This is a genomic window from Cupriavidus sp. GW822-FHT06G04, from assembly GCF_058799075.1.
In genome coordinates this window covers 169,796-285,138 of sequence record NZ_JBXALD010000008.1, presented here as the reverse complement: position 1 = coordinate 285,138, position 115,343 = coordinate 169,796, and the positions used below count along the sequence as shown (strand labels likewise).

Genomic DNA, 115,343 nt, shown 5'->3' with positions numbered 1-115,343 from the left:
CTGATCAGCCGGCGCGTGTACGGATGCTGCGGATGTTCGAGCACCTGGCGTGCCGCGCCAATCTCCACCAGTTCGCCCTTTTCCATCACGGCCACGCGATCTGCAATCTCGGCCACCACGCCAAAATCGTGGGTGACGAACATTACGCCCATGCCCTTCTCCGCCTGGATACGGCGGATCAGCCGCAGAATCTGGGCCTGTGTGGTCACGTCCAGCGCGGTGGTCGGTTCGTCGGCGATCAGCAGCTTCGGCTCCAGCGCCAGGGCCATGGCGATGACCACGCGCTGGCGCTGTCCGCCCGACAAACGGAATGGATAGCTGTGCACCAGGGTGGCGGGATCAGGCAGGCCAACGAATTCCAGCAGGTCCAGCACGCGGCGCCGACACGCATCGCCCGGATAGGCGCGATGCACGCGCATGACCTCGGCGATCTGGTCGCCCACGGTCATCACCGGGTTCAGCGCCGACAGCGGCTCCTGGAACACCATCGCCATGTCCTTGCCGCGCATGCCGAGCAAGGCGGACTCGTCGAGCGCCAACAGGTCGCGCCCCTGGAACAGGATCTGGCCCGACTCAGGCTTCAGGTAGGTGGGCAGAAGGCCCATGATGGCGTTGGCGCTCATCGACTTGCCCGAGCCCGATTCGCCCACGATGCACAGGATCTCGCCCGCGTGCAGGTCATAGGAGATATCGCGCACGGCGTGCGGACGGTCGCCGCCGCGCGGCAGCGCGATCGACAGGTTGCGGATCGACAGCAGCGGCTGGGGCGATTGCGGGGAATGGCTGGTTTGCGTCATGGGAGCGCTCCTTACTCGCCACGGCGGCGCAGTTGCGGGTTCAGGGCGTCGTTGAGCCCTTCGCCGATCAGGTTGATGGCCAGCACGGTCAGCAGAATGGCCACGCCGGGCCACACGCTCATCCACCACGCCTCGCGGATCATCGTGCGCGCCGCGCCGATCATGAAGCCCCAGCTCATCATGTTGCGATCGCCCAGGCCCAGGAACGACAGCGCCGATTCGGTCAGGATTGCCGTGGCGACCATGAACGATGCCGAGACGATGATGGGCGACATCGCGTTGGGCAGGATCTGCGTGACGATGATGCGCAGCGGACGCTGCCCGATCACCACGGCGGCCTGCACGAATTCGCGCTGTTTGAGCGACAGGAATTCGCCGCGCACCAGCCGCGCCACGGGCGGCCACGACACCACCGAGATCGCGCCGACGATCGAATAAATCGAAGGATTGAAGATGGCCACGATCACCACGGCCATCGCCAGTTGGGGAATGGTCTGGAAGAACTCGGTCAGGCGCATCAGCGCGTCGTCGATGCGGCCGCCGCAATAGCCGGCCACGGCGCCCACCATGACGCCCAGCACCAGCGCCACGGCCGTCGAGATCACGCCGACCAGCAGCGACACGCGCGCGCCGTACAGCAGCCCGGCCGTGATGTCGCGCCCGAGCATGTCGGTGCCGAACGGGTAAGCCATGTCGGCAAACGGCTTCATCAGCGGATCGGCCACCATCAGCCACGGCGATTCCTCGTACAGCAGCGGCGCCACGAACGACACCGCCACCACGGCGGCGAGCAGCAGCAGGCCGATCACCGCGCCGTAATTGCGGCAATAGCGTTTGACGAACGATTTCATGCAGTGGCCTCCTTGCCGCCGATGGCGATGCGGGGGTCGATGAAGCGATAGATCACGTCGGTTACCAGGTTGAAAAACACCACCAGCGCCGACGTCACGAAGAAGATGCCCAGCAGCAATTGGTAGTCGCGCTGCAGCAGCGCGTCGAACATCAACCGGCCGATGCCGGGCCACGAGAACACGGTCTCGGTCAGCACCGCGCCGCCAGCCATCTGGCCCAGCTGGATGCCCGCAAACGTGATCACCGGCAGCAGCGCATTGCGCAGCACATGCACGCGGATCACGCGACGCGCCGGCACGCCCTTGGCACGCGCGGTCTTGACGAAGTCCATGCCCATCACCTCCAACATCGACGCGCGCGTCAGCCGCACATACACGGCCATGAAGAAGCAGCCGAGCGAGATCGTCGGCAGGACCAAATGCAGCGCGATATCCTTGGCGCGCGCCATGCCGGTCAGGTTGGCGCCGACCGTTTCCATGCCGAAGGCCGGCAGCCAGCCCAGCACGACCGAGAACAGGATGATGGCCATCAGCGACAACCAGAACAGCGGCGTCGCATAGAGCAGCAGCGCACCGGACATCACCGCGCTGTCGATCCATCGCCGCCGGTTCTCGTAGCGGGTTCGCGCGGAGATCACGCCCAGCAGCACGCCCATCGCGATCGAGAACACGAACGCGCCGCTCATCAGCAGGAACGTGGCAGGCAGCCGATCGAGAATCAGGTCCAGCACGGGCAGATGGTTGCGGTACGAGTAGCCCAGATCCAGCGTGGCCACGCCCTTGAGATAGATGCCCAGCTGCGTGAGCACGGGCTTGTCGAGCCCGAACTGCTCGCGCAGCTGCGTCACGTACGCCGCGTCGCCAGCGCCGGCCTCGCCTGCCATGACGGTGGCCGGATCGCCGGGCGCCATGCGGATCAGGAAGAAATTGATGACCACCACGCCGATCACCACCACCAGCGCCTTGGCCAGCCGGGACATCAGGAAAGACAGAAAACTCACGATCACCTCCGCACAACCATGACCTTGTGGCACGGCGCGCCGGCGGCAGTCCGCCAGCGCGCGATACCGGCGTCGATCAGTTCTTCTCGATCGAAACGTTGTCGAACGACTCGTTCAGGCCAATGGCCGTGGTCACCAGGTTCTTGACGTTCTTGCGATACAGCGTCGGAAACTCGATCTCGAACAGGTTGGCGTTGGCCACGTCGTTCACCAGGATCTTCTGCAGCTCGCTGTAGAGCTTCTGGCGCTCGGCGCCATCCATGGTGGCGCCGGCTTTGGCCCACAGGTCGTCCGCGGTGGGGTTGCTGTAGCCCTGCACATTGGCGAACGGCGTGCCCTTGACCATGTTGCGCGTTACGTACAGGCGCTCCACGCCCAGCGCCGGATCACCATACTGGTACGTGTACGTCACGGTCATGTCGAAGTCCCAGTTGCCCACGCGCGCCGACCACGTGCCGGCATCGGCCGAATCGATGCTGACCTTGAAACCGAGCTGCTCGAGCATCTGCTTGATGTACTCGTCCAGGCGATCCCAGTTGGCGCCGTACGACGTCGACAGGATCTTGACCGGGTACTTGCCCACGTCCACGCCGGACGCCTTGATCTCGTCGCGCGCCTTCTTGATGCTGAAATCGAACGTCGGCATGTTCTTGTCGAAGAACAGCGTGCTCGACGAGAACGGGCTGACCGCGGGCTTGCCCATGCCGAAGAAAATGTTGTCGACAATCAGCTTGCGGTTCAGCGCATGCATCACGGCCTGGCGCACCTGCACGTTGTTGAACGGCGGCTTGCGCTGGTTCAGCAACAGGCTGGCCATGGGCGCGAACATCTCCCAGCCCTTGGTGGTGTATTCCACGTTGGGCAGCGCACGCAGACGCTTGACGTCGACGTTGTCCACGTCGCCGCCGCGCAGCACCTGCACGTCGCCCTTCTCGAACGCCACGGCACGCGACGCCGAATCGGGAATCACGTAGAAGACCAGTTCGTCCAGGTACGGCTGGCCCTTTTTCCAGTAGTTCGGATTCTTGGCGAGCTTGATGTACGCGCCCTTCTTCCATTCCTTGAACACGAACGGGCCCGTGCCCACCGGCTTCTGGTTGGCGGGGTTGTTGCGGTAGTCGGTGCCGTCGTAGATGTGCTTGGGCATCATGGGCATGGTGCCGGTCTCGAACATCGAGATGAACGGCGGAAACGGCTCCTTCAGCTTGATCTCGACCGTACTGTCGTTGACCGCGCGGATCGACGCCATGTATTTGTTGATGACCGCGCGGGTGCGCACATGCACTTCGCGCAGCATCTTGTCGATCGAGAACACCACGTCGGCGGACGTGAACGGTTTGCCGTCATGCCATTTCACGCCCTGCTGCAGCTCGAAGGTGTAGGTGAGGCCGTCGGGCGAGATCTTCCACGACTTGGCCAGTTCCGGACGCGGCTTCAGATCGGGGCCGTAGGTCAGCAGGCCCTGGTAGATCTTGCCGGCGATGTACTGCGTGGGGGCTTGCGAATTGAGCGCGCTGACCAGGATCGGCGGTTCCGGCTGCACGATGCCGGACAGTGTGCCGCCGGTGGTCTGGGCAAGCGCGGCGCCGGCCATCAGGCCGGCCGCGGCAACGAAAGCCATCGACACCAGGCTCCCCCTGATGCGTGACTGGACGCTGGCAGTGATGCATTTCATCGGTCGTTTCCTTTTTTTTGGGACAGGCAGGGTCATCGGGCAGCGTGCGGCGCACGTTGTCCGGGGGTTGCTTACAACGAGGGAAAATCAACGGCGCGCGATGGCGCCGCGGTTGCACGTCAGGCGGCCGTCAGTCCACGGCCGGCTCCACGCCGCACCAGTCGACCAAAAACTGCGCAAACGTAGTGGTGACGCGCACCATGCTGTCGATCGACACCGATTCGTCGATGCCGTGGATATTGCGCGCCTCGGGGCCGTAGCACGTGACCGGCGTATCGAGCGTGATGCGGAAGTGCCGCGCGTCGGTGGTGGCGGTAGTGGCCGTGCGTGCCACCTCACTGCCGTGCACTTTGCGATGCGCCTCGGCCAGCGCGCGCATCGGCGCGTTGTCGAGATCGAACTCGCAGCCCGGCGCGTGGAACCCTTCGTAGCGAATCTCCAACTGCAGCGTGCTGCCCAGCCGCGCCAGGGTATCGCGCACGCGCTGGGCGACGATGGCCTTGGCCTCGTTCACATCCATATGCGGATAGAAGCCGATGCGGATGCCCAGCGTGCATGTGCAGGGCACCGACGAATTCCATTCGCCGCCGTGGATCTGGCCAAGATTGAAGTTGATCGGATGCGCGTGTTCCCGATACGCGGCCGGGCGATTGCGCGGCAGGTTCCACTCGGCTTCCAACTCGCGCAGGTCCGCCATCACGGCGATGCCGGCTTCCACCGGATTCACGCCCGTGGTCATGTACGCAGCGTGCGCGGGGCGTCCCGTCAGGTCGACGAACATCCAGAACACGCCCATTTGCGCCGTCATCAGCGACTCGCCAAGCGGCTCGGGGATCAGCACCGTATCGAACGACGCAAGCTTGCCCGCGCCCACCGCGTTGCGCAGTGCCGCCACCGTGGCCAGCGCGCCGTTTCCGGTGCTTTCTTCTTCCAGCACGGCATTGAATCCGACATTGCCCGCGGGCTGCACGCCGAGGTTCTTGAGCGCCTTGAACGCGGCCAGCGCGCACACGATGCCAGCCTTCATGTCGCCAGCGCCGCGGCCGAACAGCCAGCCATCTTCGACATACGCCTTGAATGGCGATTCGGCCCACATCGCATCGGGCCCGGTCGGCACCACGTCGAGATGGCCATTGAACAGCACCGAGCGGCCCCCGCGTTCGCGCGGACGATGGGTGGCCAGCAGGTTGTAGCGGCCGCCATCGGGACAACATGGTGTGGAGAACAGCGGCAGGTCTTTCAGTTGCGCCGTGTTGAGCATGATGTGCTCGGACGTGAGGCCGAGGTCGCGCAGCGCGCCCTCAAGAAAGTCCACCGCCGGCTGTTCGGCGCCCGACGGGCTCTTCGCGGCAACGAAGCCGCTCAGGGTTTCCACCATGTACGGCGTCAGCGCGCGTACCGCTTCGGCAAGCGACTGCGTGGCGAGATCGGGTGCAAGGGCAGTGGCAGTATTCGGCATGGGGGCTCCACAAACGGACATCGAAAAAATCTGCATCGGCACGGATGGAAAATTAGCCGATGGTTGGTACCATCGGTAGGTCCATATGCAGTTTTTTGTCCGGAGCCACTTTGAAAGAGACCCTTCTCTCCGAGCTGCTGCTGCAACGTCTGGAACGTCGCGCAGCAACCCAGGATGGTGCATGGAACGGCAAGGCCGGCGAGCATATGAATCGCCAGCTTTATGTGATCATCCGGCAGGAAATCCTTGCTGGCGCTGTGCCTGCGGGCAGCAAGCTGCCCGCGTCGCGCGTGCTGGCAAAGGAGATCGGCGTATCGCGCAACACGGTGCTATATGCCTATGAGCAGTTGCTTGCCGAGGGGTACGTCACCGCGTCGAGCGGAAGTGGCACCTTCGTGTCGCATACGGTTCCCGACCATCGTGCATTGCACAACGGCAGTGCGCCGACTGGCACCATCGATGTGCCCGCAATGCAGCAACATCCCAACCGATATGCGTTATCGCGACGCGGCCAGCATCTGGTGTCCCATGCCAGTGCATCGGACCGGCAATGGGGCGCGTTCGTGGCCGGCGTGCCCGATGTCTCGCTGTTTCCGCACGCCGTGTGGGCGCGTCTGCTTAACAAGCACTGGCGCAATCCGAGCCCGCAATTGCTGACGTATGCGCACCACGGCGGCTACCTGCCGCTGAAAAAACTGCTGGCCGAGCATCTGCGGCTGGTGCGATCGGTGCGGTGCGAGCCCGACCAGATCATCCTGACCACCGGCATCCACCAGGCCGTCGACCTGATCGCGCGCCTGCTGGCCGACCCCGGCGACAAGGCGTGGATGGAAGACCCCGGGTACTGGGGCACCCGCAGCCTGCTATACAGCGCGGGCGTGGAGCCGATTCCGGTGCCGGTGGACAACGAGGGCATCGCACCCACGGCCGCCACGCTGCAGGATCCGCCGCGCTTCATCTTTGTCACGCCGTCGCACCAGTATCCATTGGGCATGATGATGAGCCTGTCGCGGCGCCGCATGCTGCTGGAATACGCGCGACAGCGCGGCGCGTGGATCATCGAGGACGACTACGACAGCGAGTTCCGCTTCGAGGGCCGTCCCGTCGCATCGCTGCAGGGGCTCGACGACAACGACCGCGTGATCTACATGGGCACGTTCTCGAAGACCCTGTTCCCGGGCCTGCGCATGGGCTTCATGGTGTTGCCAAAGCCGCTGGCGCCGCATTTCGCCACGGGGCTGTCGGAGCTGTATCGCGAAGGCCAGCTGGTACAGCAGGCCGTGCTGGCGGACTTTATCGAGGAAGGCCACTACGCCACCCATATCCGCCGCATGCGGCAACGCTATGCGCAGCGCCAGGCGTTGCTGCGCGAGGCGATCGCCACCCGCTTCGGAGACGACTGGCCCACCTCCACGCACGAGGCCGGACTGCATATGGTGATGCATCTGCCGCCGGGTGCCGACGATCTTGGCATCAGCATGGCGGCGCGCACGCAAGGCTTGTCGGCGCGGCCGCTGTCGCGCTACTACAGTGAAGGCGCGGTGACGCAGCAGGGCCTGCTGCTGGGCTATGCATGCGTGCCCGAAGCCGAGATCGGGCCCGCATTCCGCAAGCTGGCGGAAGTGATCGAGCCCGCGCTGGAACATATGGCGCGCATGCAGGAGCCGCCCAGGACGATTGCCGCGCGCATCAGTGAGCAGGCCTGGAGCGGTGCATGACTGGTGCCATCGCGCCTCACGCGAATGGTTCTTTACGCGACGGCATGCGCCACGTAGGTTGCGCATCATCGTGACGACGTCCCTCACTTGTTTCCATGACTGCCAATACGCCCCTGTTAGCCGAACTCGCCGCGCTGCTCGATCCCGCCGGATTGCAAACCGGCGACGCCATCGAGATGCGCTTCCGCAAGGACTGGTATGCGCCGCTCGGCGCGCCGCCGCTTGCCGTGGCGCGGCCCCGCTCGACCGAGGAAGTGTCCGCGATCCTCGCGCTGTGCCATCGCCACGGTCAGCCCGTGGTGCCCCAGGGCGGGCTGACGGGGCTGGCGGCCGGCGCCACGCCCCACGCTGGCGAACTGGTGCTGTCACTGGAGCGCATGCGCGGCGTGGAGGAAATCGACGCGCAGTCCGGCACCATGACCGTGCTCGCGGGCACCACGCTGCAGGCCGCGCAGGATGCCGCGCGCGAAGCGGGATGGCTGCTGGCGGTCGACCTTGGCGCGCGCGGCAGTTGCCAGATCGGCGGCAATATCGCCACCAATGCTGGGGGCAATCGCGTGATCCGCTACGGCATGATGCGCGATCAGGTGCTGGGCCTGGAAGTGGTGCTGGCCGATGGCACGGTGCTGACATCGCTGAACAAGATGTTGAAGAACAACGCCGGCTACGACGTGCGCCAGTATTTCGTCGGCAGCGAAGGCACGCTTGGCGTCATCACGCGCGCGGTGCTGCGGCTGGCGCCCTTGCCTTCGAGCACGCAGACCGCACTTTGCGCGCTGGCATCGTTCGAGGACGTGGTGAAGCTGCTGCGTCATGCGCAGCGTGCGTTGTCGGGCCGGGTCTCGGCGTTCGAGGCGATGTGGGCCGACTACTACACGCTGGTCACCACGCGCGTACCCGGCGTGCGTGCGCCCCTCCCCTCAGGCCATCCGTTCTATGTGCTCGTCGACCTGCAAGGCAGCGACGCCGATGCAGACGGTGCGGCATTCGAGCGCATGCTTGAGGACGCCATGAGCGAAGGACTGATCGTCGACGCAGCCATCGCCGCCAGCGGCAAGGAAGCCGAGAGCTTCTGGAAACTGCGCGACGCCGTGGCGGAATTTCCGCAGATGTGGGCGCCGAACGCCGCGTTCGACGTGAGCCTGCCGATCGGCCGGATCGGCGCGTTTGCCGACGCGCTGCGCACCGCGGTGCTGGCGCAGTGGCCCGGCGCCGAACTGGTGAACTTCGGTCATGTCGGCGACAGCAACCTGCATTTCAGCGTGCACCTGCCCGGCGTGGCCGCAGCGGACTTTCCCGAAGCCGCCATCGACGCCGTGGCCTACCAGGTCGTCCGCCAGTTTGCCGGCAGCATATCGGCCGAGCACGGCATCGGCGTGCACAAGAAGCCGTTCCTCCACCACTCGCGCAGCCCCGCGGAACTGGCGCTGATGCGCGCCATCAAGCAGGCGCTGGACCCGAAGGGCATTCTGAATCCGGGCAGGGTGATCGACGTTCTGTCGACGTAGCAAACCCGGGCGGCAGGCGTTCAGGCCGCGGCAGGCGTGCCGGGGCCGGTCGGGGCGTCCGGGAACACGAGCCGGAACGCGGTCAGTCCGTCCACCACAGACTCCACCTGCACGCTGCCGTGGTGCAGATCCATGATGGTCTTGACGATGGCCAGGCCGATGCCCGACGATTCGCCGGAATTGGCGCGAGCGGGGTCGCCACGGAAGAATCTGTCGAACAGCCTGGGCAGGTGCTCGGCCGCGATGCCGGGGCCGGGATTGGCCACCTCGATCACCACCCGATCTTGCTCGCGCCAGCTGCGCAGCGTGATCACGGCCGCTTCGGGCGAATACTGCACGGCGTTCGACAGCAGGTTGCCCAACGCGCGCCGGAACAGCGTGGCGTCGGCCTCGAGCGTGCCACTGGCTGCCACCTCGATGGCGATGCCGCGCGCGTCGGCCAGCAGTTCGAAATAGTCGGCCTGCCGCGCCAGCTCGGCGCCAAGATCCAGCGTCACGCGCTTCATCGCCACCTGCGCATTGTCCGCGCGAGCCAGGAACAGCATGTTCTCGATCATGCGCGACAGCCGCTCGTACTCTTCCACATTGGAGGCCAGCAACGCCTGGTATTCCTCCACCGGCCGCTCGCTCGACAACGCCACCTGGGTCTGGCCCAGCAGGTTGCCGATGGGCGTGCGGAAATCGTGCGCCAGGTCGGCCGAAAACTGCGACAGCCGTTCATAGCGCTCGCGCAGCCGGTCGATCATTCGTTGCAGCGCCCGCGCCAGTTCGTCCAGTTCGGCCGGCAGGCGCGACGGGTCCACCGGCAGCGTGCCGCTGGCAAATGTCACGGATGCGGTGCCCGCCGCAATGCGCCGCAGTGGCGCCATGCCCGCATGCAATGCGGCGTAACCGAGCAGGCCCGCCGCCAGTGCGCCGAGACAGACGGCGATGCTCAGTTTCAGACGATAGTCGCGCAGCAACGCCACCCGCGAAGTGGCCACCTGGTACAGGTCCACCCGCATCGTTTCGGGCGCGGCGCCCGTGCGCGCGAGCATCGAGAGACCGCGCACGGGAATGTCGCCGCGCGTCTGCCAGGTCTGGATTGCGGTGGCCGATGGTGGATCGTTCAAGCCCACCGGTGTCATCGCGGGCACCTCGCCCGGCCGTGCGCCGGCCTCGATCATCAGGGTGCCGTCGGGCGCCAGGAGCCGCAGGCCGAATTCCTCGTTGCCGCTCACAATGCCGCTGATTTCGCGCCACTGCTCAGCCGGGGGCGCGCCAGCGGGCAGGCTGGCCAGTTCGGTTCGCGCGCGCATGGCCTTGCGCAGCAGTTCGGAGTCGTCACGCTCGATGATCTGCATGGCCAGCGCGCGATAGAGATACAGGCCCACGCCGGCGAACGCGCAGCCCGCAGTCAGCGCGAACGCCAGCGCCAGCCGCGCGGTCAGCGAACGGGCAAGCCGGCGCGCGTTCACGGCTTGCGGTTCTCCAGCACGTAGCCGATACCGCGCACGCTGTGAATCAGCTTCGGCGTGAAATGGTCGTCCATCTTGACGCGCAGGCGACGGATCGCCACGTCGACCACATTGGTGTCGCTGTCGAAATTCATGTCCCAGACGTGCGATGCGATCTGGGTGCGGCTCAGCACTTCGCCACAGCGGCGCGCCAGGAAATGCAGCAGCGCGAATTCGCGCGGCGTCAGATCGATGCGCTGGCCGGCGCGCGTCACACGGTGCCGGAGCACATCGATCTCCAGATCGCCCACCTCGATGCGGTCGGCCTCGCGCACCGGGCCGCGCCGCAGCAGCGTACGGACCCGCGCCAACAGTTCCACGAATGCGAAGGGCTTGGCCAGATAGTCGTCCCCGCCTAGTTCCAGACCGCGCACGCGATCCTCCACTTCGTCGCGCGCGGTCAGGAACAGCACCGGTGTGTCCTTGGATTCGCGCAGCCGGCGCAACACGTCCCAGCCATTCATGCCGGGCAGCATCACGTCGAGGATGATCAGGTCGTAATCGGCTTCCATCGCCTGATGCAGGCCGTCCGCGCCGGTGCGCGCGACATCCACCACAAAGGCCGACTCGGTAAGCCCCTTGCGCAGATATTCGCCGGTTTTCGGTTCGTCTTCGATCACCAGGATCTTCATGGTCCAGTCCCTTGCTTGCGGCAGCGCACACGCTTGTACATCGCCCGCAACATGGTAGCGGGCGGCATCGCGCGTATGGATGACAAGACTGTAATCGTTTTGACCGGATTGCACAGGGCGGCCGCTTTTTAGAATCGCCATTCATTCCTGAACCGATTGCCGCGCCGCCACGCGCCGGGAGACATTGCATGTGGATTGTCAGGCTCGCCCTGCGCCGGCCCTATACCTTCATCGTCCTTGCCATCCTGCTCCTGCTGGGCGGCGCGGTGGCCATCGTGCGCATGCCGACCGATATCTTTCCGTCGATCGACATCCCGGTGGTGAGCGTGGTGTGGAGCTACAACGGCCTGTCCGCACAGGACATGGCGCAGCGCATCGTCACCGGCTACGAGCGGTCGCTGACCACCGACGTCGACAACATCGAGCACATCGAGTCGCAATCGCTGCCCGGCGTGGCGGTGATCAAGGTGTTCTTCCATCCCGGCGCCGACATCAACCGTGCGATTTCGCAAGCCACGGCCGGCGCGCAATCGATCCTCAAGCAGATGCCGCCCGGCGCCACGCCGCCGCTGGTGCTGAGCTACAACGCGTCGACTGTGCCGATCCTGCGGCTGGCGCTCGGTAGCGACACGTTGCCGGAGCAGCAGCTGTACGACCTGGGCAACAGCTTCATCCGCACCCAGCTTGCCACGGTGCAGGGCGCCGCGGTGCCGCTGCCCTACGGCGGCAAGGTGCGCCAGGTGATGGTGGACCTGAACATGCCGGCGCTGCAGGCACGCGGCCTGGCCCCGCTGGACGTGGTCAACGCCATCAACGCGCAAAACCTGGTGCTGCCCGGCGGCTCCGCCAAGATCGGCGCGCTCGAATACCGCGTGGACCTCAACGGCAGCACGCAGACCGTGGCCGCACTCAACGACCTGCCCGTGCGCAGCGGCCCGGACGGCACGGTGCTGGTGCGCGATGTGGCCCAGGTGCGCGACGGCTACGCGCCGCAGACCAACGTGGTGCGACACGACGGCAAGCGCGCGGCACTGCTGGAGGTCGAGAAGACCGGCAGCGCGTCCACCCTCACCGTGGTGGCGCAGATCCGCGCACTGTTGCCGCACATCCTGGCCGGCCTGCCGAAGTCCTTGCAGGTGCAGCCGCTGTCGGACCAGTCCGTGTTCGTCACCTCGGCCATCGATGGCGTGCTGCACGAGGCATTGGTGGCCGCATGCCTGACGGCGGCGATGATCCTGCTGTTTCTCGGCAGCTGGCGCGCCACGCTGATCATTGCGATCACCATCCCGTTGTCGGTGCTGGCCGCGCTGATCGCGCTCGCGGCGCTCGGCCAAACCCTCAACATCATGACGCTGGGCGGTCTGGCGCTCGCCGTGGGGGTGCTGGTCGACGACGCCACCGTGGCAATCGAGAACATTGCCCACCATCGTGAAACGGGCAAGCCGCTGGAACAGGCCATCCTCGACGGGGCGGGCGAGATCGCGCTGCCCACGCTGGTGTCGACGATGTGCATCTGCATCGTGTTCCTGCCGATGTTCCTGCTCAGCGGCGTGGCGCGCTACCTGTTCGTACCGCTGGCGGAGGCCGTGGTATTTGCGATGATGGCGTCCTATTTCCTGTCCCGCACGCTGATCCCCACGCTGGCGCACTACCTGCTGCGCGGCGAGGCAGCGGCGCGTCCCGCCACCGGCCCGATTGCGCGCTGGTGTGGTCAGGCGCATGCGCGCTTCGAGGCCGCTTTTGAGCGCGTGCGCGCGGCCTATGCACGCCTGCTGGCTGCGGCGCTGGCCATGCCGCGCCGCACCATGCTGGTGTTTGCGCTCGCCTGCGCCGCATCGATGACGCTGGTGCCGTTCCTCGGGCAGGATTTCTTCCCAGCCGTCGATGGCAACGAGATCCGGTTGCACATGCGCGTGCGCACCGGCACGCGCATCGAGGAAACCGCGCGCATTGCCGATGGGGTCGAAGGCGAGATCCGGCGCGTGGCCGGGCCCGATCACGTGGCCGGCATCGTCGACAACATCGGCCTGCCGGTCAGCGGCATCAACCTCACCTATGACGCGGCGCTGCCGATCGGCACCGCAGACGCCGAAATTCTGGTGTCGCTGAAGCCGGGCGCCGAGCGATCGGGCGCGCTGATCGAACAGCTCGACGCGGCGTTGCGCAAGGACTTCCCGGGCGTAAGCTTCTCGTTCCTGCCGGCGGACATGGTCAGCCAGATTCTCAATTTCGGCCTCCCTGCGCCGATCGACATCCAGATCGTGGGCAAGGATCTGGCCGGCAACCGCAAGGTGGCCGATCAGTTGCTGCGCAAGCTGGCCGGCGTGCCGGGCCTGGCGGATCTGCACCTGCAGCAGCCGGCGGACCAGCCGGCGCTGACTGTCGAGGTGGACCGCACCCGCGCGCTGCAGGCCGGCCTTTCGCAGCGCGAGGTGGCGCAGAACCTGCTGATTGCGCTATCCGGCAGCGGCCAGACCGCGCCGAATTTCTGGCTCGATCCCAGGAACGGCGTCAGTTATCCGCTGGCGGTTTCGGTGCCGCAGTACGCGATGAACTCGCTGCAGACGCTGTCCAGCATTCCGCTGGGGCTCGGCGCCGACACGGCGCTGCAGGGCGGTGCCGGTCAGCTTGGGCAGTTCGGCACCATCGTGCGAGCTAGCCAGCAGGGCGTGGTGTCGCACTACAACGTGCAACCTGTGCTGGATCTGTTCGGCGCGGTGCGTGGCCGCGATCTGGGCGCAGTGGCGGCCGACGTGCAGCACATTGTCGACCAGGCGCGCGCGCAGTTGCCTGCCGGGTCGGACATCGTGGTGCGCGGCCAGGTGCAGACCATGCACGCATCTTTTGCCGGACTGCTGACCGGACTGGCGGCCGCGATCGTGCTGGTGTACCTGCTGATGGTGGTGAACTTCCAGTCGTGGCTCGATCCGCTGGCGATCGTCGGCGCACTGCCGGTGGCGCTCGCGGGCATGGCGTGGATCCTGTTTGCCACGGACACCACGATCAGCGTCCCGGCGCTCACGGGCGCCATCATCTGCGTGGGGATCGCCACCGCCAACAGCATCCTCGTGATCAGCCACGCGCGCGACGGCCTGGCCGCCGGCAGATCCCCGCGCGATGCCGCATGGGAGGCCGGCTTCAGCCGCTTTCGTCCGGTTGCGATGACGGCGCTGGCCATGCTGTTCGGCATGGTGCCGATGGCGCTCGGGTCCGGCGGCGCCGGGGCCCAGAACGCACCGCTGGGCCGCACCGTGATCGGCGGCCTGGCATTCGGCACGATCGCCACGCTGGTGCTGGTGCCGGTCTTTTTTGCCGCGCTGCATGGCTGGATGGCCCGGCGCGCCCACTCCGACAACCATCCGATCCCTCACGAAAGCCTGGCATGAAACCCACCGAACCCGACATCGAGACCGTCGCGCCGCACCGCAATGCACGCCTGGCCATGCTGGCAGCGGCCGGCCTGTGCATGGCGCTGGCGCTGACCGCCGGCGTTGTACCGCGCTGGCAAAGCCGCGCCGTGCTGCAGCAACGTGCGCAGGCCGCGCAGACGCCCATCGTGCGCGTGGTGCTGCCGCACGCCGCGACGGCCGCGCACGAGATCGTCCTGCCGGCCGACGTGCACGCCTATGAGGACGCCGCGATCCACGCGCGCGTCAGTGGGTATCTGCGTCGCTGGTACGTAGACATCGGCGCGCGCGTGAAGGCCGGCCAGTTGCTGGCGATCATCGACGCCCCCGAAGTGGCCGACCAACTGCGCCAGGCGCGCGCCGACGAGGCCACGGCCGCCGCCAACTGGCAACTGGCCAGCAGCACGGCCCAACGCTGGCTGGACCTGCAGGCCACCCATTCCGTGGCGCAGCAGGAGACCGATCAGAAAGTGGCCGACATGCATGCCAAGGCAGCGGCACTGGCCGCAGCCCGATCGAATACGTCGCGGCTTGCGCAACTGCAGCGCTACACCGAGATTCACGCGCCGTTCGATGGTGTGATCACGGCGCGCAACGTCGATACCGGCGCGCTGGTCGATGCCGGCAGCGCGCCGGGCCAGGGTCGCGAGCTGTTCCATCTCTCGGCCGGCACGCGGCTGCGCGTCTATGTGCAGGTGCCGCAGGACGACGCCGACGCAACGCTCGGGCCCGGCACGCAGGCCTGGCTGACGCTGCCGCAAGCGCCGGGTCAACGCTATCCGGCAACCGTGGCGCGCACCGCCGGCGCCATCGATCCGGTCACGCGGAGCCTGCGCGTCGAGCTCGACGTCGACAGTCAGGACGGGCACATCCTGCCCGGCGCCTACGCGCAGGCGCATCTGCGCATCGGCAGCGCGCAGGCCGCGCTGGACCTGCCCGCCAGCACGCTGATGTTCCCGGCTGGTGGCCCGATGGTGGCCGTGGTGGGCGCGGACAACCGGCTGACGCTGCGTCACGTCGATCTCGGCCGCGATTTTGGCTCGCACGTCGAAGTACTGGCCGGGCTGACGGGCAATGAGCGGGTCGTGGTCAATCCGGGCGACGGCATCGTGACCGGCATGGCGGTGCAGGTGGCCGCCGCGTCGAACGGAGGCCCGGCATGAAGCGCGCCGCCGCGATTCTGGCCTGCGCGTGGCTGGCCGGCTGCGCCAGCGTGCCCTATCAGCCTCCCGCGATGCCGATGCCGGCCGCCTACCGCGAAAGCCACGGCGTGGGCGCTGACGCCATCGCGCCGGACTGGTGGCGCGCTTACCACGACGCGACGCTCGACGCGTTGCTGCCCCGCATCGGCGCATCGAACCAGAACGTACTGAAGTCGATGGCGCTGCTGCGCGACGCCCGCGCGCAGGTCAGCGCGGCGCGGGCCGACTACTTTCCGACTATCGGCGCCACGGCCAGCGTCAGCAGCACGCACTTGTCGGCCAATGTGAAAGGCCATTCGCTGGCCGGCAAGACCACACCCGATCACCTCATCGGCCTGGGCGCCACATGGGAGCCCGACCTGTTCGGCCGCATCGGCAATAACGTCGATGCCGCCGAGGATCGCGTCCAGGCCAGCGCCGACGATGTGGCCGCAGTGCGCCTCAGCCTGCAGGCAGAAGCCGCGATCGACTACTTCGGCATCCGCTCGCTCGATCGCGAGGCGGCGCTGCTGCAGCAGACCGTGGACGCCTACGAATCGGTGCTGCAACTGGTGACCAACCGCTACCGCGGCGGCATTGCCGCCGAAGGCGACGTCGCGCAGGCACAGGCCCAGGTGGAAAGCACGCGCGCCCAATTGGCCGATCTGCGGCTGGCCCGCGCGCAGTTGCTGCATGCGCTGGCGACGCTGGCAGGCGAGCCCGCCAGCACTTTCGAGCTGCCTGGCGAATCCACCCGTGCCGATGCGACGATCGCGCTACCTGCCGCGCCGGCCGCCGTGCCGGCGATGCTGCTGCAACGCCGCCCCGATATCGCCGCGGCGGAGCGCCGCGTGGCGGCAGCCAATGCGCAAATCGGCGTGGCGCGCGCGGCATTCTTCCCGACGCTGGTGTTGAATCTCACTGGCGGACTCGAAAGCTCGGGTTTAGCCGGGTGGCTGACGGCGCCAAGCCGTTTCTGGGCCGTGGGGCCGGCCCTGGCCGCAACGATCTTCGACGGCGGCAAGCGCCAGGCCGGCGTGGACAGCGCGCATGCGCAGTTCGACGCCAGCGCGGCCGACTACCGCGAGACCGTGCTCAAGGCCGTGCAGGATGTGGAAGACAACTACGCTGCACTGCGGATCCTCGACGACGAGGCGCGCAGCCAGCAGGCCGCAGTGGCGGCGTCCGGCCGCGCGCTGCAGCAAGCCATCGAACGGTATCGCAAAGGCGCCGCCGCCTATCTCGACGTCAACGTGGTGCAAGCCGCCGCGCTTAACGATGCGCGTGATCTGGAGGCCGTGCATCGACGCCAACTCGCAGCCAGCGTCGCGTTGTTCCGGGCGCTTGGCGGCGGATGGGATGGCGCAGGGGATCCCGCCTGACACATTCGCCGCGCCTATCATTGTGCAGGCGGAGCGCGCCCGAACGTGCCAACCGAAAAACGTCGGGCGCCGAAGCAAGACAGGCGGCCCGGCGGGATCTAGTCTGATAGCTACCATCCTGGGCGCACCAAACCCTACGTCCATTTCCCACCAGGAGATATTCCATGGCGACAACCGCGGCAGATCTGATCACCAGTGTGCTTGACGGCGTCGGCGTCAGGCGAATTTATGGCGTCGTCGGCGACAGCCTCAACGGCATCACAGAATCGCTGCGCCGGCACAAGGACATCGAATGGATTCACACGCGCCATGAGGAAACCGCGGCATTCGCGGCCGGCGCCGAGGCTCACCTGACCGGCAACCTGGCTGTATGCGCCGGAAGCTGCGGTCCCGGCAATCTTCACCTGATCAACGGCCTGTTCGACTGTCATCGGTCGCGCGTGCCGGTGCTGGCGATTGCCGCCCATATCCCCAGCGCCGAGATCGGCCGGGGCTATTTTCAGGAAACGCATCCGGATCAGTTGTTCCGCGAATGCAGCCATTACTGCGAGCTGGTGACCAGCGTCGAGCAATTGCCGGGCGTGCTGGAGACCGCCATCCGTACAGCGATTGGCCGGCGCGGCGTCGCGGTGGTGGTGATCCCGGGCGACGTGGCGCTCAGGCAAGCCGCTGCCGCGATCTCGGCACCGGCATCGCTGACGCTCGCCGCACCGGTCGTGACGCCGACCGACGCGCAGCTCGATGCGCTGGCCAGCCTGCTGGCCAGCAGCCGCAAGACCACGCTGCTGTGCGGCCGCGGTTGCGCCGGGGCCCACGACCAGGTGGTTCGCCTGGCGCAGACCTTGAAGGCGCCTGTGGTGCACGCGCTGGGCGGCAAGGAATACGTCGAGTACGACAATCCGTGCGACGTGGGAATGACCGGGCTGATCGGCTTCAGTTCCGGCTATCACGCGATGGAGAGCTGCGACACCCTGGTCATGCTGGGCACCGATTTTCCCTATCGACAGTTCTATCCCGAGAACGCCACGATCGTGCAGATCGACGTCAGGCCGGAAAACCTGGGCCGCAGGACGCGGCTGGACATGGGTGTGGTTGGGGACATCGCCGCCACGCTCGACAAGCTTCAGCCCCGGCTTTCGCCGCAGCAGGACGACGCTCACCTGAACACCGCATTGCGCCACTACCATAGCGCGCGCGGGCAACTGGACGAACTGGCCACCGGCGACAGCGGCCGCCGGCCGATCCATCCGCAGTACCTGGCCCGCCTGCTGAGCGACAAGGCATCGGACGACGCGGTATTCACCTTCGACGTCGGCACGACGACGATCTGGGCGGCGCGCTACCTTCGCATGAACGGGCGGCGGCGCATGATCGGATCGCTGGCCCATGGCTCGATGGCCAACGCCCTGCCGCAGGCCATCGGCGCGCAATGCGCATTTCCGGGCCGCCAGGTCATCACGTTTTCCGGCGACGGGGGCTTTGCCATGCTGATGGGAGATTTCCTGACGCTGGTGCAGCAGCGCTTGCCGATCAAGGTGGTGATCTTCAACAACAGCGTGCTCGGCTTCGTGGCGCTGGAAATGAAGGCGTCCGGCTTTCTGGAATCGGGCACGGCGCTGCAGAATCCCGATTTCGCGGCGATGGCGCGCGCCGCGGGCGTGCATGCCGAGCGCGTGGAAGACCCGCTGGCGCTGCCCCAGGCCATCGACGGCATGCTGGCCCATGACGGCCCCGCATTGCTCGACGTGGTGACCAACACCCAGGAACTGGCGATGCCGCCGAAGCTCAAGGCCGAGCAGGTCAAGGGTTTCAGCGTGTGGGCGATGAAGGCGGTGATGAACGGCCGCGCCGACGAGCTGGTGGAACTGGCTCGCACCAACCTGCTGCGCTAGAGCGGACGCCCCTTGCCGATCAGGCAAGGGGCTTTGTGGGCTGACCGCAGGAGCCGGTCTGCTGTGTTTCACGAAGCCAACGATCGAACCGGGCTGCGCGACCTGGCGCCATGTATCGGGCCACGGGCCGCAAATCAGGAAAGCGGATGGCGCAGCAGCGTCACGCACAGCACCAGCATGAACAGCGCAATGACCGCATCGAGCACGCGCCATGCCATCGGCTTGCGAAACACCGGCACCAGCAGGCGGGCGCTGTAGCCGAGCGTGGAGAACCACAAGAGGCTGGCCGCACAGGCGCCCAGTCCGAACGCCCAGCGCACCATTCCCGTGTACCGCGTGGAAAGGCTGCCGACCAGCACCATGGTGTCGAGGTAGACGTGCGGGTTCAGGAAGGTAAAAGCAAGACAGGCAAGCAACACGCGCGACCACTTTGATTCGTCGCCCTGGCTCGGTGCCAGCCCGCCCGTTCCACGCCACGCCCGCCGTGCCGCCTGGAAACCATACCAGCCCAGAAACGCCGCACCGCCAAACCGCAAAGTCTCCAACATCCCCGGCCACGCCTGTACCAACGCGCCGATGCCCGCGACACCACAAAGTATCAGCGCGATATCGCCGAGCGAGCAAACCGCGACGACAAGGCCGACGTTTCTGCGCTGCAGGCCCTGTCGCAGCACAAATGCGTTCTGCGCACCAATGGCGATGATCAGTCCGGCACCTGTCATGAAGCCGGCAGACGCGGCAGCAGCAAACATGGGAAGTCTCGCAATGGAAAAGCCCGCATGGTGCCCTATCCCATCCACAAAAGAAAAGCTAATATTTCTGAATCCACTAAAGTAAAACTAATGGGCGAAAAATGGACCTGATCCATCCGCAACTGGCGGCCTTTGCCGTGGTGATCGAGGAAGGCAGCTTCGAGGCCGCCGCGCGGGTGCTCTCCGTCACGCCATCGGCAGTGTCCCAGCGCATCAAGGCGCTGGAAGAGCGGCTGGGGCAGGTACTCGTCGTGCGTCAGACGCCATGCCGCCCCACGCCCGCGGGCGAACTGCTGTTGCGGCGCGTCCGACCCATGCAGGCGCTGCAAGCCGAAGCGCTGGCCGATTTTCTTCCCGAGAAGAACGGCACGACGCTGGCGCGCCCCGTCGCCATTGCAGTCAATGACGACTCGCTGGCAACCTGGCTGCTAACGGCACTGGCTACGCTGCATCGTGAACATGGCTTCCTGTTCGACCTGCGCGTTGACGACCAGGACCACACGCTCGAATTTCTTCGCGCCGGCGCGGTCCTGGGCGCCGTCACGGCCCAGGCAGAGCCGCTGCAAGGTTGCGAGTCCCACGCGCTGGGCGCTTTGCGTTATCGCGCCATCGCCTCTCCGGCATTTGCAGCAAGTCATTTCGGCGACGGCATGGAGGCGACTGCGCTGTCCCACGCGCCGATGATCGTGTTCAACCGCAAGGACGAACTGCAATGGCGATTCATGCGGCGCATCACGCGCGCACGCATCAAGCCGCCGGTTCATTACCTACCCACGTCCACCGGCTTTGTCGAGGCCGCTGCGCTCGGCCTGGGCTGGTGCCTGGCACCCGAGACCCTGATCGAACCCGCGCTGCGCGCCAGACGTATCGTGGTCCTCGAACCCGCACGATGGCTCGATGTGCCCCTGTACTGGCAACACGCCGCCGTGCGTTCCAGCACGCTGCAGCACATCACCCGCGCCTTACAGGCGGCCGCTGCCGTGGCGTTGGTCGAGTAAAGGGTCAATCGATCTAAAAAAGGCAACCGCTGCGGGCATCAGGCGCTTTACAAGAGTCCGGCAAAGAGCAACGCCGATATCCAACTGGCCGGTCGCATGCCGCGCCATTGCCCCTTCCCTCCCGCGACTTCGAACCGTCACAGTTCGATCAACACGCTGTCACGGGCACGCCCCAGAATCCCGAACTTTTCGCGGGACAACGGGGAAGTGGAAATGCAAAACAAAACATCGGGCAAACCAGCCAACATCGATATCGCCAGCCTCGAAGGCATTCCGGACCGCCAGCGCCGCCTGCTGCTCAGAGCGGGCCTTGGCCTGTCGCTCGGCAGCTCGGCGCTGCTGGCCGCGTGCGGCGGCGGCGACGATGGCGCCAGCTCGCCGGCCACGACGCCCGGCGCTACGCCCGGGGGCGGCGCGCCGTCGGCCAAGGTATCGAGTTTCGCGCTCGCCGTGCTGCCGGACACGCAGTTCTATTCGCGCTACGCCACCACCGACGAGAACCTGCAGTTCCAGCGCAAGTACGGCTCCACGCCGTTCCTGGCGCAGACCAAGTGGATCACGCAGAACGCCGCCGCGCTGCGCATTCCCTTCACCATTCACCTCGGCGATGTAGTGGATCAGCAAGGCAAGCCGCTGCAATGGCAGATCGCTGACGAGGCCATGCAAGTCATGGAGGCCGCCCGCGCGCCGTACTCGATTCTGGCGGGCAACCACGACGTGATCTCGGATGTGGACTACGTCGACGCAAGCAGCCAGGCGTCGAACACCGACGCGCAGCGCAACCTGGCCAACGAGCCGTATCTGAAGACTTTTACGACCACTCGCGCGCAGCGTCAGGCCACCTTCGGCGGTCGCGATCCGTCGGGCTTCCACGAGTACCATTTCTTCGACGTGGACGGTAACCGCTTCATGGTGCTGTCGATGTCGTGGCGCGCGTCCGACGCCGCCATCGCGTGGGCGCGCGGCGTGCTCAAGCGCTTCCCGAAGGTGCCGGTCATCCTATCCACGCACCAGTTGCTCAACATCGGCCCGGACGGCGTGAGCCCGCTGGAAGTGCCGTATGGGCTGATGCTGTGGGACAAGCTGATCAGGGATAACGACCAGATCTTCATGACGCTGAACGGCCACTATCATGGCGCGGCGCATCTCACCAAGACCAACGACTTCGGCAACCCCGTTGAGGAAATGGTGGTCGACTACCAGATGGCGTACATGGGCGGCAACGGCCTGATGCGCCTCTACGAATTCGACCTGACCAACAGCAAGATCAAAGTCATCTCGTTCTCGCCGTGGGTGCCGCAAAAGCCTGCCGAGACACTGAACGAGTTCGACGTGGCGGTGCTGACCGACAAGAACCATCAGTTCGAGTTCGCTTTCGATTTCCGCAAGCGTTTTGCGCGCTTCAACCCTGATTTCGCTGTGCCGCCGGCCGGCAACGATCCGATCAACGATCGCGCCAAGGCCGCGATCCTGGCCAACTACACCGAGCCTAACGTGGCCGACAAGAAGGCCGCCGCCGACGCCAACGACTACCCGCAGGTGGCGTCCACCGTGGCGCACTGGCGCTTCTTCGGCGGCGCCGACGGTGCGGCCGTGCCGGTAGGCCAAGTGATCGCCGACGTAACCGGTGCCAATCCGCTTACGCGCGAGGCGCTGGCCAACGGCGGCGCGGCCCAGTTGGGCGACCTGACGTGGTCGAACGATCATCACTACCTGTCGGCGGCGCCCGGCAGCGTGAAGTTCGCCAATTCGACCAATAGTCCCCAGCGCATGAGTTACTTCACGACCCAGACCACCGCGGCACTGAATGCGATGACGTTCGACAGCGGCTACACCGTGGAAGCGTTCATCAAGGTGCCGGCATCGTGGACGGCGGCCAACAACGCATGGATGAACATCATGGAGCGCGAAGGCCAGCGCAGCGCGGTGGCGGGCTTTGGCAGCGGCGACGGCGACGAAAGCCCGCTGATCTTCGCCATCTCCAGCCTGCGCGAAGTGCAATGGGAAGTGACGCCAAGCACGGCCGGCACCAAGAACCCTGCCGCGAGCTGGTCCGGCGAGATCATCGTCGAAAAATGGGTCCACGTCGCCGTGGTCAACGATCCGTCGACCAACGAGACGGTGATGTATGTGGAAGGCGCTCCGGTGCTGCGCAACACGTCCAATACGCGCGGCATTGCCACCGTCGGCGCCACCAGCCGCTTCTTCGTGGGCGGCGGCGTCTATGCCAACGTTCCGTCAAACGGCTTTCTCGGCCAGATCGGCGAAGTGCGCATCTGCACGGAACCGCTCACGTCGGACAAATGGCTAACGGCACGCCGCGCCTGAACCACGGCGCTTGAGCGCCAACGCAGCGCGGCATAACCGCGCTGGATGGTCCGCGCCGCCATGCGACATTGCGTGGCGGCGCGCGCCAGCGTCAGGCGTTGAGGGCCGTCGCCGCTATGCTCGCTGTGCAGCGGGCCTTCCGGCACCGCAAACGCATGTCTGAATCCGTCCGCCAAAGCATGGTTAAAATCGAAAGCCTCAATGGATCGAAGGTCTCATTGGCTGCAAATGCCATGTCGCGTTGGTCGCCGTATTCGGGCTCGCCACAAGTCCCTCGCCTTGAGCCTACGTTGCGACGCAACACATTTCCGGAGGGCAAAGCATGACGAAATACCTGATCTCTTTTCCCGCGAGTGCGATGGTGGTTCCCGCCGAGGAACTTGCTGCGGTAGGCCAAGCCGCGCGCGAGGTCATACGCGAGGCGAAGGCTGCAGGCGTGTACGTGTTCGGCGGCGGTATTAACGCCGATGTCCCGCCGCTCATGGTTGCATCGGACGGTACGGTCTCAAGCGAAACGTATGCCGCAACGCAGCACTTCGATGGCGGCTTCTGTGTGCTGGAGCTTGCATCGCGCGAAGCCGCCATTCAGTGGGCGGCAAAGATCGCCAACGCTTGCCGCTGCGCACAGGAACTCCGGGAGTTTGGATATGACCCGGAAAGCTGACGGGCAGTGACCGCATCGACCCAATCGATCACATCGCTCACATCGGTCGCGATGGCCGGTTGACGCCCTGACTCGGCGATTGACCGTCAGCGGCGTCCCGATGATCGAGCCTCCAGGCGATCGATATAGGCGTCTCCCCATTTTTTCATCGCTTTCAGCACGGGCGCCAGCGTCTTCCCAAACTCGGTCAACGAGTATTCGACCCGGGGCGGCACCTCGGCAAACACCTTGCGGGTAATGATGCCGTCCGCCTCGAGTTCGCGCAGTTGCAACGTCAGCGAGCGCTGCGTCACGGTCCCAATCAACTGCCGCAACTCGCCAAACCGCTTGGTGCCATCCAGCAGGTAATGCACGATCAGCGGTTTCCATTTCCCTCCCGCAACGTCTACCGTTGCGGCGACTGAGCATTGATATGTGGTAGTCGAAGAAGTCAATGTTTGCTCCCAATAGGATACTTTGTATCCCTATATACCAAAGATGTGCCTACTTGTGCAAAAGCCCCTGCCTGCCGATAGTGGCGCCTTCATTGAATGCATGGAGTCAGATCGATGAGGGCCGCATATTACGAGCGTCAGGGCAAGGCTTCGGAGGTACTGAGGCTTGGCGAATTTCCCGATCCGCAGCCGGCGCCGGGCGAGGTCCGCGTGCGGATCCATGCGTCCGGTGTGAATCCTAGCGACATCAAGGCGCGCACAGGTTTCTCCGGCCCAGCCAAATTTCCATTGGTGATTCCGCATCAGGATGGAGCAGGTGTAATCGACGCGGTCGGAGCCGGCGTTGCAGACACGCGCATTGGCGAACGGGTATGGCTATATGAAGCGCAATATCAGCGCGCCTTCGGCACGGCCGCAGAATATGCGATCGTGCCGACGCAGCAGGCCATTGCCTTGCCTGACAACTGCTCGTTCGAAGTGGGGGCCTGTCTGGGCGTTCCGGCACTCACTGCGCATCGCTGCCTTATCGCCGACGGCGAGTTGAAGGGCCGCGCTGTGCTCGTCCACGGTGGAGCGGGGGCCGTCGGTACGGCAGCCATCCTGTTGGCGAAATGGGCGGGCGCCTGGGTCGCCACCACCGTTTCCTCACCGGCTCAGGCGGAAGCTGCGCGACGTGCGGGCGCGGATATCGTCATCGACCGATGGTCACAGGACGTTGCCAAGATCGTAAGGTCGGAAACCAACATGCGAGGTGTCGACCGCATCGTCGATGTCAGCCTGCAGGACAACCTCGAGATCGACCTGCAGTGTCTGGCGAATGGCGGCGTCATCAGCGCCTATGCCGTGCAGACGGCGTCAGACCATCTGCCCCTTCCGCTGCTACGCGCCATGATCGCAGGCAGCGCATTCCGCTTTGTCTACATCTATACGGTGCCAGCGGCCGCCAAGCTCGCCGCTGTGTCCGCGATCGGGCAATGCCTGGCGGACGGGGCCTATGCGCCCACGATAGGCCTGCGCCTGCCGCTGGAGCGCATCGTCGAGGCGCACGAAGCTCAGGAATCCGGGCGGGTCATCGGCAAGATCATTGTTACGCCGCGCGGCTGACTCAGATTGAATCACTGAGGGTTTTCGGCATAAAGGAGGACGATCGGTCAGCACGGCGTGCTTGAGCGCCTTCCGACCACGCTGCCCGGCTCAAATTACCAACGGCCTACCGCTGCGCAGGTGCTCGCCGAATGCATCGCTGTCCGCAAACCGGAGCGTCAATCCCATTGCCGATGCCACCTGCCCCAGCCCGTCATGGATGCTGCGGCCCGCGACCAGCGCGTCCGACATGGACTGGAAACCGGCGCCGATTCGTTCGCGGCTTTCGGCAAACCAGGTGTCGAACATCGCGTTCATGTCGGCGCGATACTGCCGATGTTGTGCGATCAGTGCACTGCACATGGCCGCGGTCTGCTGCCGCTTCAGTTCGGACAGCGCAACGGAACGCGCGGAACGCTGCAACTCCGCATAGAGGCTGCCGCTTAGCATCGTTGCCACCATGCCACCGACCAGTCCGCCCACCAGCGTGCCCACGCCCGGCATCACCAGCGTTCCAACCATGGCGCCGAGATTGGAGCCCGTCATCGAAGTCGCCAGCAGCACGCCTTCGCGACTGACATGCGCGGCAAACTCGCTGGGCGGCAGATCGTCGTCGAGCATGCGGTAGAACGCCGTGGCGAGCATCGCCGCCGATTGCACGATGACCGCCGGCGCATTGGACCGGCCCATATTGCGCACGAGCTGGTTGCCGGCATTCTGCATGGCCCCGGCCAAAGCCGTGGACGACGCGCCGACGGCGTAAGCGCCCAGCGCCGCCTTGCCGGTGTCGATGGCCACGTCGGCAGCGGCCTCGCGGATGTCCTTGTCGGCGCGCACCACCTGGTACGTGTTCCGGACCACGCTGAACGTGCCACCGATCATGGCCCCCTGCGCTGCGGCTTCCAGACCGGCGCGATGCGACAAATCGAGCACGTCGCGCGCCACGCTGGTGGTTGGTGCAGTGCGTGCCTCCATCGCGTCGGCGGTGGTGACATCCGATTTGCGCGCGCGACGCCGGGCGTCCGCGATCGCGTCGATCTGTTGCTGCTTCTGCGCGGCAACCTCGGCGTTGCCGTTGCCAGCCAGCTTGTCGCGTTGCTTTTCGAGCGACTTTACCTGCGCGTCCCAGTCCGCCATCACTGCGTCGAACTGATCGGGCGGCAGCACCAGATCGACGCTCCGGTACTTCTCGAAGTTCTCGCCGTACAACTGCCGGTACTTCTTCAGGTCCTTGTGGACCTTCATCTGGGCGCCATCCGCAAAGGTGCCGTCCGGGTTCAGTTGCGGCGCCCCGGTGTGCGGGTCCACGGCGACGATGTCGGCCACCGGATGGTTGACGTGCCCGAGGTCATCGGTACGGATGATGCGCCGGCCATCGCGCGCGGCAATCGATTCCGCATTCTGCCGCGCCACCTGCTTGACCTCTGCCGAGAAGCCCGCCTGCTGCCGCAGGTTCTGATCGCGATAGTCTGGATTGACCCGATGGCCGGCGATCTTGGACAAATCGGCGTGACTGCCGTAGTGCTCGGCGGTCGCGCGGCCGAATCGCTCGATCATGATGGCGATGGTCTGCTGCGCCACCATCGTCGCGCCCGCTGCGTCGCGGATATCTTCATCCGGCCTATCGCAAATGTCCCGCACAGCCGGGAAAGGAACGGACGGCTGGCTCATGCGGCGGACAGTACCGGCGTTGCCGCCGTCTGACGGTCAAACGTCTCGATGGCCTGCCTGTGGCCGCCAAGCTGCGCCATGATATTTGGCACCAGCGCACCTTCGCCATCCAGCAAGGCCGTCTCCAGCACGCCGCGCAGCAGCACGGCCGCATTGGCAGCGTCCATGACCACAGGTTCCAGTTGCGTGACGGAAGCATCGGCCTCACTGGCCAGCGCTTCGAGCGCCCTGCGCGCGTCGTCGGCGCCGGTCTCGATAGCGTGCGCGTGCGCCGCGAACCGATCCGCGGCCACGCCGAAGTCGCCCACCTGTGCGGCAAAGCCATCGATCGTTTGCGCATTGGCGTGCGCCACGCGATATGCCACGCCCATCGAGCACAACAGGGCACCGACGCCTGCCACGGCGACTGGCAAAACAACGCCCGCGGACGGCATCAAAGCAATCGCTGCCGCTGCAACGCCTGCCGCGCCAAGCACCGACGCGGCGACACCCACGCTGGTCGATCGCAGGGACGGGATTTCGGGCGCGACGGGCGCGGCGGCCAGGAAGCGCTCTGCCTGACCCGCCGCCGGCGCGGTGGCGGTCATCACAATGCTGCCGCGATGCAGCGCCTGAATCGGCACGATCGATCGTTCGAAGAGCGCCGCCCTGGTGGCATCGATCTGCCGTAGCGCTTCGGCGGTCGCTTTGCCGGCTTGAGCGATACGCGCGCGCGTCGCCTTGATGTGTTGTGCCGCGTCTTGCTGCCGGGCGCGGCTGGCCGCGCGCAGATCAGACCCAAAGCGCAGGAAGCTTGAGAATTTGAAATTCGACATGATGGAAATTTGGCGGGTCAGGCGGCAAGCGTGCGGTATCCGTCGAGGGCGTCCGGCACGAGCTTGCCGGCGGCATCGACGATTTCGATATCGAGCGCGTTCTGGAGCACCGCCGCGCGCTGGCCCGTGAGTGAGATGGCGGCATGCATGCGTGCGTTCTGGCCGCGCACCACGGTGTCCAGCGCGCGAATCACGTCGATCATCAGTTCGGCAGCTTCGGTCACCTTCGACATCTGACTGACCATTGTGTTGACCTCCTCGACGAATACTTCGACTTCGTCGCGGAAATTGCGGGCCTCGTCGAGCTGAACCTTCGCCTTGTTATGGCCAAAGTACATCGCAAAGATTGCCGCCGGCACCAGAGCGATGCCACCGAGCACGGCTGCGCCGCCGGCCATGCCAAGCCCGCCGGCCGATGCGGCACCTCCGCCCAACCACGCGAGCGTGGCATTGGTGGCCGCCGCACCGCTCAGCGTGCCGATGGCAGTGCCCGTCGAGGCAGTGCCGACCATACCGGCCAGCCCCCAGGCGCCGGCGGCCAGCGTGGCACCGCCCACCGCCCCTGCGCTGCCGCCGACGAGCATGCTCTCGACATGCCCGCTGACGGCTTTCAGCTCGCGCACGTCGGTGCCGATCCGGTGGGTATCGATCGTCTCATCCAGACCGTGGAAGTCCCTGGCCGACACACTGGCCAGCCGCTCATAGAGCGAGACGAATTCCTTCACGGTGGTGTGGTAGACCTCGACGCGGAGCTGCCCGAGCGTGTCCAGCGTTGCCTGCGACGACACGCGGCACGCCTCGATACGCTCCCTCGCCTCATCCGCTTCATTCTGCGAGTACCGCACGATGCGTTCGCTCTTCTTGCGGTCCTGATACCCGCCCGTTACGAAGTTCGCGGCCTTTCCCAGCGCGCGGGACGTGTTGTCCTTGATGCTATCCCACCAGCTCATCGGTCTCTCCTGATGCATTACCACGGGGCTCCGGCAAGGCGTCGCCCTAACCTCTCCCTATCGACCGCGACGCGCCACTCTGTAGCACCCGTTGGTGGGGTATGCGGTCTTGGATCCGGCAAATCGGGCCTCAGCCTAGCTGGCGAACTGGACACTCGCTGTCCAGTTCGAGCCCACGCCGTACTGGACACCGTTCGTCCACCTGCGGCGCAAGACTGGGTACATCGCAACCGATGAGACCCGAGCCATGCCACAACTTTCGCATCAAGACAGCCGCGCGAGTTCCGCCGAATCTCTCTCCCGCGCAGCCACATTGGACGACGCCGGGCAGGCCGGCGTCGTGGGCCAGTTGCCGGCAATCCGGCTGTCGCTCCAGCGCTGGGGCATGGCGAGCGACATGCTTCGCGCGATGGTCGATACACTGAATGCCGCCGATCCCCGTGTCGTCTGGTCTGACCATGAGGATGGTGCGCCCGCTGACCTGATCGTGCATATGGTCGACGTGGACGGCCTGGCCGGACCGTCTCTGCAGGCGCCGTGGAATCTCCTGGGCCCCGTCGACGCGCTGCGCATGGCGCGCGAGCAAGGCATTGCGGCCATCGTCCTGGCGAAGGGCAAAGCCCGGGATTTGCCAACGGTTCGCATGGGACACTGGATCGTGTCCGGCCCCCGCAATCTCGTGACGGCCGCCCGCATCCTTGCCGGCGCGGCCATCGTGAATACAAACGACGTGGATGCGGATGCCCGGGCTGAGCGGCTTGCAGCGCTGGCGTCGCGCAACGCGCTGGCGTGCCTGCATCGCGTCATTGCTGCGTGCCCTGCGATGCTGGCATCAAGCGTGAAGACGTTGATCGACAGTGCCCAGCGCGACGGATATGCGGCGGTGTCGGGTGTCAGCATCGGCGTTGCACCGCAAGTCGAGCTGGAACTTCCATCGGGCAGTACGCCATTGCAGCTATTGCGTTCGCAGCTTGCCGATACTGAAGCTGACGTGCTGTTGTCTTACCCTTGGCCGGACCTCTCGATGTCAGGGCCAGTGGACGAATCTGCATGGCCGTAGGCTTCGAGCGCGCGTCGCAGCCGCCTTGCAATTTCGGCGCGCAGGGCGGCTGGCGCTACCACCTCGACCGCGTCAGCGCGTTCCAGCAGCAGATTGCTCAGCGAAACCGACGGTGTGACGGTGGCTTCCAGCATGAAGCCGCCGGCCATATCGGTGATTACCTGGTCTTCCGAGAATTTCAGTTCCCGGAACGGGCTGACGAAGCCACCCTCCTCGCGCACGCGCAAGACCAGCTTCACGGGTGGTTCGGAGAAGAACTCGAAAGTCCGTTCTTCTCTGACGTATGCATCGAGCGAAAATGCCGCGTCGCGTGCCAGCACGGCGTCGCATGCCGCCACGGCGTGAATCCGGTCCATGCGCAACAGGTGCCGCTTGGTGCCGCCTTCGGTGCGCGGGCGGTCGGCCACCAGATACAGGACCGGGCCTTTTTCCACCAGCGCCAGTGGCAGAACGGTGAACTGCCGGGGCTCCACGGTGGATGTCCGGCCATTTTGATAGTGAATCTCGATGCAACCATCCCGATAGAGCGCGTCGAGTACGGCATCGAGTACGCCTGCGCGAACCTGCGGCGCGATCAGCGGATAGCGGCCATCGAGCCGTGTCGTTTTGTCCATCCACGCCCGTGCCGCCGTCAGCCGCGTCGCCGCCGCGCTCTCTTCCAACACGCGCACGGCGCCGTCGAAGTAGTCCGTCAGGCCATCGGCAACCGTGGCAGGCATATGCGCGTTGGCCAGTTGCCTCAATTTCAGCAATGCCACGGCCAGATCCACCGGTGGCCGCAGCGCATCCTTGTTGACCGCGCCAGTCGACATGGCACGCCATTCGCGATTGGCGTCTTCGCCGCGGCGCTGCGCCAACTGCTGGACTTCCAGCTTCAAAAAAGAGCGGGTCACCTTTTTCGGGTACGCGGAAGCCTCTCGCGCGATGACCTCTCGCACCAGATCGCCCGACCGCTGCCACCGTCCGGCATGCGACCGAAGCACCTTCAACACCAAGTAGTCAAAATCGCCCAACGGCATGGTTAGCGGGGAAAAGTGCGGGGCGCTCAATTTAGGCGACGACAGACCTTCGTGTCTATCCCACCGTGGCGGGTGCGGCCACAAGCGACCCGAATTACCGCTCCTGGCGCAACGCCGCCAAGGGCGTCTGCTGTCCCGAAATTGCCGCGGAGGCGGCAATGACCAAGTCGGCAAAGCGCCGCTCATCGTCGGCACCGTGCCAACGCGGTTTGGCTACAGCAATGTTGATCGCGGCATGCGCGACGCCGCTGCGATCGACCACTGCAGCCGCTACGGAGTGGTCGCCCAGAAGGTATTCCTCCTGGGTGAACGCGTATCCGCGCTCGCGAATGGCGCATAAGCGAGCCAGAATCTCCTCGGGCTGCGTCACGGTGAGGCGTGTGTATTGCACAAGTTGAGACTTGCGCAAAATATCTGCCACGTCGCCATCGGCTAACGTCGAGAGCATTGCCAATCCCGGCGCGGTACAGAACGCGGGCATACGCGAGCCAACCTGGAAATTGCGGGATAGCACATGGCGACTGACAATTCGGGACACGAACACCACGTCGGCTTCGTCCAGAACGCTCAGGTTGGTAGCTTCTTCCGTGTCCAGGGCGAGTTGCTGCACGTACGGGAGCGCTCTCTCGAGCATCTCGTTCGAGGCGACGTAGTGGTATGCAAAGTCCAGCAACCGCGGCGACAACTCGTATTTTTTGGTCCCTTCATCCCGGCGAAGATAGCCGAGCGACGTGAGCGTAAAGGCAAAGCGTTGGATCGCGCTGATGTCCAGCCCGGTGAGCGCCGATATCTGCGAGAGGGACAAATGGCGTCGAGAGGCATCGAACGCCATCAGTACCTTCAGCGCGCGTTCCACCGCCGTCACATAGAGTTTGGAGTCCGCCGGCGAAGGTACGTCAGCCGATACCTGCGGCGCGTCCGGCGTTGCGTCGGACGCTGCACCGACTTGCTGGGTGTTGATTTTCTTGGCCATGAGCCCGCTGAGGAAAGTGGTTCGATTCGGGGATGTATCCGGCATTTTATCGTTGCCTGGCATCTTGTTCTCCCGGTGAACCATTTCCTCGATCATGGCACGTCAGCGTCCTGCAAACACCGGCTTGCGTTTCTGTGCGAACGCAGCCGTCGCATTGCGATAGTCTTCGCTACTCTCTGCCCGTCGAGTGGCTTCGGCAATCGCCTCTTCAGCCGCCTCCAGCTTCCCTGCGGCAATGGCGTTCAGTTGCAGCTTGATGCCGGCAATGGATAGCGGTGCGCTTTCCATCATGGCGGCCCCATAGCCGATGGCGCCAGCGATGGCGTCCACGTCGTCACTCAGCAAAGCGTCCAGAAACCCTGCAGCGTGGGCCTCGGCGGCGCCGATCAAGTCCCCCGTATATAACCAGCGCCGTGCCGTGCTCAGGCCGACCAGATGCGTCAGACGCGTCAATTGGATCGTCGGGTACATCAGGCCGAGCTTTGCCACCGGCACGCCAGCGCGCACGCTGGAGTCGCCGACACGGAAATCGCAGCACATTGCCAGACTTAGGCCGCCGCCCACGCAATTGCCACGGACCGCGGCCACGACGGGTACCGGCGTTGCCTGCACTGCCGCATAGGCTTGCTGAATCACTGCACGATATGCATCGGCAGCCGCCGGATCAGCCATCGCTTCGCGAAACGCGATGATGTCGTCGCCCGCACAAAACTGCCCTTCTGCGCCGGTGAGTACGACGAGGCGGATCACTGAATCACTCGCAAAGGCCGTGAACGTGTCGCGCAGGTCGGTCCATGCGGCCAGGTCACACGCATTACGACGATGCGGCCGGTTGATGGTAACGATTGCGATGCGACCGCTGTCGCGACGCTCGACGAGAATGTCGGAAGGCATAACTATGAATCCTGAAACAGCCGCTGCGCAGCGGCTGATGTTGGTTCTTTCCTGCACTATAGGCCGGCAGCGCAGACAAACGCGACCGGATGCCGCCCGGCCGCATCCGCTCACCTCATTGCGCGGTGATGTGCGTTTCCTGGATGACCTTTGCCCATTTGGCCACCTCGCCACGCACCCGGAGTTCGGCCTCCTCCGGCGTTGTCATGACGATGTCGATGCCTTGCGCTTGGAAACGTGTCTTCACGTCCGGCATCTGCAACGACTTCTGTAACTCGGCATTCAGTCGCGTGATGATGCTCTTTGGTGTGCCGGTCCGGACCAGCACGCCATATGTCGACGGCACTTCGAAGTCCTTGAGCCCCGCCTCGGTGGCGGTGGGCACGTCAGGCAGTACGCCGACGCGGCGCGGCGTGGCAACCGCCAGTGCCTTGAGCTTGCCGGACCGCAGCGCACTGATGGCGGTCGGCGCCGTGGCGAACATCACCTGGATCTGTCCGCCGAGAAGGTCGGCAATGGCCGGCGCAGCGCCCTTGTAAGGGACGTGCAACAAATCAACTTTCGCCTGGCGCTTGAACATTTCAGCGGCCACGTGCTCGATCGAGCCATTGCCAGAAGAACCAAACGCGATCTGCCCGGGCTTGGACGCCGCCAGTTTGATCAGTTCATGAACACTCCCGACTGGCAACGAACCATTCACCAGGAGCACGATCGGCAGGTTGCCCACCACGGCGACCGGCGTGAAATCGCTCAGGAGGCTATAGCCGTTGCTCGCCTGGAGAAGCGTTGCGTTGATCGAATACGAGGTTAGCGCCGCCATCAGCAACGTATAGCCATCGGCCGGGGCCTTGGCCACTTGCTGGGCGCCAATGTTGCCGGAGAAGCCGGGCTTGTTATCCACCACCACTGGCTTGCCCAGCCCCTCCGACAACTTTTGGCCTAGCGCGCGGCCCACCACATCCACCGCGCCACCCGCGGAATACGGCACCACGAAGCTGATCGGCTTATCGGGCCACGCCGGCTGTGCCAGCGCCTGCCCCAAACTTGCGAACGCGCCGAACAGCGCAGCGGTCGACAACGCAACGGCACGGGTAGTCCGGGTCACCCCGGCGGCAAAAGAACTGCATGCGAGCGAAAGCATTTTGCTACTCACTTTGTATTGATCGTTGAAATGAACGATCGTCAATCACCAGCCAGCGTCATCAGGCGCCGACCACTTGGTGTTGTGCTGGCCTGGCAGCGGGCCCTACGGGTTTGTATGGCTGCAGACGACTGTCCAGTTCGTCTGCGGCCATCGCCCCTGTTTCTTATGTGCGGTTGTGCAGCGTCTAGCTGGCGCAGTCAGGACGTCTTCTTGCCGACCTTGTATCCGGTCTGTTCCAGGTCCCAAACACCGGTCACGTCGCGCGACAGCAGCTTCTTCTGGATGCGCTGGGTCGGCGTCTTCGGAAACTCGTCGATGAAAGCGATGTAGCGCGGAATCTGGAAGTACGGCATGCGCGTCTCGCACCACTGGACCAGCGCCATCGGATCCAGCACACGCGCCACGCCTGGCGCATCGCTGCGCGGGCGGATGAAGATCTTCAGTTCGTCCTCGCCCAGGTCGCTTGGCACGCCCACCAGCGCGCACTCCTCCACGTCGGGATGCTCGCCGATGACGCGCTCCACTTCCCACGCCGAAATATTGATGCCACGCCGGCGCACCGTGTCCTTCTTTCGGCCGGCGAAATACAGGAAGCCCTTTTCGTCGCGCCGGGCCAGATCGCCGGTACAGAACCAGTCGCCGCGCATTGCCGTTGCCTGCGCCTCGGGGTTGCGGAAGTAGCCCAGGAACTCCAGCCCCGGCACCCGCGCGCGGACAACGATTTCCCCGGGTTCGCCCACCGGCACGCTGCGGCCCTCGTCGTCGGTGAGATCCACGTCGAAGTAGTCGAGCGGCTTGCCCACCGATCCAGCCGGGCCGGCCGGGTTGACCGTCACGAAGGTGATCATCTCCGACAGCCCGTAGCCTTCACGCATCTCCACGCCGAAGCGCTGCGAGAACGCCGACCACAGTTCGGGCGGACAGCCGCCGCCCCACGCCACCTTGACCTTGTGCTCGCGATCGTTGTCGCGCGGCGGCTGCTTGAGAAGCATCGGCACGACGCTGCCCAGGTAATGGATATGCGTCACGCCGTGGCGCCGCACGTCGTCCCAGAAACGCGATGCGCTGAAGCGTTCGACCATGGCCAGCGTGGTGCGCCCGATGAGAGCGGAAATGATCACGGCCACGCCGGCGCCGTGGTGCAGAGACTCCCAGAGCAGGAACACGTCATTGGGCCGCGCGCCCGTCAATCGCAGAATGCCCATCGGGCCGGCCCGCAGCGTGCGATCGGACTTCAGCACGCCCTTCGGCGCGCCGGTGGTGCCAGAACTCGGGGTGAGCGCAAGAATAGTGTCGGCGGTGGGCACCGCATCGGCGCCGAGTGCTGGCGGCTCAGCGGAGAGTTCGGCAAACGCGCCGAACTCGTCCTGGCCCTCATGCTCGCCGCGCCAGATCACGGTGCAAGCGTCGATCCTGCCGCCCAGCGACGCCACTTCCGCCGCGTACTCGGCATCGGCCACCAAGCCATGCGGGGCAAACTGCTCGAACAGGTGCTCCAGCGCCGCGCCACGCAGGTGCACGTTCACTGGCACGCGCACCAGCCCGAGCCGCGCCAAGGCAAAGATTGCGACGATGTGATCGGGATGGCTGGGCAGCATCAACGCCACGCGGTCGCCGGGCTGCAAGCCACGTGCACTCAGCCCGTTCGCCACCTGGTTGACCTTGCGATCGAGCTCCGCCACGGTCAGAGCGGTCTCGCCGAAATAACAATAGACATGCTCTGGCGTTTCGCGGGCACGGCGGGCAAGGAGCGCCGAAATGGTCTCGTTGCCAACGGGATCGATATCAATGTGCTGCGCCACGCCATCAGCGCAGTCATCGGGAGAAGAGGGATTCACGGTATTCGTCATGGAGTCATCGGCGTCCTGGCGGCACGCCGGCTGCTGCAGTGGATCAGGGATTGGTGCGGCGCAAGGTGGCGACAATCATCGGCCCGATGCCTGGCGGCCTCGGGAGCACCTCAAGCGTTGGATGCCGCAGCGCGCCGGCGCGCGCGTTCCTCGAAAAACGCTTCCATCATGCGCGCTGGCTCGCCGGACGCATACGATTCGCGATGGATACGGATGCCCGCGTTGATCGACTCACGAAAACGCTGTTCGGTCATTTCACGCAGCCAGGCCTTGTCGAGTCGCATTGCCAGCCGAGGTTTGGCGGCACGATCGGCGGCGATGGACAATGACCGCTCCAGCACCTGCTCGCGCGGCACCAAGTGGTGTACCAGACCAATGTCGAAGCACTCCTGCGCCATCATCATGCGCCCGGTCAGCGTCAGCTCGATGGTGCGTGACATGCCCAGCATCTCGTTCATGATCCAGGGTCCCGTTACGCTGGCAATGCCCGCATTGATCTCGGGCTGGCCCATCTGCACGTCGCGATGAGCCACCCGGATATCGCCCAGCAGCGTGACTTGGAAGGCCGATCCCGCCGCGGTTCCGTTGAGCGCCATGACCAGTGGCTTAGGCAGGCTGCGCAGCGTGTCGTAAAAAGTTTCCCATTCCCGCAGCCAAACTTCCGCGCGGTCCTCATCGAAATCGTGCGCCTCTTCCAGATCCTGCCCCGCAGAGAATGCGCGCTCGCCTGCTCCGGTCATGACGATCGCCCCGATGGTGTCGTCGGCCGCAAATTCCGCCAGGGCGACGAGAATTTCCCCACGCATCGCCGTGTTCCATGCGTTCAGCCTCTCCGGACGGTTCAGGGTCAAAATCCCGACCGCATCTGATCGCTCTGTTTTAATGTACGTCGCCATTTGTTTAGTGCCTAGCAATAAATAGATAGTGCTGTGAAATATATTCGGCATCGACGGCGCACGCAACCAGAACGAGTTCAGGGATTACCCTTAGAGCGCCGAGCACTGCGGAACACGGCGCTTCGCTGCACACCATAGAAGCCCAGTGCGGTTCGTTGCAGCGCCCCGCAGTGGTGCAAAAAATTCGATATTTGCCAAATAAACGAAATTTGCGGCATGATCGCTGCGCGAATCGGTCGCCCCAACATAAAGACCGATCTATATCGACCAGCCTGGTGTTCTGCACTGCCAAGGCGTCGGCCAAAAATTACGGACGGGTATGAAGGCTTACAAGATATTGGCCGCCATCGCTGCGGCCGCCGCGCTGTGCTCCTGCGGCGGAGACAACAACGGCAATAGCGGGACGGCAGCCACGGCACCGCCGCAGCAGACCCCACCGGTCACGACGCCCGCGGTCCCCCAGGACCCTGCTGGTCCTGTTTCCCTGTCGATCTCCGTGACGGTGACCGGCTTGCTGGGCAAAGGTCTCGTCGTGCAAAACAATGGTGCGGACACGCTCACGTTCGACGCGGATGGACACGCGGCATTCGCCACGCCCGTCGCGCAGGGCGGTGCGTACGCGGTTACCGTCATGAAGCAACCGGCCTTGCCGGCGCAGATCTGTACAGTCGATTCAGGAGCCGGGACCGCGGGATCCGCGCCGGTGGCGGTCACCGTGAGCTGCGCGGCGCGCACGCGTCTGGCCATCGTCACGTCGCTGTCCAGCACCGCTATCCTCGCCGGCGATCCGTCCACCGGCGCATTCACTGCGACGGGCTATAGCGTGCCGATCGGAGGACTCTTACCTCCCACGCTGTCCCGTACCGGTGATTTTCTATATTTGACGGATATTGTCGCCAATACCGTGCGGGCCTACTCCTTGGATCCGATGAGCGGGGCACCCACGTTGCTGCCCGGCTCGCCATTCGCGACCGGAGGTGTCGGGCCGCAAGCCGCGGCCATGGCTCCGAACGGCAAATTCCTTTACGTGGCAAACAGAGACTCGAACACCCTTGCCATCTTCGCGGTGGACGAATCGACGGGCGCGCTGACGTTAGCGGGGCAAGTGCCGACAGGTGCCACTCCCTTATCTGTCGCTGTCTCACCGAACGGGAAAAATCTCTACGTCTGTAACTACCTGGCAAACACCATCTCGGCCTACATCGTCGATGCCAACACTGGCATGCCGGGAGCAGGGACTGCGTTTGTGACGCCGTCGCCGCGGTTTATGGCGATCGACCCGACCGGCAAGTTTATGTATGTCACAGGCGGAAACAGCAATCTCGTCTACGGCTTCACGATCGACGCCACGACAGGCGCTCTGATCGCAATGAGCGCGCCATTCTCAGCGGGAAATGGTGCGTCGTACCTCGCTATCGAGCCGGGGGGAAAATTTCTGTACGTGACCAACGAGAGCGACGGCACCGCATCGTCCTTCGCTATCAACACCGGCTCGGGTGCGCTGACCGAGATCCTGCCACGCGCCGCCGCGGGCACCCTGCCGGAAGGCATTGCCGTGAGCCCCACTGGCCAGTACGTCTATGTGGCCGCCCAGGCCGATCGCTTGGTCAAGCAGTTCGCCATCGACGCCACGAACGGAGGCTTGTTGCCCCGATCGAGTACATCAATGAGTCCGCTGCCGTTGGGGATTGTCATCAGGTAGCAATGTAGGGCCTCATACAGGCCCCAGATGCGGCGAAAGCGGCGGCGGTCGCCAGCCGGATACCGACCCGGCGGTCCGCCATTGGCACTTCATCAAGGCTGTTCCCGGCTCGAACACAGGCACTGAGCCAGGGGCTATTACTCTTCGTTTGTATTCGCCAGTTGCTGCCGAAACCCGGCTGCCCGACTACTCTGGCACGGCACGCGTGGCGTATGCCGCGTCGACTTCCGCACGCACCGCCCCCGGTGGCCGCCCGACGACGCGCTTGAATGCGCGGCTGAACGCGGCGAGCGACCCGTAGCCGAGCCGGTACGCAACCGATTCGATCGCCTCGCGGTCGCGTGAGATCCATTGCGCGGCGAGCCGCATCCGCAGCTCGGTCAGGTAGCGCACGGGCGTCATGCCGGTCGCCGCGAGAAATCGCTCGGCGAACACCGAGCGCGACACGCCCGCTTCGGCGGCCAATTCGGCGACGCTCCAGTTTCGGCCCGGATCGCGATGCAGCGCGACGATCGCACGGCCGAGCTTCGGATCGAGCAACGCTTGCACCCAGCCCGTCGCGTCGCCGCAGCCGCACTCGACCCAGCCGCGCACGATGAACGAAGCGACTACGTCCGCCAGCCGCGCGAGGATGCCCGCAAAGCCTGCGCGCTCCGAGCAGGCTTCGCGCTCCATTGCATCGAGCATCGGGCGGATTTCGGGGTAGCGCGCGAGTAGTGTGCCGACGTGCATGAACTCCGGCATCGTGCCGACGAGCGGCTGCATGCCGCCAAGATCGAACTCCATGCACGCGCTGAAGATCAGCGCTTCTCCAGTCGTCGCATCGGTTCCGGCGCAGGGCGGCGGCGTACCGACCGACGCGACCGAGTCGCAGATCTTCGCTGCCTCGAAGGCACCGATGGGACGAGATGACGCGTCTGGATCGGACACGAGTGTGTGCATGCTGCCGTGCGGTAACAGGATCGCGTCGCCGGTTTCAAGCGTCATCGTTGCGCCCGTCGCGTCGCGCAGCAGCACGGGCCCGCGTCCAACGAAATGAAACTGCGCGCGCCCCGGGACGTGGCCGAAGCTCAAGCCGAACGGTCGCGGGACCTGGATGCGGCGATATTGGACGCCGCTCAGGCGCATCCCCAGCAGCAGTTCGCTGACGAGGTCGCGCACGTCGGGAACGTGAGCAGGAAGGGAAGCGGACATTGGATCCGGACGATAAATCAATATTCGCGGATTGTATGTCATATACCGTCCGGCCATCGCTGCTTACGCTATGCCGTCATTGGCACTTTTCCCGATTTTTCCTGATATGGAACCACCCATGAATTCCGGCATTTCCCAAGCCGCTGCGCAAGCGGCTCCCAGCGAACCCGCCTGGGGCGCGGTCTTTGCCATGGCGCTAGGCGTGTTCGGCCTCGTCACGGCTGAATTCCTGCCTGCGAGCCTGCTCACACCGATGGCCGACAGCCTCGGCGTGACCGAAGGCGTCGCCGGGCAGACCGTGGCGGTCACCGCAACGGTTGCGCTCGTTGCAAGCCTGCTGACCGCCGCCACGACACGTACGATCGACCGTCGGCGCGTGCTGCTGGCGTTTTCGGTGCTATTGGTCGCATCGAATCTCACCGTTGCGTTTGCGGCCAACCTCACGACGATTCTGATCGGCCGCGTTGTGCTTGGCATCGCGCTCGGCGGCTTCTGGACGATGGCAACGGCCACCGCAATGCGGCTCGTGCCCACTGCGATGGTGCCGCGCGCGCTGTCGATCATCTTCAGCGGCGTGGCCGTCGCGACGATCGCCGCCGCCCCGCTCGGCAGCTACTTCGGCCACCTGATCGGCTGGCGCAGCGTGTTCCTGCTGGCGGCCGCGCTTGGCGGCGTCGCGTTGCTATCGCAGGTTGCTACGCTGCCGTCGATGCCACCGAGCGGAACCACCCGCCTGCGCACGTTGATCGACGTGCTGCGCCGGCCGACTGTCGGCCTGGGAATGTTCGCGACGACGCTCGTGTTCACCGGACATTTTGCGTTCTTCACGTACTTGCGGCCGTTCCTGGAACAGGTCGCCGGCGTTGGCGTGAACGGGCTGTCGGCGATTCTGCTCGGCTACGGGGTGGCGAACTTCGTTGGCACATCGCTCGCCGGCCGCGTGCTTGAACACCGGCTGCGTCCGATGCTGATCGGCATGCCCGCGCTGATGGTCGTGCTCGGCATCGGGCTCGTCGTGCTCGGCCGCGCGCCGATGATCGATGCGGTGCTCGTCGCGCTTTGGGGGATGGCGTTCGGCGGCGTGCCGGTCGCATGGTCGACATGGGTCACGCGCACCGTGCCCGATGAAGCCGAGAGCGCAGGCGGCCTGATCGTCGCCGCCGTACAGCTCGCGATCGCGACCGGTGCGGCGGCCGGCGGCGTCGTGTTCGATGCAAACGGCGCCACCGGTGTGTTCCTCGGGGCCGCCATCGTGCTGGCCATCGCAGTTGCGACGATCGCGACCGGCGTCCCGCGACGAGTGGAGACGGTATCCGCGCTGGTCGAGCGTAGACTACATTGAAGCGGTCGCGGTCGCGACTATCGAAGTGTCCACACTCCGGAAAATTCCGGTCACGGCAACCATTGAACCGCGCCATGCGTGAACGGCGTTCTGTCGCCCCACCCTCACTCAATGCGAAGTAAGGAGAACCCCATGATCAAGGTCAGCGTCATGTATCCGTACACCGAAGGCGCGCGCTTCGACCACACCTACTACCGCGACCGGCACATGCCGATGGTGAAGGCAAGGCTGGGCAATGCCTGCGCGTACTACACCGTCGAAAAAGGCCTGGCCGGCAGAGCGCCAGGGTCACCGCCCGCCTTCGTGGCGATGTGCGCGTTCATCTGCAATTCGGTCGAGGGCTATCAGGCCGCGATGCAGCAGTACGGCGCCGAGATCCTGGGCGACATCGCCAACTACACCGACATCGCACCAGTGGTCCAGGTCAGCGAGGTCGTGGTCGAACGGTCGGATGGTTGAAGGCACCGGTTAATAGGTTGGCCATTCGAAGTTTGGCTTCGCTTGGGCTACCGCTAAATGTTGACTCTACGGCCCGTGGCGCCTCAGTTCTTCGCCGATCAATTCACCTAACCGGCTCGCGTGCTCAGGTGCAGGTCGACCCGAACGACTGATGCAGTAGTAGTGGAGGTAATCCTTCGCCTGCACCATGCGTTCCAGGCGAACGTTGTATCTCGAGGCAACGCCCGCACAGATCGAAGGCAGGACCGCTACCCCGAGCTGGCTGGCAACCATCGCAATAACGGTTTCGATGTGCGTCACCTCCATGCGGCGGTCTACAACTGCACCAGCCCGCGACAAGTGATCGTCGACCAGGATCTGAATAGGATTTTCCTTCGGCAGGCATATCAGGGGGGCGCCATCCAACTGGCGCCACGGAATGTCGCCGCGTGCTTTGGTGCGCGCGGTTGGCGAGACCCTTACGAGATCGTTGCTGAACAGCGAACGTCGCGTCAGACCGGATGCCGCCTTGAAGAACAGACCGTAGCCGGCATCGACCATGCCTACGTCGACCAGCATCTGAATGCGCTCAGGATCGACATCCCAGACTTCTACCTGAAGCTCGGGCACCTCACGCTTTAACCGCACAAGCGCCCCTGGCAAGAGGCTATTCGCGACAAGTGGTGTCACCGCAATTCGCAGCGGGCGACGCGCCCCGTCGACCCGCTGTACCGCTTCAAGGGCAGCATCAATGGCCGCAACGGCGGCTTCTGCCGATGGCAGAAATGCCTGGCCCTCCGGCGTCAGATCGACCAGACGGGTGGTCCGGTACAGCAAGCGACATCCCACCTGCGCTTCCAACTCCTTGATCATCGCGCTCAGCCCCGCCTGGGTGATGTGCATCTGCTGCGATGCCTTGGTGAAGTTCCTGAAGCGCGCCGCAGCCAGGAAAGCTTTGAGTTGGCGGTACGAGGGATTCATAACGTTTATTTGTTAATTCATAGAATACTATAGCTTCTCTTGTTGCCGTTCCTGAGCTTCAATTGACACGTCGGTACGCCGACTACTCGAAAAAGACCCCCGGAGACGAACAACATGTGCCCCCAACTCAGCGTGCTTGGCGCTTGCCTCGCCGTCGCCCTGGCTTTTCCCGTCGCGGCCCAAGCCGACACATTTCCCGCCAAGCCCATCACGATCGTCGTGCCCTTTCCGCCGGGCGGTCCGACTGACAGTAGCGCCAGGCTGCTGGCCAAAGCCATGGGTGACTCGCTTCACCAGCCGGTCATCATCGACAATCGCGCAGGCGCCGGTGGCACGATCGGATCCGCCTACGTCGCTCGCGCTCAGCCTGACGGCTATACCTTGCTCTGGGGCGGCACCAGTAGTCTCGCGGTAGCGCCGGCACTGTATGCTTCGCTGCCCTACCAGCCACTGAAGTCCTTTGTCCCCATCGGCCAAGCGGTGAGGAGCCCGATGATGGTGGTGGGAAAATCCAGCCTCGCCGCTACCGACATGACTCAACTCATTCAGGCGGCGAAGTCCTCCTCCCTGACCTTCGGTTCAGCCGGCAACGGATCGATTGGCCATCTCACCGGGGAACAACTGAATACCACCCTCGGCATCAAGCTTCTTCACGTCCCCTACAAAGGCGGCGCCCCGGCACTGACCGACGTCCTTGGCGGGCAAATCGATCTCATGATCGACACCGCGCAGTTCCTGTCGCCTCACGTCCAGTCCGGCAAGGTCCGCGCGTTCGCAGTGGCTGGCGACAAACGTTTTCCTTTGCTGCCCAATGTGCCCACCGTCCGGGAAGCCACGGGAAAGCCGTTCGAGGCCTATTCATGGTTTGGCCTGGTAGCGCCGGCCGGCACGCCGGTGTCGATCGTCAATCGCCTGGAAACGGCGCTGAACACTGCCATGCGCGACCCCGCCACGCTCAAGCAACTCACCAGCAGTGGACTAGAGCCTGTAAATAGCTCGTCCAGTGCCTTCGCAGCAACCATTTCAACCGACCTGAAGAGGTGGACCGAGGCAGTCCGCATTTCTGGCGTCAAGCCTGACTAACTTTCATCATGACCAATTCATCTCGACATATCATCATTTGCGGTGCAGGACTCGGCGGTCTGACCGCTGCGCTGGCCCTTCTGCGGCGCGGTTTCCGGGTGACAGTACTAGAGCAGGCATTTGCGCTTGGGGAAGTTGGTGCGGGCATCCAACTGAGCGCGAACGCAACAGGCGTGCTCTACCGTCTGGGTTTAGGCGATGCATTGCAAGCCGTTGCGTCGATTCCGACGGGAAAACAAATCCGCCTGTGGAACACAGGGGAAGCGTGGAAGCTCTTCGACCTGGGTGCAGAGTCGCAGGAGCGATATGGATACCCCTACTTCACCATTTACCGCGCAGATCTGCACCGTGTGTTGGCCGACGCTGTGATGGCCGCCTCGCCCGATGCAATACGCCTGAATGCGCGCTGCGTCGCCGTCGAACAGACAGACCAAGGCGTCAAAGTCAGCCTGGCCGATGGCGGTTGGGTCAGCGGCGACGTCGTAATCGGGGCGGACGGCGTCCATTCGCGAATCCGCGCTGCGCTGTTCAACGACGACAAACCGCGCTTTTCCGGGTGCCTGGCTTGGCGTGGCGTCATTCCTGCCAAAGACTTGCCCGAGCACCTGCGCGAGCCCGTGGGCAACAACTGGATTGGACCAGGGGCGCACGTCATCCACTATCCGTTGCGGCGGGGCGAACTCGTCAATTTCGTCGGCATCGTCGAGCGCGACGATTGGCAAGTGGAATCGTGGAATGAAGCGGGCAATACCGATGAATGTCTGCGCGACTTTGAGGGCTGGCACGAAGATGTTCAAACCATGATCAAGTCGATCGCGACGCCGTTCAAGTGGGCCCTGATGGTGCGCGAGCCTATGGATTCCTGGACGGTCGGCAACATTACCCTGCTCGGCGACGCGTGTCATCCGACCTTGCCATTCCTGGCGCAAGGCGCTGCCATGGCAATTGAGGACGGCTACCTGGTAGCGCGGGCCTTGGAAACTCACGACAACTCAGCCGTCGCGCTGCAGCGCTATGAATCCGCGCGCAAGGAACGGACCTCGCGCATTGTTCGGGGATCCGCGGAGAACGCGAAGCGTTTCCATAACCCAGCGCTCGCTACCCGCGAAGGTGCGACGGCCTACATCGACGAGCAATTCAGCGAGCCACTGGTACGCTCGCGCTATGAGTGGCTGTTTGAATACAACGTTGAGACCGTGCCGCTCTGAGGCGACTTGGCACAATCCGCACCTCATCGCGCCGGGTACAACTGACCGCTTTTGTCGGGCGATGGACGGATCAAGCGGCGCCTTGAATGTCGGAGAGGGGTTGTGGATTCAACCGGTCAACGAATGGCCGCCCCCGGTGCCGGGAGAGACCGTTGCGTGCACCGCTCGTCAACGACGAAGGGAGACGGTCGCTGCGGGAGATGGTCCGGCGGGACGTGTCGTGTCACGCGGCCGGGATATCGCTCGAGAGCGAATCTCCCAGCGCGCACTGCAGCTGACTGGTATATCGCGGCTCGCGAGATCCAGGATGCCGTGGCTATGCGCAAGTATCTGAAGGCGGCGCTGGCCCAGCAGGATGCTGTCGCGGGCATACGAATCCATGTAGTACTTCGCGCTGCTGAACATGGTCAGGTCGCCGTCGTAGCCCTCTACTGTGGGTATTCGCGGTGCGGAGTTCCGCAGACTATAGTCCTCACCGCTGCTGTCCGACATTCCCGTCGAAAGTGAATCGCATGCCCGCTGGGCCGCGGGCACCAAGGCCAGCACGTCTGTCGTCATGATGAGCCCCATGACGGCATCGGACACGTAGTCCACTTCCACGACGACCCGGGGCGACGGTGCGGCCTCGCGCTCGCAGATCTCGCCCATCAGCCAGACGCGAGGACTTCTGGTCGGACGTACCTTACTCGCATTTGACTCGATGATCTTGCTTGCCTCGGCCTGGTCCGTCGGGGGCGCCAACGCGGCATGGTCCTTTATCGGAGTGGCAGCGCTGAACATGGTCATCGTCATGAACTTCAATGCAGGCCGATATCTCTCCAGATAGCCGCCGCCAGCCTGGCAGGATTTTTTGTCGGTCGGTTGTGACCCGGAGTGGGACAGCGAAGTCAGAGGGCGGATTCGAACATCCTCGCCCCACATTGGCAACGATACAGCGTCTGAGTTGCCGATAGCTCGCTGCCATTTAAGCGGCACCTTCGTCACTTGGCGGTTTAAGCCACGCTGGCGCCACCAAATAACCTCCCCCTCGGCGAATGCGATAAGCGAGTGCCCGCCTGTGATTTTTCCTCACAGGCGGAGAACTTTATATCGCTTGCTGCGCTATTGCCGCGTTCCTATGATGGCCCAAACCAGATGCTTCGAATCACGATCGCCGGGCAATAGCCGGGAAAATGAAAGTAGAGGAACTCATGTCTATTACCGCTGCACGGGCCGAGTTTTCGGTTCGCTATTTCGTCGAGAGTTCGCTTGCACCAGAGAAAATTGCGCAAGTCATCGCTGGTGAACAGTCAAGCGGCACATTTTTGACGTTGCCTGGCGAAACTCCACAGCTCAAGGAACGCTCGCGCGCTCGAGTGGTAGATATTCGCTCATTGCCGCCAACGCTCGAGCCATCGCTGCAAAGCGCCTTTGTCCAACGCCGTGGAGTTCATGGGGTATTCCATCGCGCTGAAATCGAGATTGCCTTCCCAATCGAGAATGTAGGTCCGAATCTGCCGGTGTTGCTTGCAACGCTGGCCGGCAATTTATTCGAGCTGGGGGAGGTCACGGGTCTCCGTGTATTGGACCTCGACATGCCGGAAAATTATGCGGCTCAGTTTCCGGGGCCTGCATTCAGCATCGAAGGCACGCGACGATTGTCGGGCGTTCACGGCCGGCCCATGATCGGAACCATCATCAAGCCCAGCATCGGACTCACCGCCGAGCAGACTGCCGTGTTGGTTGACGATCTGTGCAGCGCTGATATCGACTTTATCAAAGATGATGAACTGATAGCCAACCCACCATACGAGCCGTTCGAGAAACGCGTGGCCGCTGTAATGCCAGTGCTGCAAAAGCATGCGGACCGTCTGGGGCGCATGCCTATGTACGCCTTCAATCTCTCGGGCTCGATCGACGACATGCTGCGTCACCACGATACCGTGCTACAGGCCGGTGGAACGTGCGTGATGGTAAGCGTCAACTGGGCGGGCTTCGCGGGTGTCGAACACCTTCGGCGGCATTCGCAATTGCCGATCCATGGCCACCGAAACGGTTGGGGCAGCCTGACACGCCATCCTGCGCTCGGCTTCAGCTTTGAGGCGTACCAGAAGCTTTGGCGGCTGGCTGGGGTCGACCATCTGCATGTCAACGGATTGCGCAGCAAATTCTGGGAGGCAGATGAATCGGTTCTGCGCTCCGCGCGCGCCTGCCTCTCCCCTTTCGCTGGAGTACGGGCAGTCATGCCCGTGTTCTCATCGGGCCAATGGGCGGAACAAGCGCCGGACATGTATCGGCAGTTGCAATCAACGGACCTGATGCATCTTGCCGGCGGCGGCATCATCGGCCACCCGGACGGTATTCAGGCTGGTGTGGTCAGCATGCGGGAAGCCTGGGATGCGGCAGTTGCTGGCAAGAGCCTCGAGTCTCATGCAGCGACTCATCCGGCGCTTGCTCGCGCCCTCTCACACTTTGGGCGGGTGTGAAGCATGACCGCCGAGCAACAGCTTCGCCTCGCGTTTTACGGGGATGACTTCACCGGCTCAACGGACGCGCTGGAAGTCCTTGCGTTTGCCGGACTGAGGTGCGCCCTGTTCTTGAAGCCACCCAGTGCCGAGTTGCTCGACACACTCGGCAACTTCGATGCCATCGGCGTTGCGGGCGACAGTCGGAGCATGTCGCCAGAAGAAATGGATCAAGCCTTGCCGGACACCCTGAGTGCGCTGGCAAGTCTTCCCGTTTCGCTGGTCCATTACAAGGTTTGTTCCACGTTTGACAGTTCGCCAACTGTCGGGAGTATCGGCCGAGTCATGGATCTCGCCCGCGACGCATTCGGGCGGGGTCCAATCCCAATTGTCGCGGCAACTCCAGCACTCGGCAGGTACTGCGTCTTCGGCAACCTGTTCGCGCGCTCTGGCACCGATGGCGTGGTGTACCGGCTGGATCGGCACCCGATCATGAGCCGCCACCCAACTACGCCCATGACAGAGGCGGACCTGGCGGCGCACCTAGGCGCGCAGACTCGCCAGGTCTTGGCAAAGTTCACGCTCGCATCGTACGAAGAAGGCCAATCAGCGATGGATGCCGAGCTGGCGCGTCTGGCGTCGAGCGGGGCAGACGGCATTGTGTTTGACGGAACGACTTCAGACCATCTGACGCAAGTCGGACGCCTGCTCGAGCAACTCGGTGCGGGTCGCTCGCGCCCATTGTTCTGCATCGGCTCATCGGGACTCGAATACGCCGCCACACAGTGGTGGCGTGAAAACGGAACGGCTGAGCCAACGAGTACACCGCAATTCGAGCGCTTCAGAGGCGTCGAGACGCTGCTTGCCGTGTCGGGCAGCGCCTCACCACTCAGCAAAACGCAGGTCGACAAAGCCATTGAGAATGGGTTCGTGGACATCCGCGTAGATGCAGCCAGTCTGGTAGCCGATGAAAAATGGGAGTCCGAACTCTCTCGTCTGCATGGCGAAGCGGTGGCGGCGTTGCGTGCGGGACGAAGCGTTATTGCACACACGGCCCGCGGTCCGGACGACGACAGAATCAAAGCAATGACGTCCTTGCTGGAGTCCCAAGGCATGCGCAAGGACCAGGCCAAGCATCTTGGTGGACGGCTCCTGGCACAGCGCTTGGGACGCTTTGTCGATGGAGTATTGCGTGAAGTGCGTCTGGAGCGCGTGGTCATTTCGGGCGGCGACACCTCAAGCCATGTCACCCGGCAACTGGCACCGGACGCTTTGGTAGTCGCCGCTCGCCTCGCTCCTGGCGCGCCACTATGCCGGGTGATCTCGGACCAACAACATCTTTCCGACCTGGAAATTGCACTGAAAGGCGGCCAGATGGGGAATTCAGATTATTTCGTCAAAGCGCTACGAGGTACTGAAAAATAATACTTAAGCATTTTTTAAAAATATAAGGAGACAAAATCATGAATCGATTCACGCGCCGTAACTTCCTGATGAGCGCCGTAGCAGGCATCGCTGCGCCCACGCTGATCATGCCAAAGGCCTCCCGGGCCGCCGAGAGCAGTTTCAAGTTCGGCACCAATCTGCCGGCAAACCACCCATTGAACATCCGCGCCAACGAGGCAGCGGAACGAATCATGAAGGAGACGGGTGGGCAGGTGCGGATCAATGTCTTCCCCAACAATCAGCTGGGAAACGATGCCGACATGCTGTCCCAATTGCGCGCCGGCGCGATCGACTTTTTTACCGTGTCTGGCGTGAATGTGTTGTCACAGCTGGTGCCAGTGTCATCGATGTATGGGCTGGGATTTGCATTCCCAAACGATGATGCGGTGCATAAGGCACTGGACGGCGATCTTGGCAAATTCCTCCGCAGCCAGTTCACCAAAGTCGGGCTGATGGCAATGGACAGCATCTGGAGTTCGGGATTCCGCCAGATTACTAACAGCGTGCGGCCGATTAAGACGCCGGACGACCTCAGGAATTTGAAGATCCGCGTTCCGGTGAGTCCGCTGTGGACTTCACTCTTCCAGCATCTTGGCGCGGCGCCGGCATCAATCAACTTCGCCGAGGTCTACTCATCGCTGCAAACCAAGGTGGTGGACGGTCAGGAAAACCCGCTGTCAATCATCTCTATCGCGAAACTCTACGAAGTTCAGAAGTATTGCTCCATGACCAATCACATGTGGGACGGCTACTGGTGCATGAGCAGCTTGAAAGCATGGAATCGTTTGCCTGAACAATACAGACCAGTCGTTGCGCAACACTTAAATCGATCGGCGCTGGATGTCCGCGGCGACGTAGCCAAGCTGAACACTTCGCTGCAAAGCGAGCTTCAGGCCAAAGGAATGGTATTCAACACTGCAGATCCAGCGCCATTCCGCGCCATGCTGTCCAAGAGCGGTTTCTATGCCCAGTGGCGCAAGAAATACGGCGAGGAAGCATGGGCAATGTTGGAAAAATACACCGGAAAACTGGGGTGAGCCATGCATATCGCACGAACGAACCCCCAGGCCGCCCAACCGCAGGATGCCATCGGCGCCTGCGCTGCGCGCCTGCAACGCTTGCTCAGCCACTGCTTGACCATTCCAGCCGCGCTGCTCGTTGCCGTAGAAATCTGCGTGTTGCTCGCCGGAGTCACCGGTCGCTACGTTTTCCACACTCCTCTCATCTGGTCAGATGAACTCGCGTCCATCCTGTTTCTCTGGCTGGCCATGATCGGTTCGGCCGTGGCGTTTGAAAGAGGCGAGCACATGCGGATGACGGCAGTTGTCGGAAAGCTTCCTCCGAGCACGCGTGCGTTCATCGACGTGCTGGCCACGGTGGCGGCCCTGGTGTTCCTGCTGCTAGTGCTTCCCCATGCGCTGGAGTATGCGAAAGAGGAAGCCATGATCAGCACGCCAGCCCTGGATATCGCGAACAGTTGGCGCGTAGGGGCAATGGCTTTCGGTTTTGGCATGATGGCGCTACTGTCGTTGTTGCGTCTTGCTCAGTATTCTGACCGGAGGACCGTAGGCAGGGCACTCGCGCTCGCGGCGATATTGGTCGTCGCCATGTGGATGTTGCAACCGCTGTTCCATAAACTCGGCAACTTGAATCTGGTCATTTTCTTCGTTGTCGTAGTCGCGGGCTGCGTCTTTGCTGGGGTACCGATCGCCTTTGCCTTCGGCCTGGCCACGCTGGGATACATCATGCTGACCACCTCCACGCCGGTGTTGATCGTGGTTGGCCGCATGGACGAGGGAATGAGCCATCTCATCCTGCTGTCCGTACCGTTGTTCGTTTTTCTGGGGCAGCTAATCGAGATGACGGGCATGGCGCGCGCGATGGTCGGCTTCCTGGCGACCCTGCTGGGCCATGTGCGCGGGGGTCTGCACTACGTGCTCGTAGGTGCCATGTATCTCGTATCGGGAATTTCTGGCTCCAAAGCGGCCGATATGGCTGCGATCGCACCCGTGCTGCTCCCGGAAATGAAGGCCCGTGGCGCGAAGGAAGGAGACTTGGTCGCCCTGTTGGCTGCAACCGGCGCCCAGACAGAGACGATACCGCCAAGCATCGTACTGATTACGATCGGCTCTGTTACAGGCGTTTCCATCTCGGCCCTGTTCACAGGGGGCATGCTACCGGGCGTAGTGCTCGCAATTGGCCTGATCGCCGTCGTTTTCTGGCGCTACCGCCGTGAGGACCTATCACAGGTGGCGCGGGCAAGTCGGACCGAGATCGCAAAGGCATTTCTCGTGGCGATGCCCGCAATTGCTCTTCCTTTCATCATCCGCGCAGCCGTGGTCGAGGGAGTTGCGACGGCAACGGAGGTGTCAACGATTGGCATTGTCTATGCCATCGTAGCTGGGCTTCTCATCTATCGCCGGTTCGACTTCAAACGCTTGTACCCGATGCTGGTAGACACGGCCAGTCTGTCAGGTGCGATTCTCCTGATCATTGGTGCGGCCACCGCGATGGCATGGGGTCTCACTCAATCCGGTTTTTCCAGCACCCTCACCGAGGCGATGCGCTCGTTGCCAGGTGGTGCCGTGGGCTTCATGGCCGTTTCAATCCTCGCTTTCGTGATTCTCGGCAGCGTGCTGGAAGGGATTCCGGCCATCGTATTGTTCGGTCCGCTGGTGTTTCCGATAGCGCACGCGATGGGCATTCACGAGGTCCACTACGCGATGGTCGTGATCCTTTCGATGGGTATCGGCCTCTTCGCGCCGCCGTTTGGCGTCGGCTACTACGCGGCATGCGCAATCTCCAAAATCCACCCGGACGAAGGGATTCGGCCCATTGTCGGATACATCGTTGCCATGGTTGCCGGATTGATCGTTGTTGCAGCCGTGCCATGGATTTCTATCGGATTTCTGTAATAGGAGACCAGAATGCAAAACCGAAATAAAGATCGAGTCGCAATTGTCGTAGGTGGTGGCATGGGGATAGGCGCAGAGATCTGTCAGCGCCTGGGTCTGGCGGGCTACACGGTGGTCGTTGCCGATCGCGACATGGAGGCCGCAAAACGTCGCGCGGATGAGCTTGGCGACGCGGGATCACTCGCCGCGGCACAACACATCGACGCGGGCGACGCTGCGTCCGTAGAGCAAGCGTTCGCAGAAATTGAAAGCCGGCATGCTCGCTGCGATGTGCTCGTGAACTGCGCGGGCATTGCAAAAGTCTTTCCTTTTCTGGAATTTCCCCTCGAAAATTTCCAAGCGACCATGAATGTCAACGTCACTGGCACGCTACTGTGCGCCCAGCACGCGGCCCGACTGATGGTGAAACGCAAATGGGGACGCATCGTGAACCTGGCATCCGTGGCCGGCCAGCGTTCGGTGGGGACGGGGCGCACTGCCTATGGCACATCTAAAGCAGCGGTCATAGCGCTCACACGACAGATGGCAGTCGAGCTCGCCGAGCATGGCATCACAGCGAATACAGTGTCACCTGGTCCCGTCGACACTCCCATGACCCGCGTGCTTCATACGGACCAGTTCCGCAAGGAGTATACGCACGCCATACCAATGGATCGCTACGGATCGACTGGCGAGGTTGCTGCGGCGGTGATGTATTTCGTTGGAGACGAAGCTGGCTATACCACAGGCGTGGATTTGCCCGTCGATGGAGGCTTCCTGGCATCTGGAGCGCGAAGGCTGGCGTAGTGCCACGACCGGATCATTGTCGCAAAGTTGGAAAGCGGACAAATTTGAAGAAACCAGGACTGAAAAGAGGCTGGCATGCACCGCAATCGTAAGGCAAAAATTGTCGCTACTATCGGGCCGGCAAGCGATAGAAAGGAAACCGTTGAAGCGTTATTTCATGCCGGGGTCGACGTATTCCGGATGAACTTTAGCCATGGCACCAACGCCGTTAAAGAGCGTATCCCATCCGGTTTGCAGGGCCAGCGATGTCCCCTGACAGTCCCACAACTGCCCCATTACTGTTACCTTTAAGTTCCCTTTTGGTACCCCTCAGGCCTGGACTGTTCTGCTGATGTTTAGAACAAGTTTCTGTTTCTGTTTAGTTTTTGTTCTGTTGCCCCTGCCATGCTGCCACTCAAGCCGATTCACCTGCTCTCGGACGACGAACTGGAAGCCTCTTCGCCGAGATGTTCAACGTCGATGGCACGGCCGCCCGCGAGCATCTCGCCCGGGGCAACCCGATCCCATCACGTCTGTGACGACGGTGCCCTTGGGCGTGTCTGGCGTCGAGACGTAGGAAATTTCTGGCCCGGGCGAGAGCAGACGGGAAATCGCGCGGACCACGTATCATGCTCAATGCGTCACAAATGAGCAAAAAAGATAAAGGGCAACCCTAAGGGTTGCCCTCTGCAAAACGCTCAAAACCGGCTACGCATTAGTTAGAGCCAATGCCACGCCCGGTGCGGGTTTCCCGGCAATCGGGGGGTGGCCATTGGCCTCAAGTAATGCGTTCATTGGCTCTTAGTAATGCTTAGAGCCAATGCGACGATCTACTGAAGCGATGTCGATTACATCGACACGGTGTCAGCCACTTCCTTGAAGTCTTCGATCTGGTCGAAGTTCATGTACTTGTAGATCTTGTCGCCGTTGGCGCTCAGTACGCCCATGTCGGCCATGTACTCTTCCTTGTTGGGAATGCGGCCCAGGCGCGAGCAGATGGCGGCAAGTTCGGCCGAGCCGAGGTACACGTTGGTGTTCTTGCCCAGACGATTCGGGAAGTTACGCGTCGACGTCGACATCACCGTTGCACCTTCGCGCACCTGTGCCTGGTTGCCCATGCACAGCGAGCAGCCCGGCATTTCGGTGCGCGCGCCAGCCGTGCCGAACACGCCGTAGTGGCCTTCCTCGGTCAGTTGCTTCTGGTCCATCTTGGTCGGCGGCGCCACCCACAGCTTCACAGGGATATCGCGTTTGCCTTCCAGCAGCTTCGATGCGGCGCGGAAGTGGCCAATGTTGGTCATGCACGAACCGATGAACACTTCGTCGATCTTGGCGCCGGCCACGTCCGACAGCGTCTTCACGTCGTCGGGGTCGTTCGGGCAGGCAACGATCGGCTCGTGCACGTCGGCCAGGTCGATCTCGATCACGGCGGCGTATTCGGCGTCGGCATCCGGCTCCAGCAGCTTCGGATCGGCCAGCCACGCTTCCATGGCCTTGATGCGGCGCTGCAGGCTGCGCGGGTCCTGGTAGCCTTCGGCGATCATCCACTTCAGCAGCGTGATGTTGCTGTTGATGTATTCGATGATCGGTTCCTTGTTCAGGCGCACCGAGCAACCGGCGGCCGAGCGTTCGGCGGAGGCGTCCGACAGTTCGAAGGCCTGTTCCACCTTCAGGTCGGGCAGACCTTCGATTTCAAGGATGCGGCCCGAGAAGATGTTCTTCTTGCCTTGCTTGGCCACGGTCAGCAGACCCTGCTTGATTGCGTACAGCGGAATGGCGTTGACCAGATCGCGCAGCGTCACGCCAGGCTGCATCTTGCCCTTGAAGCGCACCAGCACCGATTCCGGCATGTCCAGCGGCATCACGCCGGTGGCAGCGGCAAACGCCACCAGGCCCGAACCGGCCGGGAAGCTGATGCCGATCGGGAAGCGGGTGTGCGAATCGCCGCCGGTACCCACGGTGTCGGGCAGCAGCATGCGGTTCAACCACGAGTGGATCACGCCGTCGCCAGGACGCAGCGAGATGCCGCCACGGGTGCTGATGAACTGCGGCAGCGTGTGGTGCGTCTTCACGTCGACCGGCTTCGGGTAGGCGGCGGTGTGGCAGAACGACTGCATCACCAGATCGGCCGAGAAGCCCAGGCAGGCCAGGTCCTTCAGCTCGTCGCGCGTCATCGGGCCGGTGGTGTCCTGCGAGCCCACCGAAGTCATCTTCGGTTCGCAGTACGTGCCCGGACGGATGCCCTTGCCATCGGCCAGGCCGCATGCGCGGCCAACCATCTTCTGCGCCAGCGTGAAACCGCGGCCAGTATCGGCCGGGTTCTGCGGCAGGCGGAACAGCGTCGACGGCGGCAGGCCCAGCGATTCGCGGGCCTTGGCAGTCAGGCCGCGGCCGATGATCAGCGGAATGCGGCCGCCGGCGCGCACTTCGTCGAACAGCACGTCGGACTTCACCTTGAATTCGGCGATCACTTCGCCATTCTTCAGGGCCTTGCCTTCATAGGGGCGCAGTTCCACCACGTCGCCCATTTCCATCTTCGACACGTCGAGCTCGATCGGCAGCGCGCCGGCGTCTTCCATCGTGTTGTAGAAGATCGGGGCAATCTTGCTGCCCAGGCACACGCCGCCGAAGCGCTTGTTCGGCACGAACGGGATGTCTTCCCCGGTGAACCACAGCACCGAGTTGGTGGCCGACTTGCGGCTGGAGCCGGTGCCGACCACGTCGCCCACGTAGGCCACGAGGTTGCCCTTTTCCTTCAGCGATTCGATGAAGGCCACCGGACCGCGCTTGCCGTCTTCTTCCGGCTGGAACGCCGCGCCTTCGCGCTTGTTTTTGAGCATGGCCAGCGCGTGCATCGGGATGTCCGGGCGCGTGGTGGCGTCCGGGGCGGGCGACAGGTCGTCGGTGTTGGTTTCGCCGGGCACCTTGAAGACGGTGATCGTCAGCGATTGCGGCAGCTCCGGACGGCTCGTGAACCATTCGGCATCGGCCCAGCTTTGCAGCACGGCACGGGCGTTGGCGTTGCCCTTGTCGGCCTTTTCCTTCACGTCGTGGAAGGCATCGAACATCAGCAGCGTCTTCTTCAGCGCTGCCGCGGCGACGGCGCCCACTTCGGCGTCGTCCAGCAGCTCGATCAGCGGCGAGATGTTGTAGCCGCCCAGCATCGTGCCGAGCAGTTCGGTGGCGCGGGCGCGCGAGATCAGCGGGGTCTTTTCCGAGCCGAGCGCCACGGCCGCCAGGTACGAGGCCTTGACCTTGGCGGCGTCGTCCACGCCGGCCGGCACACGGTAGGTGATCAGGTCCACCAGGGCCTGTTCCTCGCCCGCCGGCGGGTTCTTGATCAGTTCGATCAGCTCGGCGGTCTGCTTGGCGGTCAGCGGCAGAGGGGGAATGCCAAGCGCGGCGCGTTCGGCAACATGGGCGCGATAGGTATCAAGCATGGGAACCTGCTGTTAACTGGGTTGTAACGGTACGGCTTTGTCTCTTGTGGACCGGCAGCGCGGAGCCGCCGGGTGCCGCGTGATTGTAATCCTAAGTCGGACCGAGATCAAATGTCTTATATCTTATATAAGAGTTAAATTGTGCAAACTCAGTCTGGACAAGGGCCAGCGGATGCAAGACCGGCCAGAATCTACAGGTGATCGCCCGCCGATCCATGCTCTCGGGCGCTGCCGATGGGCTTCCGCATGGCAGCGCGACGAACTCCGGAGCGCACCTTTTACGCCCCTTTTATCGAGCCCAGGGGCCACGCCTTGCGCACTTGCGGACGATTTTCTGGGCATTGCGCGGCAGGCATGGTCTTAAGTTCCGCCGGCCTCAATCGTTAACCAGTTTGCAGGCGCATATGGCGCGCCGATGCGCCCCTGCGTCCGACGCCCGCCCAGCTCAAACGGCCAAGCTGAGCGGGTTTCCCCCTTTTTATCGGCCCTTTGCTTGCCTGCGATTCGGGAAGAATGGCAGGCATTCCGACACAGGCATCTCATGGCGAACACGCTTTCCCCCTCCCAGACTGGCGGCACTTCGAGCAAGCGCGGCCGACTGATGCTGATCGGCGGCGGCGTGCTGGTGGTGGCGCTGGCCGCTGGCGGCTTCTTCCTGGGCAGCGTTCTGAGCGGCAATCACAACAAGCAGGCGGCTCCGGCCGCGCCTGTGGTGCCGCCGCCGATCTTCGTGCCGCTGGATGCGTTCACCGTGAATCTCAAGAGCGATGACGGCGACCGCTTCCTGCACACGGGGCTGTCCCTGAAGGTGGCGGACGCCGACACGCAGGCGCGCCTGGCGCAGTACCAGCCCGAGGCGCGCAGCCGCATCCTGCTGCTGCTTTCGTCGCAGCAGCCGGGCGATCTGGCCACCGTGGAAGGCAAGCGCAAGCTGGCGCAGGACATTCAGGCGGCCATCAGCCAGCCGTTTGCCCCCAGCCTGCCGCCGCAAAAGATCCTGGACGTCTTGTTTACATCGTTCGTGGTGCAGTGATCCGCATCCTGCACCGCGAACCCGGAGCCAAACCGAAATGAAACTGCCCGCCGCACTTCCTTCCTGCCGCCGCGCCCGGCGCGGCGTCTGAAGCCGGACATGGACCGTTTCATCCTTACAGCCGTTCACGGGGCAGGACACTAGATGGCCTACGACAAGTTCCTCTCGCAGGACGAGGTAGACGAACTACTGAAAGGCGTTTCGGGCGAAACCGATTCGCCCGCCGCGGCCAACGTGCCGGCCGTCGAAGAAGGCGGCGTGCGTCCGTACAACCTGGCCAACCAGGAACGTATCGTACGGGGCCGGCTGCACACGCTCGAGATCATCAACGAGCGTTTTGCCCGCCAGCTGCGCACGGCGCTGTTCAACTTCATCCGCCGCGGCGCCGACATCTCGGTCGGTTCGATCAGGATCGAGAAGTACGGCGATTTCGTGCGCAACCTGCCGGTGCCGACCAACCTGAATCTGGTCCACATGAAGCCGCTGCGGGGCACCGCGCTGTTCGTGTACGACCCGAACCTGGTGTTCCTGGTGGTCGACAACCTGTTCGGCGGTGACGGGCGCTTCCACACGCGTGTGGAAGGCCGCGACTTCACGCAGACCGAACAGCGCATCATCCGCCGCATGCTGGACCTGACGCTGAACAGCTACAGCCAGGCCTGGCGCACCGTGCATCCGATCGAGTTCGACTACGTCCGCTCGGAAATGCACACCAAGTTCGCCAATGTGGCCGGACCGAACGATGCCGTGGTCACCACCGCATTCCATATCGAACTGGGCGCCGTGGGCGGCCAGCTCCATATCTGCATCCCCTTCTCGATGATCGAGCCGCTGCGCGATTTGCTGATGAATCCGCTGCAGGACGAAGTCGAGGTGGACAAGCGCTGGCTCGGCCAGCTTTCCACCCAGTTGCGCGCCGCCGAAGTCGATCTGGTGGCCGAATTCACGCATATCCGCAGCACCGTGGCCGAAGTGCTGGCCATGCGCGAAGGCGACGTGCTGCCGATCGAGCTGCCCGAGAAGATCTTCGGGAAGGTCGACGGCGTGCCCGTCATGCAGTGCGGCTTCGGCACGATGAACGGCCAGTACGCACTGCGCGTGGAACGAATGATCAACTACCAAGACAGCGATTCCAACAAGGAAACCGATCATGACTGACGGCACTCAGGACAAGCCGGTCGATCCGATGGACGATTGGGCCAGCGCCCTCGCGGAGCAGACCAGCGCCGAGCAAACGGCGCCCGCTGCCGATGCGGCCGCCACCGCGCCTGCGCCGGCGCCCAGCATGCCCGCCGCCACGCCGGCTGGCGCCAACGTGTTCCCGCCGCTGGCGCCGGACGCGCCGAGCGGCTTCCACAACGATATCGGGATGATCCTCGATATCCCGGTTCAGCTCACCGTCGAACTGGGCCGCACCAAGGTGCCCATCAAGAACCTGCTGCAATTGGCGCAGGGCTCGGTGGTGGAACTGGACGGCCTGGCGGGCGAACCGATGGACGTGCTCGTGAACGGCTACCTGATCGCCCAGGGCGAGGTGGTGGTGGTGAACGACAAGTTCGGCATTCGCCTGACGGACATCATCACGCCGTCCGAACGCATCCGGAAGCTCAACAAATGACAGCCGTCGCGCGCCGGCCGGCAACTGCCGCGCGCATCGCCCACCGCATCGGCCGCCGCATCGCCCACGCTGCGCTCACCGCGTGCGCGGGCCTTGCCGCGACCGGCGTGCGGGCCGCCGACGTGGTGCTGAGCACCGCGCAGGCCGGCACTGCCGCCAGCGGCACAGCGGCCGGCCATCTCGCGACGCACACCGCGCCCGTCATCAGCAGCGGTTCCAGCCTTGCGCAGGCGGGCATGGGTCTGTTCGCGGTGATTGCGCTGATCCTCGGCATCGCCTGGCTCGCGCGCCGCGTGGGCCTGGTGCGCCAAGGCGCGGGCAATGCATCGATCAAGGTGGTCGGCAGCCTGATGCTGGGCGCACGCCAGAAGATCGTCACGGTCGAAGTGGCCGGCACCTGGCTGGTGCTGGGCGTGTCGCCCAACGAAATCCGCCCGCTTCATACGCTGCCCGCCCAGCCGGACACCGGTGCCAGCGCGGCCTCGCTACCGTCCCAGCCAATGCAGGGCGGCTTTGGCGAGCGCCTGATGCGCGCCATGCAGGAAAACCTCAAGAAATGAATTCGCCGCGTGCCGCCGCCGTCCAGCGGCAACCCGTGAAGCCCTTCGTGCGCCCGTCGCGCGCGGCCGGACTGCTGCTTGCGCTGCTGCCGCTGGCGCTGTGGCTCGCGCCCGAAAGCGCGCTGGCGCAGTCGCTGCCGGGCATGACCAGCCGCCCTGCGGCAGGCGGCGGCCAGGTATGGTCGCTGTCGGTGCAGACGCTGGTGCTGCTGACGTCGCTGTCGTTCCTGCCGGCGGCCATGCTGATGATGACCGGCTTCACGCGCATCATCATCGTGCTGGGCCTGCTGCGCAATGCGCTCGGCACGGCATCGTCGCCGCCCAACCAGGTGCTGGTCGGCCTTTCGCTGTTCCTCACGTTCTTCGTCATGTCGCCGGTAGCGGACAAGGTCTACAACGACGCCTACAAGCCGCTGTCGGAAAACAAGATCAGCCTGGAGACGGCAGCGCAGCGCGCCGCCGTGCCGGTGCGCGCGTTCATGCTGCGCCAGACGCGCGAAAAGGACCTGGCGATGTTTGCCCAGATGGCCAAGACGCCGGAAATGCAGAGTGCCGACGACGTGCCGTTTGCGGTGCTGGTGCCCGCCTTCGTGACCAGCGAGCTGAAGACCGCGTTCCAGATCGGCTTCACGATCTTCATCCCGTTCCTGATCATCGACCTGGTAGTGGCCAGCGTGCTGATGGCGATGGGCATGATGATGGTGCCGCCGGCCACCATTTCGCTGCCGTTCAAGCTGATGTTGTTCGTGCTTGTCGATGGCTGGCAACTGCTGCTGGGGTCCCTGGCGCAGAGTTTCATGAATTGAGCGGAGACTGACATGACACCGGAAATGGTCATGACCATCGCCACGCAGGCGATGAAGATGACGCTGATGCTGTCCGCCCCGCTGCTGCTGGTGGCGCTGGCCGCCGGCCTGGTGGTGAGCCTGTTCCAGGCCGCCACGCAGATCAACGAAATGACGCTCACGTTCATCCCCAAGCTGGTCGCGCTGTTCGTGACCATGGTGCTGGTGGGGCCGTGGATGATCAACACGTTCGTCGATTACATGCGCGAAGTCTTCCAGGGCATCCCCGCCCTGGCGCACTGACCCGCGATCGCAAACAGGCAGGCGCAAGCGTCGTGTTCGAGGTCACCACCGACCAGATGTACGGATGGATCGCCACGTTCCTGTGGCCGATGTTCCGTCTGCTGGCGCTGATCATGACGGCGCCGCTGTTCAGCGAATCCGCCATTCCGCGCCGCGCCAAGATCCTGCTGGCGGCGGCGCTGTCCACCATCGTGTCGCCGACCATCGGTCATATCCCGACCGCGCAGGTCTATTCGTTCGACGGCTTCCTGATCATCCTGAACGAGATCGGCATTGGCGTGGCGATGGGTTTCTCGATGCGGCTGGTGTTCGCGGCCGTGCAGATGGCCGGCGAAGTGATCGGCCTGCAGATGGGCCTGTCGTTCGCCTCGTTCTACGACCGCTCGGCAGGCGGGCAGACGATGGTGCTGTCGCGCTTTCTCAATATCGTGTCGATGCTGCTGTTTCTGGCGCTTGACGGTCATCTGATGATGCTGGCCGCGCTCATCGACAGCTTCCAGGGCGTGCCCATCGCCGGCGTGCCGTTGTCCGGCCATGGCTGGGGCATGGTGGCGCGCGCCGGATCGACGGTGTTCGCGGCGGGCACGCTGCTGGCGCTGCCGATGATCGCCGTGCTGCTCACGCTGAACCTGTCGATGGGCATCCTGAATCGCGCATCGCCGCAGTTGTCGATCTTTGCTGTGGGTTTCCCCGTGACGCTGCTGGGCGGCATGCTGTTGATGCTGCTGATCATGCCGCAGATGGGCGTCTACATGCAGCACATGATCGACGCCGGCTTGCAGACCGCCGCATCGGTGCTCGATCAACTGGCGCCCAACTAGGCCGCCAGCTGATCCGGGCTGGCGCACGGCGCGCCCGCCCAGCCCCAGCCTCAGGGCAGCGCGCCCACCTGCTTGAGCACGGCGCGCGCAATTTCCTGGCGCTTGGCGCCGACTTCCGGCTGCGGCATGTCGAGGTTCATCGCAAATACATAGGTGTCATCGCCATGCGTCACCCAGCCCACCCACCAGCCCACGTCCATCTTGTCCGCCGTGGACCAGCCGGTTTTCGCGCGCAGGGTGTAGTCGGCGGTCTTCTCGATGGTGAGGATGTCGTCGAGCGCCGCGAAGCTGTGCGCCGAGATCAGCGGCACCTGGTGCGCGGCCGCGTCGCGCAGGAAATCGACCTGCTGGTATGTGGAGATACGCAGATGACCGTTGAGCCAGAAGCGGTCTACCGGGCCTTCGACATCGGCATTGCCGAAGTGAGCGGCGCTCAGGTACTTGCGGTATTGCGCCGTGCCCACGCGCCGCGCCAACGCCTGGTAGGCGGGCACGCACGAGTTCTTCAGCGCCACGCGCAGCGACACGTCGCCATTGCACACCGCCGGAAGGATCGGCTTGCCGTGGTGCATCCAGACCTTGCCGTCCCACGGCAGCTTGTCGTTGTCGACGTCAGCCACCGCGCCGGTTTCCAGGCCGATCAGCGCATTGAAGATCTTGAACGTCGACGCCGGCGAATAGGCGATCGCGGCGCGCTTCGGGTTGTAGGTCAGCGTGCGCTGCCGGCGCACGTCGTACACCACCATCGTGCCGTCGACCCCGGCGGCATCGAACAATGGCTTGGCGTCGAGCGGGACGTCGGCGGCATATACGGCCGAAGCCGCGGCGGCAATCGCGCTGCCGAGCAACGCGGCGCGCAGGAATGAACGGGCAATACTGTTTGGCATATCAACACGCTTGTAGTGAGGAGGTTGTCGTCATGCTGACGGATGGCAATCCAGGCCCGGATCGTGGTGCGCAGCATAGGCAATGGCGCGACACACGCCAACCGCCACGGCCGTAACACGCGTAACATCTCGTCCATGTCCGCCTCCACCATCCTCATCGAACTGGCCGCGCCGCATCGCGTGGCAGGGCAACCGGCGCGCTATCAATCGGTCTGGTTGCTGGCGCGCATCTGGCTGGCCGTAGCACGCGATCGCGAAGACCTGACCGCCGCCGCACTACGCGCGCGCTTTGCCGACGCCGCCGACGTGCGCATGATCGTGTCGCGCGCATTCGCGGACTTCGCGCGCTGGCAGATTCCAGTGGGATGGGGTCCCGACAAGGCGATCGGCCTTTCGGGGCTGCGCGCCACGGGCCGCAGCCGCGGGCCGTTCTGGATGCCGGCGGCCGCCGCGCGGCGCCTGCGCTTCACCGCGCACGGCAAGCCGCTGGGCGCGGCGGGCGTGGCGCGCTGGCTGGGCCAATCGAACGCGCGCGACGCCGACGCGATCGCCACTGGCGCGCCGGGTTCGACATCGGCGTCTTCCGCATCGGCATCCGCGCCGGCGCAGGACGGCCTGCATTATGTGATGCGCGACATGGCCTTCTGGCGCCATCTGACGCAGGCGATGCGCGGCGCGCAGGACGGCTTTGCCGGCGCACTCGACAGCAGCGTGGCCGAATCGTTTCGCGCGGCGCAGCGCTCGGCGGCCGACGACTTCCAGCAGGCGCTGTCGCTCCTCAAGGAAAGCCTGGCGTGGCGCCGCAGCGACCGCCTGGACAAGAGCCGCGCCGCGTTGCGCCGTTTCGAACGCATCGTGGTGGCGGGCGGCGTCAATGCGGCGCTGCCGACGTTCGCCGCGATGGCGCATGTGGTGCGCGCCTGGGAACACTACGCGCGCAGCGATCTCGATGCCGCGCGACGCGAACTGGCGTGGCTGGCCGGCGATGCGGAACTGCGCCCAGTGGTGCGCTACAACCCGCGCATCCGCTTTGAATCGCTCAACCTCGATGCGCTGATCAACAAGAGCGTGGCGCTGCGCCCGGACGGCGCCGATGCGCCAGGCCCGGCACAGCGCCGGCATGCCGCACGACACGCGCTCGATGCGTTTTCGGGCGCGCTGCAGGCTGCTTACGAAGCCGATTCGGTCGATGCGGTGCAGCATGCGGCGGCGAATATCGGCTGGTCGCTATGGCTGTTCTGGCAACACGGATTGGTCGACGAGGCGCGCACGATGGCCGCAGGCGATGTGCAGCGCCAGTCGATGCGCTGGCTGGGGCTGTCCGAATGGATTTGCGACCGCTTCGGCGTGGGCGGTGGATCGGCATGGAACACGATCTTCCTGCTGCGCGTGGCGCGCGGCGTTATCGATGTGGCTGCCGCGGCGGCATCGCTCGGCGCATTCCGCGCGCAACAGCCGCTGACGGTTGGCGCGGCGATCGATGCGCTGCGCCCATTCCATGCGCCCTTCGCGCCGGCCAAGGGATTTACGCGCTGGTCGTCGGTGGCGGGCTTCGCGCTCGACGAGCACGATACCGGGCGCGTGCGCTTCAACGCGCTGCAACTGGCCAACCTGCTGCTGGAGACCGCGTGGTATCTCACGCACGAACAGGGCGCATCGGCGCAGGCCTATGCGGCGATGGAGCGGCTTGCGGTACAGATCGGCACATTGCGCGCGAGCGAACGCGGCTTCTTTCACGCCGGCATCCGCGGCTTTCCGCCTGAATTGCGCGCCGCGGCGGCCGAGGCTGCACGCGCACAACGCAGGGCGCGCGCCGTGTGAAGCCTGGGCGTCATATTTCTTACATGCGCAGCAGGTAGGGTGTCTCCCCCAAACAGGGGAGAAACCACAATGCGCACAAAAAAGACCCTCGGCTGGACGGCCGGGATGGCGGCGCTTGCCGCCGTGGCGGCCTTGCACGGCTGCGGCAGCGATGACAACAGCGGCACCGGCAATGCGCCCGCAACGCCTCCGGTGACCACTCCGGCCGACGCCGCCACGGACATCGCCAACATCCAGGCCGCCTGGGTTGAGATCGGCGATGGCAACCAGGCCATCGCGCGCGCGATCACGCGCTACGTGCCGTCCGCCGATGCCGGCGCCAACGGCGGGTGTCCGCTGCTGACGGTCAACGGCACGGCGTCGCGCATGACGCTGCGCGTGGCGCCAGCCACGGCGCCGCTGCGCACCACGGCCAGCGCGCCGGCCGATTCCAAGCCTTCCGAATTCCCGGTTTCCGTTTGCGAAGCCACGCTGCCCGCCACCGCAACCAGCGCGGCAATCGGCACGCAGGCGCTGCCGCTGCCCAAGGCGACGCCGCAGCGCATCGTGGTGCTGGCCGATACCGGCTGCCGGCTGAAGAAGGCCGACAACGCATGGCAGGCCTGCAGCGACACCGAGGCATGGCCGCTGGCGTCGCTGGCGGCCACGGCGGCCGGCTTCAATCCCGATCTGGTGCTGCATATCGGCGACTACCACTACCGCGAGAATGCCTGCCCGCCCGACATCGCCGGCTGCCAGGGCAGCCCGTGGGGCTATGGCTGGGATACCTGGCAGGCCGACCTGTTCAAGCCCGCCGCGCCGCTGCTGGCCAAGGCGCCATGGGTGGTGGTGCGCGGCAACCACGAGGAATGTGCACGCGCCGGCCAGGGCTGGGCGCGTTTTCTCGATACCCGCCCGTACGACGCCACGCGGTCGTGCGACGACCCCGCCAACGATGCCACCGGCAATTACGCCGACCCGTACGCGGTATCGCTGGGCGGCGGCTCGCAGGTGATCGTGTTCGATTCGGCAAAGGCCGGCAAGACTGCACTGGCGACCAACGATCCGCAGTTCATCGCCTACCAGAAGCAGTTCCAGACCGTGGCAACGCTGGCTGCAAAGCCGGGCATGACCACCACGATCTTCACGAACCATCATCCGATCCTGGGCTTCGCTCCGGTGGCCGGCGCCAATCCCGCACCGGGCAACCTGGCGCTGCAATCGGTGATGTCGAACCTGAACGCGCAGGCGTACTATCCGCCCGGCGTGCAGGTGGCGCTGCACGGCCACGTGCACGATTTCCAGGCGATCAATTTCGCATCGGCGCATCCGGCGACCATCGTTTCCGGCAATGGCGGCGACAATCTCGACGTGGCGCTACCCGATCCGCTTCCCGGCGGCAGCGTGCCCGCGCCGGGCACCACGATCGACAGGATCACGCATCACGCAAGCTTTGGCTTCCTGGTGATGGACCGTCGCGCCGCGCCGTCCACGGGCTGGCAGTTCAAGGCCTACTCGAAGGCCGGCAAGCTGATGGCAACCTGCGACCAGACCGGCAACACGCTGGCGTGCGACAAGACGGGATTCATCGCGCCTTGAGTGCCTTGAGTGCCTTGAGTGCCTTGAGTGCCTTGAGTGCCGTGGGCCACGTTCGCCTCGTCGTCATGGCGGCGCTGGCCGCGGCATCGTTGCCGGCCGCGCCGGCCACTGCGGCAGAAACCACGCTGCTGCCCGGCGCGCCGCCCGCGGTGGTGGTGCGCACCATCGGCGCCGGCACGCCCCAGGTGGCCGCGAAGATCGACGCCACCAGCGCCGTGTTCCGTCCCGATCCCGCGCTGGCGGCGCTGGGCCGGCGCATCTTCTTTGACGCCCGACTGTCGATGCCGCGTGGGCAGTCGTGCGCAAGCTGCCATGATCCGGCGCGCGCGTTTTCCGCCACGCTGCCGGCCGGCAGCCCCGGCGTGACGCAGGGCAGCCGCCCGGGGCACTTCAGCCTGCGCAATCCGCCCTCGCTGCTGTACGTGCGCTACGTGCCGCGCCGCCATTTCTACCAGGATGACGATGCTCCAGCGGCGGCGCCGTTCGGCGGCCTGTTCGCCGATGGCCGCGCCGACACGCTGGCCGAACAGGTGCGCGGGCCGCTGCTCGATCCCAACGAAATGAACAACGGCACGCCAGCGCGGCTGCTGCGCAATATCAACGCGACGGACCTTGCCCCGGCGCTGGCGGCCCGCTTCGGCGGCGCGGTGCGCGACGACCCCGAGGCAATGCTGCGCGCGCTCGGCACGGCGCTAGAGGCCTACATGCAAAGCGACGAGATGGCGCCGTTCACATCGCGCTTCGACGCCTACCTGCGCCACCGCACGCCGCTGTCTGCGCAGGAAATGCGCGGGCTGGCGCTGTTCAAGAATCCCGACAAGGGCAACTGCATGAGTTGCCACGCGCTGTCCGACACCGCGCGACGTCCGGAACGATCGTTGTTCACGGACTTCGGCTACGACGCCATCGCCGTGCCGCGCAATCGCGCGCTGCCCGCCAATCGCGATCCACGGCATTTCGACAACGGCCTGTGCCAGACCGCGCGCACGCTGCGCTGGCCCGAGCCCGACCAATGGTGCGGATACCTGCGCACGCCGGGCTTGCGCAACGTGGCCGTGCGCCAGCGCTTCATGCACAACGGCGTGTTCACCACGCTGCGCGACGCCGTGGCGTTCTACAACACGCGCTCGACCGATCCGCGCAAGTGGTACGGCGGCGCGGCCACGTTTGACGATGTGCCCGCCGCCTATCGCGACAACATCAACGTGAACTCACCCCCCATGAATCGCCGGCCGGGCATGCCGGCCGCACTCACCGAGGGCGAGATCGACGATATCGTCGCGTTCTTGCGCACGCTGACCGACGCCGCCTACGAAAACGCGATGCCGCCCGCCACAGCAAGCCGCTGAGCGGACGTTGCGGGGCGCACCAGGCCACCCGTGGCGGGCAGCTTGAAGAACGCCACGGCCTCGGTCAGCAGGCGGCCCTGTTCCTCTAGCGATTTCGACGCCATGGCCGCTTCGTGCACCAGCGATGCGTTTTGCTGCGTCACCTGATCGATCTGCACGATGGCCTGATTCACCTGCTCGATGCCGCGGTTCTGCTCGCCCGACGCGGCGGCGATTTCCTCGACGATGCGCGTCACGCGCGCCACCGCCTGCGTCACTTCGCTCATGGTCTGGCCCGCCTCGCCGGCCAGCGTGGAGCCGGCCTGCACCTGCGACACCGACGCCTCGATCAGGTCCTTGATTTCCTTGGCCGCGTGCGACGAGCGCTGGGCCAGGCTGCGCACCTCGCTGGCCACCACCGCGAAGCCGCGCCCCTGCTCGCCCGCGCGCGCGGCTTCCACCGCGGCATTGAGCGCCAGGATGTTGGTCTGGAAGGCGATGCTTTCGATCATGCCCGTGATGTCCGCAATCTTGGCGGAACTGGCGCTGATGCCTTCCATCGTATGGACCACGCGACCCACCGTGGTGCTGCCCATTTGCGCCACGTCGGCGGCGTCTCGCGCCAGCTGGCTGGCCTCGCGCGCGTTCTCGGTGTTGTGACGCACGGTGGCCGTCAATTGCTCGATGCTCGCGGCGGTTTCTTCCAGCGATGCAGCCTGCTGCTCGGTGCGGCTCGACAGGTCCATGTTGCCGCTGGCAATCTCACCCGTCGCCAGCGCGATGCTGGCGCTGCTTTCTCGCACGCTGGACACGGTTTCGGTCAGCTTGTCGTTCATGTCGCGCAGCGCGCCAAGCAGGCGCCCCGTCTCGTCACGCGAATCGACGGCGATATGCGTGCCCAGTTCGCCGCGCGCCACGGTGTGCGCCACTTCCACCGCGCGCTGGATCGGCCGCGTGATCGCGCGCGTCAACAACAGCCCGCCGACGATGCCGAACGCCACGGCCGCCGCCGCCACCACGATCAGGAACAGGCGCTGGCGCGCATAGTCGTCGTTAAGTTGGCGGATCATCTCGTCCTGGCGCTCGCGCGTGAAGCTGGCGTAGTCCTGCGTCGCCTTGACCAGCGCGGCCAGCAACGGCCTGCACTCGGCGTTCATCTTGGCAATCGCGGCATCGTTCTTCTTGTCCAGCGCCAGCGCCACGATATCGGTGGCCACCGGGCCGTAGCGGCCTTCGATCCGGTCGATTTCCGCCACAAGCTTGCGCGCGCCTTCGCTGACGCCTTCGGCCATCACCATCTGTTTGAGCTTGCCCAGGCGCTCGCCCACTTCGGCATGCGCCTTGAACACATCCGCCTTTTCGAGATCGAGATCGGCCTGGGTGGTCACCAGCACCAGATTGCGCGCGGCAATGGCGCGGCGATCCACCGCCGCAAGCATTTGCGAAGCCATCTGCGCGCGTGCGTTCAGCCCGTTGATATAGGCGCTGAAGCCTTCGGTAGAGCGGCTCAACGCCCGCAAGGAAAGCCCCGACACCACCAACACCACGAGCGCCAGCGTGCCAAACCCCGCGAGGAGCCTGGTCTTGATCGATAGATCACGGAATTTCACGGTTAACCCCTCTCTTTCCCGAATAGGCCGGACGGCAGGCCAATGGCGAACGCGCCATGACGGCGGTCGTGGCGCACGTGTATCGCTGACGGATCCCGTTCCTCGGTATCGGCACTTCGTGCGACGGCCAATGCACTGGCCGGGCACGAATTTGGCGGCAAGGCGCCGTGCTCTGTGTGGTTATGCGAGGCTAACGGCAAGGCGGGCCCGGATTGAGCCCTACGCGCGGAGGGTATGACGGCGAAAATACGTCGGTGTTTACGCTAACCGGCGTATTCCCGGACGGGGTGCCGGGCCGGCAACGCTACTGCCAGCGGAACGCCGCGGCGGCATGCCGCGGGGGCAGCCGGTCGGCTTCGGCAAACAGCTTGCGCCGCAACGTGCCCGGTGCATAGGCGGTCTTGTAGCGCCCGCGATTCTGCAGCTCCGGCACGACCAGATCGACAAAGTGCTCATAGCTTTCCGGCACCACGGTGCGGCTCAGGTTGAAGCCGTCGATGCCGGTTTCATCGATCCACGATACCAGCGCATCGGCCACCTGTGACGGATCGCCGACGATGGCCGGGTAGCGTCCGCCCAGTTCGAACAGGTCCAGCAACTTGCGGCGCGTCCAGCCGTGCTGCGCGGCGGTGCGCGTGGCCGATTCGATCGCATTGCCGCCGCCATAATCCACCGGCTCGTCGAGCCCGTACTTTGCAAAATCCACGCCGGTGCTGGCCGCGAAATGCGCCAGTCCCGCCTCGCGGCTGGCATGGTCGCGATATTCGGCATGCAGCGCGCGCGCCTCGGCCTCGGTTGCGCCCGTCACCACGGCTGCGCCCGCAAACACCTTGATATCGCCGGGATCGCGGCCGGCTGCCACCAATTGCTCCCGCAGCGCGCGCACCGTCTGGCGCGCCGCTTCCTTGCTGGGCGGCGAGATGAACACGCATTCGGCATGGCGCGCGGCAAACTGCTGGCCCCGCCCGGAACTGCCGGCCTGGAACAGCACCGGAGTGCGCTGCGGCGACGGCTCCGACAAGTGATAGCCTTCCACGCGGTAGTGCTCGCCATGGTGGCGCACCATACGCACGCGGCGCGGGTCGGCAAACACGCGCGCCGCCTTGTCGCGCCGCACGGCGTCGTCGGCCCAACTGCCTTCCCATAGCTGGTACAGCACGTCCATGAATTCATCGGCGCGGTCGTAGCGCGCATCGTGCGCCAGTTGTCCTTCCAGCCCCATCGCGCGCGCCGCGCTGTCCAGGTAGCCCGTCACGATATTCCACCCCACGCGTCCGCGCGTCAGGTGATCGAGCGTGGAAAAGCGCCTTGCCAGCAGATACGGCTGCTCGTAGCTGAGATTGACGGTTACGCCAAATCCCAGATGCCGCGTCGCCGCCGCCATTGCGGGCACCAGCAGCACCGGGTCGTTGACCGGCAACTGGATCGATTCGCGCAGCGTCGTATCGACATTACCGCCATAGACATCGTAGGTCCCGACGATATCGGCGATGAACAGGCCGTCGAACAACCCGCGCTCCAGCGTGCGCGCCTGATCGATCCAGTAGTCGAGCGAGTGATAGGTGTCGGAGCGGTCGCGCGGATGCGTCCACAGCCCGTGATTGATATGGCCCACGCAATTCATGTTGAACGCGTTGAGCAGGATTTGCTTGCCAGCCATCACAGCGCTCCGTGCCGCGGCGGCAGCTTGTCGTTGAGGTAATAGTTGCCCACGGCGTGATACTTCCAGCGCACCGGATCGTGCAGCGTGTGCGTGCGCGCGTTGCGCCAGAAGCGGTCCAGCCCCAGGCCGTCCAGCGTCGATGCAGTGCCGCCCAATTCGAACAGCTTGCTCCCCGCCAGCAGCGACGCGGTGGTGGTCAGCGCGCGCGCCTCCGCGACGGCGACCGACGCGGCGGCCACGGATTGCTCGTCCGGTGCGCGCTGTGCGGCATCGACGAATCGCCCGGCCCGGCGCACCAGCGCTTCGGCCGCACGCAGCCGCACCGCCACGTCGCCCACCTGATGGATGGTCAGCGGATCGTCCGTGGCGCGCGCCACCCGGGCGTCGATCCACGGGCGCGCGTGGTCGCGCACGAACGGCAGCGCGGCGGCAAACGCGCCACGGCCGATGCCCAGATCGATGGCCGCATGCAGGATCTGCGCAAAAGGACCGATGGTGGTGGGCGCTTCGAACGATGCCTGGAACGGCACCACCCAGTCGCGCTCGACCCGCACCTGATCGAACGTCACGGACCCGCTGCCGGTGACGCGTTGACCGAAGCCATCCCAATCGTCCTCGATCGACACGCCCGCCGCGGTGCGCGGCACGAACGCAATCTGCGTCACATCGCGGTCGCCTTGCCGCGCCACCACCAGCGTGGGAATCCAGTGCGCGTAGAGCGCGCCGGTGCAGTAGAACTTCTTGCCGTCGACGCGATAGCCGTCGCCGTCCGGATCGATCCGGGTGCGGCGCTTGAAATCCTTGTGGCCGATTTCGGCCAGCGCATTGCCAAAGCGTTCGCCGGCCAGCGCGCGTTCGTAGAAGAACCGCTGTTGCGCCGGCGTGCCGCCCACGCGCAACACTTCCAGCGCGTAGAAGTGGTTTTGCGGAATCTGCCCGAGCGACCCGTCCGCCGCAGCGATCAGCGCGATCACTTCGGCCAGCGTGCCGGCGGACACGCCGGCGCCGCCAAATTCCCGCGGAACCGTGATACCCCACAGGCCGCTGGCGCTGAACGCTTCCAGTTCGGCCCACGGCAGGCGGCGCTCCCGATCGCGCAGCGCCGCCTCCGGCGCAAACCGTGCGGCAAGTTGCGTGGCCACGGCGATCGCCTCGGCGTCGTCGGCGATGCGATGCGGCACTCGATGCGGCGCCGCGGCGGGCGCGGGGCGGCGAGCCGGATCCGCTTCGGCCGGCGCGGGAGTGTAGAGCAGCGTCATGTCAGTTCCAGGAATGCCGTGCCGGCAGTACGTCGTTCAGGTGGAAATTGCCGATCAGATGCAGCTTCCAGCGGACCGGATCGTGCAGCGTATGGGTGCGCGCGTTGCGCCAGTGGCGATCGAGGTTGTGGCGCGCGCGCGTGGCCGACGATCCGGCCAGTTCGAACAGCTTTTCGCTGGCGGCCAGTGCCGCTTCTGTGGTCAGTACCTTGGCTTCGGCCACGGCCAGCGACGCGCGTGCACTGTCGCGTGCCGTCACCGGCGCGGCGGCGATCTCGTCCAGCGTGTGGCCAGCTTCCAGCAGCACCGCATGCGCGGCATGCAGATCGACGGCCAGCCGTCCCACGTCGCCGATCAGGTAGGGATCGTCGCTGGCGTGCGCCACGCCGGCGTCGATCCACGGACGCGCGTACTGGCGCACGAAGGCCAGCGCGTCGTCGAACGCAGCCTGCGCGATGCCCTGGTCGATGGCTGCCTGGATCAACTGCGAAGTCGGACCGAACAGCCCCGGCCGGTCGGCCAGTTGCCAGATCGGCAGCACGTCTTCCTCGGACACCGCCACGGCGTCGAATGTCACCGTGCCGCTGGCCGTGGTGCGCTGCCCGAACGACGACCAATCGTCGATCACCGTCAGGCCGGGCGCATCGCGCGGCACCCAGACCTGCACCGCGCGATCGTCGTCATCGAGCGCGCGCACCGGCACGCGATGCGCGAACAACGCGCCCGTGGAGTAGAAGCGCGTGCCGGTGAGACGCAGGCCGTCCGGCGTGCGACGCAGGCGCGTATCCGATTGCAGTACGGTGCCGCTGGCGGCCGAGCGGCGCGGCGGGCCGGCATTGCCAAGCCGGCGACCGTCGAGCACTTCGCCGTAATAGCGCTGCTTTTGCGCGTCGGTGCCGATTTCGCGCAGCACGCCGAGCAGGCCGAAATGATTCTGCGGAATCTGGCCCAGCGCAGCGTCGGCGGCGCTCAGGATCGCGAAGACCTCGGCCAACGTCGCATACGACACGTCCGCGCCGCCGTACGCGCGCGGGACGGTGATCGCGCCGAGGCCGCTGGCCGACCAGCGATCCAGTTCAGCCCACGGCAGAATGCGTTCGCGGTCGCGGCGCGACGCGCCATCGGCAGATATCGCCGCCAGCTCGCGCGCCGCGTCGAGCGCCTCGGCATCGCTGCCAATCCGGCGGATGGAAAGGTCGGAAAGTTTGGTCATGGCGCATGGCGTTCAAACGATGCGGCCGAGTCTACGGACGCCGCGCGCAAATCCCAAAGACGCATTTCAACGCTGGTTATGCGCAAACGGTTTTTGCGGCGCTAGACTGGAGGTTCGGCCCGTCATTGCGGAGGCCGACTTCCTGTACCATGTTGTCCTGACGCCGCCCCGGTAGCGCCGCCGTCCATCGCCACGGTTGCCTGGCACGGTTTGCGCGATCATCACCACTGTGACTGAACACTCGACGCCCCCATCCGACGTGCTCGCATCCCTGCGGGCCGCAACCGCCGAACGCCACGCCATACTTGACCGGGCGATGCCGCTCGCGCGCGAGGTTCCCACGCATGCCGATTACCGCGATCACCTGCTGATCCTGCGTGCATGGCTGGCGCCGCTGGAAAACTGGCTGGCGCGCTTCGACGACGGTCCGCAGGACGCCACGCGGCTGCCCGGCGTCACGCGCACACCGCTGATCGAGCGCGACCTGGCGCATCCGTCCATTCCGGCCGGCGCCACCGCCGTGCCCGATATCGATATCGACAGCCTGCGTGGCGATGCGGCATTCCGCTGGGGGCTCTGCTATGTCATCGAAGGCTCGCAACTTGGCGGCACCGTCCTGTATCGGCAACTGGCGCAACGTCTTGCGCCGCACCCGTTGCAATATCTCGGCGCGGGGCAGTCGCCCGGCCCGCGTTGGCAGCAATTTTTACAAGCACTGCGCGCCGGTGTCCTGACATCCACGGACATCGCGCTCGCGTGTGAAGGTGCGCGCCGTGCCTTCGACGACCTGATTGCGCGCATCCCGGCCGATACGGCCACCGTCGCCAGCCAGTGATCGCGCACGAGTCCATCATGTCAGACGCCGACCGCCAGCCGCCGCGCGCCACACCGGTAGACACCGCGGCACTGTTCGATGCGCTGCCCGAGTCCTACCTGGTGCTCAACGGCCGCCACGAAGTGGTCCAGGCCAACGCGCGCTATCTGGCCATGGCGGGCCGCACGCTCGACGACGTGCTGGGCAGGTCGGTGTTCGACATCAACCCGTCGCTGTCGGCCGCGCAGACGGCGGCGCGGCGCGAATGGCTGATGGCCACGCTCGGCGATCTGCAGGACGGCGAATCGCGCCTGTCGCCGCTGATCCGCTACGACGGCCACCCCACCGGCAACGGCGAGGGCGAACGCTATTGGCAGGTCAAGGCCACGCGCCTGAGCGGCTTCGATCACGAGGAGGGCTCGGTGGTGCTGCTGCACGTCACCGATGTCACCCACCAGATCGTGCAGACCGAGCAGAGCCGGCGCGAACACGCCAAGCTGCGTTCGCAGGCCCGCCTGCGCAAGCTGCTGGTCGACGAAGCCAACGCGGCGCTGCAAACGCATCGCGAGCGGCTGGAAGAACTGCTGTCGTTTGCCAAGGTAGGCGCGTGGGAGCTCGACATCGCCACCGGGCACCTGTCGTGCACCGACCAGTGCAAGGCCAACCTGGGCCTGGGCCCGCAAGACTCGGTCGACGAAGCGCGCGTATTCAACGTGCTGATGCACCCCGACGACCGCCGCGACGTGCGCGCCGCCATGGACAGGGCCATCGAAACGCGTACGCACTTTGAAGTCGAATACCGTGTGATGTGGGGCGACGGCAGCCTGCACTGGCTGATGTCGCGCGGCGCGGCACGCTATCTGGGCGACGGCACTGCCCAGTCGATGATCGGCTTCACCATCGACATCACCGCGCGCAAGGCATCCGAGCTGCGCTATCAGGCGATCGCCGAAGAAGAACAGCGCGCGCGCGAAGTGAGCGAGCGCGGCGCACGCGCCATGGACCACTTCGTCGCGGCAGTCAGCCACGAACTGCGCTCGCCACTGCATGCCATTCTCTGGTGGACCACGCTGCTGGAACGCGCCGGCGACCCGACGCATGCCACGCGCGCCGCACAGGTCATCGAGCGCAATACGCGGCAACTGGCGCGCATGGTCGACGACCTGCTCGACAGCGGCGCGATCGCCACCGGCAAGCTGTCGGTCGAGCTTCGCCCGCTCGACATGGCGTTGCTGGCGGCCACCGTTGCCGAAGACCTGCGCCTGGATGCACAGGCGCGACAGGTCACGCTGATCGTGGGCGAACCGGTGCCGTGCATGGTGATGGCCGATGAAAACCGGCTCAAGCAGGTGGTGCTGAACCTGCTGACCAATGCGCTGAAATTCGCCGAGCGCGGCTGCGTGGAAGTAGCGGTGACGCCCAGCGGCGACCACGCCGAGCTATCGGTGCGCGATACGGGCGTGGGGATTGCGCCCGAAGCATTGGAGCGGATTTTCGAGCGCTTCGAGCAGGCGCATCACGATCGCGCCAATCGCGCGCCGGGGCTGGGGCTAGGGCTCTGGATGGTGAAGAACCTCGTGCAGATGCACAACGGCACGGTCACGGCGCACAGCGAAGGCTTGGGCAAGGGCGCTACGTTCCGCGTGCGGGTGCCGCTGATTGGCGCGGCGGCCGTCGATGAAAACCTGCAGGCAGGCGCCGCTCGCTTCGGGGTGCGGGACGATTCCGCGCGCGTTCAGCGCGATTGAGCGGAAGCGGCGGGCTTGCGCGATTCAGCGCAATTCAGCGTGTCTCAGCGCGTGTAGGGCGGCGGTTCGTTCAGCACGGCCCAGAACACGCCGAGATCATTGATGGCGGCCATGAAGTCGTCGAACTCCACAGGCTTCACCACGTACGCATTGACGCCGAGATCGTAGCTGCGCAACAGATCGCGCTCTTCTCGCGACGACGTCAGCATCACCACCGGAATACGGCGCAGCAGCTCATCGCTGCGCACCGCGCGCAGCACCTCGTGGCCGTCCACCTTCGGCAGTTTCTTGTCCAGCAGGATGACGGCAGGGTTCTCTTCGGGGCGATCCGCGTAGGGGCCTTCGCGGCGCAGGAATTCCAGCGCCTCGGCGCCGTCGCGCACGGACACCACCGGGTTGGCCAGCCGGCTTTTTTCCAGCGCGATCAGCGTCAGCTCAATATCGTCAGGGTTGTCTTCCACCAGAAGGATCGGCCTCAGCACGCTCGTTCTCCACATTCTTCAAATCTTTAAACACCGGGCGATACGGCTGCCCGGACGACACCGCGGCAAGTCGCGCGGCGGCTTGCGCGGCCGTCTCGCTGGTGCCGCCTACGCCGTCCTGCACAAACTCGTGCGGCAGCGCGAACCAGATCGTCGCGCCGCGATTGACTTCGGCTTGCGCCCAGGTCTTGCCGCCATGACGCTCGATGATGCGCCGCACGTTGGCCAGCCCAATGCCGGTGCCGGGAAATTCCTCGGCGCGATGCAGGCGCTGAAACACGCCAAATAGCTTGTCGGCATAGCGCATATCAAAACCAACGCCATTGTCACGCACGAAAAACAGGTCGTGTCCGGCCCATTCGTTTTCGCCTTGCACCCTGCCCACTTCGATCCGTCCCGGCGGCGCATCGGCATCCAGGCCGCGCGTGCCGGTGAATTTTACAGCGTTCGCGATCAGGTTTCGCATCACCACGTCCATCAGCACCGGATCGGCGGTGACGGTGCCAAGCGCGCCAATCTCGTATTGGAGCCGCCGCTCGCCGATATCCTTCGATTCCTCGGACATCAGGCGTTCGGCCAGCGCGCGCATATCGATGCGCTGCGGGCGCAACGCCGCGCGCCCCATCTGCGAGAACGCCAGCAGGTCATCGACCAGCTTGCCGCCGAAGCGCGCCTGCGCAATGATCCGTTCGACAAAATGGCGGCCGCGGTCCGACAGTCGGGTGTGGTCCATCTCGCGCAGCAGATCGGCAAAGCCGACGATATGGCGCAGCGGCGCGCGCAGATCATGCGAAATCGAGTACGAGAAACCTTCGAGTTCGCGATTGGCGCGCCCCAGCTCCAGCGCCAGTTGCGCCAGTTCCTCGGCGCGGCGCAGCACGATGCCCAGCAGCGCACCGCGGAATTCGGCGGCGATCTCGAGTTCGGCCGGGCGCCACGCCGTCGAGCGGCCGCGCACGGTCTGGGTCCACACCTCGAAACTCTCGCGCGGGGACAGCGAGCTGGAAAGCGACGACAGCTTTTCGCGCGGATCGCCGGCCCAGTGGATGGTGCGAACCACTTCGGCGCGGAACCAGATCACGTAGTTGCGGAACAGACGCGATAGCGACAGCACCAGCGCGCCTGCCGCTTCCGGACCCACGCCGCACGCGTGCGCCTCGGGCCAGTCTACCTCGAGCTGGTCGGTGGCCAAGACATCGTCCTGGCGCGAATCGAGCCACGTGATCAGCTTTTCGATCACATCGTCGGGAGGCGCATCGCCCATGCGCACGATGCGGCCTTCGAACACCGCCACGGCGCCGGTGGCATCGACCAGCGCCAGCAGATCCTCGGCGTCGCTGGTGATCGATTCAACAAAATCGTCCGTGTTGGCCATGGCCGCCAGCAATTGCGCCTGGCGCCGGCGCAGCGTCAGGCGATAGTCGGCTTCGGCATGGTCTTCCTTGGCCTCGACCTGCAGCGACAGCAACTGCGCGATGTGTTCGCATGCGGCGCGCACCTCGAACGACGGCAGCCGCGCGGTGGCGTGATGGCACGAGATCAGTCCCCACAGCTTGCCGCGCACCACGATCGACATCGACATCGATGCCCACGTGCCCATGTTCTTCATGTACTTCACATGCACGGGCGAAATACTGCGCAGCGACGCATAGGTGAGATCGGTCGGCTTGCCGGTGGCCGGGTGCAGCGCAGGCACCAGCGGCGCGGCCACGTAGTCGGCGTCGGCGATCAGGCGGATGCGATTGCGCACATAGAGCGCGCGCGCCTGTTGCGGGATGTCCGAGGCCGGGAATCGCTGGCCGAGATAGCTCGCGTAGCCTGGTTCCAACGATTCCGCAATGACGTGGCCGTGTCCGTCCTCGTCGAACGAATACACCATGGTGCGGCCGAAGCCGGTGATGCGATGCACTTCCTCTGCGGCCAGCCGGGCCAGGCCCTCGATATCGTCGACATGCTGGAGGCTGATGCTGAAGGAGCGCACCAGCGGGTACATAGACGCGAACACATCGGCGGTGCCGCTGGCCTGCTCCAGTTCGACGATATCCACGCCCTGATGGCGATGCACCACAATCGCCAGCGGCGACCACGCAACCGACGGGTCGCGCGTGCGGCGCGGATCCTCGATCGAGCCGGCATACAGCGGGATGCCTTCCGCATCGAGACGGCCCAGCGCGGCGAGCGCGAGCGGCGCACCGGCGCCAATCACATCGGCCAGCGGGCGACCGATCACTTCGTCGATATTGGTGCCGGCCAGCAGCGCAACGTTCTTGCTGGCCTGCACGATGGCGCCCGCACTGTCGACACTCACGAGAAATCCGTACGGCTGAATGCCGCCCGGGATGTGAATGGGCTCTTTGGCGCAATCGTTGGGCGCCGCCCTTGTCGATATGGAATCCATGCCTGCTCCGCCGATCTGCATGGGCCGGATTTTCGCACAGCGCCTGCAGCGCTGCCGGCTTTGTGCGCAATTGACAGCAATGGCAGTGGGAGCGGTAAAAACTACAAGTTGCGGAAGGCAAAAGCTGGCCACGATGAGCGGATCTACAGCCCGCGATAAGGGCTGCGATCTGGCTGCAGTTCGGTGTCTGGTCTGATATCCGGCACACCATCCGGTCCGAGATCCGGCGTCCGTCCCGGCTATCGCGGAGCGCGATCCGGTGGGTGCTTCATCGTCAATATTTGGCTTGCCAGTCACGGTACGTGCAGCTAGTCTTTGCGAGACCCCACCCAATCCCGGAGCACGCATGACACACGTTGCGAAACACCTTCAGCACTGGTTGGCTCTTGCTGGCTTGCTGGCGGCAAGCGTTGTCATGCCGGCGCATGCCCAGTCCACCCAGACTCCGGGAGCGGCGGCAGCCATTTCGGAAGCCGTCCAGGAAGGCGGCAGCCCGTACCGCCCACCTTCGGCCGGCACCGCCAATCCCGCGGAAGACAAACGCGCGCGCTGCGAGGCGCTGCTCGATGAAATCGGCGGCACGTCAAAGCGGCGCGGCTATGCGTCGCCGGGACAGGCGACCACCAATGCGCAGGGCCGCGCGGTGCCAAAGATCGAGCGCGACGATGCGCGCAAGCAGTTGGAAGAGACTTATCGCGCTAACTGCATGTAGATGCGGCCAGGGGCCGATTGCACGCGGTGAAAGCCGCCGCGCGCGCCAATGACAAAGGGACGGGGCCATCCAACTGACCCCGTCCCTTCTCGCTTTCCGCCGTTGCAGCCGTTCCAGCCGATCCCTCGCACAGGACTCGACGGCCGGCGCGGCCCGAACGGGGTTATTCGTTGACCGCCAGCTCCGTCTCCGGCACCACGAAAGCGGGCTTCTTCTGCTTGGCGCTGCGCGAGCGCCACGCGGACCATGTCACGGCCGTCACCAGCAGCGCGGAAATCACCACGAACGTGCAGCTGATCGGGCGGTCGATAAACACCATCATGTCCCCACGCGACAGCAGCAAAGCGCGACGGAAGTTCTCCTCGACCATTGGCCCCAGCACGAAGCCAAGCAGAATCGGCGCCACCGAGAACTCCAGGTACATCAGCAGCGCGCCGATCAGCCCAAAGGCCAGCACCTCCCAGATCTGGAACAGGCTGCTCTGCGTGCTGAACACGCCCACCGCGATAAAGAACATCGCCGATGGGAACAGGTAGCGGTACGGCACCTGCAGCAGTTTCACCCACACGCCGATCATCGGCACGTTCAGGATCATCAGGATCACGTTGCCGATCCAGAAGCTGGCAATCAGGCCCCAGAAGATGTCCGGGTGATCGCTGATCAGTTGTGGCCCCGGCGCGATGCCCTGGATCATCAGGGCGCCAAGGATCAGCGCCATCACCGCATCGCCCGGAATGCCCAGGCTCATGGTCGGGATGAAATCGACCTGCGTCTTGGAATGCGACGATGCTTCCGGCGAGGCCACGCCCGCGATCATGCCCGTGCCGAATTTCTCGGGCGTCTTCGAGATCTTGCGCTCCAGCGCGTAGGCGACGAACGTGGTGATGGTGGGACCGGTGCCCGGCATCGCGCCAAACAGCGTCCCCACACCCGTGCCGCGTACCATCGGCCAGAACGCCTCCTTCAGTTCCGCCCAACTGGGTCGCATATCGCGGATGCGCAATTTGGCGTTGCTGGTGACCGCTGTCATGCGGTTCACATTGAGAATGAAGTCGGCCACGCCGAACAGGCCCATTGCAATCGCCACCAGTTCCAGCCCGTCACTAAGCTCCGGAATGCCGAGCGCAAAGCGAAAAGTGCCGGTGTTGACGTCGGTGCCCACCACGCCGCACAACAGGCCGAACAGCGTCATGGCCACGCCCTTGAGCGGCGACCCGCGCGACATCGTCGACCCTGCCAGCAAGCCCAGCAGCATGATCGAGAAGATCTCGGCGGGACCGAACTTGAATGCGATGGCGGTCAGCAGCGGCGATGCGAAGATCATCACCAGAATGCCCACCGATGCCGCGAAGAACGAGCAGATCATGGTGATGCCCAGCGCCGTGCCGCCCTTGCCGGCGCGCGTCATCGGGTATCCGTCCAGACAGGTCACCGCGTGCGGCGGATGCGAGGGCAGATTCAGCAGGATGGCGCCAATCGCGCCGCCATATTGCGACCCGTAGAAAATGCCGGCCAGCATCAGGATGGCGGGCACCGGGTGCATCACGTATGTCAGCGGCAGCAGGATCGAAATTGCCGACAGCGCACCCATGCCGGGCAGCACGCCGATCAGGTTGCCAACCAGCACCCCGAAAAACGACCACATCAGGTTGCTTCCCTGGAATGCGACGCCGAAGCCGAACCAGAGATCATGCAAGGCATTGGAAACCATGGCGTTCAGCCCCCCCAGGTAAACAGCGGCAACTGCAATTGCAGCGCCCACGAGAACACCACTGCCGCGATCACGCACATGGCAATCGCCAGACAAACCGCCTGCTTGATGGTGTTGTTGCGATCGCCAAGCGCCGAGATGAATACGATGGCGAAGGTTGCCGGAATCATCCCGCCGTACTTGCCCAGCAACAGGAATGCCAGCGTGCCCAGCACGATGCAAACGGTGCCGCGCAGATCCGGCGCGGCATGGCTGTGGCCATGGCCGGTTGGTTGCGCCGGGTCGCTCGCCTCGCCGCGTGCTGAGGCAGCGATCAGCACGCCGACCAGCGCGAGCAGCGTGCCCACGGCAACGGGAAAGAATCCCGGGCCCATATGGCTGAGCGTGCCGGTGTGATATTGCAGCCCCGCCATGACGGCAGCCAGTCCCACCAGTACCATCAGCGCGCCGCCGTAGTAATCCTTCTTGAAGCCGTGCGTCTGATTCATGCGCCGGCCCTCCCTTCTCGGCGCGGCGTAGCGCGCGTCGATGCCGGGCAGCTGCGGGTATATCGATCGAACATCGTTCTGTCTCCTTCAAAGCCCCCGCATACGGCGGGTCAGACGGAATCTACAAACGATGTCTTCCAAGGGCCTTTCATGCGGCTTGCAGCGAGCTTACAACTTACATCATGTCGTGATGTATTTCGGAGATGACACGAAGACGTCGGTGTAATCCCTGAATTGAGAGACAAGCACTGCCGCGCTTGAATGTCTTTTCCCGGGACAACCATGGCGGAGCATGATTGACCGCACGCAAGCGGTGTCTCGCTGCTTATCGGTGCGCGGTTGCAGGGGCCAGCACGGAAGCGTCGATGTCGCGCAGCGTCGGGCAACCGGTCAGCGCCATGGCGATTTCCAGTTCGGTCTGCAGTAACGTCAGCATGTGCGCGATGCCAGGCATGCCACCGACCGCCAGCGCATGGAGCACCGGCTGCCCCACCAGCACCGCCGTCGCGCCCAGCGCGATCGCCTTGACGATATCGGTGCCGCGTCGCACCGCGCCGTCGAGCAGCAGCGGCACGCGGCCGGCCACCTGCGCGGCAACGGCGGGCAGGCAATCGATGGTGGCGGGAACGGTGTCCAGCGTGCGGCCGCCGTGGTTGGAGACGATGATGCCTGCCACGCCAGCGCGCAGCGCGGGGTCGACATCGCGCGGATTCAGCAGCCCCTTGACCAGCACCGGCAACGACGTGCGCCGGCACAGCGTCTCGATGTCGGCCCAGGTGGGCGCGTGCTGCAGCATGCCGCGGAATAGCGGACTGCCGTGCGTGGCGGTGGTCGGCCGGTTGGGCGGATATGCATCGAGATTGACGGCGCCCACGCCGGCAGGCAGGCAAAAGCCCGCGCGTTGCTCGATATTGCGCACGCCGCTGACCACTGCATCGATGGTCACCACAATCGCCTTGTAGCCGGCCTGCTCGGCGCGTTGCAGCAGGTCGAACGTATCCTGCTGGCGCGGCTGACAATAGAGCTGAAACCACAGCGGCGCCCCACTGGCGCTCGCGATGTCCTCAAGCGTGACGCTGGCCTGCGTGCTGACGGTCATGCAGGTGCGCGTCAGCGCGGCCGCCTGCGCGGTGGCAAGTTCGCCATCGGGATGCACGAGCCGGTGGAACGCGGTGGGCGCCAACAGGATCGGATAGTCGAGCGTTTCGCCCAACAGCGCGCAGCGCGCAGACGCCGCCGACATGTCCACCAGCGCGCGCGGCATCAGCCTGATCCGGTCGAAGGCGGCGCGGTTTTCCTGCTGGGTGATGCCATCGGCGGCCGCGCCGGCGATGTAGGCGCGAATGGCCGGGTCCACGCGCTCGTGGAAGCGCCGCTCATAGTCCTGCAGCGATACGGTGTCGGGCGGAATTTGCCGATCCATCACAGTTCGGCCCAGCGGCGCAGCAGATTGTGATAGTGATTCACGAGCGCCAGCACGGCGTCCTGATCGTCACCGAGTTGCTTGCGGATCGCGATGATGGCGAGATCGAGTTCGTAAAGCATGGCGCGCTGCCCATCGTCCTTGACCATCGACTGGGCCCAGAAGAACGATGCCCAGCGCGCGCCACGCGTGACCGGTGTTACCGCATGCAGCGACGATGCGGGATACACCACCAGGTGCCCCGCCGGCAGCTTCACCGAATGCGATCCATAGAGATCGTTGATCACCAGTTCGCCGCCCTCGTACTCATCGGGATCCGACAGGAACAATGTGCTCGACACGTCCGCGCGAATCCGCATGCCGCCGGTTCCCGGCACAGTGCGGATCGCATTGTCGACATGAGTGCCGAACGTCATCGCCTCTTCGTAGCGATTGAACATCGGCGGCAGCACGCGGAGCGGCAGGGCGGCGGAATGATAGGTGGGATTGCGACCCAGCGCCGTGAGCACCAGTTCGCCCAACTCGCGCGCCTGAGCGCTTTCCACCGGGATCTGCAGGTTGCGCTTGGTCTGGGCGGCAAGGTCGCCCGCGCTCACGCGGCCATCGACCCACGGCGAAGCCTCCAGGCACTGCCTGCAATGGCGGATTTCTTCGGCGGTCAGCACATCGGGAATCTGGACGAGCATGATGATCTGAGGCGCCTGATCGGCGCCGGGCGGGGGTTGTGCGCGATTGTAGCGGCTGGCCGGGCGGGCAGCGCGCCAACGCATCGGCTGGCGCCCCGCCCGGCCGGACCGGTCAGGTGTGGCTCAGAACGTCATGCCGACGTTGAGCAACACGGTCCTGCGCGAGGTGGGCACCGCACGCACGGCACCGAACGACGACTGGTAGTTCAGGTGGTTGGTGAGGTTGTAGCCGTTCAGTGAGATGCGGTACTTGCCCTGCTTGTACGCGATCATCGCGTCCAGCGAGAAGTTGTCCGGCATCTTCGCGGTGTTGGCCGAATCGGCCCAGTAACCGGTGGCGTATTGCAGACCACCGCCGATGGTCAGCTGGCCCGGCACCGGCAGCAGCGTGTGCGGAATGTCATACGCGGTCCATAGCGTGACGTTGTGGCGCGAAACGCCCGGCGCCGCGTTGCCCACGATCGACGCAGTGCTCGCCGATGTGACTTCGCCACTGAGATACGCATAGGCGACGTTCGCGGTCCAGCCGCCGACGATGCGGCCGCTCAGGCCCAGTTCCAGCCCGCGGATGCGACGGCCCTCGCCGGAATCGGAAAAGCCGTTCGTGATGTCGCCCGTGATCGGATCGACGGTGTAGGCGTTGGTCTTCTTGGTCTGGAACAGCGCGCCGGTCAGGCCCAGTCGCTTGTCCAGGAAATCGAGCTTGGCGCCCACTTCGATCGTATCTGCGCGTTCCGGCTCTGCGTTGACGCCATTCTGCGGCACTTCCGATGCCACACCGCCGACGGCCACGGCGATGTCGGTGCCGACCGGGCGATAGGTGCGCGAGAACGACGTGTAGAACATGTAGTCCTTGGTCGGCTCCCAGATCGCGCTGATGGCCGGGCTCAGCTTCTTCGAATCGGCGGCGCCGCCCAGCGATGACGCGCTGGTGGCGTATTCGCTGCGGAAGTAGTCCCAGCGCAGGCTGCCCAGCAACGAGATCTGCTCGGTCAGCCAGACGCGGTCGTTCAGGAACACGCCGATGTCGGTGGCGTTGGCGTCGCGCGTGCCGGTGTACGACACGCTGGCGTTGGGACTGTTGTAGAACACCGGGTTGACCACGGTCTGGTTGTTGTTGCGGCCGGTCCAAGTGCCCTGGTCGCGGTGGTCGCGCTGATAGATCGTATCGAGCCCCACCATGGCCTTGTGGCGGAAGCTGCCGGTCATGAACTCGCCCTTGGCGCTGAGCACATTCTGGATGCCCCAGCCACGCTGCAGGTATGTCGTGCCGCCACCGGCGCCATACGGCAGTGCCACGTTGCGACCGGCCAGCAGCGATTGCAGATTGGCGTACGTCAGCGAGCCGGGGTTGGTCGACGAGAAATCGCGCTCGTAGAAGCTGAAGCGCGTGTCGTTGCTGATGGTGATGCCATTGTCGAGCTTGGTCATGAAGTTCGACGACACGATATGCGCATCGGTCGTGTCGCGGTCGGTGTTGCGCACATAGGACGTGGACGAACGGATGCCCGGCACACCGTAGCCGGTCAGCGGACGCAGGATGCCGTCGCCGCCCTGCGCCAGCGGCACGCCGAAGTCGGGCGCGCCGCTGCGGTGCAGGTACGAATAATTCAGGTGCCATTCCGTGCCGGTGCCAAGGCCCGTGCCGAAATCGATCGCGATGCCGCGGCGGTCGTCGTCAACATGGTCGCGATCGGCCACGCGGCCGTTCTGGAACAGGCCGTTGACGCGCAGCGCCGACGTGTCGTTAAGGCGGAAGTTGCTGTCCAGCGTGGTGCGGTACGTGGCGTCCGAGCCAAAGCCCTGGTCGATGCTGGTGCTGGTGTTGAGGTTGGCTTTCTTGGTGGTCTGGTTGATCAGGCCGCCGATATTGCCGACGCCAAAGCTCTCGCCGGACGGGCCCTTGATGACTTCGACGCTTTCGGTGTTGAAGGCATCGCGCTTGTATGCGCCGAAATCGCGCAGGCCGTCGACATAGATGTCGCCCTTGGCGGACAAGCCGCGAATACGGAACTGATCGCCATTCTGGCCGCCGTTGCCCTCGCCGGTTGAAATCGTGATGCCCGGCACGTTGCGCAGAATCTGTTCCAGCGATGTGGCGTGCTGCTGCTCGATGACTTCCTGCGGCACCACGTTGATCGTCTTCGGCGTCTCCTTGACGGTGGCGGGCAGGCGCGAAATGCCGAGCGGCATATCGTTGGTGTTCTCGCTGGCGCGGCCCGTGACGGTGACCTGCGGCAGCGCGCCGGTGCGCTTGCCTGCTGCCGGGCCGGTGCCGGCGGGTGCGTCGGCCCCTGGCGCGGCCTGCGCATGGGCGACCAGCGGCAGCGCCGAGGCGGAAATCACGAGACCTGCGGATGCGCCTGAGACCAGCAGGCGGATGGCGTTGGCGATTTTTCGTTGTTGCACGAAAGGCTCCAGAGATAAGGACGATCGGTCATGACGTGCCGCCGAGCCTTTTCGCTGGACACACTTGCTTTCCTCCCCGTCAGAGGCAAACGCTGTATTCCGACGCTGCCGCACGGCAGGCATCAGCACCCGTCAAAATGAGAATGATTACTATTTGATGTTGTGCGGTTATGTTCGTTTGTGGCGAAATGTGGCAAACCCACGACGCGCTGAACGATTTCGCCACAATCGCCAGCCGGTCTGCGCCGGTCGACGTTGACTGCAAACGGTTGCCGGGCACGGCTTGGTGTGACGGGAGGAAGAGTGACGGCGGTCCGAAGCCGGCCGCCCGGACATCGGTCGATATCGGATAGCGGCGGCAGGCGCCTAGTTGGGCAGTTCGATCACTGCGCGCAGGCCGCCCTCGGCGCAGTTGTGCAGCGCGATGTCGCCGCCATGGGCGCGAATGCATGAGCGCGCGATGGCCAGGCCCAGCCCCAGACCGCCCGTGTGTGCGCTGCGCGCGGCGTCCAGCCGCGTGAAGGGCTCGAACACGCGCTGCAACTGCGCGGGGTCGATACCCGGGCCGTGGTCCTGCACTTCGATACGCAGCACGCGGCGCGCCTTGTCGGCCAGGACACCCAGACGTACTTCGCCGTAGCGCGCGGCGTTGTCGAGCAGATTGTTCAGGCCGCGTTTCAGGTGAACGGGCCGACAGCGATAGCTCATGGCCGGATCGATCTGCAGCGTGCAGGCGATGCTGCGGCCCTGGATCGTCTGCTGGTCGACGATCTCCTGCACCAGCGCGGCGACGTTCACTTCCTGGGTGGGCTCGCGCAATGCGTCGTCGCGCACGAAGCGCAGGGTCTCCTCGACCATCACGCTCATGTCGTCGATGGTCCGCACCATGGCGTTGCGCAGCGCTTCGTCTTCGATCAGCTCCGCACGGATGCGCAGCGACGTCAGCGGCGTGCGCAGGTCGTGGCCGATGGCGGCCAGCATCTGCGTGCGTCCGTTGACGAAGCGCACCAGGTTTTCCTGCATGTCGTTAAAGGCCTGCGTGATCTCGCGCACGCCACTGAGACGGTCCGGCGGCGGAAGAATGACCTGTTCGCCGCGGCTCACGCGCTGCGACGCCGCGGTCAGCAGCTTGAGCGGCCGCATGATCCGGCGGCCGAACAGCAGCGCGATGAGGGCCGTGGGCAGCATGCCCACCAGCAGCGAAAAGCTGAGCACGCGCGACCAGTGCGCCGGCAGCGTAGTCGGCCAATGCCGGCTCTGCAGCCAGCGGCCGTCCGGCAACTGGATATCGATGTCGAGCGCCCACGCACTGGCGCCGCCCAGCGCCGTTTCCAGCCAGTTCGTTGCGTGCCCGGAACGCGGTCTTGCGTCGTCCTGCTGCAACTGCACGTTCACGGAAGCGTGCGCGGAAAGATTCAGCATGCCGCGCAAGCGCTGGGCGATGCCATGTTCCACAGTGCCCATCGCGTCCGGCTTGAGCGGCAGCGCCCGATCGGCCAACCGGAATGCGGAGTCGGGCAGGCTCAGGTCTTCCAGCAGCGCGGGCGCGTCGGGCGATCGCGCGGCCAGTCGATAGGCCGACAGCACGCGCGATTCAATCGAGCGCACCGCCAGCGGATGGATCGTGACGTTTTCCGCGCGCCACCACGACAGCACGAGCACCGCGATCACATGCGCGGCCACCATCGCCAGCAGCCACAGCGCAACCAGTTGGCCCGACAGGGTGCGCGGCGCCCACCTCATGCGTGTTCGACCGAGACGCGCGTGGCCAGCAGATAGCCGTCGCCGCGCACCGTCTTCAGCATGTTGGGCCGACGCGGATCGGGTTCCAGCTTCTTGCGCAGCCGGCTGACCTGGCTGTCGATGCTGCGGTCGAAGGTCACGGTTTCGGAACGTTGCGTCAGATCGAGCAACTGGCTGCGGCTCAGCACACGGTTGGGGTTTTCGACCAGCGCGCGCAGCAGATGAAACTCCGCGGTACTGATCGGCACGTTCTCGTTGGTGGGACTGCACAGCTGGCGCGTTCTGGTATCGAACGCCCAGCCGTTGAAGCTGAAGCGGTATTCGGGCTGCGCCGGCACTTCGATCGGCTCGCGCGGCTCGGGCGGACGATTGCGCCGCAGCACGCTGCGGATCCTTGCCACCAGTTCGCGCGGATCGAACGGCTTGACGACATAGTCGGCGGCGCCAATCTCCAATCCGGCGATGCGGTCGGCCTGATCCGCCATCGCCGTCAGCAGGATGACCGGCGTTCCCACCCGCTCGGTTACCGAGCGGCAGAGCGACAGGCCGTCCTCGCCAGGCAGCATGATGTCGAGCACGATCAGGCTGAAGCGCCGCGCCTCCAGGCGCTGACGCATCGCCTTGCCGTCGCCGACCGCTTCCACATCGAAATCGAAGCGGCGGATATAGGTGGAAAGGGGATCGCGGATGTCCTGGTGATCGTCGACGATCAGGATGCTGGGGCGGCCGTCCATGCTGCGGTCACGACTTATAAACGAGAATCATTCTCGACATTCTACCGGAAATGTACGTTTTTCAACACGCTTTCCGATATTTCCGATACAACGCGGTGGACTGGCCGGCGCTCGTTCCCTGTCCAACGAAGCCGGGCACCGTGACCGGCGCGTGGGCGAGCCGCCAGACGCCGCCCGCGCGCCGAACGTCAGGCGTCAGGCGGCTAGATCCACTGGTCGTTTGCGACAGTGCGCTCGCTCGTCGCGCCGTCGCCGGTATTGGCCACGCCGCGAGGCTCGATCAGCAGCACCTTGACCTCGCGCGCGGCGCAGGGCTTGTGCTCGACACCCCGGGGGACGACGGCCATCTGGCCAGCGCGCAGCATGATCGAGCCGTCGCCGGATGGACCGCCGCGCACATCGATCCGCAATTCTCCGTCCAGCACGATGAACGTCTCGTCGGTCTCGTCGTGCTTGTGCCAGATGAAATCGCCTTCGAGCTTGACCACCTTGAACTGGTAGTCGTTCATCTCGGCCACCACGCGCGGCTGCCAATGGCCGTCGATCAGGTCGATCTTGGCCGCCATGTCGATGGCCTGGCATTGGCCGCGCGACGCGGGGGCGGCGGTTGAACGGGGGGATGCGGACATCGTTGTCTCCGGTGGGGTTGACGTGTCCTGCAGGATAGATCGCCGGCGGCGCGCGGTATTGAACGATCGTGGGCGGACCGGGTTCAGGCGCGCGGCGCGTTGGCAGCGATCTGCTTCCAGCGGCCCGGCGTGAGACCGAAGGTCTTCAGGAAATGGCGCGTCATGTGGCTCTGGTCGGCAAAACCGGCGCCGGCCGCCGCGTCCGCCAGCGACGCGCCCGTCAGCAACAGGCGCCGCACCACGTCCAGCCGGCGCATGGTCAGATAACGATAGGGACTCGTGCCGTAGAACGTGCGGAAATCGTGCGAAAGGCTCCAGCGGTCGCGGCCGGTGGCGTTTTCGAGTTCTTCCAGGGCCACCACGCGCGTGACATTGGCGTGCAGGAAATCGCGCGCCCGGCGCGCCGCGAAGTAATCGCCCTGCCCCGACGCGCGGCCCCGGACGGCCGGCATGCCCGACACCGCAGCCAGCGCGTGTGCCAGTTCCGCCAGCGCGTCGCTCTGTTCAAGCGGCTCGAATGTGTGGCCGACGCGCTGCAGCAGGGTTTCCGTGGCCGCCGCCATCCGCACATCGGTGGTCACGCCGCCTTCGACGAACGGTAGCGCGCGCCCACCGAGTGCGTCCTGCAACAACGCCGGTTCCACATAGACCATGCGGTAGCGAAAGCCCTCGCCCGTACCGGCCTGACCGTCATGCGGCTCGTCGGGGTGCAGCACGATGGTGTTGCCGGGCAGGCTGTCGCGCCGGCTGTGCCGATAGTTGAAACGCTGCACGCCGGCCAGCGTGCGGCCGATCGCGTACGTATCGTGCCGATGCATCGCGTAGGCGTTGCCCTGGAACCACGCCTCGATGCGCTCGATGCCGTCTACCGGCTGAGCGCGCACCACCCAGTCGGGGCGTGCGCACGCTGGATGTCTTGGCATGGCGCTGTGGGTGAAAGTGCGCCGGATAGGCGCGGCCCCAGAGAGTGCCACAGGAATCGACCAGGCGTGCCAGCCGGGTCATTACTGACGCCGCGACGGCCGCTTTCCCCGATCCTGAAAGCACCTTTCACATTGCGAAATTTCGCCAGAAAATCGCGCGCGTCGCCCTTCCGCTGCCTGAAAAATCGTTCCACATCACGAAATCAACAACCTATCCCATTGAATCATAACGATAAATTTACTCTTATATCTTATATAAGACTTGGGTGCACCACAGCAAAAGGGCCATACAATCTTTTCCACGCTGCTTCGCTTCGGCGCCTCCTGGCGGCACACGCAACCTTTGTTAAACGTGCTTTTTTCTTAGGAATTTCCCATGGCCCAGTATCAAGACGACATCAAGGCAGTTGCCGGTTTGAAAGAGCAACACGGCAGCGCGTGGAATGCGATCAACCCCGAGTACGCCGCGCGCATGCGTGCCCAGAACAAGTTCAAGACGGGCCTGGACATCGCCAAGTACACCGCCAAGATCATGCGCGCCGACATGGCTGCGTACGATGCGGATCCGACCAAGTACACCCAGTCGCTGGGATGCTGGCACGGCTTCATCGGCCAGCAGAAGATGATTTCCATCAAGAAGCACTTCAAGAGCACCGAACGCCGCTACCTGTACCTGTCCGGCTGGATGGTTGCCGCGCTGCGTTCCGAGTTCGGCCCGCTGCCGGACCAGTCGATGCACGAAAAGACTTCGGTCAGCGCGCTGATCCGCGAGCTGTACACCTTCCTGCGCCAGGCCGACGCCCGTGAACTGGGCGGTCTGTTCCGCGAACTGGACGCCGCCACCGGCGCAGCCAAGGCCGCCATCCAGGAAAAGATCGACAACCACGTGACGCACGTGGTGCCCATCATCGCGGACATCGACGCGGGCTTCGGCAACGCCGAGGCAACCTACCTGCTGGCCAAGCAGTTCATCGAAGCCGGCGCATGCTGCATCCAGATCGAGAACCAGGTGTCCGACGAGAAGCAGTGCGGCCACCAGGACGGCAAGGTCACCGTGCCGCACGAGGACTTCCTGGCCAAGATCCGCGCCATCCGCTACGCCTTCCTGGAACTGGGCGTGGACGACGGCATCATCGTGGCCCGTACCGATTCGCTGGGCGCCGGCCTGACCAAGCAGATCGCCGTGACCAACACCCCGGGCGACCTGGGCGACCAGTACAACTCGTTCCTCGACTGCGAGGAACTGTCGGCCGACCAGCTCGGCAACGGTGACGTGATCATCAAGCGCGACGGCAAGCTGCTGCGCCCCAAGCGCCTGCCGAGCAACCTGTTCCAGTTCCGCGCCGGCACGGGCGAAGCGCGTTGCGTGCTGGACTGCGTGACCGCGCTGCAGAACGGCGCCGACCTGCTGTGGATCGAAACCGAAAAACCGCATATCGCCCAGATCGGCGGCATGGTCAGCGAGATCCGCAAGGTCATCCCGAACGCCAAGCTGGTGTACAACAACAGCCCGTCGTTCAACTGGACGCTGAATTTCCGCCAGCAGGCCTATGACGCGATGAAGGCCGCAGGCAAGGACGTGTCGGCATACGAGCGCGGCCAACTGATGAGCGTGGAATACGACGACAGCGAACTGGCGAAGCTGGCCGACGAGAAGATCCGCACCTTCCAGGCCGATGCATCGCGTGAAGCCGGCATCTTCCATCACCTGATCACGCTGCCGACGTACCACACCGCCGCGCTGTCGACCGACAACCTGGCCAAGGAATACTTCGGCGACCAGGGCATGCTGGGCTACGTGGCCGGCGTGCAGCGCAAGGAAATCCGCCAGGGCATCGCCTGCGTCAAGCACCAGAACATGTCCGGTTCGGACATCGGTGACGACCACAAGGAATACTTCAGCGGCGAAGCCGCCCTGAAGGCGGCGGGCAAGGACAACACGATGAATCAGTTCTGATATCTGCCCTACGCTTCGGCCCGGCGCCGCGCCGGGTCAGCATATCGACGCCAATCCAACCGGGTTGGCGTTTTTTCTTTGCAGACCGTGGGGATGACGGCGCGCGGCCCGCCAAAGCGCAATGGCTGACGATTTCAGATGCGTCCGAGGCAAAGGCTGAACAGCGCGAGCCGGCCGGAAACACGGAGCTTGCGATAGATGCTGGCGACGCGATGTCCCACTTCGTCTCGCGCCAATCCCGTCCGCTCGGCAATCTGCACTTCCGACAGCGAAGTCAGCAACAGGAAAAATACGTCGCGCTCGGGCGATGCCAGTGCGTTCACCACGGCCTCGGGCAGCAGCAATCCGCCATGCCCCGGCTGCCAGGCCGTGACATCGCGCGCAACGCCGAATCGCAACTGATTGGTTTCAAGCCAGCGCGCCGACCAGCGGAAATGAACGCTTGCGCCACTGCGATGCCGATAGCGGTTCTCGAAGCCTTCGCGACGCTCGCCGGAAAGCACCCGTTGCGCCTCGCGCATCGTCATCACGCGATCGGCGGGGACGACGAGGTCCAGCATGCGTACGCCAACGAGATCGGACGCGGCATAGCCGAGGCTTGCCGAACAGTGCCGGTTGACGTACTGGATCACCCCCGCGGCATCCACCAGGAAAACGTTCTTGTCGGAGCGATCCGCAATGTCGAGAAGAGCTTGCTCACCTGTGAAAGCAGTCATGGCCGGCCAGCCGCACGATGAAGTGGTCCGATATTGACACAATCGGACGCGGCTTTGACAGCTCGTTTTCCGCGCGGGTGACTTCGGCAACGCGTGCGGCGGCGGATCGGGACCAGCGCTGACTGGCGTGGTGGCCGCCGAGGTCGACGCGATGGTCCGAGGCCATCAAGCAACGTGCGGCGTTGGAATCGAAAGTCTGGGGCGAATTCATCCGCAAGCGCGGCATCCAGAGTTCCTGAGGCGCAGTGCAAAAGGCGGCGGGTCCATACATGCTGCTCACAGGCCGCCTGATGGCATGACCACCGTCCATGCGATAGCGATGACTCAGCCCGCCATGTCGAACACGGCTGCGATAAGTGGCCGCTTCTTTCGGACTTCGAGACAGCACAGCGAGTAGCCGATGCCCAGCAGCGGTTCGTCGACGGGGATAATCCGGATGCCCGGCAGCGGAATGCACTCGATCTCCGTCACGAAGCTGATGCCGATGCCGCTGGCCACCGCGTGCAGGATGGCCTCGCGGCTATTGATCTCCATGACACACAGCAGCGTCACGCCGTTCTGCGCGGCGGCGTTCTCTACGTGGTTGCGTGTCTTGGAGCCCGCCTCCCGCAGGATCACACCCTCGTCGGCGATATCGCCCATGGTGAGGCTGGCCCTGCCGGCCAGACGGTGATTGTCCGGCACTACCGCCACGATGCGCTCACGCCGGAACGGCATGATATGGAGCCCCTCCACGGGGTCCGGTTCGGCAAGGATGCCAACGTCGATGTCAAAGTCCTGCAAGCCACGCAGCACGGACACTTCTGATCCGATACTTACGCTAAGTTCCAGCGACGCGTGCCGGCCGCGGAAGCGCCGAGCCAGATCCAGCGCAATCGGTGGCGAAACGCCGCCAACGCGCACGAGGCCGGCCTTGAGCTTGTGGACGCTGTGCAGGAACTGCATGGCCTCGTCTTCCAGGCCAAACAAGCCTCGCGTGATCCCGTAGAGCTGCTCGCCGCTGTCGGTGAGCAGGACCGTGCGGCCTGTCCGATAGAACAGCTCCACGCCGAAGCGCTCCTCCAGTGCCTTGACCTGGTCCGTGACTGTCGGTTGGCCGATGTGGAGATACTGTGCGGCCGCAGTGAATCCTCCGGTACGGGCCACTGCGTGAAAGCAGCGAATCCATTTGTAATATTGGTGGAACATGGGTCTCGGTCCGGGGCGCGCCATTCATGAATGGCGTCTAGCGAAGAGTCTCCCACAGGCACCTCTCGCCGTGCATGCAGGGTTTTCCCCATGGCGCGCGTGGATCTATCGTTTTCGGCCTTCCGCAGCCGCCCAAAAGCGATTGGACGCGATATCTCGCGGCTCCCACACTGCTGTCAACGGATGACGCGCACCGCGCGGTCCACGACAAGCAGAAGAGAGAGGAGACCATGATTCATTCGTACCACAACCCGGTTTCGATTCACTGCGGCACGGGTAGCCTTGAACTGCTTCCGCAAGTGTTGCGCGGGCGCCGTGCAGTGGTGGTGACTTTCCCGGAGGCTCGCGCACTGGGGTTGGTCGCGCGGCTTGAAGCACTGCTCGGCGCCGACCTCGTTGCGGTGATCGAGGACATCCAGCCCAACCCCGACGTGGCGCAATTGGAGGGCCTCTACAACAGCTTTTGGTCAGACCCGGACGCGTGCGACGCGATTGTCGCCGTGGGTGGTGGAAGTGCCATCGATACCGCCAAAGCGCTGATGGTCGGCACGGCCAACTGCCAATTTGGTTCGCTGGTCGGGCTGCTGGCAACCGGCATGCCATTCACGCCCGCTCGGGTCAAGTCGCTGATTGCGGTGCCGACCACCGCCGGCACCGGCAGCGAAGTGACGCCCTGGGCCACAATCTGGGACGCGCGCAATCAGAAGAAGTACTCGTTGCACCTGGATGCCACCTGGCCGGAAGCGGCCATCATCGACCCGAGCCTGATGCTGTCGGTGCCACTGGGAACCACGGTGTCCACGGGGCTCGATGCACTCTCGCATGCGCTGGAATCGGTCTGGAACGTGAATGCCAATCCGATCTCCGATACCTACGCGATCTCGGCCGCAGAAGACATCCTCGAAACGCTGCCGGCCCTGATCCACAACGCCTCCGACATCATGCTGCGCGAGCGCATGGCCATGGCCGCGCTCAAAGCGGGGCTGGCGTTCTCCAACACCAAGACGGCGCTGGCGCATTCGATCTCCTATGAGATGACGCTGCGCCATGGTCTGCCGCACGGCATCGCCTGCTCGTTCACGCTGCCGATGGTGCTGGAAAAAGCCTGGGCCTGTTGCCCGGAGCGTGACCGTGCGCTGCAACGCTTGTTCGGGCCATCGCTGCCCGTCGCGCAGGACAGATTGCGCGACTTCCTGCAAGGCTTGGGCGTCAAGACCGAGTTTGCAGACTACGGGGTGACCAACGACGAAGCAGACGCCATCATCGCCCGTGCAATGGATGGCGCACGCGGCAAGAATTTTATCGGCGCCATGTACGCCGCCTGACGACACAACAGCGCACCGGCGAACCACGCCGGGCCAAACATGATGTGAGGAGACAAACATGGAAACCGCCGATCGCGTGCCGGTAGGCACATTCGTTGCCCCTGCGGAGCAGACTTTCCGGCGCGCGCAGTGGCGCATGCTGCTGGCCGCGATGTTCTGCTACCTGTTTTTCTACACCGGACGGCAGACGTTCGGCTTCGCCATTCCCGGCATCCAGCAGGAATTCGGGCTGTCCAAGGAAGTCCTCGGATGGGCGTCGACGTGCCTGCTCTGGTGCTATGCGGCCGGGCAGGCCATCAACGGCAATCTCGGCGACAAGTTCGGCGGCCGTCGCGTGATGACGGCCGGCGCCATCCTGTCGTGCGCCGCCAACTGGGTCGTCAGCTTTGCGGTGGGCTTCAAGAGTCTGGCGATTCCCTGGGGTATCAATGGATACTTCCAGGCCCTTGGCTGGGCACCGGGCAGCCGCCTGCTGTCCAACTGGTGGGACGCGGGCGAGCGCGGCAAGGTCTACGGCTTCTACGTCTTCGCCGCAGGCTGCGCGTCGGTGCTGTCGTTCGTCACCTCGATCCTGGTAATCAACATCCTGCACCTGGACTGGCGCTGGATCTTCCGGCTGCCCGTGCTGTTGATGTTGGTGGGCGGCATCACCTTCTTCCTGCTCGTGAGAGAACGTCCGGAGGAGCTTGGCTTCCGCTCGCCCGACACGGGATGCGGCCGCGCTGGCGCCGAAGAGACCGACGCATCGGAAAGCTCGTGGTCACGCTACAAGGCGGTGCTCAGCAATCCGCGCCTGATGATCGCGGGCCTCTCGATCGGTTTTCAGAACGCGGCGCGCTACGGCCTGATCGTCTGGGTGCCCGTGCACTTCCTGGGCAAGGACTGGAGCCGGGCTGACACGTTCATCAATCCCGCATGGATCTCGGTGGCGCTGCCGGTCGGCATGGCCTTTGGCGCGCTGTCCAACGGCTGGATTTCCGATCGACTTTTCGGGTCCAGCCGCAGCAAGGCCATCGTGCTCTACATGGTGCTGGGCGCGATTGCCTCGATGATCATGTACCGGTTGCCAATGGGCATGACCGCGATCGGCGCGCTGTTCCTGGCCGGCTTCTTCGTCTACGGACCGGCGTCGTCGTTCTGGGCGCTGTGTCCGGACCTGGTCGGCGCACGGCGCGCCGGCACGGCCACGGGCATCCTGAATTTCTTCTCCTATTTGCTGGCGGGCCTCGGCGAGCCGCTGATCGGCCGCATGCTGGATCATTCTGGCAACACGTCGCTGGTGTTCCCCATCGTGGCCACGAGCTGCGTCATCAGCGCAGTCATCGCCGCCTTCATCCGTCGCTGATCACAGCGCAAGAAGCCATGCGCCGGCCCTGCCCGGCGCCTCTCCCCCGCGGCATCCCTTCCGGTTTTTCCACGAGCTTGTCCCGCCTGTCGGGCACGACGACCATGAACGCTTTGCATCCCATTCCCACGCTCCGCCACGAAGCCCTGCGCATCGCGGGCGAAAAGGTCTACCGCGACGACGTGATCGAGGTGACCTATCCCTACACCGGCGAAGTCATCGCCACGGTATCCAAGGCCACGCGCGACGACGTGCGCCGCGCCTATCGCATCGCCCGCGACTACCGGCCAACACTGACGCGCTACGAGCGATATCAGATCCTGATGCGGGCCGGCGAGATCATCGCTTCGCGTCTCGACGAGATCTCGCGCACGATCACGATGGAATCCGGCCTGTGCCGGAAGGATTCGCTGTACGAGGTGGGCCGCGCGTCCGACGTACTGCTGTTCGCCGCCAACCAGGCGCTCGTGGACGACGGCCAGGTGTTCTCATGCGATCTGACGCACCATGGCAAGCGTCGCAAGGTTTATACGCTGCGCGAGCCTCTGTTAGGCGTCATCACCGCGATTACGCCGTTCAATCACCCGCTCAACCAGGTAATCCACAAGGTGGCGCCGGCAGTAGCCACCAACAACCGCATGGTGCTCAAACCAAGCGAGAAAACGCCGCTCGCGGCTTTCCTGCTCGCTGACATCCTCTACGAAGCAGGGCTGCCGCCGCAGATGCTGTCCGTGATCACCGGCGATCCAGGAGAGATCGCCGACGACATGCTGACGCATCCCGACGTCGACCTTGTGACCTTCACCGGCGGCGTGTCCATCGGCAAATACATTGCCAGCAAGGCCATCTATAAACGACAGGTGCTGGAGCTGGGCGGCAACGATCCCATCATCGTGATGGAGGATGCCGATCTTGAGGAGGCCGCCACGCTGGCCGTGAGCGGTTCCTACAAGAACTCGGGGCAACGCTGCACGGCGATCAAGCGCATGCTGGTGCAGGAGTCAGTGGCCGACAGATTTGTCGAACTGCTGGTGGCCAAGACCGAGGCGATCCGCTATGGGGATCCGATGGATCCGAATGTCGACATGGGGACCGTGATCGACGAGGCCGCAGCCATCCAGTTTGAACAGGCGGTCAACGAGGCGATTGCGGCGGGCGCGCGGCTACGCTACGGCAATTTGCGGCGCGGCGCGCTGTATTCGCCGACGGTGCTGGACAACGTCGATCCGGAGATGACAGTGGTGAAGTACGAGACGTTCGGGCCGGTGTCTCCGGTAATTCGATTCAAGGACATCGATGACGCCATCCGCATTTCCAACGGTACGGCCTATGGGCTGTCCTCGTCGGTGTGCACCAACCGGCTCGACTACATCACGCGCTTTATCAGCGAACTGAAGGTGGGCAGCGTCAACGTGCGCGAGGTGCCCGGTTATCGCCTGGAGTTGACGCCGTTCGGTGGCATCAAGGATTCGGGACTGGGCTACAAGGAGGGTGTGCTGGAAGCAATGAAGAGCTTCTGCAACACGAAATCCTACTCGCTGCCCTGGTAATCCTGCGCAAGCCGGCGGCGCGGCCATCGCCTTGCCGCCGGCGCACTTCCCCGCGCGCCAACTCTCCCTCTGGCGCCACTTGATCCCGCGTCTTCCCTTTCGTGTCTTTCCCGTGATTTCCACGACATCAGTCCGGCCAGAGGCCGGTCCCTGTTTTCCGAAGCCGACGACGGCAGCGTTTCGCACGTCAGTAGTCGGTCGTGCCCGGTGTCTTTTTCGCAGAGTCGCTGCAGGTGGATTGGGAGAAGGCGACGGGTCGATCCGTGACAAGGACACCGGCCGCTTCACGATCATGGGTCGCATTGACGACGTGCTAAAAGCGTCGGACCACGGCATGGGCGCGATGGAGATCGCGTGCCGCCGGTGTCGAACCCCAGCGTCGCCGAGGCCGCCGTGGTAGGACGCCCCGACGACACGGCCGGCGAAGCGATATGCGCGTTCGTGGTGCTCAAGCGCTCGCGTTCGACCGGCGAAGAGGCATGAAGATTGCCGCCGAACTGCGCGGCTGGGTGGGCAGACTCAACTGACGTGGTTCAGGGCCAAGCGCAGGATGTCGAAGTTTCGCAAACGCTGGCCCGTCGGCGCCGCCACAGCACGGTTGAACAGCAACGGCACCTTCTGCTCAGACAAGCCACCATGCGAGCGCAGCGGGGCATCGAGGCCGCTCAGGTCATGCCGGGCAGGCGTGGTGCCGATGACGGTCAGGCGCTCGCTGACCACCACGAGGTCGCCGATGCGATCCGGCGGCAGCTCGAACCGCTCGGCAGCCTGGGCCTTGTCGAGGACCAACTCGATGCCGGGCACCGCGGCGATGGCATGCTGGATGGCGGCCAGGTCGGCATCGGGCGAAACGTACACGGTCGCGTACGAGCCGAGTGCGCCGTGGTGGGCCACATAGGGATCGGTGATGGGCAGCAGTACGCGCGCAGCGGTATGGCCAAAGCGCGAGTCGAGCCACTCCTGGAGGAACAGGATGTTGGCCTTACCGACAGAATCGGTCTTGGCATTCATCCCGTGGTCGGCGGTGATGCCGATGACGGCTCCCATTGCGTCGAGCCGCTGCAGGTAGCTGTCCATCATCGCGTAGAAGGCGTTCGCTTCGGGAGTGCCGGGCGCGTACTTGTGCTGGACGTAGTCCGTGGTGGACAGGTACATCAGGTCGGGCCGCGTGGTCTCCATGAGGTACACACCAGCGGCGAACACGAATTCCGACAGGTCGGCGCTATAGACCGACGGAAGGGGCTCGCCCACCTTCGCCAGCACATCTTCGATGCCATTCTCGGCGAGCGTGGCCTCATTGGCCTTTTCCGCCGAGAAACAGATGCCTTCCAGCCGGTGGCCCAGTAGTGCGCGCAGCTTGTCCTTGGCAGTGACCACCGCCACGGATGCGCCCGCACGTGCAGCCTCAGCCAGCACGGTGGGGGCCCGCAGATAGCGCGCATTGTTCATGAGCACCTCGGCATTCGTCTCGGTATCGAAGAAGAAGTTGCCGCAGATGCCATGGATGGCGGGCGGCACACCGGTGACGATGGAGAGGTTGTTGGGATTGGTGAACGACGGCACCACGCAATCGCCGCTAAGCACCGTGCCGCGCTGGGCCAGGCTTTCGAAAAAAGGCGCCACGCCAGCCTGCACGGCGAGATTGATGTATTCCTGCTCGCAGCCATCGATACACACGATGACTGTCGGGGCTGTCGGAAGCTGGTAGCGATGCCCGTTGACCTGAATGTCCTTTCTCATGTTCGTCTCATCCTAAATGGGGGTGAGACGATCTTAATTTGGAAGATTTTTTGACACAATCGACGATATCTCGCCTATTCTGTCAGAAAAATTCACAGGTAAGGACGATATGCCCCATAAGCTACCGCCACTCAATGCGCTGCGCATTTTCGAGGTGGCCGTGCGGGCAGGAAGCTATTCAGCAGCGGCCAGGGAACTGCATCTTACGCACGGCGCGGTCAGCCGCCAGATCGAGATCCTTGAAAATTGGTTGGGCCAGCCGATGTTTGTCCGCCAGGGCCAACGCATGGTGGCGACGATTCACGCGGAAGCGTTCGCGCGTGAAATCAGCGCGGCGTTCGATCATATCGGCGCGGCTTCGGAGCGCTACGGCAAGATTGCCGCGCAGAAGATCATCCGGGTGAATGCGCCCGCGACATTCGCGATGCGATGGCTGATTCCGCGGCTGGCCGACTTCCACGCGCGGCATCCCGACGTCGAGGTGCGCGTGTCTACGGCATTCAGCAACGAATCGAATTTCCACAGCACGTTCGACGTGGCCATCCGGCGATCCGCCGACCTGAAAAACCAGTTCGAGGTGGAGCCGATCTTCAGCGAGGTGCAGACGGTGATCGCCAATCCCGCCCTGTGGCAGGACGGCGCGATGCGCGATGTGCAAGATCTGGCCGAGGCGGTGTGGCTGTACACCGAGACCCGTCCCGGCGATTGGGAACACTGGCTGCAGCATGCCGGCATCGCGTCGGTTCGCCCGCTGCGTACGCTACGCTTCGACCATTTCTTCGTCACGCTGCAGGCGGTGGTGGACCGTCTTGGATGCGCCATCGGCGCATTCCCGACGCTGAATGTCGATCGAGTCGACGGCAGAATCGCGCTGCCCTTTCCGGACATCGTCGCGCCGGGCAGCACGTACTTCAGGCTGCTGCCGCGCGATGCCGACAAGCCTGCCTATCTGCGCGATTTCCTCACATGGCTGTCGGAGCAGGGGCAGCAAGCGTGACCGGCGTGATGGCCATCGTCTTCGATTGATCCATCATGCGCACTTGGATAACAGGTCTCCCACGCCGTAGCGTGTGCCGTCGGTAAAGACGTCCGGACGACGGATGGCGCCATCGGCAAAGACGTCCCGCGCGCCAATCCTTGCGCCATCGGAAAACGCGTCACGCTTTTTATCGGTCGCCGCAAGCGCGGGCAGCGTGACGGTGGAGACTGCAATCAGCAGGCCAAGTGCCATGCCGCGTGTTTGAGCATTCATCATCGAGATCCTTCTGGTTGTGAAACTTGCGCGGTGCACGCCGATCGGTCGGCGGAAGGCCGCGTGCAGGCAATGGCGAGCAATGCGCCGAACAGGCCCACGTTCTTGAGAAAGTGGTTGAGCTGGTTGCCGTAGCTCGCGGCATCGGCAGCCCAGAACGCGTGGAAGAGGAACGTTGCCGGCACGACAAACGCGGCCAGCGTGGCGGCGGCCAACCGCGTTTGCCAGGCCAGGATCAATGCAGCGCCGCAACCGGCCTCCACGATGATCACCAGGGTCGTCAGCAGCGGTGCCAAAGGCAGCCCCATTTGGCTCAACCGGGCTGCCAGGGCTGCAAAGCCGATGGCCTTGAGGGCTCCGGATGTCAGGAATAGCGCGCCGATCATCGCTTGCCCGATCCGCACGCCGGCTGGACATCCTCCGGCGCGATCGAGTCGCGTCAGGGTCTTCAAATTCAGGTCCATGGAATATTTCCGTTTCTCGTCACAAAATTTGATGAGCCCGAGAGTAACCTTTCCACTTGCGCCCTGAAATCGCCAATAGGAATAATATCTGTGCCGTTCAGGCAAAAATCAGGACGCCGCATCGCCCTCTTTCAGCAAGGGTGCAAACCAAGGGATATACACATGAAGGGATCGACCGGCAGCCGGCTGGATGCGGTGGAAATGTTCTGCGTCGCGGCGCGAATGCAGAGTTTCACGGCCGCTGCCATCCACCTCGGCACGACGCCTTCTGCGGTCAGCAAGTCTGTCCAACGGCTGGAAGCCAGGCTTGGACTCAGGCTCTTCGCACGCACGACGCGGGCCGTCCGCCTGACCGACGAGGGGCAGCTCTACTACGACTCCTGCCAACAGGCGCTCGACCGTATCAACGAAACTGAAACGGCGCTCACCCACGCGCAAGTCCCCAGAGGCATATTGCGTGTGAGCCTGCCATACAGCTACGGCATCAAGCGTTTGATCCCGTTAATTCCACAATACATGGCGCGCTTTTCCGAGCATGTCAGCATGGAGGTATCGCTGAGCAATGCAGCCGTCGATTTCGTGCGACAAGACTTCGACATGGCCGTGCGCATCGGCAACGTAGCCGATTCCCGCCTGGTGGCGCGCCCGCTGGAAAACGTGCGGCGCGTGGTCGTGGCCACACCGGAATACCTGCGCCAGCACGGCCGTCCGCGAGAACCAGGGGATCTGATGCGCCATCAGTGCATTGGCATGCTGATGCCAGACACCGGGAGATGCCTGCCGTGGGAATTCCGGTCGGACGACGGGAACGTTTCCGAAGTGGCGATTCGCCCTGCCCTGGCTTTCGATCACCCTCTCGGTGCGCTAGCCGCCGTCACCCATGGTGCCGGCATCGCGCAGCTACTCGAAGTCACGGTGCGAGAGGATTTGGCTAGCGGGCGATTGGTTGAATTGCTGCGCAAACATGCGCCGCCCGTGCAGCCGGTGTTCGCTGTCTATCCAAGCCATAGATATATGCCAGCGAAAGTCCGCGCCTTTATCGACTTTCTTCTGGAAACGCTGTGAGGCGAGCGAAAAGAGATATCGACTATCGGCAATCGACTATCGGCTTTGGATCGAAGACCGCAATCAATCAATTGTCAAAGCCGACGCCGACGAACGCCGCCAAAACACTCCTGTCGGCCTGCCAACGCTCCCATCGATCGCTAATCCCAACAAGCAAGTTACTTATGAGTTAAAAAAACCCCACGCAACCGAAGTTGCGCAGGGCCTGAAGCGCTTTCCCAGATTGGGTTAGGTTGGATTACGGCCTGTCGATCGAGATCGAATAGAAGGCGGGGTTGCTCGGGCTGGCATTGATCGCGACGGTTAGACCCGTGTTGGACAGGCTCATGCCGATGGTTTCCGCGGCGCCTGGAATGCCGTTGACCGGCGCGACAACCGGACGATAACGAAGGCCGATAGACGGCACGTTGTCTTGCCATGTGTCGAGGCGCCCATCATTGCGCTGGCGCGTATAGGTATGGGTCGCTGCGTCGACGGTAATCACAGTGTTGGAGAACGTGGTGATATCCGTGACGCCCGCGGGATTCAAGACTGCGTCCCAGTAGGCGTTGGTGAATCCCACTACCGGCAATGCGCGTGCCACCGGGTGCCTTGCGACCATGAACCCGTTCGCATGCACGATGACGATGGCCAATTGCCCGTCCACACCCTTGAAGCCGAAGGCGCGCGCCGTACCGCTGGAGTCGATCAGGTCAAAGCCACCGTTGGCGTTGACCGAGAACGTTGGCAGGTCACTCGCCGGCCAGGGTTGGCCACAGCCGCTCATTCCGCAATCGGCAGCTTTGGTGAACTTGCCTGTGCCATCCACATTGAACTGGATCAGGCCCGAGCCGTAGTTGCCCGGATTGGTCGCGCGCTCGAAGCTCATTGCCACCCAATCGCCCGCCAGTTCGGACAGCGGAATGGTCTGCTCCGGAATCAGAAGGCTCGCCGCCCCGGCACGGCGCTCCACCCCGATTCCCGATTTGGAAACCAGCAGCCTGGCGTCGTTATTGCCGAAGCGGCAGGCTTCCGTGGCATTCGCCTGGTACGCCTCCGAAGCGCTGGTGGTGTCATTGGTGCGCGTCAGCGCCACCGCATCGACGGTGAATCGCTGGATCGTATTCGCGGTCAGATCCAGCTTGTGGTATTTACCACTGCGGTAGGCCGCGCACGTGGCAGACGCGGGATTCAACAGCGTCTTGATGCCGTCCGTCGAACCCTTGTTGCTGGCCACTGCATCCGACAGATCCGCGATGGAGGTCTTCGACGTCGCAAGCGCAGCGCCCAACGTATCCAAACGCTGATCCAGCGCGTTGCCCGGCGTACCGCCATGGGCGGCCACGAGCGTATCTTTGAGCGGATCCATGCCGGCCAGGTCAACCGTGCCGCTCAAGATCAGCTTGACTGCGTCAATGGCGCCGCTAAGGCCTTCGGCGTTCAGTTTCGATTGCGCGCTGGCGTCGAAGCTGTCGAAAAAGTCCTTGGTGTTGCCGCCGGCCAGCGATGCCGTGATCAACTCTGTCAACGGCGTGATATTGGCGACGGCGTTCATGCTCGTCCCGGCCTCCACCACCGAATGCAGCGCAATGCCGTCTGCCGTAGTGACACTCAGCACGCACGGACGCTTGGCGTCCGGGATGCTGATGACGAACGTGCCGTCGGCGGCGGTAGTCGCCGTTCCGCTGCCGGAGGCGCATTTGGCCTGCACTGTGGCATTCGCCAGTGCCGCGCCTACGGCGGCCGTACCGGAAACCTTCGTCGTAGGCGTCGTCGATGCCGCGGGTGTGGCCGAATCGGAACCGCCACCACCACAGGCACTGAGTGCCGCTGCGGCGATAGCCGCGAGAATAATTCTTGTTTTCATAGACCGAATTCCCCCTGTCGTTTATTCAGAAAGCGAGAGACGTATATCGATGTCTTCGCGCTGCGATTCTCTGAAAGGCAATCTTCGCGCGCATCGTTCATTTGAATGAAACGCCGTCAATCCCCCGTTTCGAAGGGCACGATTTGGTACGTCGTTGTGGGAAGCTGACACCAGCCCGCTAGAGGCTTGCCGGCGTATGCGCCGGTCAGAAGGAAACCGGATTCCCTGGGGAGGAAAGCATGCTACGAGACCATCTTATCGGCGACCTCTATGAGGCTGCGGTACAGCACGACGGTTTTCTTGAAGTGTTTCAAACAGTTGTCGAAGCGCTTGGGGCAAGCGGATTCCACATGTTCAGTTGGGACTCGGAACGCAACGCTCCCCATCTGTCCGCCTACACGTCGAACCGAGAGTGGGATTCAGTCGTGGCGCTTTATGACCAGTACTATGGCGCGCTGGATCCACGACGCGACGTGGTCGCAAAATCCGCTATCGGCCAATTCCAGTTTTGCCAGGATTACCTTAGCGAAGCGGATGTCGCGCGAAGCGAGTTTTACCAGGACTTCCATATTCCGACAGGCTTCCGCTATTTGGCCGGTGCGCGCCTGGCGCGGCCCGGCTCGGATGACATCCTGCTTGGCTTGTTGCGGACGAACGATCGACCGGCCTATACAGACAATGAGCGCCACGGTATCCGCAGTATGGCTATCCACCTGCAGCGCGCAATCAACCTCTGGCAGGACGCCAGCGTGCTGCATCGTGATGCAGCAGTCGGGTCGGAACTGATGGCCCAGTTGGGCGTTGCAGTGCTGGCCCTCGATGACGATTTAAAACTTGTATTCGCCAACAAATCGGCGGAAGCATTGTTACGCGCTACAACCTCTTTAAAACTCAGTCATGGGAAACTGTCGGCAACCGTCGCAGCCGAGAACGTGAGGTTGCAGGCGGCGTTGACCCATACCGTCAGATCGCGCCAGGGGGAAAACGTAGCGCTGCGTCCGGCACCGGGCCTGCCGCCGGAAGTTTTTCTGGGCATCAGCCGCCTGTCGGGGCCTGCTACGCGCATGGCGCTGGGTCATGCAAAAATTCTCGTGACGGTCAGGCGCAGGGGTACCGTGCCAATGGTTCGCGCCAGGCAGTTGCAGCAGGCATTCGGGCTGACCGCGGCAGAGGCGGCTGTCGGCGAAGCGTTAATCGGCGGCAAGACGCCCGACGAGTATGCGATTGCTGCCGGCGTATCCGTCGCGACTGTTCGGACCCAGTTACGCGCAATCTTCGAGAAAACCTGCTCGCGTTCGCAAGCAGAAGCTGTCGGTGCCATGCTCCATCTTCCACCGCAACTCCCCTGAACTTCGCGAATCCCTGGCGCCTGTCGGCTCGATGCCGGAATTTGCCAAAACCCATGGGCGGGGGACTTGCCGGTCAGGGGGCAGTTCCTTCGGACAGCAACTCGGTCTTCAACGCCGTCGACCGGATCCAGCCCGCGAAGGCGTCAATGGCCGCCTGCCTTGGATGATGCGCGGTTGCCACCAGGTAGAAGCCATAGCCTGGCAGGGATAGGGGATGCGCCTTGACCAGCGTGCCCATGCGCAATTCATTGCCGACCACCACATCGCTGCATATTGCGATGCCCTGCCCGGCAATCACTGCGTCAATGGCATGCAGTTCCTCGCGAAAGCTCAGGCCGCATTTCACGGAGAGGTTCATCAACATCGGATCGATCATGCCCGCGGTAGCGAGCCATTTGTGCCACGTGGGGGCATCCGGATCCCGGTTCATCCAGTCGAAATGGATCAGCGGAAAGCGCAGCAGATCCGCGGCGTGTTGAACGGGCCCGCCATTCGTGGCAAGCACTTCCGGCCGGCAGATGGGAAAAAAGGTGTCCCGGCAAATCTCCTGCACGACATGATCGGGCGGCGAAGTTCGCGCGTAGCGGATCGCGATATCGCACTGCCCCGCCCGCAGGTCCAGGACGGCATCGGTGCCGATGATTTCCAGCGCAATCCCCGGGTGCAATGCACGCCACTCGGGGAGTCGGGGCACCAGCCATCGGCTCGCGAACGCGTTCGAGCTTGTCACCCGCAGCGGCGGTTGATGGTCGGTCGCCGCAATCGATGCCACGGCACTCGCCAGTGCATCGAAGCCATTGCGCAGCGCCGGAAATAGCTGCGCGCCTGCACCAGTCAGGGCCAGTGGGCGGGGGCGCCGCTGGAACAGCTGCTGGCCGCACGTTTCCTCCAGCAACCGGATCTGATGGCTGATGGCAGTCGGCGTCACACCGAGTTCTGCCGCTGCAGCCTTGAAGCTCCGGTGCCGGGCCGCGGCCTCGAAAGCGTGTAGCGAACGTAAGGGTGGCAGTTTGCGCATGAACTGAGTGTAGGTGAGCAGAGCTCATCTGCCAGATGAGTTCTTAGAGCTTGCTTCGTTTGCTGCCAGCATCAAGCATGTAGGCGGAAGCCGCGGTGCAGACGTCGCCGTGCGGGACATGGAAAGGGGGCAGCATGGATACGCATCTCATCCCTCGACGTGCCAACAGCGGGCCGGAGCAAGCCGGCTCGAGCATGGAGCGATTTCGCCAGAGTTTGACCGGCGAAGCGGTCCTGCGCGGAGAGGACGGCTACGACAAGGCATGCCAGGTCTGGAACGGCGCAATCGACAAGCGCCCGGCGATGATCGTGTACTGCGCCGATGCCGCGGATGTCAGCCGCGCCGTGACGTTTGCCCGGTCAGCCGGCTATCAGATGGCCGTGCGCAGCGGAGGCCATAACGTAGCCGGCCTGTCCGTCTGCGACGACGGCATCGTGATCGATCTGGCGCGCCTGAAACGGATCGAAATCGATCCGGTACGCCGCATTGCGCGTGCGGGTGCAGGCCTGACGCTGGGCGAATTCGACAGTGCGACCCATTCGCACGGGCTGGCGACGACGATGGGCGTCAACAGCGATACGGGCATCGCCGGGCTGACGCTTGGCGGCGGCTTCGGCAAGCTGGGCCGCAAGCATGGGCTCGCCTGCGACAACCTGATCGCGGCCGAGATCGTGCTGGCCGATGGCCGCATGCTCAGGGCCAGTGCCACCGAGAACGCGGACCTGTTATGGGGCCTTCGCGGCGGCGGCGGAAACTTCGGCATCGTGACGGCATTCGAGTACCGGCTTCATCCTGTCGGGCCAAAGCTTCTGACGGGATCCGTGCTGCATCACTACGACGAGGCACGAGATGCCCTGCGCTTCCACCACGCGTTTGCGAGCCAGGCGCCGGACGAACTCAGCGTTGACGCAGCCCTGCTGACCACGCCATCTGGCGAACGTTTTTTGAGCCTCTCGGCCTGCTATGTCGGACCGATTCCCGAAGGCGAACGCGTGCTCGCGCCGCTCAGGGACTATGGAACCCCGGCCGAATGCCGGTTTGAGGCGGTCCCTTACCTGCAGATCCAGAGCGCCGGCGATGCCATCTTTCCCCGCGGGCGCCGCTACTACTGGAAGGCACAGTTTCTGCGCGAGCTCACGGATCCAGCCATCGATGCGCTGCTAGACGCCTACGCAAACGCGCCTGGCGGCGGCATGTCACTGCTGGTTTTGCAGCAGGTCGGCGGTGCGATCGCTCGGGTGGCGAGGACTGAGACAGCCTACGTCAATCGCGATGCGCTCTACGACTGCTTCCCGATCTCGATCTGGGACGATCCGGAAGACGATGACGCGCATGTACGGTGGGCGCGTGAAACCTGGGACGCGATCCGGCCGTTTTCGACGGGCGGCGTCTATGCGAACAATCTGGGCGAGGAGGGAGAGGACAGGGTACGGGCCGCCTATGGCGAAAACTATCAACGGCTCGTCGAAATCAAGAACAAATACGACCCAGACAATGTCTTCCGTCTGAACCAGAATATTCGGCCGGGCCCGGTAGCTTGAAGCAGTCTCTGCCTCACCAGGGAGAGAGCCCTACAACCCGGGCGCGGCGCCGCTCAAGCCGTCGCGCTTGTCCTTCGGAAATTGACACTGCATTCGCTGGGCGGTGTGTGCTCCGCTGTCATGCCATCGAGGGCGATCGTTTTCCGGGTGCTTTGTCGAGCGCCGCGAGTTTCCGAGCCGATCTACTGCTGGTGGCCGCGGAGCTGATACGCATGTTTTGCCACGTAACTGCTACTCGTTTTAGAACGCGAGTCAGGCCATAGTTCGCCACTCAGATCCCCGTTTGAAAACGACCTCATGCGATTTCTGCAACGCTGCATGGCACGAATACGTCGGCTGCAACCCGTTTGCGGCGAGCATCTTGACATCGCGGAGACCGTCGCCCTTACGGCGTGCATGGCTGGTTTGCTCGCGGCCAGCCTGATCCGATCTCGCGATGCCATCGTGCTGGTGATCGCGGTATCGGCCTGCTGCGCAGCTGTGTACGCGGGTTACGCTCTTCGCCCCAAAGCAAGATTGCATCGAGCGGCGTGCATCGGTCTTCGCCGCGGGGAGTTCCACGTCGTCTACCAGCCCATCGTCGACATGCGCACGCAGCATTGCGTCGGCATGGAAGCCCTGCTCCGGTGGAATCATCCAAAGTTCGGAGCCGGGGGCACGGCGGAATTCATCGCAGAGCTCGAAGGCACCCGCCTGATCGGTGTGTTGAGCTGTTTCGTACTGCGCGAAGTGAAGAGTGCACTGACCCATCTGCCGCTTCCTCAGCACTGGCATATATCGGTCAATATCTGCGCGCGGCATTTGATGGAAGACCGCTTTGTTGAGAACATCTGCGAGGCCGCCGGCCCGGTGCTGGAACGCCTTGTGCTGGAACTCACCGAGCGCGCCTGCGTGGAGCGCACCCCGCGGGTGGTCGCGGCGCTCAGCCGCATAAGCCAACACGGCGTACGACTGTCGCTCGACGATTTCGGCACGGGCTTCAGCAATTTCGACTTACTCGCGGACTTTCGATTCGATTACGTCAAGGTGGATCGACGATTTCTGGCGATACGCGGCGAAGCGCGAATCCAGTTCTTGAAAGCGGTAGCCGCATTGGCGCATGCACTGGGAGCGAAAGTGGTTGCGGAGGGCGTCGAGTCTGCTGCGGAAGACGATGTGGTACAGCGCTCCGGAATCGACCTCGCGCAGGGATACTGGTATGGGAAGCCGATGACGTTCGATCAGATCCGCGCGTCCGCGTGGGCAACGGCGCCGATCAATGTGGACGAACCGGACCGGACAGTTTAGTGCTGCAACGTGTTTCGTCCGCGCATAGGGCGCCCAGTGTCGCGACTGCTTTATCAAGCCGCGCCGACCACGGATATCCATAATTCACACGCACATGGTTGCGAAAGCCGCCGTCCGCAGAGAAGATGGGCCCGGGTGCAATACTGATACCACTGCCGAGCGCAGCCAGGAAGAACTGAATCGCGTCTACGTAATCCGGAAGCGTCACCCACGTGAAATAGCCGCCGCTGGACTTGGTCGCCATCGTATCGGCCGGGAAGTATCGGCTGATTGCGTCCAGCATCTGCGATTGCTGTTGCGCCAGTTCACGACGTAGCTTGTGCAGGAAACGTTCATAGCCGCCATGCTCAAGATAGTCAGCAATGGCGCGCTGCGCGGGCATGCTGGCCGATAACGTGGTCATCCATTTCGCGCGCTCCAGCCTGTCCGCGAACCTTCCCGCTGCCGCCCAGCCGATACGATATCCAGGCGCCAGACACTTCGAGAACGAACCACAATGGATGACAAGGCCGTTCCGATCGAAGAATTTCGCAGGGCGCACCGGATGCGGACCAAAATGCAGCTCACTGTAAACGTCGTCCTCGATGAGCAGCACGTCATGTTTGGCGAGCAAATCGACTAACGCCTGCTTGCCCGAATCGCTCAGCGTTGCCCCGGTCGGATTGTGGAACGAGGTCATGAACCAGCAGGCGCGCACCTCATATTGCTGTAGCGCACGCGCCAGCGCATCCAGATCATGACCCTTCACCGGGTCGACAGAAATCTCCACGACATTCAGCCGTAGACGCTCGATAGCCTGCAGCGCTGCATAGAACGTCGGCTTTTCGATCACGATCACATCACCGGGAGCGGTCAGCAACTGCGCGCTGAGCGTCATGGCTTCGAGTGCACCACTCGTGATGACGATCTCGTCGACGGGGATTGTCATTCCCGCCATCAGGTAACGCAGTGAAATCTGCCGGCGCAATCCTTCATATCCCGGAGGCAGGCCGTCCACCATGCTGGCCACGCACGCCGTACGATTGACCGTCGCGCACGACTTTCCGATGCGCGCTATCGGCAGCAGCGCGGGGCTCAGGAACGCTGAGCCAAGGGGCACCGTCTCGGGTTGCCTGACCGTCTTGAGTACCTCAAAGACAAGGTCGCTGACATTGACGTTCTTCGGGTCGACGCGGGGCGGGGCAGCGGGACTCGCTTGCGGTACTTCTATCGGGCCCGGAGACACGAAATAGCCCGAACGTGGGCGCGCCCTGATCACGCCCCTGTTTTCGAGCAGGTAGTAAGCGCGAAATACCGTCGCGGGGCTCACGCCCCACGCCTTGCACGCCGTGCGAACCGAAGGAATGCGCGCGCCTGGCGCCAGATCACCGCGCTTGATGAGCTCGGTGAGCTGGTCGGCTAACCGCTCGTACCGTTTCATCGCGTACTCCTCGCAGGTCAAGCCCTTGCTCTCGGATCAGCGGCGCCGCTCACCCGTCCACATTTAGAAGATAGCCGCTTTCCCATCTGATACGGCTTTTCTTTTTCTTTCTGCTTCTATTAGGTAGGTACACACACAGGCAAAGTGCGACGCAGTCCGGCTGTACTGGTTCCGAAGCCTGGCCTGCATATAACGGGTTCAATCGATAACAATTCTCGGGGCGGCCTTTGCGGCGGTCCGTACCCACATTTTTCGGGGTGCCAGAGTCCATGGGTCTGGAAATATATAGGCCGGTAGCGGCGGAAAGCTCCGCGGGCACCATCACCGCGCGTATTTCGGCATTCATACTCCTACTACTCATCTGGCTGGGCTTCGCCATATGGGCCGGATGGGACAGGGGTAGCGAATTACGCCGGATCCAGGTCGATGCCGACCATCTTGCCTATACCCTTGGCCAGCACGTCGAGCGCACACTGTCCGATGCGGACCAACTGACCTCCCTGGTAGGCGGCGCTGTCATCGAACGCGGTCCGGACTTGCCGCTCGCCGAATGGACCCGAAACGGTCATCTCAGTGCCGAGCCCTTCCTTCAGACCGAGATCCTGGACGAAAGCGGCGTCGTCAGGTCATCGACCAATCTGACCTTCGAAGCCATCGACGCAGGCGATCGCGACTATTTCCGCGTCCATGCCAACAATCCCAGGTCCACCTTGTTTGTCAGCAAGCCGCGGCGGGAGCGTAATTCGGGGCGCTGGGTAGTCCTGCTTTCCAAGGGAATCGTCGCGCCGACTGGCCGTTTCCTGGGCGTCGTCGTGGTGTCGCTGGACCCAATCTCACTGACCAATATCTCCAAAAGCATCACCTATCTGGGCACCCAGGGTGCAGTCGGTCTATTGGGTACCAATGACTTTATCTACCGGGTGCGCTGGAGTGGCGCGGCTTACGACCCCGGCCAGGCGGTGGCGGCGAGTTCCGTAACGCGACGAGCCGTTGTAGCCGCCGCCCACGCCGACGCGCTGGAGAGCACCCAGCTGGACGACGTCGAGCGCATTTATGGCGTGCAAAGACTGTCGAAAGGAGACCTGGCGGTTGTGGTCAGGTACAACCGGCATGAAGCGCTAGCGATGTACCGCGGCAGGCTGATAGTCGTCGCTTGCATCGCAAGCCTGGCATCCGCACTGATCATCTTCCTCCAGATGGGCCAGGCAAAGTCAATCATGACGATGGTGAAGGCGGCGAAGCGTGCCGCAGTGGTCAGCCGCAGGCTACGGGAAAGGAATCAGCACCTGCATGCGCTGTTCTTTGCCGTGCCAGGCGGCGTCGCCATTTTCAACAAGGATCGCCTGGTGGAAGACACCAACGGCGGGCTGTGCGACATCCTGGGCGTTTCGCCCGGTGACTTGCGCGGCGCCCCGTCACAACGATTCGTCGACCTTCTGTATCGCGGCCAACGTCCCACGCGGGACTCAGCCACGCCGTCCGAACTGCTGGCGGAGATCGACCGGATCGCAGCCTCCCACGACTTCAGCAGTCTTATCGAGTTCGATATAGCGGATGCCTCCAGCTATGCGATCCGCGTAGTGCATACCAGCGACGGCGCAGGCTGCGTGGTGTCTGTCTGCGACGTAAGCGCAATGCGGCGAGAGGAACGGGCGAGGTCCCATTTCATCGATACCGTGGAAGCCGAAAACAAGGTGGCGATCGCAAATATCGTCGGATATGCCGACCTTCTCGCCGCCGATCTGATCTCCCCGGAAAAACGCCTTGGCATCTATCGCACGATGCGTTCGCAAGCCCAGCGCATCAGCCAGTTCGCTTCCAATCATCTTCAACTGACGCGCCTGGAAACCTTGGGTGCATCCGAGATGACCTTTCGCCGGGTGGATCTCGCAGCGCTCGTGCGCGATGTTATTGAGGAAGGACGTATGAACGGCAATGGAGTGACTCTGGAGGGCGCGCGAGGGCCAGTCTGGGTGATGGGCGACTCTGCCTCACTCGCCAGCGTGATACGGCATCTGCTCGAGAACGCTGTGAAGTACGGCCTGGGAAATGACGTCAACGTGTCGGTCGCCAGAGCAACGGATGAAAGCGGCAACGCCGTGCTGAAGGTGACCGATCGAGGCATGGGAATCAAAGTCGACGAACTCAGGCTCGTGTGCGACAAGTTCTTCCGCGGCAAGCACCAGGACGGGACGGCCGGCGATGGTCTGGGCCTCGCGCTCGTGCGCGAAATTGTGCTGCTGCATCGCGGCAATATTTCTCTTGAAAGCGAGGTCGGCACAGGCACCACGGTGACGGCGCACCTTCCGGCGGTGGTATGACTCGCCAGCCTGCGGGGCTGATGCATCGCAAACTGAGCCGCAGCAGGGCTGCGAAGGCTTCTACCAAAGCCTGCGCAAGACGCGGAGGGCGATCCCGCGCAAGCGGCATCGCCCTCAAACCCTTTTGTCAGACGTGCGCCGGTTTTTGCTCCTCCTCTGCCGGGCTCGCCGTCTGCGCATCGGCGGATGACTTCTGCACGCGCACCGCATTCGCGCCCGAGTCGTAGGTGATGGTCACCTTGTCGCCATCACGCACATCGCCCCGCAGCAGTGCATCGGCAAGTTTCGATTCCACTTCGGCGCGAATCTTTCGCTTGAGCATCCGCGCGCCGAACTCGGGGTCATAGCCAATCTCCGCCAGATGATTGCGCAGCGAATCGTCGAACGACAACTCGATGTTCTGCCCAGCCACGGTGCGCCGCACACGCTCCAGTTGCAAATCCACGATGCTGCGGATCTGCGCCTTGCCGAGCGCATGAAACACCACCACCTCATCCACCCGGTTCAGGAATTCTGGCCTGAAGTGATGCCGCAGAACCTCCATCAGACGGTCGCGCAGCTCAGGGTAGTCGAGTTGCGTCTTGTCGGCGCGCATATTGTCCTGAATCATCTGTGAACCGATATTGCTGGTCGCGATGATGATGGTGTTCGTGAAATCCACGAGACGCCCTTTGCCGTCGGTGAGACGGCCTTCGTCGAAGAGCTGCAGCAGGATGTTGTGCACCTCGGAATGTGCTTTCTCGATTTCGTCGAGCAGGACGATGCAATATGGGCGGCGACGCACCCGCTCGGTCAACTGCCCTCCTTCCTCATAGCCGACATAGCCCGGAGGCGAGCCCACCAGGCGCGCCACCGTATGCCGCTCCGAGTATTCGCTCATGTCGATGCGCACCAGCGCGTTTTCGTCGCCGAACACCGCAGCGGCGAGCGCTTTGGCGAGCTCGGTCTTGCCCACACCGGTTGGGCCGAGAAAGAGGAAGCTTGCGGTCGGCTTGCCGCCTTCGGTGAGACCGGCACGTGAGAGCCGAACCGCCTGCGCGACGGCGCGGACCGCCTCGTCCTGGCCGACCACACGCTCCCTCAGGCGATCTTCCAGGTTCAGCAACTTCTCGCGGTCTTCTGCGGTGAGTTCGGACACCGGCACGCCAGTGAGCGCCGCCACGACCTGCGCGATGTCCTCAGCCGTGACCTCTTGCGAACTGGTCCCGCGTTCCTTCTTCCACGCTTCGGTCGCCTCATCGAGTCGCTTCTGCTCGGAGACGATCTTGGATTCCAGTTCCTTTGCCTTGTCGAACTGCTTGGCCGAGCTTGCCGCGTCCTGTTCCTGGCGCGTGCGACGGATGGACGCCTCGATATCGTGCAGTTGCGTCGGCCGCGAGTTCGATGAGATGCGCACACGGGCGGCTGCCTGGTCGAGCAGGTCGATGGCCTTGTCCGGCAGGAATCGCGCGGCTATATAGCGGTCCGACAACTTCGCCGCGGCCGCGATCGCCCCTTCGGTGATCTTCACCTTATGGTGCGCTTCAAGGCGGTCGCGCAAACCGCGCAGGATCTCGATGGTTTCCGCGACGCTTGGCTCGGGCACGTTGACGGGCTGGAAGCGCCGTTCGAGCGCCGAGTCCTTCTCGATGTACTTCTGGTATTCGTTGAGCGTCGTGGCGCCCACGAGATGCAGTTCGCCGCGCGCCAGCGCGGGCTTGAAGACGTTGCCGATATCGAGCCCGCCTTCGCCGCCACCCTGGCCGGCACCGACGATCGTATGCAGTTCGTCGATGAAGACGATCAGCCGGTCCTGGTTCTCGACGATCTCGTCAAGCACCTGCTTCAATCGTTCCTCGAACTCGCCCCGATACTTTGCGCCCGCCACCACGCTGTTGATATTCAATTCGACGACGCGCTTGCCGCGCAGCACCTCTGGCACCTGGTCCTGGACGATGCGCTGCGCAAGTCCTTCGACGATTGCCGTCTTGCCAACGCCCGGTTCGCCGATCAGCACCGGGTTGTTCTTGCGCCGTCGGGCAAGAACCTCGATAGTCGTTTCGATTTCCTTGTCGCGGCCGATCACCGGATCGAGCTTGCCGCGCCGCGCGAGTTCGCTGAGATCGCGCGCGTACTTGTCGAGCGTTGGCGTGGTGGAACGCCCCTCGACGGTGCCTTCCTCGGCACCCTTACCGACCACCTTGACGGTCTTCTGCCGGAGCGCATGCGACGATAGCCCGTACTTGCGCAGCAACTCGCCCGCGAAGCCGTCTTCCTCTTCGACGAGCCCGATCAGGATATGCTCGGGTCCCACGTAGCTGTGGCCAAGCTCCCGCGACGCGGTGAGCGCGTTCTCTAGCGCGCTCTTTGCGCGCGGCGATACGCCGATGCGTTCGTCGTCTGTCTTTTCGCTACGCGTGCCACGCGGCGCATTCTTATCGACATCCTTCTTGATCTCTTCGGGATCCAGCTTGAATTCGCGCAGGATCTCCTGCACCACGTTGTTATCGGCGAGTGCGAGCAGCAGGTGCTCTGTATCGACTTCAGACTTGCCGAACTCGACCGCCTTTTGCGCGGCTGCCTGCAATCGGTCCAGGCCGCTCTCGCTCAGGAACGTCTGCAGGTCGACAGCTTCGCGCGCACGGCGATGCCGGCGCGGCCGGCCGCCCGGCGAGCCCGCGCGAGTCCCCATACCAGCGCCGCCGTTGCCGCCTTCCCCTGCACTCGCGCGCGGCTCCTCCGCCTGGCCGAGTGCATGCCAGCCGCCGCGCCTACCTTCCATCGGCGGCCACATATCGTCGAAAAGACTTTCAAAGAGACCGCCGTGAAAAAGCGACTCGAGCGGAGAGAGGCTGCGCTGGTTGCGTGCCATGAACTGCACATAGTGCTCGTTGCACAGCGTCAGCTGACGACGCTGGCCGTTCTCGGTGATCGTGATCTGCGAAGTCGCCGGTTTTCCGCAAACGCTGCAAGTTGCCATGATGTGCTCCGTTGGAGAGGCGGTGGAGTTTGAAAGCGAGGAGTTGTACGTGAGTGGTGAAAAAATGCCCGCCCTGCGCGCAGCAGCGCACCGGTTGATCATCGACGCGCGCGCACGGCATGGAGCGATGGCG

91 protein-coding genes and 2 pseudogenes (1 of these 93 cut by a window edge) are annotated in these 115,343 nt (G+C 64.2%); 46 read left to right on the top strand and 47 right to left on the bottom strand.

Translation table 11 applies throughout. The features are described 5' to 3' along the window. The 5 genes from AC1RKI_RS19550 to AC1RKI_RS19530 all read right to left on the bottom strand — a co-directional run. Positions 1-797, bottom strand: partial view of an ABC transporter ATP-binding protein gene (locus AC1RKI_RS19550; protein WP_061956879.1) — the start only. It extends 856 nt beyond the left edge of the window; the window shows 797 of its 1,653 coding nt (coding positions 1-797); its start codon is at positions 795-797; the stop codon falls past the left edge of the window. Positions 798-808: 11 nt separating this feature from the next. Then, positions 809-1,648, bottom strand: a complete 840-nt coding sequence (locus tag AC1RKI_RS19545) for an ABC transporter permease (protein ID WP_061956878.1) — start codon at positions 1,646-1,648, stop codon at positions 809-811. Continuing rightward, positions 1,645-2,649 (bottom strand): ABC transporter permease, encoded by a 1,005-nt coding sequence (locus AC1RKI_RS19540; protein WP_061956926.1) that lies wholly within the window; start codon positions 2,647-2,649, stop codon positions 1,645-1,647. Before AC1RKI_RS19540 ends, AC1RKI_RS19545 begins: the two co-directional genes overlap by 4 nt. 76 nt (positions 2,650-2,725) lie before the next feature. Beyond that, positions 2,726-4,324, bottom strand: coding sequence for an ABC transporter substrate-binding protein (locus AC1RKI_RS19535; protein WP_061956877.1), 1,599 nt, complete (start codon positions 4,322-4,324; stop codon positions 2,726-2,728). A 130-nt stretch (positions 4,325-4,454) separates the two neighbouring features. After that, positions 4,455-5,783, bottom strand: coding sequence for an ArgE/DapE family deacylase (locus AC1RKI_RS19530; protein ID WP_492796682.1), 1,329 nt, complete (start codon positions 5,781-5,783; stop codon positions 4,455-4,457). Between the two features lie 110 nt (positions 5,784-5,893). Here AC1RKI_RS19530 and pdxR point away from each other — a divergent pair, with 110 nt between their 5' ends. Together pdxR and AC1RKI_RS19520 are read left to right on the top strand one after the other, a co-directional pair. Next, positions 5,894-7,501 (top strand): MocR-like pyridoxine biosynthesis transcription factor PdxR, encoded by a 1,608-nt coding sequence (pdxR, locus tag AC1RKI_RS19525; protein WP_490713846.1) that lies wholly within the window; start codon positions 5,894-5,896, stop codon positions 7,499-7,501. 95 nt (positions 7,502-7,596) lie between these two features. Continuing rightward, positions 7,597-9,009 carry an FAD-binding oxidoreductase gene (locus AC1RKI_RS19520; RefSeq protein ID WP_492796680.1) on the top strand — a complete coding sequence of 471 codons (1,413 nt, stop codon included), beginning with the start codon at positions 7,597-7,599 and terminating at the stop codon, positions 9,007-9,009. 20 nt (positions 9,010-9,029) lie between these two features. On the opposite strand, the gene AC1RKI_RS19515 is transcribed toward AC1RKI_RS19520, so the two are convergent. Together AC1RKI_RS19515 and AC1RKI_RS19510 are read right to left on the bottom strand one after the other, a co-directional pair. Continuing rightward, on the bottom strand, positions 9,030-10,466 hold the full coding sequence (locus AC1RKI_RS19515; RefSeq protein WP_061956873.1) for a heavy metal sensor histidine kinase: 1,437 nt from the start codon (positions 10,464-10,466) through the stop codon (positions 9,030-9,032). Further along, entirely contained in the window at positions 10,463-11,137 is a 675-nt protein-coding gene (locus AC1RKI_RS19510; protein WP_061956925.1) for a heavy metal response regulator transcription factor, read from the bottom strand. The genes AC1RKI_RS19515 and AC1RKI_RS19510 overlap by 4 nt, the downstream gene beginning before the upstream one ends. Positions 11,138-11,325: 188 nt before the next feature. On the opposite strand from AC1RKI_RS19510, the gene AC1RKI_RS19505 reads away from it, so the two are divergent. The 4 genes from AC1RKI_RS19505 (at position 11,326) to poxB (ending at position 18,999) form a co-directional block, all read left to right on the top strand. Beyond that, the gene (locus tag AC1RKI_RS19505; RefSeq protein ID WP_492796677.1) at positions 11,326-14,523 is read left to right on the top strand and encodes an efflux RND transporter permease subunit; all 3,198 of its coding nucleotides are present in this window, start codon (positions 11,326-11,328) and stop codon (positions 14,521-14,523) included. Beyond that, the gene (locus AC1RKI_RS19500) at positions 14,520-15,707 is read left to right on the top strand and encodes an efflux RND transporter periplasmic adaptor subunit (protein WP_150981229.1); all 1,188 of its coding nucleotides are present in this window, start codon (positions 14,520-14,522) and stop codon (positions 15,705-15,707) included. The genes AC1RKI_RS19505 and AC1RKI_RS19500 overlap by 4 nt, the downstream gene beginning before the upstream one ends. Further along, on the top strand, positions 15,704-17,107 hold the full coding sequence (locus tag AC1RKI_RS19495) for an efflux transporter outer membrane subunit (protein ID WP_492796675.1): 1,404 nt from the start codon (positions 15,704-15,706) through the stop codon (positions 17,105-17,107). Before AC1RKI_RS19500 ends, AC1RKI_RS19495 begins: the two co-directional genes overlap by 4 nt. 164 nt (positions 17,108-17,271) lie before the next feature. Continuing rightward, positions 17,272-18,999 (top strand): ubiquinone-dependent pyruvate dehydrogenase, encoded by a 1,728-nt coding sequence (poxB, locus tag AC1RKI_RS19490; RefSeq protein WP_227460301.1) that lies wholly within the window; start codon positions 17,272-17,274, stop codon positions 18,997-18,999. A gap of 134 nt (positions 19,000-19,133) precedes the next feature. Here poxB and AC1RKI_RS19485 read toward each other — a convergent pair whose 3' ends face one another. Continuing rightward, the gene (locus tag AC1RKI_RS19485; RefSeq protein WP_061958803.1) at positions 19,134-19,751 is read right to left on the bottom strand and encodes a LysE/ArgO family amino acid transporter; all 618 of its coding nucleotides are present in this window, start codon (positions 19,749-19,751) and stop codon (positions 19,134-19,136) included. 101 nt (positions 19,752-19,852) lie between these two features. Between AC1RKI_RS19485 and AC1RKI_RS19480 the strand changes: the two genes are divergently transcribed. From AC1RKI_RS19480 to AC1RKI_RS19470, 3 genes are all read left to right on the top strand, one after another. Then, on the top strand, positions 19,853-20,749 hold the full coding sequence (locus AC1RKI_RS19480) for a LysR family transcriptional regulator ArgP (protein WP_227460303.1): 897 nt from the start codon (positions 19,853-19,855) through the stop codon (positions 20,747-20,749). A gap of 213 nt (positions 20,750-20,962) precedes the next feature. Beyond that, positions 20,963-23,077 (top strand): LamG-like jellyroll fold domain-containing protein, encoded by a 2,115-nt coding sequence (locus tag AC1RKI_RS19475; RefSeq protein ID WP_492796672.1) that lies wholly within the window; start codon positions 20,963-20,965, stop codon positions 23,075-23,077. Positions 23,078-23,399: 322 nt separating this feature from the next. After that, entirely contained in the window at positions 23,400-23,741 is a 342-nt protein-coding gene (locus tag AC1RKI_RS19470; protein WP_200899067.1) for a YciI family protein, read from the top strand. Positions 23,742-23,827: 86 nt separating this feature from the next. On the opposite strand, the gene AC1RKI_RS19465 is transcribed toward AC1RKI_RS19470, so the two are convergent. Then, positions 23,828-24,175 (bottom strand): winged helix-turn-helix transcriptional regulator, encoded by a 348-nt coding sequence (locus AC1RKI_RS19465; RefSeq protein ID WP_492796670.1) that lies wholly within the window; start codon positions 24,173-24,175, stop codon positions 23,828-23,830. 96 nt (positions 24,176-24,271) lie between these two features. On the opposite strand from AC1RKI_RS19465, the gene AC1RKI_RS19460 reads away from it, so the two are divergent. Next, positions 24,272-25,279 carry an NADPH:quinone reductase gene (locus AC1RKI_RS19460; protein ID WP_492796668.1) on the top strand — a complete coding sequence of 336 codons (1,008 nt, stop codon included), beginning with the start codon at positions 24,272-24,274 and terminating at the stop codon, positions 25,277-25,279. 90 nt (positions 25,280-25,369) lie between these two features. Here AC1RKI_RS19460 and AC1RKI_RS19455 read toward each other — a convergent pair whose 3' ends face one another. The 3 genes from AC1RKI_RS19455 to AC1RKI_RS19445 are packed head-to-tail and all read right to left on the bottom strand — an operon-like array spanning position 25,370 to position 28,694. Next, on the bottom strand, positions 25,370-26,929 hold the full coding sequence (locus AC1RKI_RS19455; protein ID WP_492796666.1) for a hypothetical protein: 1,560 nt from the start codon (positions 26,927-26,929) through the stop codon (positions 25,370-25,372). Then, positions 26,926-27,744, bottom strand: coding sequence for a hypothetical protein (locus AC1RKI_RS19450; protein ID WP_492796664.1), 819 nt, complete (start codon positions 27,742-27,744; stop codon positions 26,926-26,928). The genes AC1RKI_RS19455 and AC1RKI_RS19450 overlap by 4 nt, the downstream gene beginning before the upstream one ends. 17 nt (positions 27,745-27,761) lie before the next feature. Continuing rightward, positions 27,762-28,694: a hypothetical protein gene (locus AC1RKI_RS19445; protein WP_251164821.1), complete on the bottom strand. Its 933-nt coding sequence runs from the start codon at positions 28,692-28,694 to the stop codon at positions 27,762-27,764. Between the two features lie 385 nt (positions 28,695-29,079). On the opposite strand from AC1RKI_RS19445, the gene AC1RKI_RS19440 reads away from it, so the two are divergent. Next, positions 29,080-29,754: a hypothetical protein gene (locus tag AC1RKI_RS19440; protein WP_492919057.1), complete on the top strand. Its 675-nt coding sequence runs from the start codon at positions 29,080-29,082 to the stop codon at positions 29,752-29,754. Here AC1RKI_RS19440 and AC1RKI_RS19435 read toward each other — a convergent pair. The 6 genes from AC1RKI_RS19435 to AC1RKI_RS19410 form a co-directional block, all read right to left on the bottom strand. Further along, positions 29,697-30,647 carry a helix-turn-helix transcriptional regulator gene (locus AC1RKI_RS19435; RefSeq protein WP_492796660.1) on the bottom strand — a complete coding sequence of 317 codons (951 nt, stop codon included), beginning with the start codon at positions 30,645-30,647 and terminating at the stop codon, positions 29,697-29,699. The two genes, AC1RKI_RS19440 and AC1RKI_RS19435, sit on opposite strands and share 58 nt — an antisense overlap. A gap of 220 nt (positions 30,648-30,867) precedes the next feature. Continuing rightward, positions 30,868-31,842 carry an IclR family transcriptional regulator gene (locus AC1RKI_RS19430; protein ID WP_223506042.1) on the bottom strand — a complete coding sequence of 325 codons (975 nt, stop codon included), beginning with the start codon at positions 31,840-31,842 and terminating at the stop codon, positions 30,868-30,870. Between the two features lie 6 nt (positions 31,843-31,848). Further along, on the bottom strand, positions 31,849-32,640 hold the full coding sequence (locus AC1RKI_RS19425) for an enoyl-CoA hydratase/isomerase family protein (protein ID WP_492796658.1): 792 nt from the start codon (positions 32,638-32,640) through the stop codon (positions 31,849-31,851). Positions 32,641-32,755: 115 nt separating this feature from the next. Then, positions 32,756-33,826: a Bug family tripartite tricarboxylate transporter substrate binding protein gene (locus tag AC1RKI_RS19420; protein ID WP_492796656.1), complete on the bottom strand. Its 1,071-nt coding sequence runs from the start codon at positions 33,824-33,826 to the stop codon at positions 32,756-32,758. Positions 33,827-33,981: 155 nt separating this feature from the next. Then, the gene (locus AC1RKI_RS19415; RefSeq protein WP_492796655.1) at positions 33,982-35,634 is read right to left on the bottom strand and encodes an AMP-binding protein; all 1,653 of its coding nucleotides are present in this window, start codon (positions 35,632-35,634) and stop codon (positions 33,982-33,984) included. A gap of 110 nt (positions 35,635-35,744) precedes the next feature. Then, entirely contained in the window at positions 35,745-36,530 is a 786-nt protein-coding gene (locus AC1RKI_RS19410; RefSeq protein WP_492796653.1) for an enoyl-CoA hydratase/isomerase family protein, read from the bottom strand. A gap of 319 nt (positions 36,531-36,849) precedes the next feature. On the opposite strand from AC1RKI_RS19410, the gene AC1RKI_RS19405 reads away from it, so the two are divergent. Beyond that, on the top strand, positions 36,850-38,232 hold the full coding sequence (locus AC1RKI_RS19405) for a lactonase family protein (protein WP_492796651.1): 1,383 nt from the start codon (positions 36,850-36,852) through the stop codon (positions 38,230-38,232). Positions 38,233-38,418: 186 nt separating this feature from the next. Here the strand turns inward: AC1RKI_RS19405 and AC1RKI_RS19400 are convergent, their stop codons facing one another. After that, complete coding sequence (locus AC1RKI_RS19400) at positions 38,419-39,468, bottom strand: AraC family transcriptional regulator (RefSeq protein ID WP_084004161.1); 1,050 nt, start codon at positions 39,466-39,468, stop codon at positions 38,419-38,421. Between the two features lie 76 nt (positions 39,469-39,544). On the opposite strand from AC1RKI_RS19400, the gene AC1RKI_RS19395 reads away from it, so the two are divergent. Beyond that, positions 39,545-40,768 (top strand): MFS transporter, encoded by a 1,224-nt coding sequence (locus AC1RKI_RS19395; RefSeq protein ID WP_061958818.1) that lies wholly within the window; start codon positions 39,545-39,547, stop codon positions 40,766-40,768. A 132-nt stretch (positions 40,769-40,900) separates the two neighbouring features. Then, the gene (locus AC1RKI_RS19390; protein WP_492796648.1) at positions 40,901-41,227 is read left to right on the top strand and encodes an EthD family reductase; all 327 of its coding nucleotides are present in this window, start codon (positions 40,901-40,903) and stop codon (positions 41,225-41,227) included. A 66-nt stretch (positions 41,228-41,293) separates the two neighbouring features. Here the strand turns inward: AC1RKI_RS19390 and AC1RKI_RS19385 are convergent, their stop codons facing one another. After that, positions 41,294-42,187 (bottom strand): LysR family transcriptional regulator, encoded by an 894-nt coding sequence (locus tag AC1RKI_RS19385; protein WP_492796646.1) that lies wholly within the window; start codon positions 42,185-42,187, stop codon positions 41,294-41,296. A 114-nt stretch (positions 42,188-42,301) separates the two neighbouring features. Here AC1RKI_RS19385 and AC1RKI_RS19380 point away from each other — a divergent pair, with 114 nt between their 5' ends. After that, positions 42,302-43,270: a Bug family tripartite tricarboxylate transporter substrate binding protein gene (locus AC1RKI_RS19380; RefSeq protein WP_251164814.1), complete on the top strand. Its 969-nt coding sequence runs from the start codon at positions 42,302-42,304 to the stop codon at positions 43,268-43,270. 5 nt (positions 43,271-43,275) lie between these two features. Continuing rightward, entirely contained in the window at positions 43,276-44,478 is a 1,203-nt protein-coding gene (locus tag AC1RKI_RS19375; protein ID WP_492796769.1) for an FAD-dependent monooxygenase, read from the top strand. A gap of 168 nt (positions 44,479-44,646) precedes the next feature. Here the strand turns inward: AC1RKI_RS19375 and AC1RKI_RS19370 are convergent, their stop codons facing one another. After that, positions 44,647-45,279, bottom strand: a complete 633-nt coding sequence (locus tag AC1RKI_RS19370; protein WP_492796644.1) for a hypothetical protein — start codon at positions 45,277-45,279, stop codon at positions 44,647-44,649. Positions 45,280-45,668: 389 nt separating this feature from the next. On the opposite strand from AC1RKI_RS19370, the gene AC1RKI_RS19365 reads away from it, so the two are divergent. The 6 genes and pseudogenes from AC1RKI_RS19365 to AC1RKI_RS19340 all read left to right on the top strand — a co-directional run. Further along, entirely contained in the window at positions 45,669-46,943 is a 1,275-nt protein-coding gene (locus tag AC1RKI_RS19365; RefSeq protein ID WP_492796642.1) for a ribulose-bisphosphate carboxylase large subunit family protein, read from the top strand. Positions 46,944-46,946: 3 nt separating this feature from the next. Continuing rightward, positions 46,947-48,347, top strand: a complete 1,401-nt coding sequence (locus AC1RKI_RS19360) for a four-carbon acid sugar kinase family protein (protein WP_492796640.1) — start codon at positions 46,947-46,949, stop codon at positions 48,345-48,347. 38 nt (positions 48,348-48,385) lie between these two features. Beyond that, complete coding sequence (locus tag AC1RKI_RS19355; protein WP_061958824.1) at positions 48,386-49,405, top strand: TRAP transporter substrate-binding protein; 1,020 nt, start codon at positions 48,386-48,388, stop codon at positions 49,403-49,405. 3 nt (positions 49,406-49,408) lie between these two features. Further along, positions 49,409-51,283 carry a TRAP transporter large permease gene (locus tag AC1RKI_RS19350; protein ID WP_492796637.1) on the top strand — a complete coding sequence of 625 codons (1,875 nt, stop codon included), beginning with the start codon at positions 49,409-49,411 and terminating at the stop codon, positions 51,281-51,283. A gap of 12 nt (positions 51,284-51,295) precedes the next feature. Next, a complete protein-coding gene (locus tag AC1RKI_RS19345; protein ID WP_061958826.1) occupies positions 51,296-52,069 on the top strand; it encodes an SDR family NAD(P)-dependent oxidoreductase in 774 nt (257 codons plus the stop codon). A gap of 75 nt (positions 52,070-52,144) precedes the next feature. After that, a pseudogene (locus AC1RKI_RS19340) lies at positions 52,145-52,273 on the top strand (pyruvate kinase); the annotation flags it as partial. A gap of 623 nt (positions 52,274-52,896) precedes the next feature. On the opposite strand, the gene acnB reads toward AC1RKI_RS19340, so the two are convergent. Continuing rightward, positions 52,897-55,488 carry a bifunctional aconitate hydratase 2/2-methylisocitrate dehydratase gene (gene acnB / locus AC1RKI_RS19335; RefSeq protein WP_150981582.1) on the bottom strand — a complete coding sequence of 864 codons (2,592 nt, stop codon included), beginning with the start codon at positions 55,486-55,488 and terminating at the stop codon, positions 52,897-52,899. Between the two features lie 541 nt (positions 55,489-56,029). Between acnB and fliL the strand changes: the two genes are divergently transcribed. From fliL to fliR, 7 genes are all read left to right on the top strand, one after another. Continuing rightward, positions 56,030-56,521 (top strand): flagellar basal body-associated protein FliL, encoded by a 492-nt coding sequence (fliL, locus tag AC1RKI_RS19330; RefSeq protein ID WP_061958828.1) that lies wholly within the window; start codon positions 56,030-56,032, stop codon positions 56,519-56,521. A gap of 144 nt (positions 56,522-56,665) precedes the next feature. Next, positions 56,666-57,679 (top strand): flagellar motor switch protein FliM, encoded by a 1,014-nt coding sequence (gene fliM / locus AC1RKI_RS19325; protein ID WP_061958829.1) that lies wholly within the window; start codon positions 56,666-56,668, stop codon positions 57,677-57,679. Next, complete coding sequence (gene fliN, locus AC1RKI_RS19320; RefSeq protein ID WP_061958830.1) at positions 57,672-58,139, top strand: flagellar motor switch protein FliN; 468 nt, start codon at positions 57,672-57,674, stop codon at positions 58,137-58,139. The genes fliM and fliN overlap by 8 nt, the downstream gene beginning before the upstream one ends. Beyond that, on the top strand, positions 58,136-58,699 hold the full coding sequence (gene fliO / locus AC1RKI_RS19315; RefSeq protein WP_492796633.1) for a flagellar biosynthetic protein FliO: 564 nt from the start codon (positions 58,136-58,138) through the stop codon (positions 58,697-58,699). The genes fliN and fliO overlap by 4 nt, the downstream gene beginning before the upstream one ends. Then, positions 58,696-59,505, top strand: a complete 810-nt coding sequence (gene fliP, locus AC1RKI_RS19310; protein WP_061958831.1) for a flagellar type III secretion system pore protein FliP — start codon at positions 58,696-58,698, stop codon at positions 59,503-59,505. Before fliO ends, fliP begins: the two co-directional genes overlap by 4 nt. A gap of 12 nt (positions 59,506-59,517) precedes the next feature. Then, positions 59,518-59,787 (top strand): flagellar biosynthesis protein FliQ, encoded by a 270-nt coding sequence (fliQ, locus tag AC1RKI_RS19305; RefSeq protein ID WP_061958832.1) that lies wholly within the window; start codon positions 59,518-59,520, stop codon positions 59,785-59,787. Between the two features lie 32 nt (positions 59,788-59,819). Continuing rightward, on the top strand, positions 59,820-60,608 hold the full coding sequence (fliR, locus tag AC1RKI_RS19300; RefSeq protein ID WP_061958833.1) for a flagellar biosynthetic protein FliR: 789 nt from the start codon (positions 59,820-59,822) through the stop codon (positions 60,606-60,608). 50 nt (positions 60,609-60,658) lie between these two features. Here the strand turns inward: fliR and blaOXA are convergent, their stop codons facing one another. Continuing rightward, positions 60,659-61,495 (bottom strand): OXA-1206 family carbapenem-hydrolyzing class D beta-lactamase, encoded by an 837-nt coding sequence (blaOXA, locus tag AC1RKI_RS19295; protein ID WP_492796630.1) that lies wholly within the window; start codon positions 61,493-61,495, stop codon positions 60,659-60,661. Between the two features lie 135 nt (positions 61,496-61,630). Here blaOXA and AC1RKI_RS19290 point away from each other — a divergent pair, with 135 nt between their 5' ends. The 3 genes from AC1RKI_RS19290 (at position 61,631) to AC1RKI_RS19280 (ending at position 66,243) form a co-directional block, all read left to right on the top strand. Continuing rightward, entirely contained in the window at positions 61,631-63,316 is a 1,686-nt protein-coding gene (locus AC1RKI_RS19290; RefSeq protein WP_492796629.1) for a hypothetical protein, read from the top strand. Positions 63,317-63,385: 69 nt separating this feature from the next. Continuing rightward, entirely contained in the window at positions 63,386-64,894 is a 1,509-nt protein-coding gene (locus tag AC1RKI_RS19285) for a metallophosphoesterase family protein (protein ID WP_492796627.1), read from the top strand. Positions 64,895-64,959: 65 nt separating this feature from the next. Continuing rightward, on the top strand, positions 64,960-66,243 hold the full coding sequence (locus tag AC1RKI_RS19280; RefSeq protein ID WP_061959956.1) for a cytochrome-c peroxidase: 1,284 nt from the start codon (positions 64,960-64,962) through the stop codon (positions 66,241-66,243). Here the strand turns inward: AC1RKI_RS19280 and AC1RKI_RS19275 are convergent. The 4 genes from AC1RKI_RS19275 to AC1RKI_RS19260 all read right to left on the bottom strand — a co-directional run bounded on the left by AC1RKI_RS19275 (position 66,204) and on the right by AC1RKI_RS19260 (position 71,967). Beyond that, positions 66,204-67,832 (bottom strand): methyl-accepting chemotaxis protein, encoded by a 1,629-nt coding sequence (locus AC1RKI_RS19275; RefSeq protein ID WP_061959957.1) that lies wholly within the window; start codon positions 67,830-67,832, stop codon positions 66,204-66,206. The genes AC1RKI_RS19280 and AC1RKI_RS19275 overlap by 40 nt on opposite strands. Before the next feature lie 304 nt (positions 67,833-68,136). Next, on the bottom strand, positions 68,137-69,492 hold the full coding sequence (locus AC1RKI_RS19270; RefSeq protein ID WP_061959958.1) for an LLM class flavin-dependent oxidoreductase: 1,356 nt from the start codon (positions 69,490-69,492) through the stop codon (positions 68,137-68,139). Then, on the bottom strand, positions 69,492-70,754 hold the full coding sequence (locus tag AC1RKI_RS19265) for an SfnB family sulfur acquisition oxidoreductase (RefSeq protein WP_492796625.1): 1,263 nt from the start codon (positions 70,752-70,754) through the stop codon (positions 69,492-69,494). The genes AC1RKI_RS19270 and AC1RKI_RS19265 overlap by 1 nt, the downstream gene beginning before the upstream one ends. Before the next feature lies 1 nt (position 70,755). Continuing rightward, positions 70,756-71,967, bottom strand: a complete 1,212-nt coding sequence (locus AC1RKI_RS19260; protein WP_492796623.1) for an SfnB family sulfur acquisition oxidoreductase — start codon at positions 71,965-71,967, stop codon at positions 70,756-70,758. Positions 71,968-72,226: 259 nt separating this feature from the next. On the opposite strand from AC1RKI_RS19260, the gene AC1RKI_RS19255 reads away from it, so the two are divergent. Beyond that, entirely contained in the window at positions 72,227-72,802 is a 576-nt protein-coding gene (locus AC1RKI_RS19255) for a biliverdin-producing heme oxygenase (RefSeq protein ID WP_227460348.1), read from the top strand. A 17-nt stretch (positions 72,803-72,819) separates the two neighbouring features. Next, positions 72,820-74,529 carry a sensor histidine kinase gene (locus AC1RKI_RS19250; protein WP_227460349.1) on the top strand — a complete coding sequence of 570 codons (1,710 nt, stop codon included), beginning with the start codon at positions 72,820-72,822 and terminating at the stop codon, positions 74,527-74,529. Positions 74,530-74,573: 44 nt separating this feature from the next. Here the strand turns inward: AC1RKI_RS19250 and AC1RKI_RS19245 are convergent, their stop codons facing one another. Together AC1RKI_RS19245 and AC1RKI_RS19240 are read right to left on the bottom strand one after the other, a co-directional pair. Next, positions 74,574-75,011 (bottom strand): response regulator, encoded by a 438-nt coding sequence (locus AC1RKI_RS19245; protein ID WP_061959960.1) that lies wholly within the window; start codon positions 75,009-75,011, stop codon positions 74,574-74,576. Next, positions 74,974-77,409: an ATP-binding protein gene (locus AC1RKI_RS19240; RefSeq protein WP_170292611.1), complete on the bottom strand. Its 2,436-nt coding sequence runs from the start codon at positions 77,407-77,409 to the stop codon at positions 74,974-74,976. The genes AC1RKI_RS19245 and AC1RKI_RS19240 overlap by 38 nt, the downstream gene beginning before the upstream one ends. 346 nt (positions 77,410-77,755) lie before the next feature. On the opposite strand from AC1RKI_RS19240, the gene AC1RKI_RS19235 reads away from it, so the two are divergent. Then, entirely contained in the window at positions 77,756-78,121 is a 366-nt protein-coding gene (locus AC1RKI_RS19235) for a hypothetical protein (RefSeq protein WP_227460351.1), read from the top strand. A gap of 163 nt (positions 78,122-78,284) precedes the next feature. Here the strand turns inward: AC1RKI_RS19235 and AC1RKI_RS19230 are convergent, their stop codons facing one another. The 9 genes from AC1RKI_RS19230 to AC1RKI_RS19190 all read right to left on the bottom strand — a co-directional run bounded on the left by AC1RKI_RS19230 (position 78,285) and on the right by AC1RKI_RS19190 (position 88,867). Further along, positions 78,285-79,832, bottom strand: coding sequence for a tripartite tricarboxylate transporter permease (locus tag AC1RKI_RS19230; RefSeq protein ID WP_061959962.1), 1,548 nt, complete (start codon positions 79,830-79,832; stop codon positions 78,285-78,287). Between the two features lie 5 nt (positions 79,833-79,837). Then, entirely contained in the window at positions 79,838-80,320 is a 483-nt protein-coding gene (locus AC1RKI_RS19225) for a tripartite tricarboxylate transporter TctB family protein (RefSeq protein WP_251164799.1), read from the bottom strand. Positions 80,321-80,645: 325 nt separating this feature from the next. After that, positions 80,646-81,743 carry an alpha-hydroxy acid oxidase gene (locus AC1RKI_RS19220; RefSeq protein WP_492796619.1) on the bottom strand — a complete coding sequence of 366 codons (1,098 nt, stop codon included), beginning with the start codon at positions 81,741-81,743 and terminating at the stop codon, positions 80,646-80,648. Then, the gene (locus tag AC1RKI_RS19215) at positions 81,743-82,429 is read right to left on the bottom strand and encodes a Fe2+-dependent dioxygenase (RefSeq protein ID WP_061957397.1); all 687 of its coding nucleotides are present in this window, start codon (positions 82,427-82,429) and stop codon (positions 81,743-81,745) included. Before AC1RKI_RS19215 ends, AC1RKI_RS19220 begins: the two co-directional genes overlap by 1 nt. A 123-nt stretch (positions 82,430-82,552) precedes the next feature. Continuing rightward, positions 82,553-84,838, bottom strand: a complete 2,286-nt coding sequence (locus AC1RKI_RS19210) for a TonB-dependent receptor (protein WP_492796617.1) — start codon at positions 84,836-84,838, stop codon at positions 82,553-82,555. A 366-nt stretch (positions 84,839-85,204) separates the two neighbouring features. Beyond that, complete coding sequence (locus AC1RKI_RS19205; RefSeq protein ID WP_492796615.1) at positions 85,205-86,581, bottom strand: ATP-binding protein; 1,377 nt, start codon at positions 86,579-86,581, stop codon at positions 85,205-85,207. Then, complete coding sequence (locus AC1RKI_RS19200) at positions 86,578-87,315, bottom strand: response regulator (RefSeq protein WP_061957395.1); 738 nt, start codon at positions 87,313-87,315, stop codon at positions 86,578-86,580. The genes AC1RKI_RS19205 and AC1RKI_RS19200 overlap by 4 nt, the downstream gene beginning before the upstream one ends. Before the next feature lie 203 nt (positions 87,316-87,518). Continuing rightward, a complete protein-coding gene (locus AC1RKI_RS19195) occupies positions 87,519-87,944 on the bottom strand; it encodes a cupin domain-containing protein (RefSeq protein WP_227460357.1) in 426 nt (141 codons plus the stop codon). 83 nt (positions 87,945-88,027) lie between these two features. After that, on the bottom strand, positions 88,028-88,867 hold the full coding sequence (locus AC1RKI_RS19190; RefSeq protein ID WP_492796613.1) for an AraC family transcriptional regulator: 840 nt from the start codon (positions 88,865-88,867) through the stop codon (positions 88,028-88,030). A gap of 376 nt (positions 88,868-89,243) precedes the next feature. On the opposite strand from AC1RKI_RS19190, the gene AC1RKI_RS19185 reads away from it, so the two are divergent. Further along, positions 89,244-90,824 (top strand): isocitrate lyase, encoded by a 1,581-nt coding sequence (locus tag AC1RKI_RS19185; protein WP_061957392.1) that lies wholly within the window; start codon positions 89,244-89,246, stop codon positions 90,822-90,824. A gap of 134 nt (positions 90,825-90,958) precedes the next feature. On the opposite strand, the gene AC1RKI_RS19180 is transcribed toward AC1RKI_RS19185, so the two are convergent. Further along, entirely contained in the window at positions 90,959-91,540 is a 582-nt protein-coding gene (locus AC1RKI_RS19180) for a PAS domain S-box protein (RefSeq protein WP_061957391.1), read from the bottom strand. Positions 91,541-91,864: 324 nt separating this feature from the next. After that, positions 91,865-92,728, bottom strand: a complete 864-nt coding sequence (locus AC1RKI_RS19175; protein ID WP_244788567.1) for a LysR substrate-binding domain-containing protein — start codon at positions 92,726-92,728, stop codon at positions 91,865-91,867. A gap of 230 nt (positions 92,729-92,958) precedes the next feature. Between AC1RKI_RS19175 and psrA the strand changes: the two genes are divergently transcribed. The 4 genes and pseudogenes from psrA to AC1RKI_RS19155 all read left to right on the top strand — a co-directional run. Beyond that, positions 92,959-94,053, top strand: coding sequence for an iron-containing alcohol dehydrogenase PsrA (gene psrA, locus AC1RKI_RS19170; protein ID WP_244788566.1), 1,095 nt, complete (start codon positions 92,959-92,961; stop codon positions 94,051-94,053). Between the two features lie 58 nt (positions 94,054-94,111). Further along, positions 94,112-95,398, top strand: coding sequence for an MFS transporter (locus tag AC1RKI_RS19165; RefSeq protein WP_244788565.1), 1,287 nt, complete (start codon positions 94,112-94,114; stop codon positions 95,396-95,398). Positions 95,399-95,502: 104 nt separating this feature from the next. Then, positions 95,503-96,948 carry a phosphonoacetaldehyde dehydrogenase gene (gene phnY, locus AC1RKI_RS19160; RefSeq protein WP_150981566.1) on the top strand — a complete coding sequence of 482 codons (1,446 nt, stop codon included), beginning with the start codon at positions 95,503-95,505 and terminating at the stop codon, positions 96,946-96,948. Between the two features lie 247 nt (positions 96,949-97,195). Next, positions 97,196-97,466: pseudogene (locus AC1RKI_RS19155) on the top strand (AMP-binding enzyme); the annotation flags it as partial. A gap of 1 nt (position 97,467) precedes the next feature. Here AC1RKI_RS19155 and phnA read toward each other — a convergent pair. Beyond that, positions 97,468-98,688 carry a phosphonoacetate hydrolase gene (gene phnA, locus AC1RKI_RS19150; RefSeq protein WP_244788563.1) on the bottom strand — a complete coding sequence of 407 codons (1,221 nt, stop codon included), beginning with the start codon at positions 98,686-98,688 and terminating at the stop codon, positions 97,468-97,470. A 109-nt stretch (positions 98,689-98,797) separates the two neighbouring features. Between phnA and AC1RKI_RS19145 the strand changes: the two genes are divergently transcribed. Continuing rightward, on the top strand, positions 98,798-99,685 hold the full coding sequence (locus AC1RKI_RS19145) for a LysR substrate-binding domain-containing protein (protein ID WP_492796609.1): 888 nt from the start codon (positions 98,798-98,800) through the stop codon (positions 99,683-99,685). A gap of 33 nt (positions 99,686-99,718) precedes the next feature. Here AC1RKI_RS19145 and AC1RKI_RS19140 read toward each other — a convergent pair whose 3' ends face one another. Next, a complete protein-coding gene (locus AC1RKI_RS19140; protein ID WP_492796607.1) occupies positions 99,719-99,940 on the bottom strand; it encodes a hypothetical protein in 222 nt (73 codons plus the stop codon). Further along, positions 99,940-100,404 (bottom strand): DoxX family protein, encoded by a 465-nt coding sequence (locus tag AC1RKI_RS19135; protein WP_492796605.1) that lies wholly within the window; start codon positions 100,402-100,404, stop codon positions 99,940-99,942. The genes AC1RKI_RS19140 and AC1RKI_RS19135 overlap by 1 nt, the downstream gene beginning before the upstream one ends. A 162-nt stretch (positions 100,405-100,566) precedes the next feature. Here AC1RKI_RS19135 and AC1RKI_RS19130 point away from each other — a divergent pair, with 162 nt between their 5' ends. Continuing rightward, positions 100,567-101,469 carry a LysR family transcriptional regulator gene (locus AC1RKI_RS19130; RefSeq protein ID WP_061957383.1) on the top strand — a complete coding sequence of 301 codons (903 nt, stop codon included), beginning with the start codon at positions 100,567-100,569 and terminating at the stop codon, positions 101,467-101,469. A gap of 238 nt (positions 101,470-101,707) precedes the next feature. Here AC1RKI_RS19130 and AC1RKI_RS19125 read toward each other — a convergent pair whose 3' ends face one another. Then, on the bottom strand, positions 101,708-103,315 hold the full coding sequence (locus AC1RKI_RS19125) for a hypothetical protein (protein ID WP_492796603.1): 1,608 nt from the start codon (positions 103,313-103,315) through the stop codon (positions 101,708-101,710). 239 nt (positions 103,316-103,554) lie between these two features. On the opposite strand from AC1RKI_RS19125, the gene AC1RKI_RS19120 reads away from it, so the two are divergent. Then, on the top strand, positions 103,555-104,664 hold the full coding sequence (locus AC1RKI_RS19120; protein WP_061957381.1) for a helix-turn-helix transcriptional regulator: 1,110 nt from the start codon (positions 103,555-103,557) through the stop codon (positions 104,662-104,664). Positions 104,665-104,737: 73 nt separating this feature from the next. Here AC1RKI_RS19120 and AC1RKI_RS19115 read toward each other — a convergent pair whose 3' ends face one another. Then, positions 104,738-105,682 (bottom strand): LysR substrate-binding domain-containing protein, encoded by a 945-nt coding sequence (locus AC1RKI_RS19115; RefSeq protein WP_061957380.1) that lies wholly within the window; start codon positions 105,680-105,682, stop codon positions 104,738-104,740. A gap of 95 nt (positions 105,683-105,777) precedes the next feature. On the opposite strand from AC1RKI_RS19115, the gene AC1RKI_RS19110 reads away from it, so the two are divergent. Together AC1RKI_RS19110 and AC1RKI_RS19105 are read left to right on the top strand one after the other, a co-directional pair. After that, on the top strand, positions 105,778-107,223 hold the full coding sequence (locus tag AC1RKI_RS19110) for an FAD-binding oxidoreductase (RefSeq protein WP_492796601.1): 1,446 nt from the start codon (positions 105,778-105,780) through the stop codon (positions 107,221-107,223). A 297-nt stretch (positions 107,224-107,520) separates the two neighbouring features. Beyond that, on the top strand, positions 107,521-108,510 hold the full coding sequence (locus AC1RKI_RS19105; protein WP_492796599.1) for an EAL domain-containing protein: 990 nt from the start codon (positions 107,521-107,523) through the stop codon (positions 108,508-108,510). On the opposite strand, the gene AC1RKI_RS19100 is transcribed toward AC1RKI_RS19105, so the two are convergent. Continuing rightward, entirely contained in the window at positions 108,479-109,930 is a 1,452-nt protein-coding gene (locus AC1RKI_RS19100; protein WP_492796597.1) for an aminotransferase-like domain-containing protein, read from the bottom strand. The genes AC1RKI_RS19105 and AC1RKI_RS19100 overlap by 32 nt on opposite strands. 269 nt (positions 109,931-110,199) lie before the next feature. On the opposite strand from AC1RKI_RS19100, the gene AC1RKI_RS19095 reads away from it, so the two are divergent. Then, positions 110,200-112,251, top strand: a complete 2,052-nt coding sequence (locus AC1RKI_RS19095) for an ATP-binding protein (protein ID WP_492796595.1) — start codon at positions 110,200-110,202, stop codon at positions 112,249-112,251. Positions 112,252-112,378: 127 nt separating this feature from the next. On the opposite strand, the gene AC1RKI_RS19090 is transcribed toward AC1RKI_RS19095, so the two are convergent. Then, complete coding sequence (locus tag AC1RKI_RS19090; protein WP_227461413.1) at positions 112,379-115,210, bottom strand: ATP-dependent Clp protease ATP-binding subunit; 2,832 nt, start codon at positions 115,208-115,210, stop codon at positions 112,379-112,381. Positions 115,211-115,343 lie beyond the last annotated feature (133 nt).

Bases quoted from the DNA above. Each gene is read 5' to 3' on its own strand.
- AC1RKI_RS19545 (WP_061956878.1), bottom strand. From the start codon at position 1,648: ATGAAATCGTTCGTCAAACGCTATTGCCGCAATTACGGCGCGGTGATC.
- AC1RKI_RS19535 (WP_061956877.1), bottom strand. From the start codon at position 4,324: ATGAAATGCATCACTGCCAGCGTCCAGTCACGCATCAGGGGGAGCCTG.
- AC1RKI_RS19530 (WP_492796682.1), bottom strand. From the start codon at position 5,783: ATGCCGAATACTGCCACTGCCCTTGCACCCGATCTCGCCACGCAGTCG.
- AC1RKI_RS19520 (WP_492796680.1), top strand. From the start codon at position 7,597: ATGACTGCCAATACGCCCCTGTTAGCCGAACTCGCCGCGCTGCTCGAT.
- AC1RKI_RS19510 (WP_061956925.1), bottom strand. From the start codon at position 11,137: ATGAAGATCCTGGTGATCGAAGACGAACCGAAAACCGGCGAATATCTG.
- AC1RKI_RS19505 (WP_492796677.1), top strand. From the start codon at position 11,326: ATGTGGATTGTCAGGCTCGCCCTGCGCCGGCCCTATACCTTCATCGTC.
- AC1RKI_RS19500 (WP_150981229.1), top strand. From the start codon at position 14,520: ATGAAACCCACCGAACCCGACATCGAGACCGTCGCGCCGCACCGCAAT.
- AC1RKI_RS19495 (WP_492796675.1), top strand. From the start codon at position 15,704: ATGAAGCGCGCCGCCGCGATTCTGGCCTGCGCGTGGCTGGCCGGCTGC.
- poxB (WP_227460301.1), top strand. From the start codon at position 17,272: ATGGCGACAACCGCGGCAGATCTGATCACCAGTGTGCTTGACGGCGTC.
- AC1RKI_RS19485 (WP_061958803.1), bottom strand. From the start codon at position 19,751: ATGTTTGCTGCTGCCGCGTCTGCCGGCTTCATGACAGGTGCCGGACTG.
- AC1RKI_RS19480 (WP_227460303.1), top strand. From the start codon at position 19,853: ATGGACCTGATCCATCCGCAACTGGCGGCCTTTGCCGTGGTGATCGAG.
- AC1RKI_RS19475 (WP_492796672.1), top strand. From the start codon at position 20,963: ATGCAAAACAAAACATCGGGCAAACCAGCCAACATCGATATCGCCAGC.
- AC1RKI_RS19470 (WP_200899067.1), top strand. From the start codon at position 23,400: ATGACGAAATACCTGATCTCTTTTCCCGCGAGTGCGATGGTGGTTCCC.
- AC1RKI_RS19460 (WP_492796668.1), top strand. From the start codon at position 24,272: ATGCATGGAGTCAGATCGATGAGGGCCGCATATTACGAGCGTCAGGGC.
- AC1RKI_RS19455 (WP_492796666.1), bottom strand. From the start codon at position 26,929: ATGAGCCAGCCGTCCGTTCCTTTCCCGGCTGTGCGGGACATTTGCGAT.
- AC1RKI_RS19450 (WP_492796664.1), bottom strand. From the start codon at position 27,744: ATGTCGAATTTCAAATTCTCAAGCTTCCTGCGCTTTGGGTCTGATCTG.
- AC1RKI_RS19445 (WP_251164821.1), bottom strand. From the start codon at position 28,694: ATGAGCTGGTGGGATAGCATCAAGGACAACACGTCCCGCGCGCTGGGA.
- AC1RKI_RS19440 (WP_492919057.1), top strand. From the start codon at position 29,080: ATGGCGAGCGACATGCTTCGCGCGATGGTCGATACACTGAATGCCGCC.
- AC1RKI_RS19430 (WP_223506042.1), bottom strand. From the start codon at position 31,842: ATGATCGAGGAAATGGTTCACCGGGAGAACAAGATGCCAGGCAACGAT.
- AC1RKI_RS19425 (WP_492796658.1), bottom strand. From the start codon at position 32,640: ATGCCTTCCGACATTCTCGTCGAGCGTCGCGACAGCGGTCGCATCGCA.
- AC1RKI_RS19415 (WP_492796655.1), bottom strand. From the start codon at position 35,634: ATGACGAATACCGTGAATCCCTCTTCTCCCGATGACTGCGCTGATGGC.
- AC1RKI_RS19410 (WP_492796653.1), bottom strand. From the start codon at position 36,530: ATGGCGACGTACATTAAAACAGAGCGATCAGATGCGGTCGGGATTTTG.
- AC1RKI_RS19405 (WP_492796651.1), top strand. From the start codon at position 36,850: ATGAAGGCTTACAAGATATTGGCCGCCATCGCTGCGGCCGCCGCGCTG.
- AC1RKI_RS19400 (WP_084004161.1), bottom strand. From the start codon at position 39,468: ATGACATACAATCCGCGAATATTGATTTATCGTCCGGATCCAATGTCC.
- AC1RKI_RS19395 (WP_061958818.1), top strand. From the start codon at position 39,545: ATGAATTCCGGCATTTCCCAAGCCGCTGCGCAAGCGGCTCCCAGCGAA.
- AC1RKI_RS19390 (WP_492796648.1), top strand. From the start codon at position 40,901: ATGATCAAGGTCAGCGTCATGTATCCGTACACCGAAGGCGCGCGCTTC.
- AC1RKI_RS19385 (WP_492796646.1), bottom strand. From the start codon at position 42,187: ATGAATCCCTCGTACCGCCAACTCAAAGCTTTCCTGGCTGCGGCGCGC.
- AC1RKI_RS19380 (WP_251164814.1), top strand. From the start codon at position 42,302: ATGTGCCCCCAACTCAGCGTGCTTGGCGCTTGCCTCGCCGTCGCCCTG.
- AC1RKI_RS19365 (WP_492796642.1), top strand. From the start codon at position 45,669: ATGTCTATTACCGCTGCACGGGCCGAGTTTTCGGTTCGCTATTTCGTC.
- AC1RKI_RS19360 (WP_492796640.1), top strand. From the start codon at position 46,947: ATGACCGCCGAGCAACAGCTTCGCCTCGCGTTTTACGGGGATGACTTC.
- AC1RKI_RS19355 (WP_061958824.1), top strand. From the start codon at position 48,386: ATGAATCGATTCACGCGCCGTAACTTCCTGATGAGCGCCGTAGCAGGC.
- AC1RKI_RS19350 (WP_492796637.1), top strand. From the start codon at position 49,409: ATGCATATCGCACGAACGAACCCCCAGGCCGCCCAACCGCAGGATGCC.
- AC1RKI_RS19345 (WP_061958826.1), top strand. From the start codon at position 51,296: ATGCAAAACCGAAATAAAGATCGAGTCGCAATTGTCGTAGGTGGTGGC.
- acnB (WP_150981582.1), bottom strand. From the start codon at position 55,488: ATGCTTGATACCTATCGCGCCCATGTTGCCGAACGCGCCGCGCTTGGC.
- fliL (WP_061958828.1), top strand. From the start codon at position 56,030: ATGGCGAACACGCTTTCCCCCTCCCAGACTGGCGGCACTTCGAGCAAG.
- fliM (WP_061958829.1), top strand. From the start codon at position 56,666: ATGGCCTACGACAAGTTCCTCTCGCAGGACGAGGTAGACGAACTACTG.
- fliN (WP_061958830.1), top strand. From the start codon at position 57,672: ATGACTGACGGCACTCAGGACAAGCCGGTCGATCCGATGGACGATTGG.
- fliO (WP_492796633.1), top strand. From the start codon at position 58,136: ATGACAGCCGTCGCGCGCCGGCCGGCAACTGCCGCGCGCATCGCCCAC.
- fliP (WP_061958831.1), top strand. From the start codon at position 58,696: ATGAATTCGCCGCGTGCCGCCGCCGTCCAGCGGCAACCCGTGAAGCCC.
- fliQ (WP_061958832.1), top strand. From the start codon at position 59,518: ATGACACCGGAAATGGTCATGACCATCGCCACGCAGGCGATGAAGATG.
- blaOXA (WP_492796630.1), bottom strand. From the start codon at position 61,495: ATGCCAAACAGTATTGCCCGTTCATTCCTGCGCGCCGCGTTGCTCGGC.
- AC1RKI_RS19290 (WP_492796629.1), top strand. From the start codon at position 61,631: ATGTCCGCCTCCACCATCCTCATCGAACTGGCCGCGCCGCATCGCGTG.
- AC1RKI_RS19285 (WP_492796627.1), top strand. From the start codon at position 63,386: ATGCGCACAAAAAAGACCCTCGGCTGGACGGCCGGGATGGCGGCGCTT.
- AC1RKI_RS19280 (WP_061959956.1), top strand. From the start codon at position 64,960: ATGGCGGCGCTGGCCGCGGCATCGTTGCCGGCCGCGCCGGCCACTGCG.
- AC1RKI_RS19270 (WP_061959958.1), bottom strand. From the start codon at position 69,492: ATGGCTGGCAAGCAAATCCTGCTCAACGCGTTCAACATGAATTGCGTG.
- AC1RKI_RS19265 (WP_492796625.1), bottom strand. From the start codon at position 70,754: ATGACGCTGCTCTACACTCCCGCGCCGGCCGAAGCGGATCCGGCTCGC.
- AC1RKI_RS19260 (WP_492796623.1), bottom strand. From the start codon at position 71,967: ATGACCAAACTTTCCGACCTTTCCATCCGCCGGATTGGCAGCGATGCC.
- AC1RKI_RS19250 (WP_227460349.1), top strand. From the start codon at position 72,820: ATGTCAGACGCCGACCGCCAGCCGCCGCGCGCCACACCGGTAGACACC.
- AC1RKI_RS19240 (WP_170292611.1), bottom strand. From the start codon at position 77,409: ATGGATTCCATATCGACAAGGGCGGCGCCCAACGATTGCGCCAAAGAG.
- AC1RKI_RS19235 (WP_227460351.1), top strand. From the start codon at position 77,756: ATGACACACGTTGCGAAACACCTTCAGCACTGGTTGGCTCTTGCTGGC.
- AC1RKI_RS19230 (WP_061959962.1), bottom strand. From the start codon at position 79,832: ATGGTTTCCAATGCCTTGCATGATCTCTGGTTCGGCTTCGGCGTCGCA.
- AC1RKI_RS19225 (WP_251164799.1), bottom strand. From the start codon at position 80,320: ATGAATCAGACGCACGGCTTCAAGAAGGATTACTACGGCGGCGCGCTG.
- AC1RKI_RS19220 (WP_492796619.1), bottom strand. From the start codon at position 81,743: ATGGATCGGCAAATTCCGCCCGACACCGTATCGCTGCAGGACTATGAG.
- AC1RKI_RS19215 (WP_061957397.1), bottom strand. From the start codon at position 82,429: ATGCTCGTCCAGATTCCCGATGTGCTGACCGCCGAAGAAATCCGCCAT.
- AC1RKI_RS19205 (WP_492796615.1), bottom strand. From the start codon at position 86,581: ATGAGGTGGGCGCCGCGCACCCTGTCGGGCCAACTGGTTGCGCTGTGG.
- AC1RKI_RS19200 (WP_061957395.1), bottom strand. From the start codon at position 87,315: ATGGACGGCCGCCCCAGCATCCTGATCGTCGACGATCACCAGGACATC.
- AC1RKI_RS19195 (WP_227460357.1), bottom strand. From the start codon at position 87,944: ATGTCCGCATCCCCCCGTTCAACCGCCGCCCCCGCGTCGCGCGGCCAA.
- AC1RKI_RS19190 (WP_492796613.1), bottom strand. From the start codon at position 88,867: ATGCCAAGACATCCAGCGTGCGCACGCCCCGACTGGGTGGTGCGCGCT.
- AC1RKI_RS19185 (WP_061957392.1), top strand. From the start codon at position 89,244: ATGGCCCAGTATCAAGACGACATCAAGGCAGTTGCCGGTTTGAAAGAG.
- AC1RKI_RS19180 (WP_061957391.1), bottom strand. From the start codon at position 91,540: ATGACTGCTTTCACAGGTGAGCAAGCTCTTCTCGACATTGCGGATCGC.
- AC1RKI_RS19175 (WP_244788567.1), bottom strand. From the start codon at position 92,728: ATGTTCCACCAATATTACAAATGGATTCGCTGCTTTCACGCAGTGGCC.
- psrA (WP_244788566.1), top strand. From the start codon at position 92,959: ATGATTCATTCGTACCACAACCCGGTTTCGATTCACTGCGGCACGGGT.
- AC1RKI_RS19165 (WP_244788565.1), top strand. From the start codon at position 94,112: ATGGAAACCGCCGATCGCGTGCCGGTAGGCACATTCGTTGCCCCTGCG.
- phnY (WP_150981566.1), top strand. From the start codon at position 95,503: ATGAACGCTTTGCATCCCATTCCCACGCTCCGCCACGAAGCCCTGCGC.
- phnA (WP_244788563.1), bottom strand. From the start codon at position 98,688: ATGAGAAAGGACATTCAGGTCAACGGGCATCGCTACCAGCTTCCGACA.
- AC1RKI_RS19145 (WP_492796609.1), top strand. From the start codon at position 98,798: ATGCCCCATAAGCTACCGCCACTCAATGCGCTGCGCATTTTCGAGGTG.
- AC1RKI_RS19140 (WP_492796607.1), bottom strand. From the start codon at position 99,940: ATGAATGCTCAAACACGCGGCATGGCACTTGGCCTGCTGATTGCAGTC.
- AC1RKI_RS19135 (WP_492796605.1), bottom strand. From the start codon at position 100,404: ATGGACCTGAATTTGAAGACCCTGACGCGACTCGATCGCGCCGGAGGA.
- AC1RKI_RS19130 (WP_061957383.1), top strand. From the start codon at position 100,567: ATGAAGGGATCGACCGGCAGCCGGCTGGATGCGGTGGAAATGTTCTGC.
- AC1RKI_RS19125 (WP_492796603.1), bottom strand. From the start codon at position 103,315: ATGAAAACAAGAATTATTCTCGCGGCTATCGCCGCAGCGGCACTCAGT.
- AC1RKI_RS19120 (WP_061957381.1), top strand. From the start codon at position 103,555: ATGCTACGAGACCATCTTATCGGCGACCTCTATGAGGCTGCGGTACAG.
- AC1RKI_RS19115 (WP_061957380.1), bottom strand. From the start codon at position 105,682: ATGCGCAAACTGCCACCCTTACGTTCGCTACACGCTTTCGAGGCCGCG.
- AC1RKI_RS19105 (WP_492796599.1), top strand. From the start codon at position 107,521: ATGCGATTTCTGCAACGCTGCATGGCACGAATACGTCGGCTGCAACCC.
- AC1RKI_RS19100 (WP_492796597.1), bottom strand. From the start codon at position 109,930: ATGAAACGGTACGAGCGGTTAGCCGACCAGCTCACCGAGCTCATCAAG.
- AC1RKI_RS19095 (WP_492796595.1), top strand. From the start codon at position 110,200: ATGGGTCTGGAAATATATAGGCCGGTAGCGGCGGAAAGCTCCGCGGGC.
- AC1RKI_RS19090 (WP_227461413.1), bottom strand. From the start codon at position 115,210: ATGGCAACTTGCAGCGTTTGCGGAAAACCGGCGACTTCGCAGATCACG.